The organism is Aurantimonas marina (assembly GCF_017183135.1).
GTDB classification, from domain to species: Bacteria; Pseudomonadota; Alphaproteobacteria; order Rhizobiales; family Rhizobiaceae; genus Aurantimonas; species Aurantimonas marina.
In genome coordinates this window covers 1-115343 of sequence record NZ_JADDXW010000009.1, presented here as the reverse complement: position 1 = coordinate 115343, position 115343 = coordinate 1, and the positions used below count along the sequence as shown (strand labels likewise).

Genomic DNA, 115343 nt, shown 5'->3' with positions numbered 1-115343 from the left:
GCGCGCTCATCGGCTGGGAATCGCGTTCGCGCAGAAGAGCGAGAGCGATCGAGAAGCCCAGATTGGGAATGAATGGAAACGGATGCGCCGGATCCACCGACAGCGGCGTCAGGACCGGAAAGATCGTCTCGTCGAAATGCTTCTCCAGCCAGGCTCGGTCGTCGCGCTTGAGATCTCCGGCGCCGACGATCTGGATGCCCTCCTGCCGTAATTCCTTGACGAGCTCGGCCAGCGATGCCTGTTGCTCTCCCTGCAGATGACCCACATCGTCAAGAATGCGGTCGAGCTGTTCCTGCGGCGTCAGGCCGTCGATGCTGCGGACGGTGATCTTTTCGCGCACCTGACCGGCGAGACCGGCCACCCGAACCATGAAGAATTCGTCGAGATTGTCAGCCGAGATCGACAGGAAGCGAACGCGCTCGAGCAGTGGATGCGAGATGTTCTGCGATTCCTCGAGCACGCGGCGGTTAAACTGAAGCCACGAAATCTCCCGGTTGATGAAACGGTCCGCCGGCAACTCGCTTTCGGTCGTCCGATCGACGTTCGCCGCGGTCTCCACGTCGGCCGGGGGGGTTTCGAGGATGACGGACGCCTCCGACATGATCGGCGTTGTCGTGCCCCTATCCTGTTCCGGGATCGTCGAGGTGGCAGCGGATCCGCTTCGCACCGGCGTGTCAAGCTGATCGCCGGCTGCTGTCGCCTGCCCGTCTCTCGCCGCGCCGGCCACAGGCTTGCGCGTGCGGGGTTTCCTAGATTTGGCCCGGGGCGTCGGTGATGCGGTATCCATGATCAGTCCTCCGTCGCGACCGGGTAGCGGGCCGGCACGACCGTCTGATGACGCACCGCTTCACTCTCGCGGTCAAGCACCCGTTTGAGAAGACGTGTGCTGATGCGCTCCTTCGAGGCCAGCGCCTCGCGATCGACGGCCGCAACGATCCGACGGGCCGAATCGAGCGAGCGCTCCATGCGCTCGACCAGATAACGGATCGATTTCGACGCAATATCGAGCTGGCGATCGGCGAAAAGTTTGACCAGGACACCGGTCAGCAAGTCGTCGTCGGGGGCCCCAAGCTCGGCGAGCGTTGCCGCGCAAAGGCGCGAGCGAAGATCGCGCAGCGTGAATGCCATCCCCGCCGGCGGTGTCCGGCTTGTCGCAAGGATGCTCCCGGTGCCCAGGCGCGCGGCGTTGACAAGGCCAAACAGGTCGGTCTCCGACAAACGCAAGCGCTCGAGACCATCAATGACGACGCGAAATCCCGGCTCGTCGAGATGAGCGCCCAGAGCGCCGGCCTCCGCGGTCCGCGCCCCTGCCCGCTCCGCCCATACATTTGCAAGATGCGTCTTGCCCGCTCCGGGCGGGCCGACGATCACTAGCACCGAATGCCGCCAATGCGGCCAGGCGTCGACAGCTTCGACGGCAAGACGGTTGGATGGCGAGACGATGAGATCATCCCGGGCGAGCGACGCGGCGTGGGGGAGATCGAGGGGGAGTTGCGACGGCATAGCGGCCTCGCCCTATTCGCCAGCGCCCGGACGGGGCGCGCCTGTCGGCGTCGGCGCCGGAAGATCTTCAGCGGTAATGCGTCTGACATGCTCCGCGGAGGCAGGCCGGCCAAAATACATCTCGCTCTGCAGATATCGCGAGATCGCGAAGCGGACCAGCACGGCGATCGCCGCAGCCGCGGGAACTGCGATCAAAAGTCCGACGAAACCGAACAGCGCACCGAAGGCAAACAGCGCGAACATCAGCCAGACAGGATGCAGGCCGACCGACGCCCCAACCAGCTTCGGCTGCAGGATATTGCCCTCGAAGAACTGCCCCGTAAAAAAGATCGCCGCCACCGCGACGATCCAGATCCAGTCCGGCCAGAACTGCACCAGCGCCACGCCGACGGCGAGCACCAGGCCGATAGTCGAGCCGATATAGGGAATGAACGAGATCAGCCCGGCGAAAAGGCCGATGAGCAACCCGAAATTGAGCCCGGTCAGCGTCAGTCCGACGGCGTAGAAGGTTCCCAAAATCAGGCAGACGCTGCCCTGGCCGCGAACGAATCCGGCGACAGAACGGTCGATCTCGCGCGCCAGATGCCGAACGGTCGTGATGTGCTGGCGCGGTACCCAGGAATCGACCTTAGCGATCATCCGATCCCAGTCGAGCAGGAGATAGAAGGCGACGACCGGCGTCACTACGAACAAGGCCACGAAATTGACTACGGCCAGTGACGAGAGCCAGACGGAGCCGAGGAAGGAGGTGATGAACCCCGTTCCCTCACTTACGATATTGGCAAAATCCTGCTTCAGTGTGGTTTCGTCCCCGGAGAACAGGAACGCCAGCGGCCCGGTTCGCGCGGCGGCAGCCAAGCCCTGCAGACGATCGAGATAGTCGGGCACGCGCGCTGCAAAGCTTGCGGTCTGGCTGCCGATCACCGGCACGAGGATCAGCACCGCAGCAATGAAGATGGCCGCAAAAAGGATGAGAATGACAACCGTCGCCGCCACCCGCGAAAAGCCGCGGCGTTCGAACCAGTCGGCGACCGGATCGAGGAAATAGGCGATCACCATACCGAGCACGAAGGGCAGGAGGATGTCGGAAAAGAGCCATAGCAACAGCACCAGCAAAAAGGCGGCGATGCTCCAGAACAAGACCTGCCGGCGGATCAGCGCACTTCGGTCGCTCATGTCGGGTCGCCTTCCTCGCGCTTCGGATGACCGTCGGAGGCCATGTGCCGAAGCCATTCGATGAGATAGGCGGTGGCAGAGAGCCCGGTCAAGACCGTGGTGATCACCACGAGGACGATGATGAATTTCCCCAGAGACAAGCCGAAAGCCGGCTCGGCGAGCGCCACTCCCGCCAGCATGATTTGCGCCAACGTCGTCAGTTTGGAAACCAGCAGGGGACGGACCGTTACCGGCTGCCCCATGACGTAGGACAGAAGCACGGCGGCGATGATGAGAAGGTCGCGGCTGACCACCGCGACCGCCAACCAGGCCGGCAGGTGGTCGAGCAGGCTGAGGCCGACGAAAACCGAAATCAGCAAAGCCTTGTCGGCGAGCGGATCGAGGTAAAGGCCGAGGGTGGACTGCTGATTGAAATGGCGGGCGATCACCCCGTCGACGGCGTCGGAAGCACCGGCCAGGATGAAGATCAGAAAGGCAAGTTGCCAATCGCCGTCGATCAATGCCCACACGAGGATCGGGACGCCGAGAAGCCGGGCGATCGAGATGAAATTCGGGACGGTCATGCGGCCGCGCAAGTCATTGAACAAATCCGCTCGCTCGCCCACCGACACATCGTGACAATTCCTCGCGCCATGGCATCGGGTCTTGCTCACGGGCTGCTATCATGTCAACTCGGCGGAAACGGGCGGGGACCATGACCGACACGAGCAACTCTCTGACGTACCGGGACGCGGGCGTCGATATCGACGCCGGCAACGATCTCGTGCAGCGGATCAAGCCGCATGTGCGCTCGACCCGGCGCCGCGGCGCCGACGGCGAAATCGGCGGCTTCGGCGGCCTCTTCGACCTCAAGGCGGCGGGCTACGACGACCCATTGCTGGTCGCGGCGAATGACGGCGTCGGCACGAAGCTCAGAATCGCCATCGAGACCGGCCTGCACGAGACGATCGGCGTCGATCTGGTGGCCATGTGCGTCAACGATCTCGTGGTCCAGGGCGCCGAGCCGCTGTTTTTCCTCGATTATTATGCCACAGGGCAGCTCGACCCATCCGAGGGCGAGGCCATCGTCAAGGGCATCGCGAACGGCTGCCGCCAGGCCGGTTGCGCTCTGATCGGCGGGGAAACCGCCGAGATGCCGGGCCTTTATGCCGAGAAGGACTACGATCTGGCGGGCTTTGCCGTCGGCGCGGTCGAGCGCGGCCGCCTGCTTCCGGCCGGTACGATCGAAGCCGGGGACATGATCCTCGGGCTCGCTTCCTCCGGGGTTCACTCGAATGGCTATTCGCTGGTTCGCCGCATCGTCGAGCGGTCCGGCGCGCGCTATGATGACCCGGCTCCCTTCGACGCCGAGCGAACGCTGGGCGAAGCCCTGATCGAGCCGACCCGCATCTATGTCAAAGCGCTGCTTGCGGCCTTCGCCGAGACGAACGGCATCAAGGCCCTGGCGCATATCACCGGCGGGGGCTTTGTCGAAAACATTCCGCGGGTCCTGCCGGATACGCTGAGGGCCGACATCGACCTGTTCGCGGTTCCGGTGCCGCCGGTGTTCGGCTGGCTCGCCAAGGAAGGCGGCATCGCGGAATTGGAAATGCTGCGCACCTTCAATTGCGGCGTCGGCATGATCGTCGTCGTCTCCGAAGCCGACGCGGCGACGGTCGGCGCGATCCTGCAGAAAGCCGGCGAAACCGTCGTTCCCCTCGGCCGCATCCTGCCGCGCAAGGACGCGGCGGTGACCTTCAACGGCGCGTTGCCGCTACCATGAACGCGGTCCGCCGGCAGAGGATCGCGATCCTCATCTCCGGTCGCGGCACCAATATGAGCGCCTTGGCCGCCGCTTGCATGGACCCGACCTATCCCGGCCAGATCGTCGGCGTCATCGCCAACCACGCCGACGCGCCGGGCCTGGAGACGGCGGAGCGCTCGGGCATCACGGCCATCGCCGTCGAACAGAGCGCCTTCGCCGATCGCGCCAAGCATGAGGCGGCGGTCCTCAAGGCCTTGGACGACCTCAAGCCGGACGTCGTCTGCCTTGCCGGCTACATGCGGATTTTGTCGGAAGGTTTCGTGCGGCGCTACAGCGGACGTCTGGTCAACATCCACCCGTCGCTGCTGCCGCTGTTTCCCGGCCTCGACACCCACACGCGAGCGCTGGCGACGGGCATGCGGGTGCATGGCTGCACCGTCCACTTCGTCACCGATCGCATGGACGAAGGTCCGATCATCGCCCAGGCGGCGATCGCGATCGAGCCGGACGACACCGCCGAGACGCTGGGCGCGCGGCTGTTACGGGCCGAGCACCGGCTTTATCCCCATGCGCTGAAGCTGGTGCTCGACGGCACCGTGCGCATGTCGAATGGCCGCGCGATCACCAAGGGCTCGCGAAAATCGGCGGAGGACAACACGGCCAACCCGCCGCATATTCTCGTGTCGCCGGAGGCGCGAAGTGGTTGAGGTCGCATTGGCCGGTCGATTGCAGATTTTGCGATCGCGACCTCCAGACCTCTATCTGGAGCGCAATAAGCGAACCAACAATTGGGATCGCGCGGCTCCACCATTCTGCCGAACGTGACTTCGAAAGCCCGGCACATTAACAAAATAGTAACCATAAAGTATGCTTACTATCATGGAAGCAGAGCCTTAAACCTCCCTTTGTTGAAAACGCGGGCACCGCGAAGGACAATCGAACCATGCGCCGTCTTACTACCCTCACATTCGCCAGTTTCCTATTCGGCACCGCCGCGGCCGAAGCGGCCGACGTCATGGTCGACGCTCCGACGGCGCCACCGCCGGAGGTCGTTGCGACCGCGAACGACTGGTCCGGCCTCTAGATCGGCGGGCAAGCCGGCGGCATCTTTACCGACGGCACCAACAATCTCCTGCTCGACAACAATGTCGACGGACTCTTCAACCAGCCGAGCGATGGCATCGACCGCTTCACCAACAGCTCCGACAACGGCTTCGGCGGGGGCGTCCATATCGGCCATGACGTCCAGTACGGGACGTTCGTGCTCGGCGGCGTCGCCGACATCTCTTATGCCGACTTTAGCGAGACCCGCGGCGTCACCACGACCCTGGGGAACACGACCTCCGTGACCCGCGAAATCGACCTCCTCGCGACGGCGCGGGTCCGCGCCGGCCTGGCATTCGATTCGACCCTCATCTACGGGACAGGCGGCCTTGCCTATGCGAACGTCAAGCAGAGCTATACACCAGCGGTCGTTGCCGGGCTAACGCCGGTCAGCTCGCCGGATGAGGATGAATTTGGCTACACAGTCGGTGGAGGCGCCGAATTCCTCGCTACTCCGAACATAAGTGTCGGCGCCGAGTATTTGTACACGAACCTCGGCAGCGATGACTCTCACGCGGAACTCGTGGACGCCAGCGGTGTCGTGCGGTCGACCGGCCGCCTCGACGATGACATCGACTTTCATACCGTCTGGGCAAAAATCTCGTACCGGTTTCGCTGACCGATCTCCAGGCACCCGCCAGGCAATGAGCACCAGCTTCATCGCTCCGCGCTGAGGCTGGTGCTCGACGGCCGCGTGCGCATGTCGAACGGCCGGGCGGCGATCGCCAAGGCTCGCGGAAATCGGTCGACGATGACACGGCCGACGCGCCGCATATTCTGGTGTCTTCGCACGCCCGGCAAACGGCTGAGGTCGTCTTTTTCAACCTGTCGCCGCACGCGCAAGCTTTGCAATTCGCCGCCACAGGTCCATATGAGCCGAGAAGGACGACCTTTCTCCCAGATGACTTTGCCGGGACGACCCGGTTCCGGAAACTGAGGGTCGCCATGCGCTCAACCGCCGACCGTATCCGCCATGCGATCAGCTTCGAGATCATCGGGCTGGCGCTGGCCACGCCAATCGGCGCGTGGCTGTTTAATATACCCTTCGCCGATATCGGCGTTGTCACCGTCATCGGCGCAACGACCGCGACAATCTGGAACTATCTCTACAACCTCGGTTTTGATCATCTGATGCAGCGGCTGCGCTCGAGCACACGCAAGACGCTGCTCATCCGTGTCATCCATGCGATTCTGTTCGAGGTCTGTCTGCTGGCCTTCCTTCTGCCGGTCATCGCGCTGTATCTGCAGATCAGCGTCGTCGAGGCGTTCTTGATGGATGTCAGTTTCGCCGCCTTCTACGCGTTCTACGCTCTCGCCTTCAACTGGGCCTATGACCGCGTCTTCCCGCTGCGGGAATGGCGCGAAGCGCCCGCCGGGGGCTGAGCCAGCGACGGCGGTATACGGCTGACGGATCGCGTTGCAGGACCGTCCGTTCATGCGGAAATAGCAAGACCGCGAAAGGTTGAGACCCGTGCTGCAAGTTGTGGGTCATTCCGAACGCTTTATCGAGCCTTGATTCCCTGGTCCGCCACGTATCAGCAAAAACCATTGGGCGCACAAAAACGGTCGTGTCGCGGCATGGTCATCGTCTCGGCGCCGTACCCAGCCACACCCGATTGTCGTGGAACGCCGCGCCGCCGAAGGGCGCCACCGGATCGGCGCCGGTGAGGGTGTTGATCCCCTCCCCGTCGAGGAAATCGGTATTCGCCCAAATCCCCTCATGAACGAGAACGCCCGGCTTCACCGTCTCGCTGACGCCCAACGTCAGCCGGACCTCGCCCCTCACATTGCCGATCGTCACGATATCGCCCGGGACCAACCCCTCACGCGCCGCGTCTTCGGGATGGATCATGACTTCGGGCGCCCCTTCCCGCGAGCGCGAGCCCGTGGTCTCGGCGAAGGTGGAATTCAGGAACTGCCGCGCCGGTGACGTCGCGAGCCGGTAAGGATGCGACGCGTCGGCCGCCTCGATCAGCTCGGCATGATCCGGAAACATCGGCAGACCCGCGACCGGCCCCTGCGGCCCGAGGCTGTCCGGCGGCCGGTTCGGCGCATGGCCGCCGGTCCAGTCCGGCTTGAACCGAAACTTGCCGTCCGGCCAGGCGAAACCGTTCAGGAAATGCGCCTCCGCGAAGGGCGGCTGGCAGTCGATCCAGCGATCGCGCTTCAGCCCGTCGTAACCCTCCGCGTGGCCGGCTGCCTTCACCATGTTGTCGATGAGGTCGCGCTCGGTCAGACCGAAACCCGGCCGGTCGGCGACGCCGAGGCGCCTGCCCAGTTCCTCGAAGACGAAATGGTTGGCCCGCACCGTCTCCGGCGGCTCGACGAGCTTCGGACCCAGGACGATGTGGTTCTGACCGCCGCCGCGATAGATGTCGTCATGCTCCAGGAACATCGTCGCCGGCAGCACCAGATCGGCGAGCTTCGCCGTATCGGTCATGAACTGCTCATGGACGCAGGTGAACAGGTCGTCCCGGGCAAGGCCCCGCCGCACCAGCCGCTGGTCAGGGCAGACATTGGCCGGGTTGGTGTTCTGGATCAGCATCGCGGTGACAGGCGGCCCGCCGCACAGCGCCTCGGCATCGCCGGTCAGCGCCGCCCCGATTCGGCACTGGTCGATAAAGCGGATCGACGGGTCGCGATAGGCGGTGCCCATGATCTCGCTCTTGTCGAGGCCGAAGATGTCGGAGTTGGAGTGGAAGGCGCCGCCGCCCTCATATTGCCAATGGCCGTAGACCGCCGGGATCGACATCGCCGCATGCATCGCCACGGCGCCGTTGCGCTGGCGAGTAAAGCCGTAGCCGAGGCGGAAATAGCTGCGCTGCGTGTGGCCGATCAGCGCCGCGAAGGCCTCGATCTCCTCGACGCCGAGCCCCGTGATCGCCGCCGCCCATTGCGGCGTGCGGGTCGCGAGATGGGCTTCGAGTCCGGCCGGATCGTCGGTGTAGCGGGCGAGATAATCCCGGTCCGCCGTTTCGTCGCGAAAGGCGATGTGCATCAGCGCGCAGGCGAGCGCGCCATCGGTACCGGGCCTGAGCTTCAGCGCCAAATCGGCCTGCTTCATGGTCGCGTTGTCGTAGATGTCGATGACGACGATCCTAGCGCCGCGCTCCTTGCGGGCTTTCGCCGCGTGGGTCATGACATTGACCTGCGTCGCCACGGCGTTGGTGCCCCAGATCACCACGCAGTCGGACTTGGCCATCTCGCGCGGGTCGGCGCCCCGCATCGCGCCGGCGCCGACGAACCAGCCGGTCCAGGCCATGTTGGTGCAGATCGTGTCGAACTGGCCGGAATAGCGCTTGGCGTGGCGCAGGCGGTGGATGCCGTCGCGCTGCACCAGGCCCATCGTCCCGGCATATTGATAGGGCCAGACCGCCTCCGATCCGTGCTTGGCTTCGGCCTTGAGGAATTCCTCCGCCACCAGGTCGAGTGCATCGTCCCAGCCGATCTCGCGCCAACCGCCCTCGCCTTTCGCGCCGACACGCTGCAGCGGCTTCAACAGCCGGTCCTCGTGATGGATGCGCTCGGCATAGCGGGCAACCTTGGCGCAGATCACCCCGGCCGTGTAGTCGTTCGCCGCCGCGCCGCGCACGCGGCCGATCGTGCGGCCGTCGACCAGCTCGACGTCGAGGGCGCAGGTGGACGGGCAGTCATGCGGGCAGGCTGAGTGCCCGATGGCGACGGGGAGCGGCTTGTTCATCCCCGATCCATACCGCAGCCGGCCGCGCCGCCAAAATTCATATTGGCGATCGGAGCCATTCGTGGCGCAGTGGAAGCCCACGGGGCATTGGTCGCCGCGCAAGAAAAAGGGCCGGAACTTGCGTTCCGACCCTCGCCCTGGCTCAGTCGCCGCCGCCCGATCAGGCGGCCTTGGCGTAGCGGGCCCGCTCTTCCTCGCTCATCGCGGGATAGTCGAGATAGCCTTCCTTCCCGCCGCCATAGAACGTCGCCTCGTCCCATTCGGCCAGCGGCGCATCGATTTCGAGCCGCGCCACCAGATCCGGATTGGAGATGAACGGCCGGCCGAAGCAGATGAGATCGGCCTCATCGGCCTCGACGCGCTCGATCGCGAGCTCGCGATCGTAGCGGTTGTTGCCCATATAGAGGCCGTCGAAATGATCCTTCAGGGTCCACGCCTTGAAGGCGTGCGGATCGCGCTCGGTGCGCGTCGCTCCCTCGATGACATGGAGATAGACGAGCTTGCGCTTCGACAATTCCTCGACATAGCGCGTGAACAATGGCTCGGGATCGCTGTCGCGAAGATCGTTCGCCGGGCTTACCGGCGAGATGCGGATGCCGACCCGGTCGGCACCCCAGACCTTGACCACCGCGTCGACGACTTCCAGCGGGAAACGCATACGGTTTTCGATCGAGCCGCCGTAATCGTCGGTCCGCTGGTTGGCGCCGTCGCGCAGGAACTGGTCGAGAAGATAGCCATTGGCCGAGTGGATCTCGACGCCATCGAAGCCGGCCGCCTTGGCGTTTTCCGCCGCCTTCGCATAGTCGGCGACGATGCGCGGCAATTCGTCCCGCTCAAGCGCCCGAGGGGTCTCTGCGTCCTTGAGGCCATTGGCGGTAAAGGCCTGCATCTGCGGTTTTATCGCCGATGGGGCGACGGGCAGCGCGCCGCCGGGCTGCAAATCGGGGTGGGACACCCGACCGACATGCCAGAGCTGCAGGAACATCTTGCCGCCCTCTGCATGGACGGCATCCGTCACCTTCTTCCAAGCCGCGACCTGCTCGTCGGAAAAAATGCCGGGCGTCCAGGCATAGCCGCGACCTTCGGGCGAAATGTTGGTCGCCTCGGCAATGATCAGCCCCGCGCTCGCCCGTTGACGGTAATATTCGACGTGCAGGTCGTTCGGCACGCCCGCCTCGTTGGCGCGGCTGCGGGTCAGCGGCGCCATGACGACGCGGTTGGCGAGCTTGATAGGGCCGAGATCGACGGGCTGAAACAGTTTCGACTGAACCATTGCGGTGTCCTTTCGTGAATGCCAAGACGGACGGAGGCCGCCCTCATTTCGCTGTCGAAGATGGGGTATTGCCGCAATGCGGTAAGGGGCATGAACGCAGCGTTCGCCACGAAAGCTCCTGTTCAGGCGCTGGCGTACCACCGGAACGCTAACGGGGGAGCAGCAATGCGCCCCGCGGCGGGACCAAGGAACGAGAGCAGGATGAACTACCGCCATGCCTATCACGCGGGCAATTTCGCGGATGTCGTGAAGCATGTGCTGATGAGCCGGCTGATCGAATATCTGAAGCGCAAGGACAAGCCGTTTCGCGTCTTCGACACCCATGCCGGACGCGGGCTCTATGCGCTGTCGGCGAAGGAGGCCGTGCGAACCGGGGAACATGCCGAGGGAGTCGGCCGCCTCAGCGCTGCTGCCGAATTGGCGACGAACCCTCTCTTTGCGCCTTATTTCAATGCGTTACAGCCGGACATGGAACAGGATCGTTATCCTGGCTCGCCACTGATCGCGCGACGCCTCTTGCGCCCGCAGGATCGTCTGTCCGCCTACGAGCTTCATCCCGAGGAGGCGACGGTGCTGAAAGCGGTGTTCGCCGGCGACATCCAGACCAAGGCGATCGAGCTCGACGGCTGGCTAGCCCTTGGCTCGCATGTGCCGCCAAAGGAAAAGCGTGGTCTCGTGCTGATCGACCCGCCTTTCGAAAAGCCGAGTGAAGTGGAGGATATCGTCCTGGCGCTTGGCAGGGCGCTGCGCCGCTGGCCCGGCGGGATCTACGCGATCTGGTATCCGCTGAAACGCCGGGAGACGGTGAATGCGCTGCATGAAGGGCTTCGCGCGCTCGGTATCGCCGACATGGTGGTGGCTGAATTCTTCCGCGAGCCTTATTCGGCGGACCAGCGCTTCGTCGGCACCGGAATGGCGGTGATCAACCCGCCCTTCGTGTTCGCCGAGGAAGCCGAGGCCGTCCTCAAAGCGCTGCTGCCGGTGCTGAGGCGCGACCCCGGGGCAACATATGAGGTTTTTGCGCCTCCTCCCGCCAAGGCCTGACGGCGCCGAGATCGTTTTCATGCTAATTGTCGATCGGATCAGTCCTATCGCAGCGAGTCCCCATCATGCGCCGTCTCCTTACCGCTCTTTTCTCCGCGTCCCTCGCCAGCTTGGCGATGACCGGCCCGACGATCGCCGCCGACATGCAACGCTTGCAGGCGCCCGCCGTCGCGAGCGCCAATGTGCCGGCCTGCGACGACGCTGAGGTGCTGGCGCAGGTCGAAGACCAGTTCGAATACGGTGCCCCCCGCATGCTCAAAACCAAGCTCGAAATTTTGGAATTCAGCGGCATGATCGAGACCGGCTACTTTCCGCAAAGGCTGGACGAGCCACTGCCCAGCAGTCCGATCGAGCGCCGATACTGCCAGGCGACGGCGTTGATTTCCGACGGCAAGCAGCGGACCGTCTACTACGTCATCGAGCACCCGATGGGCTTTGCCGCGGCAGGCAGCCATCTTGGCAGGTTCTCGCCGGTCAAATCGTGGCGGGCCGAGGGCTGCGTGCTGGGACTTGACGAGTGGCATATCTATGGCGCCGATTGCCAGTCGCTTCGCCGGTTCCCGGCGGCGGGACGCACCAGTCCCGGCTATGTCACGAAATAAGGTCGATCCATCACATGCGTCTGTATTACTCCTCCGCCTCGCCCTTCGCGGCCAAGGCCCGCATGGCCGCGCGTCATTGCGGGATCGAGATCGAAAGCATCGCGGTCGACACGTCGGCCGAGCCGGTGGAACTCACCTCCGCCAACCCGCTCGGCAAAATCCCCGTTCTGGTCCTCGACGACGGCACCTCGGTCTATGACAGCCGCGTCATCTGCGACCTGTTCGACCGGATGAGCGGTAACCAGCTGGTTCCGCAGGAGCTCGACGCCTGGCGATCGGTCAAGACCTTCGAGGCCGCCGCCGACGGGGTCGGCGATGCGCTGATTCTCACAGTCTACGAAGTGCGTTACCGGCCGGAGGAAAAGCGCCATCAGGCTTGGGTCGACAAGCAGAAGCGCAAGGCCGATCGTGGCCTGGCGTTCCTCGAAGACCATATCGATGAGTTCTCCAACGAACCGACGACCGCCCATTTCGCGCTGGCAGGCCTGCTCGGCTGGATGGCATTCCGCTTTGCTGGAAAGATCGAGAGCGAGCGGCCGAAGCTCGCGCAATGGCTCAAACAGTTCCCCGAAAGCTTCCCTGCTTACGAGGAACTGCAGCCTCGCGCGGCGTAAGAGTCACACGCCAAGGTCGCCCGACGGTCCGGCCGGCTTCAGAATTTCAGCGCGATGCCGGCGCGGATCGAATGTTCATCGAAGCCCGACGAGACGCTGGTATTGCCAAGGTCGTAGGTCTCGCTGCTGAAGTCGGAATAGCGATATTCCAGCCGCGACGTCACATTGTCGGAAATCTTGGCCTCGACGCCGGCTCCGAGCGTATAACCGACGCTGGTCTGGCTGTCGGACGCGCCATTCAACGACAATTCGTTGCGGGATGCGGCGACGCCGCCGGTCGCGAACACGAGAAACGGGTCGACCGCGACGCCGGCTCTGGCCCGCAGCGATCCGAAAATATTGGTTTCCGCGTCGATTGGCGCACCGACGGCACCGTTGACGCCGCGACCGTCCACATTAGAGCCGCCGATGTCGGCCTCGATACCGTAGACGATGCGGTCGGTCTGCAGATTGTAGCCGGTGTAGACACCCCCGACGAAGCCGTCACCGTCGAATTCGGCACCGCCGGATTGATCGAAATTGGAGGTGTTGTAGCCGACGAAGGCACCCGCATAGGGACCGGACCACACGTGAATCGGAACGGATGGCGCAAGCGGGGTCGTCATGGGTGACTGCGGGCTGTCAAAAACGGCATCTGCCGCATGGGCCGACGTCGCCAACAGCGCGGCGGCCAAGCTGATCACCAAATGTCGAAGCGGCGTCACCATAGGGCTTCTCCCACTTTCAACCGACCAGATTCTGCTCTCGTGGAGCCGATCAGGTCCGGAACGCTCTTGTCGAAATGACATCACATTCATCGTCAGTAGATGGGGTGCGTTGTGTCAGGCAAACAGGACCTGTCTCGAGCCATCGTGTGGCAGTCGATGAATTTTTTGTCGTCGTTGCCGATTTGCCACTTGAGCGTCACTGACCTGCTAACGGCGCATTCCGGCAGGCGGGTTGTCCACTGAAAGCCCCGTGAATTTCCGATTTCTCGCAATCATATAAGAAACCAGATGATAGAAACGGACGGGCATGAGCCGATCGCGTCCGCAACGCATTTTCCAGAGAGTCCGGCCGAGCGCTGAGCTGCGCGGGCCGGCCCAGGATGACATGACTGCCGAAACCGAAGACTTCGACGACGAGCTGGTCCCCGAGACGGGGAACGCCACGAGCGCTACGGCGACCGCGATCGGCGCCTCGCTGACCGCGGCGATCGACTGGGACGATGCCGGGAAATTCGTCGCCGGCGATCTTGTCGGGGCCGAGTTGATCGCGGCACTGGCGAAGCGCCTGCCCAACCAGTCCGGCGTCTACCGCATGTTCGGCAAGGATGGCGAGGTTCTCTACGTCGGCAAGGCACGCTCCTTGAAGAAGCGCGTGACGAGCTACACGCGGATGGGCGGTCACACCCAGCGCATCGCCCGCATGATCCGCGAAACGCGGCAGATGGAATTCGTCACGACGCGCACCGAGACCGAGGCGCTGCTGCTTGAAGCCAATCTGATCAAACGCCTGAGACCGCGCTTCAACGTCCTGATGCGGGACGACAAGTCGTTCCCCTACATCCTCGTCAGCGAGGATCACGAGGCGCCGGCCATCATGAAACATCGCGGCGGGCGCTCGCGAAAAGGCAGCTATTTCGGCCCCTTCGCCTCAGCCGGCGCGGTGGGCCGCACGATCAACTCGCTGCAACGGGCGTTCCTGCTCAGAACCTGCACCGATTCGGTCTATGAAAGCCGGACGCGCCCTTGCCTGCTCTATCAGATCAAACGCTGCTCGGCGCCCTGCACCGGCGAGATCGGGATCAACGATTATCAGGGCCTCGTGAACGAGGCGAAGGCGTTCCTCTCCGGCCGCTCGAACCAGATCAAGAGCGGCATGGCCGCCGCGATGCAGGAAGCCTCGGAAGGTCTCGATTTTGAGCGCGCCGCCGTCTACCGTGACCGTCTCGCCGCGCTCTCGCACGTCCAGAGCCATCAGGGCATCAATCCCGCCGGCATCGAGGAGGCGGACGTCTTCGCCATCCATCAGGAGGGCGGGCTTACCTCGATCCAGGTGTTCTTTTTCCGCACCGGACAGAACTGGGGCAATCGGGCCTATTTTCCGAAGGCCGATCCCTCGCTGGAGTCAGCCGAGGTGCTGGGAGCCTTCCTGGCCCAATTTTACGACGACAAACCGGCGCCCCGGTTGATCCTGATGCCGATCCATGTCGAGGACGAAGCGCTGCTGGCCGAAGCCCTCAGCGTCAGGGCCGAACGGCGCGTCGACGTCGCTGTGCCCTCGCGCGGTCTGAAGAAGGATCTGGTCGACCATGCCGCCGCCAACGCCCGTGAGGCGCTCGGGCGTCGGCTCGCGGAGACCTCGTCCCAGGCGCGGCTGCTCAAAGGGTTGCAGGAGACCTTTTCCCTGCCCCACCCGCCTCGGCGAATCGAGGTTTATGACAATTCCCACATTATGGGCACGAACGCGGTCGGCGCGATGATCGTCGCCGGGCCGGAGGGGTTCGCCAAGAATCAGTACCGCAAGTTCAACATCAAGGGCGTGGACATCACGCCGGGCGACGATCTCGGCATGATGAAGGAGGTCATGACGCGGCGGTTTTCGCGGCTGCTGAAGGAACACGCAGAAGGCCCCCAAGCGCCTGACCCCGATGACGAGGATGATGACGACGCGCTGTCTGACGCTGTGATGCCGGCATGGCCCGACCTCGTTCTAATCGACGGCGGCAAGGGTCAGATTTCCGCGGTGCGCGCGATCCTCGCCGAACTGGGCATCGCCGACAAGGTCACCACGATCGGCGTCGCCAAGGGCGTCGATCGTGACGCCGGGCGCGAACGATTCGTCACCGAAGGCCGCGAGCCGTTCTCGCTGCCGCCGCGCGATCCGGTGCTGTATTTCCTGCAACGGCTACGCGACGAGGCGCACCGTTTCGCGATCGGCTCGCACCGGGCGCGGCGCAAGAAGGATCTGGTCAAGAATCCACTCGACGAGATCGCTGGTATCGGACCGAGCCGCAAACGTGCGCTGCTTCACCATTTCGGCACTGCAAAGGCCGTTTCACGGGCGGGTTTGAACGATTTGCGGGGGGTCGAAGGTGTCTCGGCCACGATGGCGAAATCGATTTACGACCATTTCCACGAGCGGGGGTGAAGCGATCGTCACGTTTCGTTGCAATGATGACGGTTGACGCGAAGCCGGCGGGCAGGCTTGTACTGTCGCGCACAGCCGAAGCGGACGATCTCATGGCATCTCAGGCCCTCAGCCTTCCCAACATCCTCACCTATGCGCGCATTGCGTGCGTTCCACTGGTCGTCCTGTGCTTCTTTCTGGAAGGACGGCTGAGCAGCCCCGACTACGCGCGATGGTGGGCGCTGGCCATCTTCGTCGCGGCCAGCATCACCGATTTCTTTGACGGCTATCTGGCGCGCGCCTGGCAGCAGACATCGACGATCGGTCGGATGCTCGACCCGATCGCCGACAAGCTTCTGGTCGCTGCGGCTCTGCTGTTGCTGGCGGCAGACGGCACGATCGCGGGTTGGAGCCTGTGGGCAGCGATCGTGATCTTATGCCGCGAGATTCTGGTCTCCGGACTCAGGGAATATCTGGCCGAGCTCAAAGTGTCCGTCCCGGTCACCCGCCTCGCCAAATGGAAAACGACGATGCAGATGATCGCCATCGGCTTCCTGCTCGCCGGCCCCGCGGCCGACAAGATCGTCAGCTTCACCACGGAAACCGGGATCGGGCTGTTGTGGATTTCGGCGATCATCACGCTCTATACGGGCTATGATTATTTCCGTGCCGGGCTTCGGCACATCGACGTTTGATCGCCACGCCTCTGGATCGCGGCGGCGCGAAAGCCCATCTGTCCTTCTGAACGATTGACGAGGTCCACGGCCATGAAACTCGCTTATTTCGCATGGGTCCGCGAGCGGATCGGCGTCGCCGAAGAAGAGGTGGAACTGCCGGCCGGCATCACCACCGTCGAGGATTTGCTGCGTTGGCTGAAGGGCCGTGGCGAGACCTATGACATGGCGCTGCAAGCGCCCGAGATCATCCGCGTCGCGATCGACCATGAGCATGTAGATCACTCCGAGCCGATCGCCGGCGCCAGGGAGATTGCACTGTTTCCGCCGATGACGGGCGGCTGACCATGGCCGCGAACACCAATCGATCGGCCGCCACCGATCCCTCCGACATATCGCCGGTGGTGCGAATTCAGGCCGATCGTATCGACATCGCCTCCGAGATCGCGGCCATGGCCGGGGGCGAGGCGATGGGCGCGATCGGCGGCCTCGTCAGCTTTTCCGGCTATTGCCGCGACGAAGGCGGGCGTCTCCGCGCCCTCGAGCTCGAACACTATCCGGGCATGGCGGAGCGCGAGATCGAGCGGATCGCTTGCGAGACGATCTCGCGCTGGCCTCTCCTCTCCTGCCGTGCCATCCATCGCTTCGGGATGATCGTGCCCGGCGAGGAGATCGTCTTTGTCGCCTGTGCCTCGGAGCACCGCCAGGCGGCCTTCGAGGCGGCCTCCTACCTGATGGACTTCCTCAAGACGCAGGCACCTTTCTGGAAGCGGGAGCATCTGAAGGACGGGACGGCGGGCGGCTGGGTCGAGGCGAAGGACACCGACGACAGCGCCGCCGATCGCTGGCACCGGCTCTGAGACAACGATCGATTGCCGCGTTCAACCGGTCGCGCGATCGCCGCCGAATACAAAAAAGGGAGGCACATGGCCTCCCTCCAAAACCCTTATCGAGGGCCGCATTCAGACTGCCGGCCTCAGCCGACGATCTCGATCTCGGAGAACCAATAGGCGATTTCCTGCTGCGCGGTCTCCGGCGCATCCGAGCCGTGCACGGAGTTCTCGCCGATCGACTGGGCGTGCGCCTTGCGGATGGTGCCCTCGGCGGCGTCGGCCGGGTTGGTCGCGCCCATGATTTCGCGATTGCGCGCGATGGCGTTCTCGCCCTGCAGAACCTGGACGATCGTCGGGCCGGACGACATCGACTCGACGAGCTCACCAAAGAACGGCCGCTCCTTGTGGACCGCGTAGAAGCCCTCGGCTTCGCGGCGGCTCATCCAGACCCGCTTGGACGCGACGACCGTCAGACCGGCCTCCTCCAGCATCTTGGTGATGGCGCCCGTGAGGTTGCGACGGGTGGCATCGGGTTTGATCATCGAGAACGTGCGTTCGACCGCCATGGCGTGGTCCTTTTTTCGGAATGGTTCGGGAAAAATGTGGGCGACCTATACCCGCCGACCCGCGCACGGGCAAGGCATGGACTGATGCCCCGCGCACTCATAGACGCCTCGATCGACCGCCGTGGTTAAGCGGACGCCGTGACCTCCCTGCCGCATCGCGGCAGGTCCGACCTCACCTGTAGGCACGCAAGCCGAGCAGTCCTTCCATCGCCGCAAGATCGCGATCGTTGTGGATAATGGCGGCGTCGTTCTCGACGCACCAGGTGGCGATGATCACGTCGATGGTGCCGCGGACGGTGATCCCCCGCGAACGGAGCAATCGATAATTCGCCGCAGCCGCCTCAGCAATCGCAAAGCCGCAGAGGTTTTCCCGCCGATACTGGGACAACGCCCCGATCATCCGACGGCGGCCGCTTTCTTGACGAACCCCTTGGAGCAGTTCGACCAGAATGAGGTCTCCGACCACCACATCTTCGAGGCGCGCCGCACGCGCGACATCCTTTGTCCATGGCGACCGGATGCCTTGAAAGAAGTCGATCCAAGCCGAGGTGTCGACAAGGATCACTTGTCGCGCCGCATCTCGTCCAAATCGCCTTCCCAGGTCACCTTGCCACGCAGAGCCATCAGATCGTCATAAGCCTTGCGACGCTTGACGAGAAACGCCAGCCCCGCCTCGACGGTTTCGCGTTTGGTTCTCAGGCCGGTGGCGTCCATCGCGGCCTTCATCAGCTCATCGTCGATCTCGATGTTGGTGCGCATGATCAACCTCCGATGTGTAAAGCCGACATCAATCTACACATGGCATCACTGATCTACAACTGACGCCCCCCTTTCGCACTGCCGCATACCGTGGCAAAAGCCGCCCATGCTTCAGATAACCGACCTTTCCGCGCGCGTCGCCGGGCGCCTTCTCATCGATCACGCCAGCCTGACGCTGCCGGCCGGTACCAAGGCTGGGCTGGTTGGACGCAACGGCGCCGGCAAATCGACCTTGTTTCGCATCATCACCGGCGATCTCGCGGCCGAGACCGGCTCCGCCTCCTATCCGAAAAACATGCGCCTCGGCCAGGTGGCTCAGGAGGCCCCCGGCACGGAAGAGTCGCTGATCGAGATCGTCCTGAAGGCCGATACGGAACGCCTCGCCCTCCTCGACGAAGCCGAGACCGCAAGCGACCCGCACCGCATTGCCGACATCCATTTGCGCCTCGCCGACATCGACGCCCACTCGGCCGAAGCCCGCGCCTCGGCGATCCTGTCCGGCCTCGGCTTCGATATGGCCGCGCAGGCCCGTCCTGCCTCGTCCTTTTCCGGCGGCTGGCGCATGCGGGTCGCGCTCGCGGCGGTGCTGTTCTCGCGGCCGGATGTGCTGCTGCTCGATGAGCCGACCAACTATCTCGACCTCGAGGGCACCTTATGGCTGGAGAATTTCGTCGCCCGCTACCCCTATACGGTGATCGTGATCAGTCATGATCGCGACGTCCTCAACAACGCGGTCAATTCGATCATCCATCTCGACCAGAAGAAGCTGGTCTTCTATCGCGGCGACTACGACCAGTTCGAGCGCCAGCGCGCCGAGAAGCTGGAACTCCTGCAGAAGGCGATCGTCAAGCAGACCGCCGAGCGCAATCACATGCAAGCCTTCGTCGAACGCTTCCGGGCCAAGGCCTCGAAGGCGCGGCAGGCGCAGTCGCGTCTCAAGGCACTCGAGCGGATGCAGCCGCTGCAGGGGATTGTCGAGGAGCACGTCACGCCATTCATCTTCGACGCCCCCGAAAAGGCGGCAGCATCGCCGATCATCCGTATGGAAGGCGTTTCCGTGGGCTACCAGCCGGGGCGCCCGATTCTTTCGAAGCTCGACCTGCGGATCGACACCGACGATCGCATCGCCCTCTTAGGCCAGAACGGCAACGGCAAGTCGACCTTCGCCAAGCTGCTGGCTGAACGGCTGCACGAGCAATCCGGCACGGTCACCCGCGCCCCGGGGCTCAAGATCGCGTTCTTCGCCCAGCACCAGATCGACGATCTGCGCCCGGCCGAAAGCGCCGTCCAGCACGTCCGTCGCCTGATGCCGGACGCGCCGGAGGCGAAGGTGCGGGCCAAGGTTGCCCGGATGGGCCTGCCGACCCAGAAAATGGATACGGCCGCCGAGAAGCTGTCGGGCGGCGAAAAGGCGCGGCTGTTGATGGGGCTGGCGACGATCGACGCGCCCAACCTGCTGATTCTCGACGAACCAACCAACCATCTCGACATCGAGGCGCGTGAGAGTCTGATGCGCGCCCTCAACGATTATCCGGGCGCGGTCATCCTGATCAGCCATGACCGTCACATGGTCGAGGCGACGATGGATCGGCTGTGGATCGTCGCCGAAGGCACGGTATCGCGATACGACGGTGATCTGGAGGACTACAAGAAGCTGGTTCTGTCCGGAGGCACCAAGGGCAGCGGGGTGCAGGATCCGGGCGACAATCCGCAGGCGCCAGAACCCGCCCCGTTGTCCAAGATCGACCAACGCCGTATCGCCGCCGAGAAGCGCGAATCCCTCAAGCCGCTCAAGCAGAAGATCAGCCAGCTGGAAATTCAGATCTCGCGGCTACAGAAGACCATCGAGGGCCTTGACGAGTCGCTCGGCGACCCGGCGCTCTACACGCGCGATCCGGCGCGCGCGAGCGCCCTCAACAAACAGCGGTCGGATGCCGCGAAGACGCTGGCCTCCTGCGAGGAAAACTGGCTGGCGCTCACCGAAGAGCACGATTCGGCGATGGCCGCGGAGTAGGCGCGGCGCCTACCAGCAGCGGACGGGCGGGTCTTTCGCACACGGTGGACGCTAAGCCTTCTTGACCCATCTGCCGCCGTCGGTCTGCTGCCAATAGGTGACGTCGTGGCCGGCGGCTTTCTCGACGGTCCAGCGCTCCCTCGCCCGAGCAATCTGGTCCTCGTCATGGCCGTCGAACAAATAGACCGCCCGGACATAACGATCGAGCGCGGCGGGTATCGCGCCCTCGACCAGGAACCGCACATGCGGATCGTTGACCTCCTGGCCCGCATCGACCGTCAGCAGGATCGGCTGCAGTGTGCCGGAGCCGTCGGCATCGCTGCCGTGCGGCAGAAAGCTCTCATCCCGGTAGACCCACAGATGATGGTCGAGAGCGTCCCGACGCTCCTCGCTGGCGAACTGAACGACGACGCGCCAACCTTTGGCGAGGCTTCGCTCGAGAAGGCCCGGCAGGGCATCCTCGAGTCGACTTTCCGTCAGGTGGTAGAACAGGACCTCGGTCATGAAGCCCGGCCCGTCCTATTGTGACTGATAGTGATCGGCGACGAGCTGGTTGAGCAGCCGCACGCCATAACCCGACGCCCAGGATTGGTTGTATTCATTGGACGGCGAGCCCATCGCGGTGCCGGCGATGTCGAGATGTGCCCAGGGAACGTCGTTGACGAAACGCTGCAGGAATTGCGCCGCGGTGACCGATCCCGCGGCACGCCCGCCACCGATATTCTTGATGTCGGCGAACTTGCCTTCGATCAGCTTGTCATATTCGGGGGCGAGCGGCAGCCGCCAGACCTTCTCGCCGGACTTCTTCCCGGCAGCCGTCAGGCGCTCGGCGAGTTCGTCGTTGTTGGAGAAGAGTCCGGCATGATGATTGCCGAGTGCCACGATGATCGCCCCGGTCAGGGTCGCGAGGTCGATCATGAATTTGGGCTTGAACCGGTCCTGACAGTACCAAAGCGCGTCAGCGAGGACCAAGCGGCCCTCGGCGTCAGTGTTGAGGACCTCGATCGTCGTACCGGACATCGCCTTGACGATGTCGCCGGGGCGCTGGGCATTGCCATCGACCGCATTTTCGACCAGCCCGACGATGCCGATGGCGTTGACCTTGGCCTTGCGTCCCGCCAGCGCCCGCATCAATCCCGTCACAGCGGCGGCACCACCCATGTCGCCTTTCATGTCTTCCATTGAAGCGGACGGCTTGATCGAGATGCCACCTGTGTCGAAGACAACGCCTTTGCCGACGAAGGCGATCGGCGCCTCGCCGGCTGCGCCACCGTTCCAGCGCATGATCGCGAGCCGTGGCGGGCGGGGCGAGCCCTGCGCAACGCCGAGAAGCGCATCCATCTTCAGATCGCGCATTTCCTTTTCGGTCAGGATCTCGACCTCGAGCCCATGCTCGCCTAGCGCGGCGATGCGATCGGCGAACTCGACCGGACCGAGAGCATTGGCCGGCTCGTTGACGAGATCACGGGCGAGCATCGTACCCGCGGCAACTGCTTCCGCGATCTGGTAGGCGGCGCGCGCCGCATCCGGATCCTCGACAGCGACCGCGATCCGCGTCGCCACGTCCGAATCTTCCGGCTCCTCGTCCTTCTTCGGCTTCTTGGTCTTGTAGAGATCGAAATCGTAAGATCGCAATGTTGCGCCGACCGCCAGGGTCGAGGCTTCCTCCGCGCTGACGGACTCCCCTCCGGGCCGTTCGCAGCGCACGGTAACGGTTTCGACGCCTTTGGTCTTCGCGGCGATCACCCCGCCGATCTTGAGCCAATCCTCTTCCACAAGCGCCTTGTCGGAGTGGGTGCCGACGACCAACAGACGATCGACGGCCACCTCGCCCGGAGCCAGAAGATCAAGCGTGGCCAGCGATTTGCCCTTGAATTTCGCTACCTTTGCGGCCTTTTTCACGAGTGCCTTCAGACCGGCGTCGATGCCGTCGGCCAGCATTTCGCCTTGCCCGGCCAGCACAACCACGACGCCTTTGGACGTCGCATCGCGCGAGACGAATTCGATCGTTGGAAGAGTGGCCATGAAAGCTCCTGGAAGATTGTCCCGACTGGAACGGATCGGCAGTCGGGGTGGCATCGCTCGCCCCTATGATGGTTCCAGCCAAAGGCTTTGCAAGAGCGCCTCCAGCCGCTACATTGTGTTAACCACGGTTCTTCGCCCTTCTTTAGCCAAGCTACTACATTCATGTGCGGGGCACTTCCGGCTTCCCGCCAGCCCCGGACGCTAAGGCTGGGAGTGACGCCAGCGGGCGACACGTTGCAACACGCGAGTCTCATGACGCTCCTCGAACGGTATCTCTTCAAGCGGGCGATTACCTATGCCGCCGCTTCTCTGGCGTCGCTGGTGTTGATCGTGTGGATCGTGCAGGCGCTGTCCCGCATCGATATCGTCAAAACCAGCGCTTCAGCGGCGGGCAACATCTTCTGGATCGCTTTGATGCTGCTGCCGGATCTGACGGCTGGCGTGGTCCCGTTCGCGATCCTCATCGGCGCGATCCAGGCAATGAACTCGTTGAACACTGACTCCGAACGTCCTGTCATCGCCGCGTCAGGTGCATCGCAATTGGTGATCGCCAAACCCATCGTTGCGCTCGGCCTGATCGGCGGACTGATCATCTTGTTTATCGCCCACGTCATTGGCCCGGCCTCGGCAAGTGCATTTCAAAATGGCTTGCGGTCGATCAATGCCGACACGATTACCCTGTTTCTGCAACCGGGCCGGTTCGAACGGGTGCAGCCAGGCCTCGTGGTCAGTATCGGAGCGGCACGCGGCTCGACCGTCGAAAGTCTCGTCATTGCCGATACCCGCGATGAGGCGACCGATCTGACCTATTTCGCCCGCGAGGCAAAAATTCTGAAGCAGGACGAGCAATCGCTTCTCCTGCTCTATGACGGTCAGTTGCACCGCCGGAACAAATCCGACGGCGGGATTTCCGTGATCGAGTTTCAGACATACGCCTTCGACCTTGCAGAGCTGAAACCTGCCACACGCGGCGACTGGATCCGGGCGTCCGAGCGCAGCACCTTCGCCCTTATCTGGCCGGACCCGAACGATGCGCTCTATCAGACGCGGCCCGCCGTCCTGACGGAGGAATTGACCGACAGGATGACGAACTGGCTTTACGCATTGGCCTTCGCGTTATGGGCGGTGGTGGTCGCCGGCCAGCCGCGCACCAATCGGCAAGGTACCGGGCCGGCGATGGCTCTCGGTCTCGCGGGAGGCCTGGGACTGAAGGCGGTCGGCTTCGTGACGCTGTCGCTGATCGAAGAGAGCTTCATTTGGGTCCTGGTGACATACGCGCTGCCGTTGAGCGCTATCGCTCTGAACACCGTCCTGATAAGGCGCGATTTCAATCTGTCCCGCTGGTCACTCTTCGAGAAGTTCACGAACACATCATATCGGATTGGTACGGCGATCGGCCGTTGGGGACCGTTTCGTCAGTCGGCGCAAGGCGCTGCCGGACGATGACCAACTGGACCTTGAACCGCTATTTCTTCCGACTTTACCTGGTCAGTTTCCTGTCGACGCTCCTGGCCGTCTTTGCGCTGATCTATCTGATCGACATGATTGAAATCAGTCGGCGCGGCGGGTTGCCTGATTTGGGTATCGGGGCGATGGCCCTGTTTTCGGCATTGCGCGTCCCCTCGTTTATTGGCCAGGCCTTTCCTTTCATTATCCTGTTCTCATCGGTTTATACGCTGCTAACGCTTAATCGTCGGCTTGAACTCGTTGTCGCCCGCGCCTCGGGCGTGTCGATCTGGCAGATCCTGATCCCGTTCACCGTGGGATCGGTGCTCATCGGACTTGCCGCCACTTTCGTCTACAACCCGCTGTCGGCCTATACGAAATCCCTGGCCCAGGACATGCAGGCATCGTCTGACGACGCTGGACCTGCCACCAGTTCCGATCGGGTCCCGTGGCTGCGGCAGAACAGCGAGGGGGTCAACTCGATTCTCGGAGCGACGACCGTGGCGCGCAATGGCGCACTGCTGGGTGGGGTTTCGGCGTTCGTGCTGGATGATGACGGCATCGTGAGCGAGCGTATTGACGCGCCCCGCGCGACACTGACCGAAGGCGCATGGCTTTTGGAAAAACCACGCATCACGCGGATCGGCTCTGTCCCGCAGCACCCGGCAAGTTACCGGCTCCCGACAAGCCTCAAGCCTGAATATATCGAACAACGGTTGGCAGACCCAGAGGCGATCTCGATTTGGGAGCTTGGATCGAAGATAAACGTGGCGGCAAGCCTTGGCTTTAACTCCATGGCATTTTCAATGCAGTATAATACTCTGATTGCCCAGCCGGCGTTGTTCATCGCAATGACCCTGCTCGCCGCAACCGTTGCGACGAGGTTTTCGCGGACCGGCCAATCTGGTAGGACGATAGCCGGTGGTGTATTGGCCGGTTTCATGCTGTACGTCGTGACGTTTCTGGCGAAAGCCCTGGGTAGCAACTCGGTGGTTCCGCCCGTAGTCGCCGCCTGGTTTCCAGTTCTGGCGGCAGGACTGGTTGGGGTAACGATCCTGCTCCATCAAGAGGATGGCTGAGTCATGATTGCGAGGGGGACCGATCGCGGACAACAAGGGTGGGCTCGGTTGCGTCTGAACACCTATCTTCTGGCGGGCACCGCGGCGTTTGGCTTGGGCCTTGGGGGCGCGCCGGCGCATGCGCAAGCGACACTGCCGACTGACATCGCCGCTCCCGAAGGGGCGCAGATGTTTCTGGAGGCCGATACGGTCACCTACGACAGCGACAGATCGGTCGTGACGGCGTCTGGCGGCGTCCAGATCGACTACGGTTCCTACAAGCTGGTCGCCCGACAGGTCGTCTACGACCAGAAGACCCGTCGGTTGCTCGCGTCCGGCGATGTCGAATTGCAACAGCCTGACGGCAATAAGGTCTACGCGGATACGCTCGACATCACCGACGATTTCCGTGACGGTTTCGTCAAGGCGCTGCGAATCGAGGCACCTGACAACACACGTTTCGCCGCCAGGGAGGCGGTCCGTCGCGACGGTAGCGTGACGACCTTCCAGCAGGGCGTCTATACCGCGTGCGAGGCCTGCCGGGCCCACCCGGAGCGGGCGCCGCTGTGGCAGGTAAAGGCCCGCAAGATCGTCTGGGACCAGACCGAGAAGGAGATTCGCTATTACGGCGCACGCTTCGAATTCTTTGGCGCCCCGATCGCATACCTTCCCTATTTCCAGTCCCCCGACCCGACGGTCAAACGCAAATCCGGGTTCCTGACGCCGGCCTTCCGTTCGTCCGAGGAATTGGGCTACGGCCTGCGCGTGCCGTATTTCATCGCACTGTCCGACGACAAGGACGTCACGGTTGCGGGCACGTACTATACAAAGCAGGGCTTCCTGGCCGAGGCGGAATATCGGCAGGCCGTCAGCAACGGCTTCTTCACGCTGCAGACGGCGGGAATTATCCAGCAGGATCCTGACGCCTTTGCCGACAATAATACGTCCTCATATAACACACCGGATTTCGACAACACCGAACGCGGCATGATCGGCACGACCGGTCAATTCGCTTTGAGCGACCGCTGGACATTCGGATGGGATGTGCTGCTCCAGTCGGACGAAAACTTCTCGGCGACCTACGACATCGCGAATTTCGACTCCACGCTGCACACGTCGGAAATCTACCTGACCGGCCTCGGCGACCAGAGCTATTTCGACCTGCGGGGACAGAAGTTCGATTTTCAGTCGATCGATCCGAACCAGAGCGACACGCAACCGCTCGTCGCTCCGGCTTTTGACTACGAGCGGATCGAACAGGAAACCGTGCTCGGCGGCGAGGTGAAACTCGACGTCAACGTTGCTTCCCTCTACCGGAATGACGATTCTGTAACGAGCATCTGCGCGACCTCTTCGATCATCCTCGACGGCCGTTTCAATTCCTGCCGGGTTCCGACGGAGGGATATTTCTTTCAGCCTGATCTCGCACGGTATAACGGCCTCGAGGGGGATTATACGCGCGCCAGCACCAACGCGCAGTGGAGCGATCACTACACGCTCAATACCGGCTTGGTGATCACTCCGACGCTTGGTCTGCGCGGCGATCTCTACACCGCCGACATGTCGTCCGGCGGTTTCACCAATTTCTTCTTCGAACAGACTGTCGACGTCAATCGCGACGGCGTCGTCGGTACCGTTGGTGTCAATCAGGGCGCCTTCGACCTCGACAATTCCGGCGCACGCGGCATGGCGACGGCAGCAATCGAGGCGCGCTATCCCTATCTGATCGAAACGGCGAACGCCGCGCACGTGATCGAGCCGATCGGCCAGCTCGTCGTTCGGCCGGATGAAACCCAAATCGGGCTGCTTCCGAACGAGGATGCGCAAAGCCTCGTCTTCAACACCGGCAATCTGTTCCAACTCGACAAATTCTCCGGCTACGACAGGATCGAGGGCGGAACCCGGGCCAATGTCGGCCTGCGCTACGCCGGAGCGCTCGACAGCGGCTACACGATCGATGCCGTCGTCGGTCAATCCTACCAGCTGGGCGGCATCAATTCTTTCGCCCAAACCGATCTGGCGCTGGTCGGCTTTGACTCCGGCCTCGAGACCGACCGTTCCGATTATGTCACCTCTTTGGCCTTCGGGACGCCGGTCGGGCTCGATTTCGGGGCTCAGGGGCGGTTCGACGAGGTCGACTACGCCCTGCGCAGGAGCGATCTCTACGGCTCCTATTCCTCGGCTCTGGCCGGCGCGCGGGTTACCTACACGACCATTGCGGCCCAGCCGACCTATGGTTCGATGTCCGATCGCAGCCAGGTCACGACTTCCGGCAGCCTGAAATTCGCTGAAAACTGGACGGCTTCCGGTGCTTTGGGTTACGACATCGAGAACAGCGCGGTGGTCGAAAAGAAGTTTGGGATACAATACGCCGACGAATGTTTCAGCCTGCTCGTTTCCTATAGTGATACGACCGATCGTTATACACAGGAGTCGAATTCGAAAACTCTGATGTTCCAGGTCGGCCTCCGAACGATCTCCGACTTCAGTCAATCCTACGATCTGAGTAACGAGAACTAATCCTGTCTCCAGCTTCATTGGTTGCGAGCCGACCTCAGCCGTTGGGGCGCACGAGGCATTTGCCAGCACCATCCTTTTGCCAAAGCCTCGCTATAGGTGATGTACCAATGTGCCTGCACGCCATTATCAAGGGAGTTGGTCGGACCATGACCCTTCGGAATTTCATCAACCACACGGCCATCGCCTTTGCCTTCGTTGCAACGTCTGCGACGATGGTCGCCGCCACAGCCGTTCCTGCCCTAGCAGCCTCCGAGATCAGCATTGTCGTCAACAACCAGCCGGTAACGACCTTTCAGATCCGCCAGCGCGCGGCCTTCCTCAAGCTGCGCCGGGTCGGTGGCAACACCACGCAAAAGGCCACCGAGGAGCTGATCGACGAGGAGCTGAAGAAACAGGAAATCCGTCGACGCGGGATCAAAATCCCCGATGCCGCCGTCGAGGAGGCCTTCGGAAAATTCGCTGCCGACAACAAGCTGACCCAAGCGCAATTGGGCGAGGTGCTCTCGCGCGCCGGCTTTTCGGCGAGCGCCTTCAAGGATTATATCCGTGTCCAGATGGGCTGGGGTCAGGCCATCCAGTCCAAGCTGCGGACCAGCGACAAGCTCAGCGAGCAGGAAATCGTCCAGCGAATGCTTGCTCAAGGCGGCAAGAAACCGACAACAACCGAGTACACGCTGCAACAGATCATCTTCGTGATCCCCGACAGTCAGCGTAAATCACTCATCGGCAAGCGAACAAGCGAAGCCAATGCCATGCGGGCGCGCTTCCGCTCTTGCGAGTCGACCTACGACGTCGCCAAGTCGCTGCGGGATGTGACCGTTCGTGATCTGGGCCGCGTCGCCCAGCCGGAATTGCCGCCACGCTGGAAGGACGACATCATCAACACGTCGGTCGGAAGGACGACACCGGCCAGGGAAACCGAGCGCGGCGTCGAGTTCATCGCCGTCTGCAAAAGCCGCAACATCTCCGACGATATCGCCGCTGGCATGGTATTCCAATCACGCGACCTTAAGAAGCTAGGCGAAGGCGGCGAGCCGGACGCCGCCTTCCTCAAGGAGCTAAAAAGCAAGGCCCAGATCATCCGCCGATGAGCCCGTCGACCGCACAGGCCTCGACCCACCGCAAGCCTATTGCGGTCACTGTGGGGGAGCCCTCGGGGGTTGGGCCCGACATTGCGCTAGCGATCCATGTCCACCACCGGGGTGACTTGCCGGCGTTTTTTCTCCTCGCTGATCCGGTGATGCTGGCCGAACGGGCAAACCGCCTCGGCTATGACGTCGTCATCCACACCATCGCGACGCCTTCCGAGGTGGCGGCGGGCCGGCCCGGTGCGCTGGCGGTGCTGCCGTTGGTGAACCGACATCTCGAAGCGCCCGGCGTCGTCGATCCCATCAACGCGGCCGGCACGATCGAAGCGATCGACCGGGCGACGGCACTGGCCATGGATGGTCATGCATCCGCGGTGGTCACCGGTCCGATCGACAAGAAGGCACTCTACGACTTTGGGTTCCGCCATCCAGGCCACACCGAGTATCTCGCCGATCTGTGCGGAAGACGAGTCGGTGCCTCGTTCACCCCGGTGATGCTCCTGACCGGGCCGGAACTGTCCTGCGTTCCCGTGACGATCCATATTCCCATATCCGCGGTTCCCGGCAGCCTGACCTGCGAGCTCATCGAAACGACATGCAGGATCGTCGCGGCCGACTATCGCGAGCGCCTAGGAATTCCGGCGCCACGCTTGGCGGTCTCCGGCCTCAACCCCCATGCCGGCGAAAAAGGCGCCATCGGCAGTGAGGACGAGGCCGTCATACGGCCGGCGATCGCGCGTCTGCGCACCGCCGGAATCGATGCCTTCGGGCCGCTGCCGGCCGATACGATGTTCCATCCTGACGCGCGGCGCGGCTATGACGTCGCCATTTGCATGTATCACGATCAGGCGTTGATCCCGGCGAAGACGATCGCCTTTGACCAGACCGTCAATGCGACGCTCGGCCTGCCGATCATCCGAACGTCGCCCGACCACGGCACGGCCGCCGACATTGCCGGGACGGGCAAGGCGCGTCCCGACAGCTTCCTCGCAGCGCTTCGTCTCGCCGGCCGAATGGCGGCCGCGGCCGCCGTTGCCGGTACGGCCACGGGTGAATGAGCTCGCCCGATGCGCTGCCGCCTCTGCGCGCTGTCATGCTGGAGCATGGCCTCGATCCGAAGCGCGGTCTCGGCCAGAATTTTCTGCTCGATCTCAATCTCACGGCACGTATCGCACGCCAGGCGCATCCGCTTGCAGGCACGACAATCGTCGAGATAGGGCCCGGACCCGGCGGACTTACACGCGCCCTGCTGGCCGAGGGTGCCGATCGCGTCATCGCGATCGAAAAGGACGTGCGCTGTCTGCCGGCGCTCAAAGCGATTGCGGATCATTACCCGGGTCGTCTCGAGATCATCGAAGCCGACGCACTGACGATCGATCTGGCCGCGCTGACGGATGCCGGGCCGCTAAAGATCGTTGCCAACCTGCCCTACAATGTGGGTACCCAACTGCTACTGAACTGGATCGCGACGACGCACTGGCCGCCCATGTGGTCGAGCCTGACGCTGATGTTCCAGCGCGAGGTGGCCGAACGTATCGTCGCGGCGCCCGGTTCCGATCCTTACGGGCGGCTCGGGGTGCTGGCGGGCTGGCGGACGCGCGCGCGCATCCTGTTCGACGTCTCGCGTGAAGCATTCACGCCGCCGCCGAAAGTGATCTCGTCCGTCGTCCAGCTGCTGCCGATAACCGACCCCGAGCCGGCTTCGCTCGACGCCCTCGAGCGTGTCACCGCGGCCGCCTTCGGTCAGCGCCGGAAGATGCTGCGCCAGAGCCTCAAGCCACTCGGCGGCGAAGCGTTGCTAGAAGCGGCAGGGATCGACCCGCGGCGTCGTGCCGAGACGCTGACCGTCTCGGAGTTCGTCCGCCTCGCCAATCACGTCCGTAGCGCGTAGCCTTCAATCGATCTCTTCGGCGAGAAGCGCGGCGGTAAAGTCAAACAGACCCGGCCGCCGGTCGCGTCGAAGCCGTTCGGCATTGATGATCGATCGTACCGCCGAAAAGGCGCGGTCCAGATCGTCGTTGATGACCACATAATCGTAGTCCCGCCAGCGCTCGATCTCGACCCGTGCATTCTTCAGTCTTACCGCGATGGTTTCGCCGGAGTCCTCGGCGCGGCGCAAGAGCCGAGCTTTCAGTTCGGCCATCGACGGCGGCAAGATGAAGATCGAGACGATGTCCGCCTTGGCCTGTTCCTGCAATTGCAAGGCGCCCTGGTAGTCGATGTCGAAGAGCATGTCCCCGCCCTCCCGCATCGCTTTCTCGGCCGCGTCGCGCGGCGTGCCGTAGAAATTGCCGTGCACTTCCGCCCATTCGAGCAAAGCGTCGCCGGCTCGCATACGCTCGAATTCCGCCAGGTCGATGAAGCGGTAATGAACGCCGTCGATCTCACTTGCACGGCGCTTGCGCGTGGTGACGCTGACCGACAGGGAAAAACGCGGATCGGACTCCAGAAGATTGCGGGCAATCGTGGATTTCCCGGCTCCCGACGGAGAGGACAGGACGAGCATCAGTCCGCGGCGTGCGATCGCCAGCGCGGATTCGGTATCGAAGATCGACGTCATTCTACGTTCTGCACCTGTTCGCGAAATTGATCGATCACCACCTTCAATTCCAGCCCGATGGCGGTCAGCGACGTCGAATTCGACTTGGAACAGATCGTATTCGATTCGCGATTGAATTCCTGCGACAAAAAGTCGAGTCGCCGGCCTATCGGACCGCCTGTGGCCAAAAGCGCCCTCGCCGCTTCCACATGAGCCCGGAGGCGATCGATCTCCTCCCGGATATCGGCGCGCGCCGCAAGGATCGCCGCCTCCTGATGCAGACGACCTTCGTCGAGGCGCTCATCCGCGTCGAGAAGCTCGCCGATCTGGCCGCGCAAACGCTGGCGGATGGATGCGGGCGATCGACTGGGATCGTCCTCGGCGCGTTCGATCAACGCCGCGATCTCGCCGAGACGAAGCGAAAGCATCTCGGAAAGGACAAGGCCTTCAGCCTCCCTGGCCGTGACCAGTTTATCCACGGCGGCGAGGAGGCCCTGGGCGATGCCCTTCTGGCGCATTTCGCGGGCCTCGGGCGCCAGCGTCCGCTCAGCCACTTCCACGATGCCCTTGATCGCGAGAATTCCATCGGAGGATGGCGGGCCGGCGTGACCGTCGGCGACTAGACGGCTCGACAGCGATAACACCTGGTCCAGCATCGCCTCGTTGACGGTGAACATCGGCAGCTCGTCGTCACGCCGTAGCTGGAGGCTGGCCTGGATGTTCCCGCGGGTGAGCCGCGCGGCCGCCAGCCGACGAATGTCCGCCTCGATCGCCTCGAATCCCGGCGGCAGGCGCAAGCGCAGGTCGAGCCCCTTGCCATTGACCGAACGCAGCTCCCAGGCGAAGTCGACGCCGTCGGTAGCTCCTTCGTGGCGGGCAAAACCCGTCATGCTCTGGACGGGCATCGCCTCCCCCTCGATTGATATCCGCGGACGGTTGCTATTGTGGCGCTTCCGTCTCGGCCCGCTGTTGCCGCTCAAAGGCCCGGTACTTCTGCACGTTGCGATTATGCTCGTCGAGCGTCGACGAAAAGACATGCCCGCCAGTGCCATCGGCAACAAAATAAAGATCGTCGGTTTCGATCGGATTGGCCACGGCTTCCAACGCTGCTCGTCCAGGGTTTGCGATCGGCCCCGGCGGTAACCCTTTGATCTTGTAAGTATTGTAAGGTGTATCGCTGTCGATGTCGGATTGCGTGACCGGCTTGTCGCTCGGCTTTCCCGCGCCGCCGTAGACCCCATAAAGAAACGTCGGATCGGACTGCAGCCGCATGCCCTTGTTCAGACGATTGATGAAGACGGACGCGACATGCGGACGCTCGCTGGCGATCCCGGTCTCACGTTCGACGATCGACGCGAGCGTGATGAACTCACCGATATCCTTGACCGGAATATCGGGATCGCGCTGCGCCCAGATCTCCGCGACCAGATTGTCCTGGGCTTCTTTCATTCGCTGCACGAGTTCCTTGCGCGTCGCGCCGCGTTGCACGAGATAGGTGTCGGGCCGCAAGGTGCCTTCGGGCAGCATGTCCGGCATCTCGCCCGTCAGAACCTCCGCTTCGGCGACCCTTTCGTAGGCCTTCTCGACTGTCCAGCCCTCCGGGACAGAGACCGAATGGGTGATCGAAGCGCCCCCGCGAAGTTTTTCCATCACCTGACGCATGGAAGTCCCCGGGGTGAATCCGTACTCTCCGGCCTTCAGGGTGCCGCCGGCGCCCGCGAAACGGACGCCGTATTCAAAGATCTGGGCGTCGCTGATAATGCCCTCGCGTTCAAGGCCACTCGCAATCGTCTGCACGCTGGTATTGCGCGGCACGACATAGGTCGTTTCCTCGCGCAGCGGTCCCTGGCCCTCGAACTGGCTCTTGCCCCAATAGACGACCGCGCCGGCGCCAAGCATCAGAAACAGCAAGGCGGAAAGGCAGAAGTTCAGGAAAATGACGAGTTGGTTGCGAGAGTGGCGTGAACGTCGGGTCGTCCCGCGGGCGGAAGACCGCTCCCGGTCGCCTCTCCTATGCGTGCCCCGAGCCAATTCAGCCCCTTGTCGGTCGGTCACCGGATCACCCTTGAATGAAACGCCTCATGGTCGCCGAAGCACCACCGGAATGTGGCGAAAGCCGGTACGACGAAAGCCGCGGCAGTCTTCAACACCGGTTCAATCAGTCGGCAAAACGACGCAGAACCAGCGAAGCGTTGGTTCCACCGAAGCCGAAGGAGTTCGACAACGCGACATCGATCCGCTTCTCCCGCTTCACATGCGGCACGAGATCGATCTTCGTCTCGACCGACGGATTGTCGAGATTCAGCGTGGGGGGCGCGACATTGTCGCGGATCGCCAGCACCGAGAAGATTGCCTCGACGGATCCGGCCGCGCCCAGAAGGTGGCCGACCGCAGATTTTGTCGACGACATGGTGATGCCGTCGGCCGCATCGCCGACTAGACGCTCGATAGCGCGAAGTTCGATCTCGTCGCCGAGCGGAGTCGACGTGCCGTGAGCATTGACGTAGTCCAGATCCGACGCGGAGATGCCAGCCCGCTTCATGGCGGCAGCCATGCACCGATAGGCGCCGTCACCATCCTCCGCCGGCGCGGTGATATGGTAGGCGTCCCCCGAAAGACCGTAGCCGATGACTTCGGCATAGATGCGGGCACCGCGGGTTTTGGCGTGCTCCAGCTCTTCCAGAACGACGATACCGGCGCCCTCGCCCATGACGAAACCGTCGCGGTCGCGGTCGTAGGGCCGTGAGCCTTTGGTCGGTTCGTCATTGAAGTGGGTTGAGAGAGCCTTGCACGCGGCGAAACCAGCCAGCGACAGCCGCCCGACTGGCGATTCGGCGCCGCCGGCCACCATCACGTCCGCATCGCCAAAGGCGATCAAACGTGATGCGTCGCCAATCGCATGGGCCCCGGTGGAGCAAGCAGTCACCACCGAATGGTTCGGCCCCTTGAGGCCGTTGCGGATGGAGACGTGGCCGGAGGCAAGATTGATCAGACTGCCGGGAATGAAGAACGGGCTGACACGGCGCGGCCCCTTTTCGGCAAGGATCAGCGAGGTCTTCTCGATGCCGCGCAGACCGCCGATGCCGGACCCGATGAGGACGCCGGTGGTAATCTGGTCTTCATAAGCTTCCGGGTGCCAGTTCGCGTCATCCAGGGCCTCCGATGCCGCCGCGACGGCGTAGAGGATGAAATCGTCGACCTTGCGTTGCTCCTTCGGCTCCATCCAGTGATCCGGATCGAAGGTCCCGTTTTGCCCATCGCCACGCGGAATTTGTCCCGCGATCCGGCAAGGCAGATCGTCAACCTCGAAGCTTTCGATCCGCCCCAGGCCGCTTTCGCCGTTCAGCAGACGCTTCCATGTGACGCCGGCACCCGCCCCGAGGGGGGTCACCATACCGACGCCCGTGATGACTACTCGTCTCATCAATCGCTCAATCGCCCCGGCGGACGCTCCGCCAGAAACGTCAGGCCTGGTTCTTTTCGATGAACTTCACCGCGTCGCCGACTGTCAGGATCGTCTCGGCGGCGTCATCGGGAATCTCCACGCCGAACTCTTCCTCGAACGCCATGACGAGTTCGACCGTGTCGAGGCTGTCGGCACCCAGATCGTCAATGAAACTCGCGTTCTCGGTAACCTTTTCCTGTTCGACGCCCAGATGCTCGACGACGATCTTCTTCACTCGCTCAGCGATATCGCTCATGTTCAGTCCTCTATTGCGATTGGTGCTGCCGCTTTCGTTAGACGCGGGGCAGCGCTTTATCAAGCATGGTGGTGCAGGGTCTCTCGGCGCACCACAACGAAAACAGTAAAAATCTCTTCTTGGTGGCGGGCGCTTAGCATGGTCCGATGCGCGGGCCAAGCGTCGCGCGCGGGCAGGCGTCAGATCATCGCCATACCGCCATTGATGTGCAGCGTTTGCCCAGTGACATACGCCGCCTCGTTCGACGCGAGGAATACGGCGGCGGCAGCGATTTCACCCGCCTCGCCCATCCGCTTCATCGGGATTGCCCCCATGATCGCGTCTTTCTGCTTGTCGTTGAGCTTGTCGGTCATGGTGCTTGCGATGAAGCCGGGCGCGATGCAGTTGACTGTGACGGACCGGGACGCAATCTCTTGGGCAAGCGATTTGGAAAACCCGATCATTCCGGCCTTGGCCGCGCAGTAATTTGCCTGCCCCGGATTGCCGGTGACGCCGACGATCGAAGTGATGTTGATGATTCGGCCGAATCGGCGGCGCATCATCGGATGCGCCAGACCGCGGGTGAGACGGAACGCCGCGGTCAGATCGATTTCGATGACGCTGTCCCAGTCTTCATCAGACATGCGAACAAACAGTCCGTCGCGCGTCACACCGGCATTGTTCACCAGGATATCGACCCCCTGCATCTGGCTCTCGACCGTTTCCGCCAAAGCCTTTTGCTCGTCCCTGTCCGCCAGATCGGCGGGAAACACCGTCGCGCGATCTCCGAGGGAGGCGGCGATGTCGTCCAGCTTCTCCCGCCGGGTGCCGTGGAGACCGACGGTGGCACCGGCGCCGTGAAGCGCCCGTGCTATCGCCTCCCCGATCCCACCGCTCGCTCCGGTGACAAGCGCCTTGCGCCCGGTCAGATCGAACATCTGTGTTCCCCTCTCTCGTTGTCGGTTCATGCCGCCTGCGTATCAGCCACCTTCGACAAAGGCCCGCACGTCCTCGGCGGTTCCAACAGCCTTCGCCTCGAGGCTGCGGTCGATGCGGCGGGCAAGCCCGGTCAACACCTTGCCGCTGCCGACCTCCACGAGGCTGGTGACGCCCGCGCCCGCCAGCCATTCGACACTTTCACGCCAGCGGACCTGGCCGGTCACCTGGCGAACGAGGCGCTCGCGTATTTCGTCCGGATCTGACGTCGGGCTCGCCGTGATGTTGGAGACGACCGGGACGGTTGGCGCATTGATCCTCGCCCCGGCAAGCGCCTCGGCCATCCGATCTGCGGCGGGCTGCATCAGCCGGCAATGGAAAGGCGCGGAGACCGTCAGCGGGATCGCCCGCTTGGCGCCACGCTCGGGCGCCAGCGCCACTGCCCGTTCGACGGCCCGCTTGTCGCCGGAAATGACGATCTGCCCGCCGCCATTGTCGTTCGCCGTTTCGCACACGCCGCCCTCGGCAGCGTCCTGGCAAAGCCGCACAACCTCGTCCGCCCCCAGACCAAGGATCGCGGCCATTGCCCCCTGCCCCCGCGGGACAGCCTCCTGCATGGCCAGACCGCGGATGCGCAAGAGCTTCCCGGCGTCGGCAAGGGTGAGCGCGCCGGCAGCCGTCAGCGCCGAGTACTCTCCAAGCGAGTGCCCGGCGAGGTAACTCGCCCGGCTCACGTCGAAGCCTTCCGCCTCAAGCGCCCGGATGACCGCCACGGAGACGGCCATCAGGGCCGGCTGAGCGTTCTGTGTCAGGGTCAGCCTTTCCTCGGGCCCTTCGAAGATCAACGTCGACAGCTTTTCCCCAAGCGCCTCGTCGACTTCCTCGAAAACCTGGCGGCTCTCGGCATTGGCGTCGAACAGCGATCGCCCCATGCCGACGCTCTGACTGCCCTGTCCTGGGAAGACCAATGCCATGGTCATGCGAGTACTCCCGATTGCCCTCGTAACTGACTCACGCATTGGTTTGGGTAAGGCGCCCCTGTCAAGGGCGCCGGCCCGATTGCAACGAGTCTCGCGGTCTTCGCGCATTCCTCAGATCAACTTAAGATTGTCTCAACGGAATCTCGACAAACTGCTTCGCAGAGGAAAACTCAATGGCATCGCGGCGAGGAAGACGATGGCCGAAATCGGTAACGAGAGTACGCGCCAGGTGGAGGACGTGAATTCCGGCCAACGGCCCATCAGCGTCGAGCATGCCATGATGCGGGAGATGCTGGATAACATGGACCACGGCGCCGTGCTCTATGATCACGATGCCACCGAGGGCGAGGTCGTCGCCTTCTTCAACGCACAGGCGGCCAGCTATCTGGAGCTACCCGAAGGCATGTTGCGGGCCGGGTTACCCCGGCGGGCCATCACGGCATTTTGTCACCAACGCGGTGATCACCCCGATGATTTCGTCACGGCGGACCATCTCGAATGCGTGGAAAGCGGCAAGGCGGCTGAAGTGATCGCCCGTCGCCCGTCCGGACGCCGCATCCTTGGGCGCTCCATACCCAGGAAAGCGAAAGCGGGCTCCCTTACTCTTTATATCGATATCACCCGCAGTATCATCAGCGCACAGCGGTTACGCGAAAGTCGCGCGGAATACCGCGCCATGGCGGAGACCGCGCCGATCGGTTTCATAAAAATAGACGCGGCCGGAAAAGTGCTGTTCGCCAATTCAGTAGCGGGCGAGATGTTCGAGGGGAACCCATCCCAAGCCGATCTCTTTACCCGCATTCGCCCGACCGACGGCGTGTCGTTCGCAGACAAGATTCGTCTGTCCCAGAGTTTTGAGGCCGAACTGACGATGCCGTATCATTCGCGGCACATGATCGTCGCGATGTCGCCGTGGAACAATATTCCGTCCGTCCCGGAGCGGATGTTGGCGCTAACCGATGTCACGTCGTTGACTGTCGCTCGCAGGCAGATCGAGCACCTGGCAAGACACGATCCCTTGACCGGCCTCGGCAATCGAACACTCTTCAATGAGACTTGGCAAAAGCTGAAGGGCAACGTCGACGGTATCGAGAGAGCAGGCGCGCTGATCGCTCTCGACCTCGATCATTTCAAACTGGTCAACGACGATTACGGGCACGGGGTCGGCGATCTGCTGCTGCGGGGAGTAGCCAACCGCATCCAGTCCGGTCTGGAGCCAAATGTGACGGCCTTTCGCCTTGGCGGTGACGAATTTGCCGTCGTCATTCAGGAGCCTGAACATGGCGAAAGCCTCCAAGTGGCGAAAGCGCTGGTCAGCCGCTTGTCCCAACCGTTCTTTATCGGCGACCTGACGCTGACCATCGGCTGTTCGGCGGGAATCGCCGTGACCCCCGACGACGGCAGAACCCTCGATGATCTGCAACGTTCGGCGGATGTCGCTCTCTACCAGGTCAAGCGGAATGGGCGCAGCGGGGTAGCCCGTTTCGATCCTGCTCATGAGCGGGAGATGAACGAGCGACGATGCATGGAGTATGATCTGCGCCTTGCCGTATCCCGGGGGTCATTCTCTCTCGCCTACCAGCCACAACTGGACCTCCAAACGGGACGGACGACTGGCATGGAGGCGCTGATCCGTTGGAAAAACGCTCGCCTCGGACGGATGGTGCCACCGTCGGAGTTCATTCCGATCGCTGAAAACTGCGGGTTGATAACCCTGATCGACCTTTGGGTGATCCAAACTGCCGTCGCACAGATGCGTGTATTCCTGAACGCCGGCATCGAGCATCCCCATACATCGATCAACCTGTCTCCTATTTCCCTAGCGCGGAAGGAAATTGTCGAGCAGTTGACTGCGGCGCTGGCGGTGAACGGCGTTCCCCCGCAGCTCCTGGAAATCGAGATCACCGAAGGTGTGGCGATCATCGAAAAAGAACTGGTCAAAAAAACCCTGCTGGCCATCCAGAAAGCAGGTATCAAGGTTGCGATCGACGACTTCGGCGCCGGGCAGACAAGTCTGGCATACATCCAGGCTCTGCCGGTCAACCGCGTCAAGATCGACCGCTCGATCATCAATGGCATCGGACGGGACAACTCCACCCACGCCATCGTTGCCTCGATCCTCGACCTCTGCGGCCGGCTCGGACTGAAACTCACCGCAGAAGGAATCGAGACTGCGGAACAATGGGAACAACTGCGCAACCTCGGCGCAATCGAAGGGCAAGGCTTTTATCTGGGGCATCCGGAAGCACCCGAAATCCTGCTTGATCGACTGCGGGGAGAAATGACCAGCGGTTCACACCACCCTAGCGCCGCAACCGCCTGACCTCCGGGCGTCCGACTCCAATCCGCGCCTTCGCGCCGGACGGACCCTGCCGGCATGGCCGCCGCTCGCAGGGCGAGCCGCGGCGGCACCCGTGCAACGCCGCAGATAGCGTTCGCGACGTCGCGGCCGTTCACCGACTTCAATAAAGGCTTGAAAAACCCGCGCAAACCCGATAGGTCGGCGACCGTCAATGCTTGGGTCTCAGCTGGGGGCTGAACGGAAGGCTGCCGGATTGCCGGCAACAGGATGCCGCAGGGCATCGGCTTCCCGTGTCTCCGCTCTCGACGCTCTCGTACAGGCGCCTTTCCAAATTGACCCGCTCGTCGGGTTTCGCAGGGAAGTCGCAGAGGCTTAGCCGCTGTACCCATGCAAAATGCGAACGAAACATGGAAAGGCGATAGCGCATGGCTCTTTACGAGCACGTATTCCTCTCGCGCCAGGACATCTCCAACCAGCAGGTCGATCAGCTCGTCGAGCAGTATCGTGGCGTGTTGGAGGCGAATGGCGGGTCCGTCGGCAAGGTCGAGAATTGGGGTCTCAAGACCCTGACCTACCGGATCAACAAGAACCGCAAGGCCTATTACACCCTCATGAACATCGACGCCCCGTCGGCGGCGGTCCAGGAGATGGAGCGCCAGATGCGCTTCAACGAGGACATTCTCCGCTACATGACGATCCGCGTCGAGGAGCATGAGGAAGGCCAGTCGGCCATGATGCAAAAGCGCGATGACCGGCCCCGTCGTGGCGGCCGCGAAGACCGTGGTGACCGCGGTCCCCGGCGCGATCGCGACGACGATCGCCCTCGCCGCCCTCGCGACAACGATTCGGAGTAGACCCAGATGGTCGATATCGCTCAGCTTCCCACCCGCCGGCCGTTCCACCGCCGTCGCAAGTCCGATCCGTTCGCCGGGACCGATTCGCCCAAGATCGACTACAAGGACGTCCGTCTCCTGCAGCGCTACATTTCCGAGCGCGGCAAGATCGTGCCGTCCCGGATCACTGCTGTTTCCCAGAAAAACCAGCGCGCGCTTGCCCGTGCGATCAAGCGCGCCCGTTTCCTGGGCCTGCTTCCCTACCTGATCAAGTAACCTCGTCTACTCGATCTGGAGCGGCATCATCACGATGCCGCTCCGCTTCCCTCCGCCTCAGGCCGCGGACGGAATGTCATCCAGCCTAGTTGGGGCCGAGGCCTCTAACTGCCGCGAGCAGGACAGCGCAAGACGTCATGAAACCAGCCACCATCCTCATCGCCGTCGTATCCGGCCTTGCCAGCGCGCTTCTGTTCGCGGGGCTCGTACTGCAGTCGACCTCGGCGATCAGTTTTGCCCTGGCGGCTCCGATCCCGATCGCCATCGCGAGCCTCGGCTGGGGCTCGGTCGCCGGATTTATTGCTTCCGCAGTCGCCGGCATGACGATTTACGCCATTGCCCTGTCCGCCCCGAGCGCGCTGACCCTGTTCGGGACCATGGCGCTGCCGATGGCGGTCGCAGGCCACCTTGCCGGGTTGGCGCGGCCCACGGTCGAACCCGTGCTGGCAAGTGGGGCCGCTTCAGCCCGCGAAGCCGGGAGCGATCTCGACTGGTACCCCTTGGGGCGTGTGCTCCTCGCGATCGCCGCGATGGCGATTGCCGCCTGCGTGCTTCTCGGCTGGATGCTCGGCTACGACCCGGACGCTTTCGTCCCGGCGGTTGTCGAGGCGCTCGGCCAAGGCGGAGGGTCCGGGATGGAGACGCTGAGCGAAGCCCAATTGCGCGAGTTCGCGCAACTCGTGATCGCTCTCGTCCCTTACGTCCAGCCGGCACTCCTAACCATCACTCTCGTCAGCGGTCTTTATCTCGGTGCCGCCGTCGTCCGCGTGTCCGGCCGCTTGCCGCGACCGAAGGATGACATCCCCTCGACGACCCACCTGCCGAAAATTGCCCTCCCGATCTTCGGTGTAGCGCTCGCGGCGGCCTTCATCGGCGGAACAATCGGCCTCGTCGCCGCCGTTTTCGTCGGCGCGTTAGGGGCCGCCTTCACCTTGGTAGGGCTGGCGAGCCTCCATCGTCGCACCCGGGGGCGTCCGGGCCGAGGCCTGGTGCTGTTTACGACTTACACAGCGATCTTGCTGCTATCTTTCCCGATCGTCCTGTTCATGGCGCTCGGGCTCTTCGAAACCTGGCGCGGTCAAGACCGGCCGTCGTCCAGCCAATCCTGAACAATCGATCCCGATCCAGAAAGGACAAGATCATGGACGTTATTCTTCTCGAACGCATCGCCAAACTCGGCCAGATGGGCGACACCGTGAAGGTGCGCGACGGCTTCGCCCGTAATTATCTCCTGCCGACCGGTCGTGCGCTACGCGCCAATGATGCCAACCGCGCGCGTTTCGAAGCGCAGAAGAGCCAGTTGGTGGCCCGCAACGAAGAGCGCAAGGCCGAAGCTCAGGGCGTTGCTGCGACACTCGAAGGCAAGAGCTTCGTCGTCGTCCGCTCCGCTGGTGAAACAGGCCAGCTCTACGGCTCTGTATCGACGCGCGACATCGCAGATATCCTGGCTGGCGAGGGGTTCAAGATCGGCCGCAATGAGATCCAGCTCAACGAGCCGATCAAGCGGATCGGGTTGCACGCGGTGACCATCGCGCTTCATGCCGAGGTGGAGCTAGATATTTCGATCAACGTCGCCCGCTCTCCCGACGAGGCCGAGCGTCAGGCTCGCGGCGAGGAACTGACGTCGGCTGATGCCATCTACGGGATCGACGAAGAGGAAAGCTTCGACGACGACGAGTTGGAAGACGGCGAAGACACCGGTGAAGCCTCTGATTCGGACGCTCCAGCGGAGAGTGACGAAGCCCCGTAAAACTTCAGACGGCGAACGCGATGTCAGCCGCGTTCGGCATGCTGTCAGATCGTATGAGGAAAGGCTTCGCTTCGGCGGAGCCTTTTTTGTTGCCATTGGCGTCGTTGCGCTTAAATCTAAAAGGGCAGCTTATGTTTCCGCACTCCGGTGGCCATCGGTGGCCGCGGATTCTTCGGACCAAGGTCGGGAGATTTTGTCATGAACCGCATCCTGTCCACCTACCTCACCCACCTCTTTCGCTTCGGAAACCTCACCGTTACGGACCCGGACGGGACGACATCACGATGGGGCGACGGAACCGGCAAGCCCCTGCACATCCGGTTCAACTCTAAAGCGGCGGAGTGGGGTGTCGCGATCAACCCCGGTCTCAAATTCGGCGAAGCCTACATGAATGGCGGCGTCGACATGGTCGAGGGCAGCATCTTCGATCTCCTCAGCCTTGCGTTCCGCAATGGTGGCAACGATGCAACGAGCGAGCCCTGGATGCGGGCGATCGGGCGGATGCGATTGCTCTATCGCCGTTATATCCAGAACAACACGCCGCAGCGGGCGCGGGCCAACGTCCATCACCACTACGATCTTTCGAGCCAGTTATACGACCTGTTCCTGGACACGGACCGGCAATACAGTTGCGCCTATTTCGAAGAACCGAACGCCAGCCTCGACCGGGCACAGCTTGCCAAGAAGCGCCATATCGCGGCCAAGCTCTTCTTCGACCGGCCTGACCTGCGGACACTCGATGTCGGCTGCGGCTGGGGTGGGCTCGGGCTTTATCTGGCCCAGCATTTGAATGCGAAGGTGACCGGTGTCACGCTCTCCGACGAGCAGCTGGCGATCGCGCAACGTCGAGCGGTCGATGCGGGACTTGCCGAAAGAGCCGATTTCCGGCTGGAGGACTACCGCGACACCCAGGGGCCGTTCGACCGGATCGTCTCGGTAGGCATGTTCGAGCATGTCGGTCTCGACTTTTATGAAGACTATTTTGGACAGTGCGCGCGTCTCCTCGACGACGACGGCGTCATGCTGCTGCACACGATCGGGCGAATCGAAGAGCCGGCGAACACCAACGCCTTCATCGGCAAATACATTTTCCCGGGCGGCTACCTGCCTTCCCTGTCGCAGGTGACAAAGGCCACCGAGCGCAGCGGCCTGATCGTGACCGACGTCGAAATTCTCCGGCTGCATTACGCCGAGACCCTGCGGCACTGGCGGGAACGCTTCGAAGCCCGGCGGGAGGAAGCCAAGGCGATTTATGACGAGCGGTTCTGTCGCATGTGGGAATTTTACCTCGCCGCGTCCGAAACGGCCTTCCGCTGGCAAGATCTCGTCGTCTTCCAGGTCCAGCTGACGAAGAAGCTAGAATCGCTCCCGATTACGCGGGATTATATTTATGAGACCGAGACCCGGCTTCGGCAAAAGGAACAGGCCGCCAGCCGAACCGAAGGGCTCGAATCATGGCGCGACCGCAATGCGGCGGAGTAGCCGAGGCGGCTTCGCGCCGGGTCTGATGTCAACGTGCCGCGGATTTTATCCCCGAACTTATGAACAGCACTTCACAGGTTTCGGCGAACCCGCTCATATCGTCGCAAGGGTGCCAATTTGGTAGGATCGGGCGGCTCCATGGTGTAGTCCGGTCGCACCCTGAAACGGCGGTAGAGGTCACGCGGCATGGCGGATGCGGCGCGTAAAACCGAGGACGAGACTGCGCTTTATCGTGAGGCTCCGAGCAACATCGAGGCCGAGCAGGCCCTGCTCGGCGCCATGCTCGTTAACAATGACGCCTATTATGTCGTCCACGACTTTCTGAAACCCGATCACTTCTTCGAGCCCCTGCACCGGGAGATCTTCGGCAAGACGTCCGAAATGATTCGGATGGGCAAGATCGCCAACCCGGTGACGATCAAAACCTTCCTCGCGGCCAATGACAAAGTGGGCGATTTCACCGTCGCACAATATCTCGCGCGGCTTGCGGCCGAGGCGACGACCATCATCAATGCCGCCGACTACGGTCGGGCGATCTACGATTTGGCGATTCGCCGTTCGCTGATCCGGATCGGCGAAGATGTAGTCAACATCGCCTTCGACGCACCGCTCGACATGGAGCCGAAAAGTCAGATCGAGGATGCCGAGCGCCGCCTGTTCGAGCTGGCGGAAACCGGCCGTTACGATGGCGGTTTTCAGTCATTCACTGACGCGGTGACGCTGGCCGTCCAGATGGCGACCGCCGCCAAGGACCGCGATGGCGGCCTCTCCGGTGTTTCCTCCGGCATTATCGGGCTCGACGGGCGGATGGGCGGGCTGCAGCCCTCCGATCTGATCATCCTCGCGGGCCGTCCGGCCATGGGCAAGACGTCGCTCGCGACCAACATCGCCTTCAACATTGCGGCGGCCTACGAGCCGGCCGAGCAGGCGGACGGCAGCTTCAAGGCAAAGAATGGCGGCGTCGTCGGTTTCTTCAGCCTGGAAATGTCGGCCGAGCAGCTCGCCACCCGCATCATTTCCGAACAGACCGAAATCTCGTCGTCGAAGATCCGGCGCGGCAACATCAACGACCAGGAGCTGACCAAGCTGATCGGCTGTTCGGAGATGATGCAAAAGCTGCCGCTCTATATCGATCAGACCGGCGGCATCTCTATCGCGCAGCTGTCGGCCCGCGCCCGACGCCTGAAGCGGCAGCGCGGGCTCGACGTGATGATCATCGACTATGTCCAGCTGATGCAGGGCTCGAGCCGAACACAGGGCAACCGGGTCCAGGAAATCACCGAGATCACCACCGGCCTCAAGGCATTGGCCAAGGAGCTGAACGTGCCGATCATCGCCCTATCGCAGCTCTCGCGGCAGGTCGAAAGCCGCGACGACAAGCGGCCGCAGCTCTCCGACCTCCGCGAATCCGGTTCGATCGAGCAGGATGCCGACGTGGTGATGTTCGTCTATCGCGACGAATATTACCTATCGAACCGTGAGCCGAAGCCGGGCACAGACGAGCATTTGAAGTGGGAGCAGGAGCTAAACGAAGCGCGCGGCAAGGCCGAGGTGATCATCGCCAAACAGCGCCACGGACCGACCGGAACCGTCCCCCTCGCCTTCCAGGCCGAATACACTCGCTTCACCGATCTCGCGGACGAGACCTACCTTCCCGAGCGGTTCGAGTAGTCTTACAACGATGCCGCTTTCCCCTGTCCCGACCAGCGTGAGGCCGGACCGCATGCCGGTCGTCGAGATCGATCGCGCCGCACTGATCGCCAACTGGCGGATGCTGGATTTGCGCAATCCCGGCGTCCGCACGGGCGCAGCGGTGAAGGCGAACGGCTATGGCCTCGGCGCCGCCGAGGTCACGGCGGCGTTGTGGGAAGCCGGCTGCCGCGATTTCTTCGTCGCCTGGGCCGAGGAAGGCGCCGTCTTGCGCGACTCGCTCGAACGACTGCCGGCCAACGCGTCGACCGCCTCGGCGGCGCCGCGAATCTTCGTGCTCCAGGGCCTCGAGCCCGCGACGGTTCTGCTCCATCTGGCGCGAAACCTGACGCCGGTGCTCTCGACGCCGGACGACATTACCATCTGGCGCGAGGGGCTGCGGGCCGCCGCAAGCAAAACGCCCGCCGCGGTGCAGCTCGAAACCGGCATGAACCGGCTCGGCCTCACATCCAAGGATGCCCGCTTGGCCGCCGACCTCGCCGCCTCCGGCGAGCTCGAGCTGTGTCTGGTCATGAGCCATCTGGCCTCCGCCGACGAGCCGACCTCGCAGAGCGCCGAGCAACTCGAACGGTTTCGGGCGCTTGCCGGACTGTTTCCGTCGGTTCCCCGATCCCTTGCCAATTCCGCCGGTGTCTTTCTCGGCCCCGACTATGCCTTCGATCTGACACGGCCGGGCATCGCGCTATATGGCGGCGAGGCAGGCCCCGGTTCGTCGGAAGCGATCAGGGCTGTCGCGCGGCTCACCGCGTCAGTTCTCCAGGTGCGAATCGCCAAGGCCGGCGAGGCAGTCGGCTACGGCGCGGCGGCAAGGCTCGACCGCGACACGCGAATCGCCACCGTCGGCATCGGCTATGCCGACGGTTATCATCGTGCCGCGTCGGGCGCCGGCGTCGGAATGCGTCAGTTGCGGCCCGGAGCCGAGGCCATACTCGCCGGCCGGCGGGTGCCGGTCCTTGGCCGAGTCTCCATGGATCTCACCCTGCTGGATGTCACCGCCCTTCCCGACGACGCGGTCCAGCCCGGCGCGCGGGCGGAATTCTTCGGCCCGGACATGCCGATCGACGCGGTGGCGCAGGCCGCCGGCACCATTGCCTATGAATTGCTGACCGGCCTCGGACCACGGGTGAAACGATTGTGGTCGCGCGACGATACCTTCAGCTGAGGCCCTGGCTCATCCAGTTTAGAATCGGGGTGGGTCCGAAGAGCAGCACGGTGACCGCCAAGCCTGCGATCACGACAAGCTGCAGGAACGCGATCGCGTTCAGCCATGTGCGGAAAGGCTCTTTACAGGTCTTGTGGCGAATGATCCGCTGGGCGGAGATGGCGCCGATGCTGCCACCGAGGAGGGCAAGACGCAGAAGGCTTTTCTCCGGTATGCGTCTTGCGCCGGATCTCGCCTTGGCCTTGTCGAAAACGAAGGCGAAATAGGCAGCGATGTTGATCGCCAGGAAGTATAGTCCAATCCACAAAGTCATTTGATCGTCTTTCGCGAATCTCGTCGAGAATGGACGAGACAACCCTTTGCGACCGTATGTCACGCTAACCAGCACCAACCAAACGCCGCCGAAGGACGCTCGCTGCTTTACCGCGGATTGGTGCCCTGTGCACGGTTCAGAGTTGCGGTCGGGCGGCGTTTGTTTATGTTTCGTTCCAATCGACGCCTTTCAGACTCCAAGGTTGCAATGGCCAAACCCAAACTCAGCTTCATTTGCCAGAACTGCGGCGCGGTCACCGCCCGCTGGCAGGGCAAATGCGACTCCTGCGGCGAGTGGAACACCATCGTCGAGGAAAACACGTCCGGCGGGATTGGCGGCGGGCCGCAACGCGGCCGGCGCAAAGGCAGTCCCTCGGCGCTTCTGCCGCTCTCGGGCGAGATGGAAGAAGCCCCGCGCATCGTCTCCGGCATCGACGAGTTCGACCGGGCGACCGGCGGCGGCATTGTCCGTGGATCGGCCCTGCTCATCGGTGGCGATCCCGGCATCGGCAAATCGACCCTGCTGATGCAGGCGGCCGCGGCGCTGTCACGCGGCGGAAACAGTGTCGTCTATGTCTCCGGCGAAGAGGCCGTAGCGCAGGTGCGCCTTCGCGCCCAGCGCCTGAAGGCCGCCGATACGTCGGTACAACTCATGGCCGAGACCAATGTCGAAGACATCCTGGCGACGCTCGCCGAAACTCGCCGGCCGGATCTCGTCATCATCGATTCGATCCAGACGCTGTGGAGCGACATGGCCGAATCGGCGCCGGGGACCGTTACGCAGGTCCGCACGGGGGTGCAGGCACTCGTGCGCTACGCCAAAGCCAGCGGCGCGGCGGTAATTCTCGTCGGCCACGTCACCAAGGACGGCCAGATCGCAGGGCCCCGCGTCGTCGAGCACATGGTCGACGCGGTTCTGTATTTCGAGGGCGAAGGCGGCCACCACTACCGCATCCTGCGCACCGTCAAGAACCGCTTCGGCCCCACCGACGAGATCGGCGTCTTCGAAATGAGCGACATCGGACTGCGCGAAGTGCGCAACCCGTCCGAACTGTTTCTTGGGGAGCGCAACGAAAAAGCCCCCGGGGCCGCCGTCTTTGCCGGCATGGAAGGAACCCGTCCGGTCCTCGTCGAGATCCAGGCTCTGGTCGCGCCGTCGGCGCTCGGCACCCCCCGCCGCGCGGTCGTCGGCTGGGACCAGCCGCGACTCGCCATGGTTCTGGCGGTGCTTGAAGCTCATTGCGGTGTGCGACTCGGCCAACACGACGTCTACCTCAATGTCGCGGGCGGCTTCCGGATTTCCGAACCCGCGGCGGACCTCGCAGTCGCGGCGGCGCTCGTATCTTCGCTCAGCGGCGCCGCACTGCCCTCCGATTGCGTCTATTTCGGCGAGGTCAGTCTCTCCGGCGCCGTAAGGCCCGTCGCGCATGCGGCACAGCGTCTGAAGGAAGCCGAAAAGCTCGGTTTCCGGCAATCGGTGTTGCCGTCGGCCAGCGCCGATCTGCCGCGTTCGGGCGAGATCGTGCCGCATGAAGTGGAGACCCTGCCCGACCTCGTCGGCCGGGTCGCGTCGGGCTCGCTCCCCTCGATCGGTTGATTTTCGCGCTGCCCCCTAGTGTAAAATAGCCGCCAAAGAGGTAAGGCGTCATTCGCAGGCATGTCATACTGGCATCTGCCACCCGCGCCTGATCCGAACGTCCACGGGACCGACCATCCATGACCGTTACACTTCTCGACGCGATCCTTTTCGCACTCATGCTGGTTTCGGCGCTTCTTGCCATGGTGCGCGGCTTCTCCCGCGAAATCCTCTCGGTGATATCCTGGCTGGTAGCGGCGGTCGCCGCCTTCCTCTTCTACAAGCCCCTGACGCCCTATTTCGCGGAATACATCTCTTCAACCACAGTGGCCATGGTGGCTTCCGCCGCCGCGATCTTCCTCGTCACGCTGATCATCGTGTCGTACATCACGCTGCGAATCGCCGACTTCATCATCGATAGCCGCATCGGCGCGCTCGACCGCGTTCTCGGCTTCATCTTCGGTGCCGTGCGCGGCCTCCTTCTCGTCGTGGTGGCCATGCTGTTCTTCAACTGGCTGGCGCCCGAGAATCAGCCGGCATGGGTCGCGAACGCCTGGTCCAAGCCGTATCTCGACAATCTTGGCAAGCAATTGGTCGCGGCGTTGCCGGAGAACCCGGAGCAGATTATCCTCGAGAAGATCCAGGGCACGGACGGCGTGCCGGCGACGGATACACCTCCCTCGCCGGAAGAGCCTGCGTCGATCGAAGGCGCGATCCAGGATTCAGGTGGGGCGGAGCCGACGCAACCGCAGTAAGGTCCGCAGAGAATCTAAGCCCCTGACAGCCACACCCTCGCGTCGTCCCTGACACGGGCCTATATGGTGAATACCTCACGGAAAGCCGACCGACACCGGCAAACGGCGGATAATCTTATGGACGAGACGCCCTTCGGCGACGACGAACTGCACGAGGAGTGCGGTGTTTTCGGCATTTTCCAGCGGACGGACGCGGCCGCGGTCGTCACGCTCGGCCTTCATGCGCTCCAGCACCGCGGCCAGGAAGCGGCGGGGATCGTTTCCTATGACGGCTCGCAATTTCATGTTGAGCGCCATGCCGGTCTGATCGGCGATACCTTCACCAAGCAGGCAGTTCTCGAGCGTCTGCCGGGAACCTCCGCGATCGGCCACACCCGCTACGCCACCACCGGTGGCGGCGGCTTGCGTAACGTCCAGCCCTTCTTTGCCGAACTGTCCGCCGGCGGCTTCGCAGTCGCCCACAACGGCAACATCACCAACGCCTTGACCATTCAGCGCGAGCTGCAACGCCGCGGCTCCATCTTCTCGTCGACCTCCGACACCGAAACCATTCTGCATCTCGTCGCGACCAGCGCGGCACGGCATTTCGTCGAAAAGCTGATCGACGCGCTGTCGCGACTGGAGGGCGCCTTTTCGCTGGTCGGACTCTCGTCAAAGAAGATGGTCGGCGTGCGCGACCCTCTCGGGATCCGGCCGCTCGTACTCGGCGATCTCGAGGGATCGCCGATCCTGGCCTCCGAGACCTGTGCCCTCGACATCATCGGCGCCGATTTCGTCCGCGACATCGAGCCCGGCGAACTCGTGGTGATCAGCGAGGATGGAATCGAGAGCATCTTCCCTTTCCAAGCGCGCCGCCCCCGCTTCTGCATCTTCGAATATGTCTATTTCGCCCGCCCCGATTCCACGGTGGAGGGCCGCAATGTCTACGAGATTCGCAAGAAGATCGGCGGCGAACTGGCGCGTGAGAGCCATGTGGAAGCCGACATCGTCGTGCCGGTTCCCGATTCCGGCGTGCCTGCCGCGATCGGATACGCGCAGGAGGCCGGTCTTCCCTTCGAACTCGGGATCATCCGCAACCATTATGTCGGCCGTACCTTCATCCAGCCGACCGATTCCATCCGCCACATGGGCGTGAAGCTGAAACACAATGCCAACCGCCGGATGATCGAAGGCAAGCGCGTCGTCCTTGTCGACGATTCGATTGTCCGTGGCACGACCAGCCAAAAGATCGTGCAGATGGTGCGCGAGGCAGGCGCGACCGAGGTCCACATGCGGATCGCTTCGCCGCCCACCCGCGCCAGCTGCTTTTATGGTGTCGACACGCCGGAAAAGGCCAAGCTCCTCGCCTCGCGTATGACGATCGACGAGATGGCCGACTTCATCAAGGTCGATTCGCTGTCGTTTCTGTCGATCGACGGGCTGTACCGCGCCACCGACGAGCCCTCGCGCAACAAGTTGACGCCGCAGTTCTGCGATGCTTGCTTTACCGGCGACTATCCGACCTCCCTGACCGATCAGGACGGGACGGAAAATATCCGGCCCCTCTCGTTGCTGGGTGGGACGGGCTGAGATGGGACAGGTCCATGAAAGTCGTGACCTTCGTGAGACATCATTGGATCTGAGCGCGTTCGGCCAGAACGTTGCCGACGGAGCTCAAAGCTACGGATGGCACCTTCCCGGTGGGTTGAGATGACGCAAATGCTGACAGACAAGATCGCGCTGGTCACGGGGGCTTCGCGCGGCATCGGCTACCACATAGCCAAGGGCCTCGCCGCCGAGGGCGCGCATGTCATCGCGCTGGCGCGCACCGTCGGCGGCCTCGAGGAACTGGACGACGAGATCAAATCAGCCGGCGGCTCGGCGACGCTCGTCCCCCTCGATCTCACCGACATGGCGGGGATCGACCGCCTCGGCGGTGCCATCAACGAGCGCTGGGGCCGGCTCGATGTCCTAGTCGCCAATGCCGGCCTGCTCGGCGTCCTTGCACCGATCGGCCACATCGAGGCGAAAACTTTCGATAAGACCATGACGGTCAACGTAAACGCGACCTGGCGGCTGATCCGCACGGTCGATCCATTGCTACGCAAATCCCCCGCCGGGCGCGCCATCGTCATGTCGTCCGGCGCCGCCCATTCGGCCAAGGCGTTCTGGTCGCTCTACGCGGCCTCCAAGGCGGCTTGCGAGGCCATGGTGCGTTCCTGGGCGAACGAAACGATGAACCTGCCGCTTCGGGTCAATTCGGTCAATCCGGGCGCGACGCGCACCGCCATGCGGGCGCAGGCGATGCCGGGCGAGGATCCGAAGACGCTGCCGACCGCCCGCGAGGTGGCGGCGAAGATCGTGCCCCTCGCCTTCCCGAACGTCGTCGAGACCGGCAAGCTGTTCGATGTGCGCGAAGACCGCTTCCTGGACTACCGCGACCCCGCCTGATCCGCCGCCGAGCGAGTCTCGCGTTTCGCCCGCTTGCCGAACGCCCGAACCGAAAAGCCGATCGAGACGAAGTACACGATCGCCGTGACCGACAGCGTCTCCCAGAAGAAGCTGAGCAAAAGCGCGACGTAGAGAACAAAGGCGAGGATGATAGGAATGGCGTAGTCGCGCGGCACCCGAAGGCCGGCACCCTTGCCCGACCAAGTCGGCAAGCGGCTCGACATCAACAGTCCGATGAACACGAGATAGACCGACGCGATCGTCGCCGTGATCTCGGGAAAGCCGAGATCCAGACCGGAAAAGCTCAGATATACGGGAAACATGGCGAGGCCGGCACCGGCCGGTGCCGGAACGCCGACAAAGAACGCCGAATGCCATTTGGGACGCTTCGGGTCGTCGAGCATGGTGTTGAAGCGGGCGAGTCTGAGTGCGCAGGCGCTTGCATAGAGCAATGCCGCGATCCAGCCGAAGGCTCCGGCTTCGTTGAGCATATAAGCATACAACACGAGACCTGGCGCGACGCCGAAATTGACGATGTCGGCGAGGGAATCCATTTCGGCGCCGAAGCGGCTTTGACCTTTGAGAAGCCGTGCGACACGGCCGTCGATGCCGTCCAAAAACGCCGCGCCGAGCACCATTCCAACGGCGAACTCGAACTGACCCTCGAAAGCCAGCCGGATGCCGGTCATCCCGGCGCAGATCGACAAGATGGTGATGAGGTTCGGCACGATGTGGCGAAATGGAATACGACGGCGGACCGGCCCGTCTTCAATGTCGGGCTTGCCGGGATCAAATGGGGGAAAGGGAGATTCGATCGGCATCAGTCGCGCCTCGACGGCCATACGGGCAAGTTGTCGCCGAACTCGGCGATGACGGTTTCGCCGGCAGTGGCGATCTGTCCTTCGGCGACGCGCGGCCGGGCTCCGTCAGGCAGATAAATGTCGAGGCGCGAGCCGAAGCGGATCAGTCCGAAGCGCTCGCCCGCCTCGATCCGATCCTCGACCTTGGCCCAGCAGATGATTCGACGCGCTAGGAGCCCCGCGATCTGTACGACGCCGATCTCGCCTTTCGGCCCTTCGATGACCATCGAGCTGCGCTCGTTGACTTCGCTCGCCTTGTCCAGCTCGGCATTTTTGAACTCGCCCTCACGATAGGTGATGTGCCGGATACGGCCCCGCATGGGCGCGCGATTCACATGACAATCGAAGACATTCATGAACACCGAAATGCGCAGCATCGGGTCGGTACCGAGATCGAGTTCAGCCGGTGGCACGACATGACCGACGAGGGACACGCGACCGTCCGCGGGGCTGACGGCCAGATGATCGGCGATCGGCGTCACACGCTCGGGATCACGAAAGAAATAGGCACACCAGGCGGTCAGGATGAGGCCGATCCAAAACAGCGGCTCCCACAAAAAACCGAGCACGACGGCGGCTACGAAGAACGCGGCGATGAACGGATAGCCCGCCCGGTGGATCGGCACGAACGCGTTTCGGATCGAGGCGATGATATCCACGGTGTGTCTTCTTCCTTCCTGATCTCGGTTATCCCGACCCTTGCGGTAGGGATGGACAAGAGGAGAGGCAAGCAGGAGCGAAATGCCGCCGGCGATCCTCAACGGTAAAAAATGGCACCCGCGCTCGATACCCGGGCCCGCCTCGACAGATGTGGCGGGACTGCACCGCCGACAAGGCGCCACCGCGCCGCCGGCGCTACACTTCCTCGGTCCTCCGCCGTTCGATTACGCCGAACTCGTCCGCCTCGCGGGCACGCCGGAGTGCCTCTTCGGCTTCGGTCGCCTCGCGCTGCATCGCCCACATCTCCGCGTATAGCCCCGCCGCCTCGAGGAGTTCGCGGTGCGATCCCCGCTCGACGATCTCACCCGACTTCAGCACGATGATTTCGTCGGCGTCGATGATCGTGGAAAGCCGATGCGCGATGGTCAACGTCGTGCGCTCCTGCGACACCAGGTCAAGCGCCGCCTGGATTTCCTGTTCGGTGTGCGTATCCAGAGCGGAAGTCGCCTCATCGAGTACCAGGATCGGCGGGGCCTTGAGGATCGTGCGGGCGATCGCCACCCGCTGCTTCTCACCTCCGGACAATTTCAGCCCGCGCTCGCCGACCATCGAATCGAAGCCATCCGGCAATTCCTGGATGAACCCGGCGATCTGCGCCAGTTCGGCGGCCCGCCGGACCTCCGCCTCGCTCGCCCCGATGCGCCCGTAGCGGATGTTGTAGGTGATCGTATCGTTGAAGAGCACCGTGTCCTGCGGCACGATGCCGATCGCGGCGCGCACTGATTCCTGGCGCACGCCGGCAATATCCTGACCGTCGATCAATATGCGACCTGACTGTATGTCGTAGAACCGGAAAAGCAGTCGCGAGATGGTCGATTTGCCGGCTCCAGAGGGGCCGACGATCGCGACCGACTTGCCAGGCGGAACGTCGAAGGAAATCCCCTTGAGGATTTCGCGCGCCGAATCATAGCCGAAGCGCACGTCCTCGAAGCGGATCGCGCCTTCGCTGACCTCCAGCGGCGGGGCGTCCGCCGGATCCTTCACCTCCGCCTCGACCTCGAGCAGATCGAACATCGCCTCGATATCGGTCAGCCCCTGTCGGATTTCGCGATAGATGAAACCGATGAAGTTGAGCGGAATCGACAGCTGCATCAGCATGGCGTTGATGAAGACGAAGTCACCGAGCGTCTGGGTTCCGGCGCGGACTTCGAGCGCCGACATCACCATCGCCACCGCCATGCCGGCTCCGAAAATCAGCCCCTGGCCGAAATTCAGCCATCCGAGCGACGTCCAGATTCGCGTCGCCGCGATCTCGTAGCGAGACATCGCCTTGTCGAAGCGCTCCGCTTCCATGGACTCGTTGCCGAAATATTTGACCGTCTCGAAGTTCAACAGCGAGTCGATCGCCTTGGTGCTGGCGTCGGTGTCGGAATCGTTCATGTCGCGGCGAATGCCGATCCGCCAGTCGCTCGCCTTGATGGTGAACCAGCTGTAGAGCCCCACCGTGGTGGCGATGACGGCAAGGTAGCTGACGCCGTAGGCAAAGCCAAAGATGATCGCCACCAGGGCGAACTCCAAGATGGTCGGCAGCGTGTTGAGGATCGTAAATCGCACGATCGACTCGATGCCCTTGGTGCCGCGTTCGATGATGCGCGACAGGCCGCCGGTCCGTCGCTCCAGATGAAAACGCATCGACAGCCGATGCATATGGACGAACGTGCGATAGGCCAGCCGGCGCACGGCATATTGACCGACCCGCGCGAACAGCGCGTCGCGAAGCTGGTTCAGCCCGACCGAAAACACCCGCGCGACATTATAGGACACCACCAGAGTAATGGCGCCGGTCAGCGCCAGCGGCAGCCATTCGCGCGCCGAATCGGCCCCATCCAGGGCGTCTGTGGCCCATTTATAGAAATACGGAACCAGAACTGTGAGCAGCTTGGCCAGTACCAGGAAGAACGTCGCATAGGCGACTCGCATCCTGAGATCCGGCCGGTCCGACGGCCACATATAGGGCCAGAGATTGGCCAGTGTCGTCAGCGTCGACCCGCTGTCGCCCGATATTCGTTTCCCGGCTTTTTGCGCCAAGATGGTCCTTTCCAACGAAGCGGCGCGACGGGGGGGCCGGCGCGCCGTCGACGTTCTGAAGTTGGTTCGGGACGGTCAGTGCCCCAGTGAGAGCGAGGCAGTCGCCGCCGCGCCCCGCTCGATGCATGCACGTCGGCCGCAATCACGTCATCGAAGTGGACAGATAGCCGAAGCGCAAAACACTTTCATGGCCGAACATCGGTCAAAGACGTCCCGATTCAAGCGGACGAGGACAGCCTAATTGCGTTGTCCCGGCTCGGCTGCGTCCGCTTCCCGCGCGTCGTCTTGCGCCGCGGGCAATCGGAAGACCTGCCCCGGATAGATCAGGTCGGGATCGCGAATGCGATTGCCGTTGGCGAAGTAGATCACGGTGTAGCGGCTGCCCTGGCCGTAGGTGTCGCGGGAAATTCCCCACAACGTATCGCCCTTGCGAATAATCACCCGTCCGGCTGCCGTCGCGAGGGGGGCTTGGTGGTTGATTGGAACGTCGAGCGCTGGCGTGCCATTCGCCTCGCTTTCGGTCGTGCCAGCGGAGGACTTCTCCGGCGGCGTCGCGGACACCTGCCGCTCGCCAACAGTACCGGACCCCGGCTGAGGTGGTGTCGTCGGCTGGAAGTCCTTGGTCTCGGTGCGCGAAGCCGTCGACAGCGTCGACGATTGCGTGTCGGCCGGCTCGGGCAGCACCGGAGCGTCGGCGCGGGTGCCGTCCTCCCCCTTTTCAGGTGTCCCGACGCCCGTCTGCGACCGAGGCTCCACCATTTGCACCGGCCGGTTACCCGAGGTCCGGTTGGTCGAAGCGGTCGGATCAGTCGCCTCCCTTGTAAGCTCGCCCGGCTGATTGCCTACGATCGGGAGCGCGCCGTCCGCCGGTCCGGAAGCCGGCGCGGCGCTCGCCTCGGTGGATTTGGACGACTCCGCGCCACCTTCCGCCGTTCCCAAAACACCAGCTGTTTCGGATACCGTTTCCTCTGGCTTGGCCGCTGGTTCAACACCCGGCGAGAGGCCAGCGGCCGGCCCCTCGTTCGTCGTGCTCGCATCGCCCTGTTCCTGTGGAGAGCCGCCGGTCTTCGTATCCGGCCGCCAACCGCTTTCCGGTATATCAGCGGCTCCGCTTGCCGGGTCGTCAGCGCGGCCTTCCACGTAAGTGCTGTCCTCAACCAGCGCCGACGCCGCGGCGACCCGTGTTTCAGCCCCCGATCCGTCAGCCACTGACGCGGCGGGAGACGGACGAACCTTTTCCGGAGCGATGGCCGGTTCCGGCGCAATCGCCGCGACAGCCTGCCCCTCGGGCCGCGTGAAGGGCACCTCCGCCCGTGCCGTTACATTCCCATCGACCGCCACCTGATCGGCCCGCACAAGGTGGTCGCCAACCGCAACCGGGCGCTCGCCGGCCACCAGAAAGCGATTGTCGGCGGTCGCCCTTTCCTCGGCCACCAGAGTGTTGTCGAGATAGATGCGGACCGAGGCGCCTGCATCCGCGACTCCCGCGACGAAGATCCGCTCGCCCTCGACTTCGACGGCTTCAATCCGCAGCCTTGGCAGGGTCCCGGGCTCCGCTGCCTTGTCCTTCTCACCCGTCGCTCCCGGCATCGGCGGGACCCCGGCATTCGTATCAACCGGTTTTCCCGATCCGGCAGCAGGTGCAGGCGTCGGCAACTCGTCTTGCGAAATCGCTGTCGCGGATCTGTCGGCCGCCGTCGTTCCGGTATTCGGGCCATCCGACCCGGCTGCTTGCCACGATGGCGACACCGGGACTGCCATCAATCGCGACGCCTCGTCCGGTGCTTCCACCATCGCGAGCACGTCGTCTCCCCGTCCCGGCTGCGGCACGCTGACGACTGCGGTCTCACTTGATCCGGTGGTCGCGCCCTCCGGCGTTATCGCGATCATCGAGATCGCGTGCTCGCCCGGCGTCAGCGGCTCAGGCAGAACGATGACGAACTCGCCCGCTTCATTGGCGGTGTCTTCACCGACCAGCGTCTCGCCCGCGTGCAGGGTGACCCGGCTTCCCGGCGCGGCCCGTCCGGCAATGAGGGTCGAACCGTCCGGCTCGACGCGCAGGAGGTCGAATAGTGGCCGGTCGCCGTCCATCGTCTCGCTTTCTGCCGGGGGAACTGAACTGGCGGATTCCAACGGCGATGCAGGCTGCTTCTCCGCAGTCGTCGCGTCGACGGCTTCGAGCTTTGCGGAGACGTCCGGGCGCGGCGCAGCACCGGTGGGATCTGGCACGATCCGTGCCACTTCATCCGGCGTTGCAGATTGCTCGGACGATGTCGCGGGTACGTTCATCCTTTCCGTCTCGCCAGAACTGCTGGTCGATGGCTGATCCGGATCGGGTTGCAAGACCGACGCACCGTCCTGCGGCGGCGCGACTTCCTCGAAAGTCGGCAAATTTTCCGTTTGCGCGATGCGCAATTTCTCGCTGCTCAGCATGTCCCAGTATCCGAGCACGATCGCGACCAGGAGAACCAGGCACAGGAAGACGATTCCGAGGGCTTTTCGCTGCATGATCACACCATCTTCGCCGGTTCAACGTCGCCGGATCGAAGAATTCGAGAGATGTTACACGACCTTTATCGAAGCACCGCCCGGCTCACAAGGTCGCGCCTTGCGGCAGGTAGCTCCGCCGCATCGAACGGCGCAACCCCTTGCGAACACTCATAAAGGACGGCGAATCCCGTCAATCCTCGCAATCGCCGGAAATCGGCCGTTCCATCAACGAACTGGTCGCAACTTTGCCCGCATTGGGCAAGTCGGGGACGGTCGCTCCGCCGCATGCCCCTTCGAATCGACGTTGCGTTCGCAACAACTATCTGACATTCCTGTACCGTTGCCTTTCGCGAGGCGCGACATCGAACGGGAGGGCTTTAGCGGCGATGACCATCATTGACGTCAAGACGGAAATTACCGGCAATCTCTGGAAGATCATCGCCGAGATCGGCCAGGACCTCAGTGAGGATGACCCGATCATGATCCTTGAATCGATGAAAATGGAGATCCCGATCACAGCGCCCGAGGATGGCCGCCTGGTCGAAATTCTCACCGCCGAAGGCGAGACCGTCACGGAAGGCACGGTCGTGGCCCGCATCGAGGCTTGACCGTGGCCGGGATCAACAAAGTCCTGGTCGCGAACCGCGGCGAGATCGCCTGCCGTGTTTTCCGCAGCGCGCGAGCGCTCGGCCTGTCCACGGTTGCCGTCTATTCGGAGGCAGACGCGGCGAGCCTTCACGTCGACGCGGCAGATGAAGCGGTTGCCATCGGGCCATCCTCACCCCGCGAAAGCTATCTGAACGCCAGTAATATCCTCGAGGCCGCGCGCCGGGTCGGCGCGGACGCGATCCATCCCGGATACGGCTTTCTCGCGGAGAATGCCGCGTTCGCCGAGCTTGTGACGGCGGAAGGCCTGAACTGGATCGGTCCGACCGCCGACATCATTCGGCAGATGGGCGACAAACAACGCGCCCGCGAGATTGCGCAGGCTTCCGGCGTTCCTGTCGTGCCGGGCAGCCGGACGTTCGATATGGGAGACACCGACGATCTCGAAGTGGCCGGGCGAGCGGTCGGCTTTCCTCTGCTGGTCAAGGCGGTCGGCGGCGGCGGCGGCATCGGGATGCGCCGGGTGGACGAGGAATCCCAACTCGCGTCGACCGTTACCGCTACCCAGTCAATGGCGGAGAAATCCTTTGGCAACGGCGCGATCTTTCTCGAGCGGTTCGTTCCCCGTGCGCGCCACATTGAAATCCAGGTTTTCGGTTTCGGCAACGGCGAGGCAATCCATCTCTTCGAGCGGGATTGTTCCGTCCAGCGGCGGTTTCAAAAGGTCATCGAGGAAAGTCCCGCGCCCGGCCTACCCGAGGCAGTTTGCCGGCGTATGGGCGAGGCGGCCGTGTCGCTTTGCGCCCACACCCGCTATGGCGGCGCGGGAACAGTCGAATTCATCGTGGATGCGACCAGCTTCGACTTCTTCTTCCTCGAGATGAATACGCGCATTCAGGTCGAGCATCCAGTGACGGAAATGGTGACCGGCGTCGACCTCGTCGCCATGCAGATCGACTTTGCCCGCGGTCGACTGACCGGCGCCGAGCAGGAGGGCATCCGGTCTGCTGGACACGCCATCGAATGCCGGCTCTATGCCGAAAATCCGGTGAAGATGTTCATGCCGGCGCCGGGCCCCTTGACGATTTTCAAGCCCCCTGCGGAAACCGAGCATGTGCGGGTCGACAGCGGCTACCGCGAAGGCGACGTGATGACGCCGTTCTATGATCCGCTGATCGCCAAGCTGATCGTCCATGGCCGCGACCGCCTGGAAGCCTGCGAACGCGCCGAGCAGGCTTTGCGAAACTGGTCGATCGATGGTCTTCGCACCAATCGGGACTTTCTGATTGGGTGCCTTCGCAACGACGCGTTCCGCGCGGGCGATGTGCATACCGGCTTTCTCGACGAGCACGCCAAGGCAATCCTGGCGGCGTGATCAGGCCACGGCAAGGTCCGGCGCCATGGCGCTTGCCTGGGCGATGGTGCGGGCCGTCAAATCACCCGAGCGGCGCGGACGTATCGCGTGACCGCAGTCGACGCTCCAGATGCGCGATGGTGGCAAGGGCGCGGGCCATTGCGGGAATTTCGTCGAAAACCGGCACACCGATCTTGCGCGCCTTCTCCCGGTAATGGCGGCGGCTTTCATCGAGTTCGGGCGAACCGTCGGTGCGCAGCGCCAGCGCGAAATGCGCGATTCCCGGCCACTTCGCCTGTGTCTGCTCGATCACCTTGAACAAATTGCCGACCGGATCGATCGCCCCCCGCCCGACGAAGGCGGCAAGGTTCAGATGCATTGCCACGACGTCGGGCTTCGCATTGCGGTAGACGATGTCGAGAATTTCACCCGCCACCCAGCCGTCCTTTTCCTGCAGGGTTCGCACCGGCGTGTCGATCGGGTTGACGACGCTGGTGCCCGGCGGAAGCCCGAGCGCTTCGAGCGGCTCGCGGGCCGCTTCGCCGAACGGGGCGACATCGAGCCCCATGCTGGCGAAGATGTCCGTGCCCAGCACGCTGGAGCCGCCGCCATTGCCGAACAGCGCGACGTTCTTCGTCGGCTTTTCCGGCCGCAGGTCGAGATGCTGCAGGGCCAGAAGGACGTCGATGAATTCGTCCACCGTGTCGACGAGCGCGACCGGAAGCTGCGCGGCGAGCGCCTCCCACGCCCTCCCGTCGCCGGCCAAGGCGCCGGTATGCGACGCGGCGGCGAGGCGCCCCTGGGCCGAGCGTCCACCCCTCAAGATCACCACAGGCTTTGTCGGCTGGGCGCCGCGAAGCAGGTCGAAGAAGGCCCTACCCCGCTTGATGTCTTCGATATAGACGCCGATCGCCTTGGTCTGTTCGTCCGCAAGATAATAGGCGACGAGCTCATGCGGCTCGACGTCGGCGCTGTTGCCGATGGTCACCAGACCGCTGAAGCGCAGGCCGCGCCATTGGCCACGCTTGATGATGTCGGTCGACAACCCGCCCGACTGGGAGACGACACCGATGCGCCCCAGTTCGCGCGGCGCGTCGCTCGGAAAGGTGAGGCAGCCGCGCGGCGAATAGGTGCCTAGACAATTCGGTCCGAGGACACGCAGTCCGCCGGCTCTGGCGCCCGCCACGAGATCGTCCTGAAGCGCCCTGCCCTCGGCAACTTCGCCGAAGCCCGACGAAATCACCTGTGCGATACGGCAGCGCCCCTTGGCGGCCGCAAGCACATCGGGGATCCGGCCCGCGCCGACGGCGACATAGGCGTAGTCGACCGCCTCAGGCGTCTCCCCGAGCGACGGGTACGCCTTCAGCCCCTCGATCTCCTCCGCCGAAGGATGGATCGGATAGATGGCGCCGGAAAAGCCGAAATCCTTCAACCGGCGGATGAAGGTATTGGCGATCGCGACGTCCTTGGTGGAGGCACCGAGAACCGCGACGGTTCTTGGTTCGAACAACGGCTTGAATTCGATCAGCGGATCGCCGGATTCCGCCTTCTCAGGTTTCGAGACGGGCCGGTTCTCCCGCTCGGTGAGAATGACACGGGCATCGGCCGCCATCAGCCCCGAGGCCGAAACGATGACGGGATTGAGATCGAGTTCGGCGACATCGTCGCCGAGCGCCATCAAAAAGCCTCCCGGACCGCCGATCCGAACCATCGCCTGGACCAAAGCCTCCTCGTCGACCGCCGCTTCGCCCCGGATGTCACCAAGCAGGGCAAAGCCCCTCAGTTCGCGGAGCATGGCGCGGGCGTCGGCCGCATCGATCGGACACAGCCGGAACGCCACGTCCTTCAGGACCTCGACGAAGATACCGCCGAGGCCGACCATCAGCATCGGCCCGAATTGTGGGTCTTGAATGCCACCGATGACGATCTCGCGGCCCGAAGGAATCATCTCCTCGACCAGCCAGCCATCGATCACCACGGCGGCAATCTCCGGCTTGATCGCCATCGCCTCGACGGCGGCGCGGACTGCGTCGGCGCCGTCCAGCCCGAGCGCGACCCCTCCGGCATCCGATTTGTGGAGGATGTCCGGCGACACGACCTTGACGACGAAGGGCGCGCGCATCCCCCTCGCCCTGGCTTCGGCATCGGCGGCGTCCCGGGCCAGCGCCGAACGGGGCGAACACACGCCGTAACGCGCGAGCAATTCCTTGCCGGCGGCTTCGTCGAGGGATCGCCGGCCCCGCGCACGCGCCGCGGCAATGATGTCCCGGCCAAGTGGCTCCTGAATGGTCATCGCAATCGCTCCGTCAGTAGCTGGTCGGCCAGGCACGCATCAAATGCTCGCCAACGCCGCCGGAGCGGCGCCGCGCCTGGATGTCGAACATGCGGATGAGAAAGCCGCGCGTCTCCTGGGGTTTGATGACGTCATGCGCCGAGAAGATGCGCGCCATGTCCCATATTTCGAGATCCTTCTGGATCTCGGCCAGCGCGGCCTCGAACCCCTCCTGCCCGGCTTGCAGATTGTGCACGATGCTGGTGGCGAAGACCGGGTCCATGAAGCTGACCTCGGCGGTGGGCCAGGCCACCATCGCGCTGTTGTGCGCCCCGCCGCCCATGGCGACATAAGCGCGGCCGTAGGCCTTGCGACAGATCACGGTGATCTGGGGCACGGTCGTGAGGCAGGTCGCGTTCATGAAATTCATGATCTGGCCGGGCGCTCCCCGGCGTTCGGCATCGGTCCCCACGACGAAGCCGGGGGTGTCCATCAGGCGCACGATCTGAATGTTGAAACTGTCGCACAACACGGTGAAATCGATGATCTTGCGACACGCCTCGGCCGACAGAGCGCCGCCGCCGACATGCGGGTTGTTGGCGATGATGCCGGTGACCTTGCCGGCGAGGCGGGCAAGCCCGACGACGGCGGACTTGCCGAAACGCGGCTTGATCTCGAGGAACGAATCCTGGTCGAAGATCACCTCGATGATCTTCTTGATGTTGTAGACCTGCGTGCGCTTCTCGGGCAGCACGTCCAGAATCCGGTCCTGCTCCGCGCCGGAACCTTCGGAGGTCGTCGTCTCCGGCGGCAGGACGCCATTATGGCTCGGCATGTAGGACAGGAACCGGCGGATGGCGGCCATCGCCTCCTCGTCGGTATCCACAAAGTGGTCGATGAGCCCTGTCTGATCGGCGTGAAGACGCCAGCCGCCGAGTTCCTCCAGATCCACCTTCTCGCCGATCGCCATCGAGACCAGCCGGGGGCTGGACACGGACATGATCGAGCCCTTTTTCATGACTGCGAAGTCGGAACAGCAGCACAGCCAGGCCGATGATCCGAAGGAGGTGTCGAGGGCAGCCGCGACCCACGGCGTATCGCGCATCCGCCGAAACTGGCTGGTGTCATTGCCGAGCATCGCGCCCATGCCCTTGGAGCCCATGGCGTCGGGCAGGCGCGCGCCGGTCGACTCGCCGACATGGACGAAGGGCATGCCCTTCTCGGTGCAGGTTTTGCGGATATAGCCGATCTTCTTGGAATTGGTGGCGCTGGTCGAGGCGCCCTTGGTGGTGAAATCGTTGACGACGACGCCGACGTCGCGGCCATCGATGCGTCCGAATCCGGTTATCTTGCCGTCGCGGGGCGTAGCGGCGGCATCGGCCTCGAAAACCGACTGGCCGAGCAGGCCGACCTCTAGGAAGCTGTCCTTGTCGACGAGTGCGTCGAGACGCTCCCCCGCATTCAGCTGCCCCCTCTCGCGCCGCTTGGCGAGTTTCGCCTCGCCGCCCATGGAACGCGCGGCCTCGCGGCGTCGATCGAGTTCGGCCAAAATCGTTTCATGCGCCATGCGTCTTCTCGCCTTCTCGCTGAGTTCTATTCGAAGTCGCGCCGCTCGAGGGTGAACCGTTCGACCGCGTCGCGATCCAGGCGGGGGCGATAGCCGGCTGGAAGCCGAATGGCGCCGTCTTGAAAGGGCATCGGTTCGACGAACAGGCGATCCCGGGGTTTCAAGAACCCGTTGAACTCGCCGGCGTTGTGGATCGTCGTTCTGGCGACGCAAGCCTCGAGCCACCCGTGGATCTCGCTTCCCAGACCGTCACCGAGCACAGGCTCCATGCCGTTCTGTCGCACCGCGTCCAAGCCTTGCTTCAGACGGTCGAGGCCGCCGAACCGCTTGAGCTTGAGCTTGCAGTAGCCGACGCCCGGGATCGTGGCCGCGCGATCGATGTCGGCCAGCGCGCAGATCGGCTCGTCCAGCATCAGCGGCACGCGCGATACCGCGGCAACCGCCGCATTGGCGTCCCAATCATCGGCGTCGCAAGGCTGCTCGAAGAGCTCGATGCCTTCGGGGTCGAGCCGGGATGCGAAGTGTTGGCCCTCCTCTCGGCTGTAGGCGCGATTGGCGTCGAGCCGTAGCATCGCCCGTCCCCGCGTCGCTTCTTGAATGATCGCGACGCGCTGAAGATCGGCATCGACATCCTTGCCGACCTTGATCTTGAAGGTGCCGAATCCCTGCGCCAGCCAGGCTTCGATTTCCTCGACGATCGCCGCAGGCTCAAGCGCGTTGAGGGGCGTGAGCAGCGGCAGAATCATCTCGTCCGGCAAATCGAGCAGAGGATTGGCCTGAAGCACCTCGATCGCCGTCGCAAAGGCCGTCGCCGCGACCTTGCTTGTTGTAAACCGGTCGAGCACCGATGCCTTGGCCGCCGTCGTCTCGAGTCCGATCGCGGCTCGCAGGCTTTCGCACAGAAATGCCCAGCCGCCCTCCCGCGTTTCGGCGCTGGAACCCGGAGAGATGTGGCCATCGGCGAAGCCCGAGCGACCGTCTTCATCCTCGACCTCCACCAGGAATGGCTCGAAGGTTTCAAACGTCCGGTAGGAGAGCCGATAGGGCCGGATCAGCGGCAGAGCGAGCCGTCGCAGCGTCGCCCGTTGAATTTTCGCCATGGCGTACCTCCCCCGCATCCACCGGTCATAGTCACTTGGGCCTTCTCCCGTAGGACCGCAGAAGCGATGCAAGCCGTGGGTGCTTACGTAGTTGCTATGACTACTACTTCGGTGCGAGGATTGCAATGAGCTGCCTTCGCCCGGTGCCCCAAGGCAGCCGGGAATCGCGGTCGGGACGGTGGTGCGGCGATCCGATCCATGGCCGATGGATGCGGCCGGGCTTCAATATGGCACGCTGATCTCGTGCGGATGAGCCGGCACGGATTGCGAAAAGGGATCAGGGGGCAGGGTTAGCTCAGACCGGTCCGCTGCTTGAACGACGCGACCTGCTCCGGTGTGAAACAGGCGAGCCGCAGATCGCGAAGATGCTCGCCGAAGGCCGCGTCGATCTGATCGCCGAACCGCTCAAAAATTTCCGCCATGTAGAAATCGTGCCGGACGAGCGATTCCGCCATGTTGACTACCAGCTTGTTCCGCGTATGCGCGGCGATCACCTCACCGACGACGGCGGCCGTCACCATTTCCTCGTGGTCGGCCGCGATCGTGAACAGATTGTCCGTCGTCCCCATGCGCACGCCATTGGCCTCGTGCAGATAGACACGGCATTTGTCGCTGAAACGGAACTCTTCGGCGTCCGTCCCGAACAGGACGATCATCATTTCGACGCCGCGTTCCGCCGCCGTTCGGAGGGTATCCTTGTGGCGCCGCAGAATGTCGGACGCGGCCTTGATCAGAAGGGTATGCAGGCTGCCATTGATCAGCGCGTCGATCTTGTCGTGCGCGGCCTCCTCGCCCCACAACATCCAGACATATTGGTCCTTGGTCGCGGGCGCCAGATCAGACAGCTTGGCGCCCAGATCCTTGCACAAGGCGCTGGTCTGGCGGGACACCGAATTCAAGAACGTCTGCGGATCCGCCGCCACATAGCGAACCGGATTCTCGCTGACCGGCAGAACCGCCGCTCGCTGGCTCAAAGCCTCCAGCGCGCTGTAGGCGTTCGGCCGCGGCACGCCGGTACTCTTGGAAATCTCATAGGCGGTGGACGGACTCTGGCGCAGCAGTTGGACATAGATGCGCGCTTCGTACTCGGTGAACCCGAGACGTTTCAAATCCGCCAGGAACTCACTAGCCGCAGAGTCCGAGGGAGCGATCTTTCCAACCAACGAAACCTCACCATCCTGTTTTCGGGCTCTTACGCCGCCGCCCGTATTCCGTCTCGACGTGGACGCGATAGACACCACTCGGGCGGCGAAACACAACCGTCTTGCGCCACGGATCGCGCTTGGCCCCAGCCCCCGCTCAGTTCGTCAACCGCAGTGACAGACCGGGTGCCTCGAACGCCTGACCGCCGACAGCCTCACGGTTGCAGCAACGGCCGGAGCTCACGCACATCCGCCACGGTTTCGATCTCCCCAATGCGCCTCACGAATGCGTGCGCGGTCTGTTCGCCGAAAACATCCTTGGCAAGATCGAACGCCTTGGCCTCGATTTCGACGGTGTCCATCGGGTTGTCGGCTGTCCCACGGACCGCGCGGGTGCGCCGGCGAAGCCGACGCCCGTCCCGCGTCGCCACTTCGACGATCGCCTGACGGCGTGGGACCGCTGCGCCGAGTTCGGCATCGGCGACAAGGCGAATACGCTTGCGCATCGCGTGCACCGACGCATCCTCCATCAGTGCATAGTCATGGGCGCTTTTGAAATCGAGGCCACCGCGAACCAGAAGCACGGCCACGAGATGCTGGAGATTGACGTCCGGCATCGTGCGTCCATCGACGATATGTGCCTCGCTGTCCGGCAGACGCACGAGAATCGTGTCGACCTGACCGCTGGTGAGATCCTCTTGCGCCATGAGATGCTCGATCGCATCCAGCGCGGCCTGGATCGGCGAGCCGACCGACCATTTCTTGATGTTGGCGCGCATGATCTCGTAATTGCGACCAAGCTCTCGGCTCATCACCGCGATGTCGGGATCCGCCGCAAAAGTGGCGAAGACATTGCGGTCGCCAGAAAAGACGTCGGCGACGCCGGTGAACCCTGCGGTCATCATCGTCGCGGAGGCGACCGCGTTGCGGGCGGGCATGCCGGCGAAATCGAAGGCCTTCTCGACATGTTCCTCGTCGCGCACCCAGGTGGCGAGGCCGGAAGCCTGCTGGGCCGTGAAGGAAAAACCCTGCCGCACGGCGTCCGCACCGAGCCCCGCGAGCGCAAAGGCTGCGGCGGATGCGCCGAAAAGCCCGGCAAAGGCGTGGCTGCTGAAACCGCGGGCGTAGAAATTGCGCGGGCCGAGGGCCAGCGTGAACCGCGCGCCGATGTCATAGCCGAGCACGACAGCGCGCAGCAGATCGGTTCCGCTTCGCCCATGCCGCTCGGCCATCGCCAGCGCCGCCGGCACGACGGCGCAGCCCGGGTGACTGAAGGACGGCTCGTGGGAATCGTCCGTCTCATCGGCGTGTGCGAGCATGCCGTTCGCCAGCGCAGCATTAACTGCCGAGGTCATGATGTCACTGCCGATGACGCATGCCTCGGGCATTCCGCCCTGCCCCTGCACATAGGCTGTAGCCATCCTCCCCGGCTGCAACCGCGAGCCCGAGATCATCGCCGCCAGGGTATCCAGCAGATGATGCTTGCCCTTCGCCGCGACGTCGCGGGGGATTGCAGTCTGCAGTGCCGCCGCGACATGGGCACTCACCGTCCGCATCACCGCACTTATTTCGTTCGGTCCAGCACCCATAAACCCGCTCCCCTCACCTTACGGCCCGCGACACTGCCCCTGCCTGCGGCGCCCTTCCCTCGTCCTGCCTCCCGGACAGTCCCACCCCGAGCGAGTCTCGATCAGTTCATGTGCCAGCCGCCGTTGACCCCCAGCGTCTGTCCGGTGATGTAGCGGGCATTGGGGCCGCACATGAAGCGCACGGCCGCGGCGATCTCCTCCGGCTTCCCCGGACGCTTCAACGGGACCGGCCGATCGCGGAAATGCGGCGGGACATGATCCCGCTTGGTGTCGATATAGCCCGGCGAGACGCAATTGACGGTGAGGTCGCGGTCGGCCAGTTCGGTGGCAAGGGCCCGTGTCAGACCCGAGATACCCGCCTTTGCGGCGACGACATGCGCCCGGCCTCCGACGGCGGCCTGGCCCGCGACGCCGCCGATGTTGACGATCGCGCCACGTCCGTTGGCCGAAAGATACGGAGCACAAGCCTGGCTGCAGAGGAAGGCGCCGTCGAGAATGCTGCTGTGGACCTTACGCCAATCCTCCAGCGAGATGTTCTCCAATGGCGCGTCGCCGCGCGAGGCGGCATTGTTGACGAGAATATCGATCCGTCCGAACTTCGCGAGCGCCGCATCGACCAGACCGCGAACCTGCTCTGGGTCGCCGACATCCGCCGCATGCGTCATGGCCTGTCCACCGCTGCCGACGATTTCCTGCTCGACGGAGCGGGCGGCATCGAGATCGGTTCTCGTATGAATGACCACGGCGGCACCGGCATCCGCCAATTCCAGCGCGATACAGCGCCCGATGTTCCGGGCACTTCCCGTCACGATGACGACGCAACCCTCCAGTTCACGTGCACCCTGATAACCCATCGACATCCTCCTTTGACACGAGACGCAAAGCACTGGCTCGGTAGCGGGCAAGAGGACCGGTCAGCCTGAGACGGTTAAGCCAGGCTCCAGCGGACCGTCTGCCGCCTACTCCTCCAGGTTCGATCTGAATGGAAACGCGCGGCGCATCGGCCCCTGCAGTCGACGGCGCAGGCTCGCGAACAGCAGCGGTCCGCCAAGGCTCAAAAGCGTCAGCGCATAGAAAAACAGACAGATCGGGCTTTCGAAAAATCGCAGCCAGTTGCTGTCGAAAATAATCATCGACTGCGACCAGGACTTTTCCAGCAAACCGCCGAGCACCAAGCCCATCACGAACGGCGCCGGACCGAATCCCTTGCGCAAGGCGAAGAAGCCGATGACGCCGGAAATGAGCATCACCCATACGTCCACCGGCGCCTGGCGAAACGAATACGACCCGATCAGCGCGAAGACGAACACCGCCGGCCAAAGGAACGTGCGAGGGACCAGTGTGATCAGGGAAAATAGCTTCACACCACCCAGTCCCACGACCAGGAACAGGATGTTGGCGAGGAACATAGCGGTGAAGATCGCGTAGAGAAACTCGGGCGTTTCGGTCATCAGAAAGGGTCCCGGCCTCAGACCGTGCATCATCAATGCCGCGAGAATGATCGCCGTCGTCCCGCTACCGGGGATGCCGAGCGCGAGCGTCGGAACCATGGCGCCGCCGGTGCCGGCGTTGTTCGCCGCTTCCGGTCCCGCGATACCCTCGATGGCGCCCTTGCCGAACTCTTCCTTATTCTTGGACCAGCGCTTGGCCTCGTTGTAGCCCATGATCGCAGCGACGGTCGTGCCTTCGGCCGGCAGAACCCCGATCACGGTGCCGATGATGGACGAGCGCAGGATCGTCATCCGGCAACGGCGGAAATCCTCGCGGCTGGGCAATTTCAGAGCGAGCGACTTGACGCGCTTCATTACTTTGTCGCCCGCTTGCGACTGGTTCAAAAGCTCGCTGATCGCAAAGATGCCGATGAGAACCGGGACGAAGTTGATTCCCTCATAGAGAACGGGAAAGCCGAAGGTGAAGCGCTCAATCCCGCTGACCAGCGCTATGCCGACCGTGCTCGTCAGCACGCCCAGCCCCCCGGCGATCAGATTTCGCAACGACGACTTGCCGCTGATCGCGGCCAGCATCGACAATCCGAACAGCGTGAGGGCAAAATATTCCTGCGGCCGGAAGCTGAGCGCGATGCGGGCGAGCAGCGGTGTGAACAGGATGAAGATCACCAGGCTGAACAAGCCACCGAGGACGCTTGCGACCGCCGCCATGCCGAGGGCCCGCCCCGCCTCGCCGCGTTGCGCCATCGGATAGCCGTCGAAGGACGTGGCGACCGCGGGTGGCGCGCCGGGCGTGTTGATGAGGATCGCGGTAATAGAGCCGCCGAAGGTGCCGGCCACATAGAGCGCCGCCATCATGGAGATCGCCAGGATCGGATCCATGCCGATGGTGAAGGGCAGAAGCAGCGCAACCGCCATGCTGGAGCTCAAGCCCGGCAAGGCCCCGACGAGCACTCCGATCACCACCGACACGAGGATCAGTAGCAGGCTCATGGGGTTGAGGATGAGTGAAATGCCCGCCAGGATCGCGCCGATGTCCATGGTCGTCTCCTAACGAAACAGCGCGCCGGTGAGACCGAAAGCGAGGTTCACCTTGAGGCCGACCGCGAACAGAACCGCGACGGCGGTCGGCAGCCCGACCGCGAATGCCGCGATCAGGCCGTAGCGCCTTTCTCCCCACAACAGCGGAAGCAGGGCTGTCGCCGCGACCATGACCGGGACAACCCCCAAGACAGGCATGAAATAGACAGCCAGGGTCATGAGCGCTGCGGTGATGAAGACCACCGGTCTCGGTCTCTTCTCACCGCCTATATCCAACTCGTCGCCGGACCGCCGTTTGATGATCCGTTCGAAGGGAAGCGCCAGGGCCATGACAACGATCGAGCCGATCAGCAGACGCGGAAAAACTGTGGGCGGGGCGTTTTGCGCCAGCGACGCGGGAACGGCGGGCCAGCGCGTCGTATCCCAATAGAGGATGACGCAGATCACGATGAGCACCGCGGACACGACGAGGTCCGAGCGATCGAGGCCGGAGGACGAGGAATGATCCGCACGCTCCGGGAGCGTTGGTTGGTTGTCTTGGGTCAATGAAAGCCCCACTGGATCAGCGTGAGATTGAAAACGGCCGAACCGGTTTCATCGACCTGATCGCTTGACGGAGGGAGAACGGGATGGGGACGGACAACGAAGTCCCGTATCCTTCATCCCGCTCTGGGCGGTCCAGCCTCTTACTTTTTCTCCAGCCCCAGCTTCTCGATGGCTTCGGCCGCCTCGGCATAGGCTTTCTTGAGCTGCGCGTCCCAGGCCTCGCTCCCGGCAACGCTGGTGGCCGGGTCGAGACCGGAGTTCTTGAGATAGGTGGTGAACTGTTCGCCGCCCATCGCCTCCAGCAGCGCAGCCTCGAGGACCGCCACACGCTCCGGGGGCGTGTCCGCCCGAACGACGTAGCCCCGTGTCGTGTTCACCGAGACGTCATGGCCTTTGGACGCCGCCGTCGGGACATCCGGCAAGTCCGCGATCGGCTCGTCCGAAAGGGCGACGATGGCGCGAAGATCACCATCCGCGATCGGGCCGAGGGCCTCGCTGACGTTGGCGAGGGTCGCGTCGATCGCTCCCGAGCGAAGGGCCGTGATCATTTCCCCGCCACTGCCGAAGGGCACGACGCGATATTCGACCCCGGCCTGATCGGCCCAGCGGCTGATGCCGATATGCTCGGTTCCGCCGACTTGCGCCACGCCCCAATTGAGCGCCTTCTCCTTGGAGGCCGCAATCAGACCGTCATAGTCCTGGATATCGCTGTCGCCGCGAACGACGATCACCGAAGGATCCTGCATGGCACGCGCCACACCTTTTACGTCGTCGATGCCGATCGGCGACATACCGCGCGCCATGGTATAAAGATGGGTCTCGGTCGTGGCCATGAGCGTGTGACCATCCGCCGGCCGGGACGCCAGATATTCGTGCGCCACCCTGGCCGCGCCGCCCTGCTTGTAGACGACGACCAGGTCCTGTCCCAGAATCTTCGATGCAGCATCGATCCACATGCGGATGGTCTGGTCCGTGCCGCCCCCCGGGGACGCATGCGAGATGATCTCGATCTGCTCCGATGGGAAGGCGTCCTGCGCCACGACAGCCGATGGAACGGCGACTATCATGCCGGCGACCAGCGCACGCGCCATGCGGCGCGACAATATCCGACAGTTTCGGGACGTCCTTTGCAATTTCATGATGATCTCCTCCTCCCAGGATGCTGCTTGGCGATTGTTCGCCTTATTTTCTGGCCGGCGCCCTGCAGGAAACCCCCTAACAACACAGCGGCTCCCGAGTACCGTAACATGAGTTGCAGCTTTGGCAACCACTCCCTGCGACTCTCTGGATAAGTTGACTTGAAGGGTCACTAACATCGCGGTTGGAACGTCTCGTCTCTTGCCGAACGAATGGATAAGGTCGAGCCATCCGCCCGCCGACCATCCGTCTAGACCGGACGCCAACGGGCAAGGACGCGCGCAGCGATCGGAGCAGCTTCATGGATTCACGCGAGACGGCAATCGACCCGGCCGCATCCGGCTGGGAACAGGTCGAGGACACCGGCTTCTTTGGATGCGTAGGGCCAGTCTGGCAGCGACGGGACGGCGACGATCTGTCGCTCGGATTCATCGCCGAGCCGAAGCATCACAATCGGCGCGGCGTCGTGCAAGGTGGCATGCTGACCACCCTCCTCGACCGCGCGGTCGGCATGGCGGTGTTCGAAGCGAGCGGTGGCCGCCCGCAAGCCACAGTCCAACTGGACATGCATTTTCTCGACGCTGTCCAGATCGGTGAATTCGTCGAAACACGCTGCCAGATCGACAGACGCACGCGCTCGATCACCTTCGCGAGCGGGACGGCATTCGTTGGCAAGCGGCCTGTCGCCTCCGCCAAAGGCATCTGGAAGATGCTTGGTGTCGATTGACAGCACCTCCAGCCCCTTCATTTTTGCATGGCTGTCATCCGCTTCCACATCTTCTGCTGCACTGCAAACAGCGTATATCCAGCAGGATAGGTCGTCGGAGTTGAAGTCATGAGCCACGCAAGAAAATTCGCTAATACCCTCGGAACGATGTTCGATGAATTTCGAGCTGCCCGTTCTGTCGCCGCCGCCATGGAAGCCGGTCGCCGGCCTCCGGAACGTGCGCTTCGCACGCTCGGCCTCGACGACAGCATCTTCAACGGAATGTACCGCTGACGTCTGCCAGAGCCGAAGTTCCTAGCTTACGACAGAGCGACAGTCAGGCCGGGTGAGACCCCGTCGTTTCAGCGGAATGCGAGGGTCTTCAGACGCGGGGGCGATCAAAGCTTCCGCGTCTTTCGCGGTCCCAAAGCCAGATCATTATACGCCTGTACGAACAGATGCCCTCTGCAAGGCCGCTTTTGGCGATCCGCGCGGACGTCGCGATCGTCGAAATACTCGGTAGTAAAGCTCCTGCCGTGACCTGCGTCAGCAGACGCTTTCGACATCGACTCGACACCAGAGCCATCGGGCGATGCATCCTCAGATCAGCGCCAGGGTCCAGCTGACGATCTCCGCTGATATCCTGTCGAACGCCCGGTCGAGAGCGGCCACATAATCGGCATTCGCGGCGCCAGCCACCGGCACCTCCGTACCGAAAACCCGCGTGCGGACCACACTGCCGTTCCGGTCGTTCAGCGCCTTCACCGAAATCTCGATCGTCGCCCGGGCCGCGTTCGCCGCGTTGATCTCGAACTTCCGCACTTCCATGACCAGCTGATAGTCGATAGCGAGTCCCTGCCCCGGCACGCCCACGGCGCCGACGCGTCCACTGTTCTCGAACGCCTGCAGCAGCCGAAGTTGCACCATGCGCGGCAGCCGGTCGCTCCACTGGCTGTTGGCCAGATACTCGACCGAATAGGGCGTCGGCTTGACGACGATCTTCTCGCTGTCCAGCGTCTTGATCGCCGTCGGCTCCGGAATCAGGATCTGCGCCCGCGTCCTTCCCGCGACGTTTGGCACGAGCGGCGGCGCGGAGATTTCAAATGTGTCTGGGGGAGCGGACGTCACGCAGGCCGACAGCCCGAGCGTGAGAAGCGCGATCAGCACCGGTTTGAACATTGCCCGCATGATTTCCTGTTTCCCGTCCCGCTCGCCACACGCGCGGTTGCTCGCATCCACAACCGAAGCTGTCAACGAGGCCGTCGTTTCGCGCACTATTCTACCGCCGCTTCCGGCCGTCGAACTGCTTCACCTCGTCGCCGCCATAGATCAGCCGGCTCGGATTGTTCGAGAAATCGTTCACCGCTCCTTCGATCCGGTTGACCGACCGGGTCACGTCGCGCACCAGCGTCTGGAATTCCCGCAGGCCCTGACCCGAGAAACGCTGCAGATTCGCAGAGATCGGCGCTACCTGCGACCGGATCGACACCGCCGTCTCGCGGATGGCGCGCAGCGTCGTGGCGATGTCGCTGCCGAGGCTGGTGCCGTCATCGGCGCCCTTGAACGTATCGTCGACCGAACTGATCAGACTGTCGACCCGCTCAGAGGCGGTCCGCAGGCGCTGGGACGTCAGTTCGACATTGGTAATGATGCCATTGATGTCGTCCTTGCGCTCGCCGACCGAGTTTGCGACGCCTGCAATCGAGTCGGCCGCGCGCGCGACGTTGTCCGTTGCTGCTGAGACATTTTCAACGGCGCGGTTGACTTTGCCCGGATCGATGCTGGCGATCAGCGTGTCGACCTGGGTTCGGGTCTCGGTAAAGCCGGTCAGAGTCGTATCCAGCGTCCGCACCGTCTCGTCGACGCCGTCGATGATCGACTGAATCTCCTCCGTCTTGCCGCTCAGTGCCGCGGTGATAGTGCGCACGTCACCGATAGCCTGATTGACGGTGGTGGAGTCGATCGACTTGACGAGATCATTGGCCGAGGTCACCGCCTCGTTCAGTCGGGCGCTGGCCTGCCTCACGTCGTCGGAGATCGAACCGAGGCTGCCGATGAAGCGGTCGATATCGTCACTGCGCTGGGCGATCGTGGTGGTGATCCGGTTGACGTTCTGGGCCGCCTTCGCCGTACCCGAGATCGCCGAGTTGATCGCCTCCTTCTGGGTGCCGATGCTTTCGGCCACCGAAGAGACGTTCGTCGCGGCCGAGGTGATGCCGTCGAGTGTCGTTGCGATCTGCTTCGGATCGATCGCCGCGATCACGCCGCTTGCCGACTCCAGCGTCGTGTCAAGCCGTTCCGCGACGCGCGTCGCAGTGTCGGAAATCGGTCCGAGATTGGCAATGAAACGATCGACGTCGTCGCTGCGCTCGGCGATAGTCGTGGTGATTCGGTCGACGTTGCGCGCGGCGTTGGCCGCCCCAGTGATCGCCGTGTCGATCGCCTCCTTCTGAGCGCCGATCGTTTCGGCGAGCGACGAGACGTTGCTCGCCGCCGAGGTGATGCCGTCGAGCGTCGTCGCGATCTGCTTCGGATCGACGGCCGCGATGACCGTGTTCGCCGACTGGAGCGTGGTGTCCAACTGCTTCGCAACCTGCGCGGCCGTGTCCGAGATCGGACCGAGATTTGTCAGGAATCGATCGATCCCGTCGGTATTGCGGCTGATGGCTTCGCCGACCGAACCGACGCTGTCAGCAGCTGTTCGGACGGAATCGACGACGCTGCCGATGTTCTCCGATTGCGCACGCAGATTATCCGACATGGCCGCGACGTTGTCGACCACTGTGCTGACTGCCGTCGGGTCGACGGCCGCCAGGATGCCTCGCACCTGCGAGATCGCGTCCGGCAACCCTTCGGCGACCGTATTGGCGGTCTTGGAGAGATCGCTCAGGCTTTGCAGGAAATTGTCGATGTCGTCGGAATTTTCGGCCAGGCTGGCGGTGAAGACCTCGACGTTCTTGGCAGTCTTGGCAATGTCGTCAGCGGTTGACTCCACGGCGGGGCCGACGTCGCCGACAAGACCCTCGAACTGGCCGAGGATGTTATTGGTCCGCTCTGCGATGTCGCGAGCTGTCGCCAAGATGTCCGTCACGTCGGACGGGTTGGCCTTGATGATGGGTACGGTGCCCTGTTCGCGAGCCTGCTGGATGAGGCCCGGCTCCTCGGCCACACCGCCTTTGAGCTCAATGAAGGCGAAACCGGTCAGACCCTGGAAGCCGATGTTGGCTTCCGTCGATTCCTTGACCGGCAGACTTGGATCGACTTCGGTCGTCGCGATCACGACGCGCGGATTGTTGGGGTCGATGCGTAGCGCTTTGACGCTGCCCACCGGCAACCCGTTGAACAAGACCTGACTACCCTGCTGAAGCCCGGTGACCGACCCTTCGATCCGAACCAGTAGCGGCACGCGGGAATCCCCCGACGATGAAAACACCGACCAGTAGACGAAGCCGAAGGACAGCGCGAGAACGACGAGGGTGAAAATACCGACACGAACGTAGTTGGCTTTGGTTTCCATTACCTGGCTCCCTCGACGAGGCTGGCGGCATGCTCCGGCGCAGCAATAGTGCGCGCCCGTTTGCCGTGGAAGTACGAGTTCACCCACGGATGGTCGAAATCGAGCATTCTCGATAACGGCCCTTCGACAAGCACCTTCCGGTCACCGAGCACGGCGATGCGGTCGCAAGCTTGAAAAAGGCTGTCGAGATCGTGGGTGACCATATAGACGCTGAGACCAAGCGTATCGCGCAGGGTCATGATCAGCTGATCGAAATCGGCGGCGCCGATCGGGTCGAGACCCGAGGTCGGCTCGTCCAGGAAGACGATGTCCGGATCGAGCGCCAGTGCGCGAGCAAGCGCGGCGCGCTTGATCATTCCGCCCGACAGTTCGGAGGGAAATTTGTCGGCGGCATCTGGGGCAAGCCCGACGAGATCGATCTTGAGGCGCGCGAGTTCATGCATCAAGGCCGGCGAAAGGTCGAGATATTCGCGCATCGGCACTTCGATGTTCTCCAGAACCGTCAGCGAGGAAAACAGCGCGCCATGCTGGAACAGGACGCCCCAGCGCCGCTCCACCGCGAGCCGCTCCGCATCGCTGGCCGTCTCGTAGTCAATCCCGAAAATCTCGATAGTGCCGCCCTGCTTCTGGTTGAGGCCGAGAATCGTGCGCAGCAACACCGACTTTCCTGATCCCGACGGCCCCACGAAGCCGAGGATTTCTCCCCGATGGACATCCAGCGACAGGTTTTCCAGAATCGTCTTCTCGCCGAAACGAACCGTCACGTCGCGGGCACGGATGATAATCTCGTCGTCTGCCGCCACGCGGCCATTGGTCATGGACATATCAGAGGCCGATGGACGCATAGAAGATCGCAAAAATGCCATCCAGGAGAATGACGAGGAAGATGGATTTAACGACCGCGGCGGTCACATGGAGGCCGAGGCTTTCGGCGCTGCCGCCGACCTTCAGGCCTTCGGCCGAAGCGACCAGGCCGATGATGATCGCCATGAAGGGCGCTTTGATCAGCCCGGCGAAAATCGTGAAGAGGTCGATGGATTGTTGCAGACCCTGCAGGAAATTGGCGAAGCTGATCCCCGAATAAAGCCGCAGCGTCAGCATCGCGCCGAGCAAGGCAGCGAGATTGGAGAGAAACGTCAGCAGCGGCAGCGCGATCGTCAGTGCCACTAGGCGCGGGAAGATCAGCACGCTGATCGGGTTGAGGCCGATGACGTGTAGCGCATCGACCTCCTCGCGCATCTTCATCGAGCCGATCTCGGCGGTGATCGCGCTGCCCGAGCGGCCGGCAATCATGATTGCGGTGAGCAGGACGCCGATCTCGCGCAGCACTAGGATGCCCGCCAGATTCACGGCGTAGACTTCGCCGCCGAAGCGGCGAAGCTGGAAGGCGCCCTGTTGGGCGATGATCCCGCCGATGAGAAAGCTCATCAAGACGATGATCGGCACCGCCTTTACGCCCATCTGGTCTAATTGATTGAAGATCGCTGCGGGGCGGAACTGGGTCTTGCCGGTCAGGCGGCGACTGGCACCGAAGATCGATCCGCCAATGATATGGAGAGCGAAAACGATCTCGTCCTTCATGGCGATGACGCCGCCGCCGGTTCCGGCGAGTACCTTCACCAGACGATTGGCGCGTTGCATCGCTGGTTGCGGGCGCTCGCGATCCATCGCTTGGCGCACAGCGGCGAAAAGCGCTTCGTCACGCGCCTCGACCCCCTCGATCCGCACATCGCGATCGCTCGCGGCGATGTCGCGGGTCATTTTCTCCAGGACGAAGGCGCCGGCCGTGTCGATCCGCTCGACCCCCGCGCAATCGACGACGACGCTGCGGCCAAGGTCCGCGCCGGCCGTGTCGGCGACCGTCCGTTCGAGTGAACCGACCGTCCGGACCAGCCAGTCGCCGGACGCACGTAGCACGAGCGCTCCATCCCGTTTCTCGCCTTCGAGAGAAGGCTGAACAGTGCGCCGCCGGCCGGACGCACCGGTCGACTGTGCCGTGGAACCTTCAAGCATTGGTGTCCGTCGTGACCTTCCTCGGAGGCGACCCTGACCGGGCGCAAGGAATCTATCCGCCGCTCCGCCGCCGACCAATTTGGGTGCAGCGTTCGCGCGATTCCCTACAGTGTCTTAACATTAGGCGTCTATTCACAACTTGTCATGAAATGTCCGCCCGGCTGGCGGTTGCAAGGGAATTTGCCGATGCCGCGTCGTCTTTCGGTCACAGTCGAACACTTCCCGCTGGCACAGGAATTCCGCATTGCGCGTGGGACCAAGAACGAGGCGGTCGTGGTGACCTGCGAGGTCGCCGACGAATATGGCCGAGGCCGCGGCGAATGTGTGCCATATCAGCGCTACGGCGAAAGCATCGACAGCGTGCGCGAGCAGATCGAAACCGCGCGGACGGCGATCGAGGCGGGCGGTTCCCGTGATCGTCTCGCCGCGCTGCTGCCAGCCGGTGCGGCCCGCAACGCCCTCGACTGCGCGCTTTGGGATCTCGAAGCGAAATCCAACGGCCGCACCGTCGCGAGCCTCGTGTGCGGCCAAGCGCCCCGGCCGATCGAAACCGCCTATACGATTGGGCTGGGGGACGTTGGCGACATGGCTGCCGCCGCGCGGGCGGCAAACCGGCCGTTGCTGAAGATCAAGGTCGGAACCGACTCCGACGTGGGGCGAATCCGAGCTGTCCACGCGGCGGCTCGAGACGCGAGGCTGATCCTCGACGCCAACGAAGGCTGGAGCGAAGCGAATATTCACGAGCATATGCTGGCCGCCGCCGCGGCCGGAGCGGTGCTGATCGAGCAACCGCTACCTGCCGGCAAGGACGCAATCCTGGCCGACATGCCACATCCTGTGCCGATCTGCGCCGACGAGTCGGTCCATACGGCCGACGATCTGGAGTCGCTGCGTGGACGCTATGACTACATCAACGTCAAGCTCGACAAGACCGGGGGGCTGACCGAGGCGATCCGGCTGATCGAACACGCACACGATCTCGGCTTCGGCGTCATGGTTGGCTGCATGGTCGGCACATCGCTGGCGATGGCGCCAGCGGTGCTGCTGGCGCAGGCTGCGGAGTTCGTCGATCTCGATGGTCCATTGCTGCTCGCCAAGGACCGCCCGGGTGGCCTTGCCTATTCCCGGTCGACTGTCTCGCCACCGCGTCCGGAGCTGTGGGGATAGGATGACGCGGGGACGCGGTCACCCTCACCGGCCTAGACCGCCAGACGAAACGCCTGCTCCACCGAGGGCTCGATCGCACCCGCCACCGCCTTCAAGAAAATGTCCGCGCAGGCGTCCCAGCTGTAGGCCCGCGAGCGATCCAGCGCGTCCTGAGGATCAAGCGACAAAGCGGCAACGCAGGCTTCTCGCAGATCATCAGACATATGCCCGGCCCTCGATGACCCGATCACGTCGAGCGGTCCGGGCTCCGGAAAGGCGGCGAGTGGAAGCCCGCAGGCCAGTGCCTCGATGAGCACGATCCCGAAGGTGTCGGTCATCGATGGAAAAACGAAAACGTCGGCGGCGGCATAGTAACGCGCTAGGATATCGCCGGTCTGCGCCCCGGCGAAATGCACGTCAGGATAACGGCGCACCAACTCGCCCAACATCGGTCCGTCGCCGACCACCAGTTTCGACCCGGGCAAATCGAGATCCAGGAACGCCGGGAGGTTCTTCTCCGGCGCGACACGCGACACTGTCAGGAAGATCGGCTTCGGCAAATCGAGCGCGACCGGCTGAACCGGGCGGAACAGCCGCCGATCGACGCCGCGCGTCCAGGTTACGAGATTCGTAAATCTGCGCTCGGCCAGATTGCGGCGCATTGACTGCGTGGGCACGAGGCAGGCCGCGGCCGGAGCGTGAAACCGGCGAAGCCAGGCATAGGTCAGTGCCTCGGGGACGGGCGTGCGCTGGCGTAGATACTCCGGGAAACGGGTGTGAAAGCTGGTGGTGAATGTCCTCCCGAGGCGGAGCGCCGCGCGCCGAGTGGCAAGCCCGATCGGTCCCTCGGTAGCGATATGGATCGCCGTCGGGTCAAATTCGCGTATCGTCGCGGCCAACCGATCGGCGGTGGCAACCGCCAGCCGAATTTCCGGATAGGTCGGACAGGCAACAGTGCGAAAGTCGAACGGAGTGACGACACGGACCTCGATCCCGCGCTCGCGGAGCTGGTCGACGAGGTTGGCAAGCGTACGGACCACGCCGTTGACTTGGGGATGCCAGGCATCGGTCGCGATCAGAATCCGGCGCATCTCAGGCGGCCTCCGCCGGTCGGCGCGGCGACCCGCGAAGTTCGCCGAGGGCCGGGGCAGGTACTTCCTGCGGCGCGGTTTCGCTCCACCGGATCAGTTCGAGAGAACCGTCATGGTGCTCGGCGAGAGCCGTGCAGCTTTCGACCCAGTCTCCGGTGTTGACGTATTCGATGCCGTGGTGACGGGCGATCTGCGCGTGGTGGATATGACCGCAGATAACCCCGTCGCAGCCGTTCCGCTTCGCCTCTTCGGCGAGTGCGCGCTCGAAAGCGCCGATGAAGTTGACGGCGTTCTTCACCTTCAGCTTCGCCCAGGAGGAGATCGACCAATAGGGGAAACCCAACCGCCGGCGGACGAAATTGAATGCGACATTGACGGCGATCGCAGCGTCATACGCCCAGTCGCCAAGATAGGCGAGAACACGCGCATTGCGGACAACGACATCGAACGCGTCACCATGGATCACCAGAAACCGGCGCCCGTCGGCCATTGTATGGATGTCCGCCAGCTTGACCTCGACGCCGCCGAAATGCTGACCGGGAAAATCACGCAGGATCTCGTCGTGATTGCCGGGGATATAGACGATCGCCGCGCCCTTGCGCGCCTTGCGCAAGAGTTTCTGCACGACGTCGTTGTGCGACTGCGGCCAATGCCAGGAGCGCTTCAGGCGCCATCCGTCGAAGATGTCGCCGATGAGATAGATCTTTTCCGCGTCGTGGGCCCGGAGGAAGTCGACCAGCATCTCGGCCTGCGCCGCCTTCGAGCCGAGATGGACGTCCGACAGAAACAGTGTCCGGAAATGACGTGTGGTGGTCAGTTGGTGCATGGTTGCCGTCCCGTGCATGCGTAGGCTACTCCCTCTGCCTGCATCGGGAATGACCGATTCTGATTGCATCCATGTGACGGGCGCCCGAAAGCTCTGTCTGTGCGCACGGCCAGCCGCCGCCGGCTGGTTGCGGGGCGCGGGCGATCGGGTAGAACAAGCATCGGTCGGGCAAGGTCGGGATCGTGCCGGGGACCATCCGGCGGCTGTTAGGGAGAGAAGATCATGTCCGAAACCGAATCCGGCGCCGAGCGGGCGGCGACCGGCGATCTCGACGAACAGGCGCTGTTCTATCACCGCTATCCCAAGCCCGGGAAACTGGCGATCCAGGCGACCAAGCCACTCGGCAACCAGCGCGATCTGGCATTGGCCTATTCCCCGGGTGTCGCCGCACCCTGCCTGGAAATTGAGCGCGATCCCTCGCTTGCCGCCATCTACTCCGGCCGCGCCAACCTTGTCGCCGTGCTCTCCAACGGCACCGCCGTGCTCGGTCTCGGCGATATCGGCCCCCTCGCCTCCAAGCCAGTAATGGAGGGCAAGGCGGTTCTGTTCAAGAAGTTCGCCGACATCGACGTCTTCGACATCGAAATCGACGCCAGGGAAATCGAGCATATCTGCGATGTCGTCGCCGCGTTGGAGCCGACCTTCGGCGGCATCAATCTGGAAGACATCAAGTCGCCAGAGTGCTTCGAGGTCGAGGCACAGCTGCGCGAGCGCATGGCGATCCCTGTCTTTCACGACGACCAGCACGGCACGGCGATCATCGTCGCCGCCGCGATCCGCAACGGCTTGATGCTCGCAGGCAAGACACTGGAGGATGCGAAAATCGTCACGTCGGGCGCCGGTGCCGCGGCGATCGCCTGCCTCAACCTGTTGGTCGAACTCGGCGCCAGGCGCGAGAACATCACCTGCACCGATATCGAGGGGGTCGTCTATGAGGGACGCGAAATGCGCATGGACCGGTGGATGGCGGTCTACGCCAGGAAGACCGACAAGCGCACGCTGGAGGAGGTCATCGAGGGCGCCGACGTCTTCCTCGGTCTTTCGGCCGGCGGCGTGCTCAAATCGGACTACCTGAAGACGATGGCCGCCAAACCGATGATCATGGCGCTGGCCAATCCGACGCCGGAGATCATGCCAGACCTTGCCAGAGAGATCCGGCCCGACGCGATGATCTGCACCGGGCGGTCGGATTTCCCCAATCAGGTCAACAACGTTCTCTGCTTTCCTTATATCTTCCGCGGCGCGCTCGACTGTGGCGCGACCGCCATCACCGAAGGCATGAAGACCGCCGCCGTCGACGCCATCGCGGCGCTGGCGCGCGAGGAAGTTTCGGAAGTCGCGGCCAAGGCCTACGGCTCCGAGACGCCGGTGTTCGGACCCGACTATCTGATCCCGGCGCCCTTCGACCCTCGGCTGATCCTGAAGATCGCTCCGGCCGTCGCCAGGGCGGCAGAGGTCGACGGCGTCGCCACGCGGCCCATCGTCGACATGCCGGCCTATGTCGACCGGCTGAACCGCTTCGTCTTTCGCTCTGGCCTGATCATGAAGCCGATCTTCCGGATCGCCAGGGAGTCGGGCAAGCGGGTGATCTTTTCCGACGGCGAGGACGAGCGGGTGCTGCGGGCCGCGCAGGTTCTGCTCGAGGAAAAGCTCTGCGCCCCAATCCTGATCGGACGACCAGGTGTGATCGCGTCACGCCTCGAGCGCTACGGGCTACGCATCAGGCCCGACGAGGACTTCGAGGTGGTCAACCCGGAAGACGATCCGCGCTACCGCGACTATGTCGACCATTATTTCGGCACGGTCGGTCGCAAGGGCGTCAACCCGGATAGCGCCCGCACCATCGTGCGCACCAATACGACCGTGATCGGCGCGATCGCCGTCTCACGCAGTGAGGCCGATGCGCTGATCTGCGGCCTCGAGGGCCGGTTTCCACACCATGTCCGCGACATCAGCCAAGTTCTCGGCGTCACAGACGGCGTCAGGAAGTTCGCGGCGCTGAGCATCCTCATCTCCCAGATGGGCACGAAGTTCTTTGTCGACACCTATGTCCAGCGCGATCCGTCAGCGGAGGATTTGGCGGAGATGACGATGCTCGCGGCGGCCGAAATCCGGCGCTTCGGCATCGATCCAAAAGGGGCTCTCGTCTCCCATTCCAACTTCGGCTCGGACGACACGGAGTCGACGCGGAAAATGCGCGAAGCCGTTGCGATCTTGCGGCGGCTGGCACCGGACATCGAGGTCGACGGCGAAATGCACGGCGACGCGGCGCTCAGCGAGGCGACGCGTCAGCGCATCATGCCCGACTCGACCCTGAAAGGCGAAGCCAACCTCCTGATCTTCCCCAGTCTCGACGCGGCGAACATCACCCTCAACGTCGTGAAGACGATGACCGATTCGCTGCATGTCGGGCCGATCCTGCTCGGCGCCGCCTCGCCCGCCCACGTCCTGACGCCATCCGTCACCTCGCGCGGTATCGTCAACATGGCGGCGATCGCCACGGCCGAGGCCGTGCAGCGCGGCGGCTGAGAGCCGAAGACGCGACGAAAGGGCTGATCAGGAGAGCCGGGCGACGGCCTTCTCGCGGCCAATAAGTGGCAGCAGCGCGGCCAGTTCCGGCCCATGGTCCAGACCGGTGAGTGCCAGCCGCAACGGCATGAACAGCGGCTTGCCCTTGCGCCCTGTCGCCTGTTTCAGCCGCCCCGTCCATTCGCGCCAGGTCTCGGAGCCGAAGTCGCCCTCCGGCAAAAGCTCGGACGCGGCTTCGACGAAGACCCGGTCCTCGCCGGACAGGGCCGGCTTGTCCGCCAAATCGCCGAAGACGACGCGCGCCCACTCGGCAGCATCGGCCAGCTTCGCGCAATTGCCGCGCACGGCCTGCCAGAACATGTCGCCCCGATCGCCCGGCACGCCCATGGCCGCGAGCCGGTCGGCGACCACCGCGTAAGACAGCGCATGGACGATCTCGCCATTCAGCCGGTCGAGTTCGGCGGGATCGAATTTCGAGGCGGACGGCGAGACGTCCTCGAAACGCAGTCGTTTGGCCAAGGCGGCGAGATCCGGCATCGCCTCGATCGAACCGGACAGCCCGACCAGAACCGCCAGCGAGGCGACGGCCATCGGCTCGTAGCCGGACTCACGCAATGACTTGAGCGACAAGGCGCCGGTGCGTTTCGATAGCCCCTCGCCGCCGATCGCGGTCAAAAGATTGTGGTGACCGAAGACCGGCGCATCGAGGCCCAATGCACGGAAGATGGCGATCTGGACGCCGGTGTTGGTGACGTGATCGTCACCGCGAATGACATGGGTGACACCCGTTTCGCCGTCATCGACGATCGAGGGAAGCGTATAGAGATAGCTGCCGTCGGCGCGCATCAGGACGGGATCGGACAACGAGCCGAGGTCGACGGTCTGCGGGCCGCGAATGAGATCGTCCCAGTGGATGTCGGTGCGCTGCGGCGCGTGCGGGTCGGATGTGAAGTTCGGCAGCAGGAACCGCCAGTGCGGACGACGCCCCTCCGCCTCGACGACCTGCTTCTCCGCGTCGGACAGTCGCAACGCCTCGCGGCCGTAGACCGGCGGCAGATTGCGCGCGGCCAGCCGCTTGCGCTTGCGGTCGAGTTCGTCCGGGGTCTCATAGCAGGGATAGAGAAGCCCGGCCTGCTTCAGCCGCTCGGCCGCGGCGGCATAGTGATCGAGCCGTTCCGACTGCCGGATCACGGCATGCGGCGCGATCCCGATCCAGGCGAGATCGGTCTCGATCATGTCGGCGAATTCGGGGCGCGACCGCTCCCTGTCGGTGTCGTCGAAACGCAGGGCGAAACGGCCGCCCTGGTTCATCGCGAACAGCCAGTTGAACAGCGCCGTGCGCAGATTGCCGATGTGAAGATGCCCGGTGGGCGACGGGGCGAAACGAACGGTGACGGTCATGGCTCTGCCCTACTGAACCGGGACGCCGCTGGCAATCGGCGAAGCCGGCGGGAGACGCCAGTCAGAACCAGCGTGATCGCGGCACAAAAGACCGCCATGAGATTGATCATGAGCGGATAGGGAACGCCGAGATCCATCAGGATGCCGCTCAGCCCCGGCCCGAGGGCACTGCCGAAAACCATGACCGCCAGAACCAGCGAGCGGACCGCGCCGAGATGGCGCACACCATAGATTTCGGGCCACAAAGCGCCGAAGAGCGTCGCCGCGAAGCCCTGCGATACCCCGAGAAACATCATGAAGACGAAGATCGAGGCCTCGGCGGTGAAATTGGCGGCGACCAGGGTGGCGAAGGTCATCGGGATCAAAAAGAACGGCAGCAGCCGCACCGCCGAATAGCGGTCGATCAGCCAACCGCAGACGAGCGCGAACACCACCGTCGTCGCCGACATCACCGCGAAGCCTGAGGCGAACAACTCCAGCGGCCAACCGCGCAATTCGGTCAGATAGACCTGGTGGAAGAACAGCGTCGTGCCGATGAAGGACGGCGCCACGACGCCCATCGCGAGAAGATAGAAGGTCGGGCTCCGAAGAACCTCCGCGACAGTCCAGTCGGGTACATCCGATTGCGGCGCGCCTGCCGGCTCCAGCGAATGCGGGTCGCGCTCACGATTGGTCAGCAGCGTGGTAGCGGGCAGCGCCACGAGCAGCAAGACGATCGCGCTTGCCACCCATGCGCCCCGCCAACCGACCATTCCCGCGATGATCACGAAGAGAAGCGGCAACAGCGCTTCGCCGGCCTGGAAACCGGGCGTGACGAGCGAGATCGCCCGGCCGCGATTGGCCACGAACCAGCGACCGGTGGCGGTGAAGGCCGTCTGGCTCATCATGCCCTGCCCGAACAGGCGCAACAGGTAGATCGAAAGAATGAGAAACGGTACAGACGTCGACCACGACAGCACAAGGGTCGCAGCGGCGAGGCTGGCGATCGTCCCGGCGGCGACGAGCGAGGTGCGAAACCTGTCCAGCACCCGGCCGAGAAACGGCAGCGTCGCCGCGCTGGCGAGTGTCGCCACCATGTAGATCAGGCCGAATTCGCCGTTGGTCAGGTCGAACTCGCGGCGGATCTCACCATTCGACAGCGCTATGAAGAACGTCTGGCCGAAGGACGAGAAGAAGCAGAGCAGGAAACCGCCGCCGAGCCAGCGCCCATTGCGACCGATGAACGAGAGAAAGGTCATGGACGATCCGAACGGCGTGGGCGGGGCGGCCCCTGCCGCAACGATCCCTTCACCTGCCATATCACTGTTCCAGGGGCTAACTCCAAGCGGATCAGACAGCCAAGCCGACGGGAGAGCCAGTCCCCAACAGCCAGCCGAACAGCAACAGCCCGACCGCGATGAGCACGACACCGAAAACGAGCTGCCGCGCGGCGTAGCGCCGCTCGGGTTCCAGCTCCGCGCCAAACGCATGGCGCTTCATCGCCCGAAAATGATCGCCGAACTGGAAGCTCGGCCGGTGCCCGGCGACTTTCCAGATTCGCCGCATCGCCAGGAAATAGCGCAGCAGAAACAGCGCGCCGACCGCAAGCGTGGCGGTCGCGACGGTGTCGAGCGGCGGGATCTCGAACATCTCACGCACCATCGCGGAATCGGTTGGTGATCGGATAGCGCCGGTCGCGGCCGAAATTCTTGCGCGTCACCTTCACCCCCGGCGCCGATTGCCGGCGCTTGTATTCGGCGATGTAGAGCAATCGCTCGATGTGGCGAACGGTGTCCCGGTCGAAGCCGCGCTCGACCAGCTCGTCGACGCCGCCATCATGCTCGACGAGATGCTGAAGGATCGCATCGAGGACATCGTAGGGCGGCAGCGAATCCTCGTCCTTCTGATCCTCGCGTAGTTCCGCCGAGGGCGGCTTATCAATGATCCGCTCGGGAATCACGATGCCGTCCGGACCCAGACATTCTTTGGGCCGGTGCATGTTGCGCCAGCGCGCCAGGCGGAACACCTCGGTCTTGTAGAGATCCTTGATCGGATTGAAGCCGCCGTTCATGTCGCCATAGAGCGTCGCGTAGCCGACGCTCATCTCGCTCTTGTTGCCGGTGGTGACGACCATCGAGCCGAACTTATTAGAGATCGCCATCAGGATGGTCCCGCGCGTGCGGCTTTGGAGGTTTTCCTCGGTGATGTCGGCCGGCCGGCCGGCGAACATCTTTGCGAGCGCACTGGTAAAGCCTTCGACCGGCTCGGAGATCGGCACGATGTCGTAGCGAACGCCGAGCGCCTCGGCACAGGCCGCCGCATCCTCCAGGCTGGTCTCGGCCGTGTAGCGATAGGGCAGCATGACGCAATGGACGCGGCTCGCGCCCAACGCGTCGACGGCGAGCGCAGCGACGATCGCCGAATCAATGCCGCCGGACAGGCCCAGAACGACGGATTTGAAGCCGTTCTTGTCGACATAGTCGCGCAGGCCCAGCACGCATGCCCGCCATACCGCCTCGTCCGCGTCGGGCATCGCCGCCGTCACGCCGTTCTGGCAAGCCCAACCCTCGGCTCTTCTTCGCCATTCGGTGAGGTAGACGCCGGATTCCAGCCGTGGCAACTGGAAGGCCAAGCTTCGGTTGCCATTGAAGGCAAAGGAGCCACCGTCGAAGACGAGCTCGTCCTGCCCGCCAACCTGGTTGGCGTAAACCAGCGGAAGGTCGGTCTCGATCACCTGGCGCAACGCCACCTGGTGCCGAACGTCCATCTTGCCGCGATAAAACGGCGAACCATTCGGAACGAGCAGGATCTCGGCGCCCGATTCGGCCAGTGTCTCGCCGACGTCAAGGTCACCCCAGATATCCTCGCAGACCGGAATGCCAAGCCTGAGGCCACGAAAATTCACCGGTCCCGGCATCTCGCCGGCCTGGAACACGCGCTTTTCGTCGAACTCACCGTAGTTCGGCAAATCCACCTTGGAGCGCCAAGTGACGACACGGCCCTGATCGAGGACGGCCACGGCGTTGAACAGCCCTTCCCCGGTGCGCAGCGGACAACCGATCACCATGCCGGGGCCGCCATCCGCCGTGTCTCTCGCCAGAGCCTCGATCGCCTCCATGCACGCCTCGATGAAGGCCGGCTTGAGGACGAGATCCTCGGGCGGATAACCAGCGATGAAGAGCTCTGTAAAGAGGATCAAGTCGGAGCCCTTGGCCGCCGCCTCTGCCCTGGCATTGCGGGCCATCGCGAGATTGCCCGACACATCGCCAACGGTGGGGTTCAACTGGGCGATGGCCAGCTTCAAATGGTCGTCGATAGCTTTCACGGCCTTGCCCGGCTCCCCTGTGACAAATCATCATGCAAACGGACGGATGGCATTTCCGAAACCGTTAACTGGCCTCATAACAAGCCGCGCTCGACGGCGCGAGCCCGTTCGCACGAGGCAACATGAGGAGGAAATGGCCCGCGGGCGACGCCGGTCGTTGCGAATTTCCACTTTTTTGCGCCTCAAAACTCTGCGACAAGCGCGCCACGTCGAACTGCGACGGGATGGTCGATCGCGCTTGCGGCCGTCACCATCCGGACGCGCGGAGCCGCTGTGTACGAAATCCTGAGCCTCATCGGACAGTTCGGACCGATCATCGTCCTGGCCGGAACCTTCTTCGAGGGCGAGGTCTTCGCGATCATCGGCGGCTTTCTGGCCTATCGCGGATCCTATCCGTTCGAGATGATGATCGCCCTGGCCTTCGCCGGCTCCTTCGTCGGCGATCTCTCAGTCTTCCTGTTCGCACGCTTTTCATCGAATCACCGTTGGGTGGCGCGGTGGCGCAGCCGGCGGAAATTCGCCAAGGCGCTCGAACTGGTCGAGCGCTACCAGGCCTATTTCGTCATCGTGAACCGGTATATCTACGGCCTACGAATGCCAGGTCTCATCGCCCTCGGCCTGTCGCGGATCTCGATCACGCGCTTCGTCCTGCTCAACCTGTTCGGCGCGGCACTCTGGGCCGGCATCTTCACGACGGTCGGCTATGTCTTCGGCTATTCGATTGGTTCGGTCTTCGCCCATCTCCAGGTGATGGAGCGTGGCGTCGGAATCCTGCTGATCGTCATCGCGGTGGCGCTTGCCGGCTGGTTCGCATGGCGCCAGTGGGGTCCGGTTTTCATGCGGCGTGCGCGGAACCGGCGCGGTGAGCGCTTGGCGCCCGGCTCGAAGCGTCACCCCACCGATCCCGACCTGCGATAATCGGAACCGCTCATCGCGGTTTGGCTCGACGCTTTCAATCCGCTCAAATTTCGATCGCAGCCTCTCCACGGTCGAGAATCAGAGGAATGATCAGATCCTCCTCGTCGGGGGGATGCCGCGGCGGGCGATCCACAAGTGCCCGCCGGCTTCGGCGGTGCGGCGAAGCCCCTCAGGCGAAGGCGAATGCCTCCATGGAGAGGACGCCGAAATCGCGGCTGCCGTGCAGCTTCCTCGCCGTCGCATCCGCTCCCACTGCGCCCATCGCCACGTATAGCGGCATCAGATGTTCGTCGGTGGGATGGTTCTCAACGGCAAAGGGCGCCCTCGCCCGGTAATCCGTCAGCGCCTCGCGGTCTCCGGCCAGGAGATGTTCGCTCATCCAGTCGGCGAAATCGGCAACCCAGGCCGGCGTTTCAGCCGGACGCTCGCCTTGCTGCATCCGCCCGAACGCCTCGCGCAGATTGTGGGTAAATGAGCCCGAACCGATGATCAGGATGTCGTCATCGCGGAGCGGCTTCAATGCCGCGCCGAGCGCGAGGTGATGCGCGGGTCCTTGCGTCGGATCGACCGAGACCTGCACGACAGGGATATCCGCATCCGGATAGGCGAGGATCAGCGGCACCCAGGTGCCGTGGTCGAAGCCGCGTCCGATCGCGATCTCCGCCGCAAAGCCGTCATCCGTCAGTGCCTTTACGATGCGACCGGCGAGCGCCGGATCGCCCGGCGCCGGATAGCGCATCTCGTAGAGGCGCCGATCGAAACCGCCGAAATCGTGGATCGTCTCCGGCCGTTCGCCGCCTGACACGAGGATCTTGTTTTCCGCTTCGAAATGCGCGCTGGCGACGACGATTGCCTTGGGGCGCGGCAGGTCCGCGGCCAGACTGCGCAGAAACTGCGTGGCTTCGGTCTCGGCAATCGCGATATCGGGGGATCCGTGGGAAATGAAGAGGCTGGGAAAAGACGTCATCACGGCAACTCCGTTGATCACCGTGAAGCTAACGCCGAGCCGGCATCAAAGTCAGCCACCTGAAAGCCGACGCAGCGTTTACCGTTCGCGGTTCCCTCACCTACTCTTGGAGCCGACCGCCGTTCGGCCATCACGTTCGGCAAACTGCTCGAGCCCGTCACCGATGTCGTAGAAATCGGCCTTGCTGGCGGTGAAGATATGATGCGACGGGACGAGGCCGCTCGGCTGGTCGAACGCGCCGGCCAGGATCGAGGTCCGGTCGAGACCGTTGTGCTTCCAAAACAGCAGCGTACCGCAGGTGGAACAAAAGCCGCGCCGCGCGTCAGGCGACGACCGGTACCAGGCGAGCGTATCGCCGGTGACCGACAGATGGTCGTCGGCGACACTTGTCGCGGCATAATGCAGCCCGGATTGCCGGCGGCATTGATCGCAATGACAGAAGATGACCGGTCTGACCGATCCCCGGGTCTCGAACCGCACGCCGCCGCAGAGACAGCGTCCGGTACGAATGGTCTCACCCGTCTGCATTGGCCATCAACCTGAGCTCCAGTCTCCGGCTGCGCTTTAGAAATTCGCCGCCTGCTTTGGCGCGTTCGCGGCCTGATCCTTCTTGAGAAGCTCTGCGACCAGGAAAGCGAGTTCTAGCGCCTGATTGGCGTTGAGCCGCGGGTCGCAATGGGTGTGGTAGCGATCCGACAGATCCTCGGCGAGCACGGGCCGCGCACCGCCGGTGCACTCGGTCACGTCCTTGCCGGTCATTTCGATATGGATGCCGCCGGCATGGGTTCCCTCGGCCCGGTGAACGTCGAAGAATCCCTGCACCTCGGCGAGAATCCGGTCGAACGGCCGCGTCTTGTAATGGTTGAGCGTGATGGTGTTGCCATGCATCGGATCGCACGACCAGACCACCTTGCGTCCCTCTTTCTCGACCGCGCGGATCAGCTTCGGCAGATGCGCCTCGACCTTTTCGTGGCCGAAGCGCGTGATCAGCGTCAGCCGGCCCGCCTTGTTCTCCGGATTCAGCTTGTCGATCAGCCGCAGCAACCCATCGGCTTCCATCGAGGGGCCGCATTTCAGGCCGATCGGGTTCTTGATGCCGCGGCAGAATTCGACATGCGCATGATCTTCCTGGCGCGTGCGGTCGCCGATCCAGATCATGTGGCCGGAGGTGGCGTACCAGTCGCCGGAGGTAGAATCGACGCGCGTGAACGCCTCTTCATAGCCAAGCAACAGCGCTTCGTGGCTGGTGAAGAAATCGGTCTCGCGCAGCGAGGGATGGCTCTCCGCGTCGATGCCGATCGCGCGCATGAAGTTCATCGTCTCGGAAATGCGATCCGCGAGCTGGCGATAGCGTTCGGCCTCGGGGCTGTCGGCGACGAAGCCGAGCATCCACTGGTGGACATTGTCGAGATTGGCATAGCCGCCCTGCGCAAAGGCTCTGAGCAAGTTCATCGTCGCGGCCGACTGGCGGTAAGCCATCACCTGCCGCTCGGGGTTGGGGATGCGCGAGGCCTCGTCGAACTCAATGCCGTTGATGATGTCGCCGCGATAGGACGGAAGCGTCTTTCCGTCCTTGGTCTCGCTGCCGGAGGAACGCGGCTTGGCGAACTGGCCGCCGATACGTCCGATCTTCACCACCGGCTGCGATGCGGCAAAGGTCAGCACCACCGCCATCTGCAGGAAGGCACGGAAGAAATCGCGGATGTTATCGGCACCGTGTTCGGCGAAGCTCTCGGCACAGTCCCCGCCCTGCAGCAGGAAGGCCCGGCCCTCGGCAACCTCGCCGAGGGCGCGTGTCAGCTTGCGGGCTTCACCTGCAAAAACCAGCGGCGGAAAGCTCGCCAACCGCTTTTCGGTCTCGGCCAGCGCGTTCGGGTCCGGATAGTCCGGCACCTGCTCGATGGGCATTGAGCGCCAGCTCGATGGTGTCCAGTCCTTCGCCATAACCATATCTCCTGACCGGGCACTTCCCGATCGTCTCTTGTCTTGTCGTGATCCGAGATCCCGGTTGTCAGGCTCGCTCGCCCCAACACGCCGGCGGCGTTTAAACATTTCTACGCCGCTTTGTCATCCTTTGCATGGCGCCTGTCTCGCGGCGGCTTCAATCCAGATCGACGAACCGGGCGCCGCGATCGACCACCAGGCGGTCGAAAAGATCCGCCTCGTGCCGGTCCAGGCGAACAGCGCGCGGATAACGCGGCTCGGCCCGGTCACGCAAAACGGCTGTCTCGAAACCATGCGTCTCATCGACGAAACGCCGCAATCCGGCCGCACCGTAGAGCGTATGGAAGCCTTGCATCACCGCGTCGAGATAGCTCTGCAGGATAGCCGCCTGCATATCGCTGGCATCCGCCGCGCCGCGATGCGCCTCGTAGATGTAAAGCGGCACGCCGGTGACCGGCGGCGCCTCGATTTCAAGGCAGGCGAGATCGACGATGCGCCGACTGTAGCCCGCCTCGCGTTCGTCCACCGACGGCAGATGGTCGGCGAGATCATAGACCACTACGCCTTCGACCACGTGGGTGTCGGAAGGATGGACCGACAAGAGCGCCATCGCCGCGCTCGCTTCGCGCGGGAGCCAGAACCGCCGCCAGCCCTCGACCCGAGCGCGTCGAATGCCGAGAAACCTGGTGCGCAACGTGCGCCTGTTGACCAATGAGCCATAGCCGAAATAGGCGACGATACGCCCCTCGGCTGCGAGGCGCGCAAGGTCCGGATGATCTTCGTGTATGTCCATAGGAACGGCTCTATCGGTCCGCGCGGTGGATCAGGCGGCGACCTTTTCGCCCTTGCGGAACCGGTAATTCGGCTCGTACATGGTCACCAGTTCCTCGGCCGCCGTTGGATGCACAGCCATGGTCGCATCGAACTGAGCCTTCTTCACGCATGCCTTGATGGCGATGCCGATCAACTGCGCCATCTCGCCTGCTTCCGGCCCCAGAATGTGCGCCCCGACCACGGTGTCGTCGTCCGCGTCCACCACCAGCTTGATCAGCATCCGGTCGGGTCGGCCGGCCAGGATGTTCCGCATCGGCCGGAAGATCGTCTTATAGACGTCGAAATTCTCGAGGTTCTTTCGCGCCTCGTCTTCGGGCATGCCGACGGTCGCGATCTGCGGATGCGAAAAGACGGCGGTGGGAATGTTCACATAGTCCGGCTGAGTCGGATTGCCCTTGAAGACGGTTTCGATGAAGCACATCGCCTCATGGATCGCCACCGGCGTCAGCGGAACCCGGTCGATCACGTCGCCGAGCGCGTAGATATTGTCGGCGCTGGTCTTCAGGTGCTCATCGACGAGGACGCAGCCTTTTCTGTCCATTTGGACGCCGGCCTTGTCGAGGCCGATCTTCTCCGTATTCGGCAAGCGTCCCAGAGCCAGCATGATCTGGTCGCCCTCCCAGAAGGACCCATCCGACAAGGCTGCGCGAAGCCCGCCGCCGTCCTTGCGTTCCACCTTTTCGAAGACCGTCTTGGTGATGATCTTGATGCCCTTGTTCTCGAGCTCGGCGTGCAACAGGCGGCGCACATCCATGTCGAAGTGCTGCAGAATCTCCAAGCCGCGATAAAGGACTGTCACATCGACGCCGAGGGCGTTGAATATGCATGCGAACTCGATCGCGATATAACCGCCGCCGGCAATGATGATCTTCTTCGGCAGTTCGGCGAGGTCGAAGGCCGCGTCCGAGGTGACGCAGAGTTCGTGTCCTTCCAGCGCCCCATGCGGATTCGGATAGCCGCCGACCGCGATCAAGACCTTGTCGGCCGTGACCGTGCGATCCGCATTGACCAGGCGGATCGTGTGGGCATCGTCGAAAACAGCGATGTCGCGGAAAATGTCGACGCCGGCTTTCTCCAGATTGGCCCCGTAAATGCCGTTGAGACGGCGGACCTCGGCATCGCGATTGCGCTTCAGCACGTCCCAGTCGAACGTCGTCTCCCCGACCGTCCAACCATAGCCGGCGGCGTCCTCGAAATGTTCGGCGTATTCGCCGGCATAGACCATCAGCTTCTTCGGCACGCAGCCGCGATTGACGCAGGTTCCGCCGAGATCGTCATATTCGGCGACGGCTACCCGACGCCCCATCTGGGCGGCAAGGCGCGCGGCGCGGACGCCGCCCGAGCCACCGCCAATGACGAAGAGGTCGTAGTCATATGATGTCTGAGTCACGCATGGATTCCGTCTGTTGCGAGCATTGCGGGGTCGAACGTCACCAGCCGGCGCGGGAAAAGATGCGGCCGGCCACAGCCTCGTCGAGCTTTGGCGTTAGCAAAAAGGGCGGCCAAATGACCACCCTTTTCGCATCATCGGCCGGTTGCCGTTTTCGTGAAGCGCGCCGGAAAGACGTTGGCCTGTTACTGGGCCGGGGTAGCGGCATCCGCCCCCGCTGCGGCCGGTGCCGCACTCGCCGCCGGAGCTATCTGGCGGATACCTTCGATCGCACTCTCGCGCAGATCCCGCACGATGCCATTGCTCCAGACCTCGGCGGCGCCGAGCATTTCGCGCGTCGCCAAGGGCCCCTGCGCCAACAGCTTCTTGCCGGCTTCCGAGTTGTAGAACTGGCCGATCTGCTGCAGTTCCTCCTCGGTGAACAACTTGGCATAGACGCGCGCGACTTCGTTTTCGAGATCGCCGCGGCGCGGCGCGAGCGCTAGCGCCCTCTCGTCCACCATGTCGGATATCTCGGTTTGGCGGTCGGGACTGTTGCCGATCAGTTCGGACTTGATCTGCGTCGCGGCGTTGAGAAGGATATTGTCGAACTGATCCGTCGCGCCGATGGCCTCGATCGCCGTGTGAGCGGCCGCGAGGTGCGAGTCGGAGATTTCTTGCGCAAGCGCCGTTGCCGGCAGCATCAAGACCATGGCCGCGACCATCAGGCGGGTCCGACGCGTCAATTGGCTGAAGATCATGAAACCTATGTCTCCGTTCGATTTCTCTCGCACGCCGATCCGCACTATGGCATCCGGCGCTTGAGTATTGGATTTCAACTCGTTCTGGCAAGGGTCGGCTACCGGCCGCACGGCAAGACGACTCACGCGGTCACGGTCTCGATCCCGCGTTCGGATGCAAGGATCGCTTCGCTCGCCAGACCGATGAAGAGGCCGTGCTCGACGACACCCGGAACCTGGTGCAGCGCCTGCGAAAGCGCTTCTGGATCGGGAATGCGGCCAAAAGATGCGTCGAGAATCAGGTGCCCGCTATCGGTGATGAAGGGATCCTCGCCCCGTCGCCGGAGGATCATCTCTCCCTCGAGCCCAAGGCTGGCGGCGGCCTTCCGGATGGCGAGATAGGTTGCCATCATTCCGAAGCCGTTGATTTCGATCGGTAGCGGAAAGGCGCCGAGCGTTTCGACCTTCTTGGAAGCGTCGGCGATCACCAGCATCCGGTCGGAAGCGGCCGCGACGATCTTCTCGCGCAGCAGCGCACCGCCGCCGCCCTTGATGAGCCGCAGCCGGCCGTCGATTTCATCGGCGCCATCGATCGCCAGATCGAGCTGAGGCACGGTCTCCAGCGTTGCGGTCGGCACGCCGAGTTCGCGGCAAAGCGCTTCTGTGCGGTCCGATGTCGTCACGCCGATCACGTCAAGTCCGGCATGCACACGATCGGCAAGAACGCGGACGAAGGCCTCCGCCGTCGATCCCGTGCCGATACCCAGCCGCATGCCGTCCTCGACATGGCCAAGAGCCGCCTCGCCCGCCATGGTCTTCAGTTTCGCCGCGTCCGTCATCAGCCTTGGGTCCCTCCCTGGTTACGCCGCTGCTCTAGCCTCAATCGGCGCGGCTGTCGATCAACCGGGCGTGGCGCAGCCAGTTGACCGAGGGTGCGTGTCGGGCGAAGGAACTGCGGGCCCGGCGATGGCAACGTCAGAACCGGGAGGGCAAAGGGAGTCGTTCATTCTCATGGCGAAAGTCGCTGTCTTCGATCTCGATGGAACGCTGGTCGACACGGCGCCGGACCTCGCCGCGAGCCTCAACCATTGCCTTGCCGCGGCGCGGATGCCGGGTATGTCCCTCGATATGGTCCGCCCGCACGCCGGACACGGCGCCCGCATCATGCTGCACGAAGCCTATCGACGGGACGGCCGGCCCCTTCCCGAGGCTGAATTGCAAGAGCAGACGGCCCGGTTCCTGGCGCATTACGAGGCGAATATCGCCGTCGCCTCGGCGTCGTTTCCCGGTGCTGTCGCAGCGATGGACCGGCTGGTGGAGGCCGGCTTCAGGCTCGCCGTCTGCACCAACAAATACGAACGCTTTGCCCGCCTGCTTCTGTCCGAAATCGGCCTAGCCGATCGTTTCGCGGCAATTTGCGGGTCCGATACCTTTGCGCGGCGCAAGCCCGATCCCTCACATTTGACCGGGACCATCGAACGGGCCGGGGGACGGAGCGATGCGTCGATCATGATCGGCGACACGTCGACCGACATCGACGCCGCTGCTGCGGCCGGCATTCCGTCGATTCTCGTGGATTTCGGCTATGCGCCCGATGCAAAGGCCCGCGCCCGTGCCAGCTTCATTCTCGACGACTACGCGCATCTGGACGCAGCGCTCGCCGGGCGTCTGATCGGCGAGCCGACGCATCTATCCTGAATACTGGCATGGCCGCGATGCGGGATATTGACGAGCACGGCCCGGCGGCTCTATATCGCGGCACCTTCCCGGCGGCTGCGGTCGCGTCGGCGGGGCGCGTAGCTCAGCGGGAGAGCACCTCGTTCACACCGAGGGGGTCACAGGTTCAATCCCTGTCGCGCCCACCAATCCTTTCAATGACTTAGACGAGGGTGACTACCAGCCATCCTTGCTTGCCCCACCGTTTGGACCCTTTGCGCTGCCGATCGGCCCGTCAAGCTGGGCAGAGACTCAGCCCGCGCATTCAATGGGCGCCGGGCGCCACACCGGCCTTCTGGCGTCTCGCCAGCACCGCAGCGAGCGAGATCGCGCTCTCGAACGCGCCAACGTCGGCAATGCCCTGACCGACAATGTCATAGGCCGTGCCGTGCGCTGGCGTCGTGAAAATCGTGGCGAGGCCTGCCGTCACGGTCACCCCCTTGTTGAAGCCTTTCAACTTGGTCGCGATCTGCCCCTGGTCGTGATACATCGCCGTGACGCCGTCGAATTCACCGGCGAAGGCCTTTAGATAAACCGTGTCGGAGGGATACGGTCCCTTGCAGTCGATCCCCTCGGCCTGCATCGCCTTCACCGCCGGCGCGATGATCTCGATTTCCTCGCGTCCGAACAGGCCGCCCTCGCCCGCATGAGGGTTCAGCGCCGCGACCGCGATCCGGGGCTTCGCGATTCCGGCATGTCGCATCGTCGCGTCTGCCAGTCGCAACGCCCGGCAGATCGAGTCGAAACTGATCTGATCGATCGCCTCGCGAAGCGAGACGTGCGAGGTGACGCGGGTCATCCATTGCCCGTCCAGGACATTCATCTCGGAGAACGGACCGACATGCGCGAGAAGATGCGCGAACATCTTGTGCTCATCGGGAAATTTCCAGCCGCCCTTGTACATGGCCTGCTTGTTGAGCGGCGCGAAGCTGATCGCGTCGACCGCACCGGCTTTGGCGAAATCGACAGCGCGCGCCAGCGTCTGCCCCGTCAGGCGACCGGACTCGGGGTTCATTTCACCGACGGGGAGGGCGTCCGGATCGATGTTCTTCAGGTCCACGATCGGGATCGCGCCACCGTCGAACCGCGCCGCCGACGGCGAATCCACCTCGACGAGATCGAGTGTCACGCCGGCCTGACGTGCGCCGCGGTCGACCACCCGGCGATCACCAACGACGACCAGCCGCGCCACGCTCGCCATCCGCCTATCGCTCAGGATGCGCGCGATCTGCTCCGGCCCGATCCCGGTGCAATCGCCTGGCACCAGGGCAATCAGCGGGCGTTCGTCATCGCGGTTGGTCATCGCTTTCCTCTCTGCGAAAGTCACGGCGGCGCGACGCTCGGCCTATTCGTTGTCACCATCGATAGCGGCGATCACCGCGTCGGTGACCTTGCGCGTCGTCGCCTCGCCGCCAAGATCCGGCGTATGAAACGCACGGTCGGCCGTGACCCGTTCGACCGCCCGCATCAACCGAGTGGCCGCCTCAGGCTCACCGAGATGGTCGAGCATCAGCGTCGCCGTCCAGAAGGTCCCGATGGGATTGGCGACGCCTTTGCCGGTGATGTCGAAGGCCGAGCCGTGGATCGGCTCGAACATCGAGGGAAACCGCCGCTCGGGGTTGAGGTTGGCGGTCGGCGCGATACCCAGCGATCCAGCCAGGGCGGCTGCCAGATCCGACAGAATGTCGGCATGGAGGTTGGTGGCGACGATAGTGTCGAGCGTCTCCGGCCGCAGCGTCATGCGCATGGTCATGGCGTCCACGAGTTCCTTGCCCCAGTCGACGTCGGGATAGTCGGCAGCCACCTCGGCAGCGATCTCGTCCCACATCACCATGCCATGCCGCTGGGCATTGGACTTGGTGACGACGGTCAGCTTCTTGCGGGGGCGCGAGCGGGCGAGGTCGAAAGCAAAACGCATGATCCGCGTGACGCTCGCCCGGGTGAAGATCGCGACTTCCGTTGCGACTTCCTCCGGCAGGCCGCGGTGTGAGCGTCCCCCCTGCCCGGCATATTCACCCTCCGAGTTTTCCCGCACGATGACCCAATTGAGCCGATCGGGGCCGACGCCGCGCAATGGGCTTTCGATCCCCGGCAGAATGCGGGTCGGCCGCAAATTGGCATACTGGTCGAAGGACTGGCAGATTGCCAGGCGAAGCCCCCAGAGCGTCACATGGTCGGGTACGTCCGGCGCGCCAACGGCTCCGAAGTAGAGTGCATCGAAATCGGCGATCTGTTCGAGACCACCCGCCGGCATCATCACGCCGTTCCGGCGATAGTAGTCCGAGCCCCAATCGAAGCTCTCGAAGTCCAGCGCGAAGCTTCCGTCGCGCTTGGCGAGCACGTTCAGCACTTCGACCCCGGCCTTAATCACCTCCACCCCGATGCCATCCCCGGGGATCGCAGCGATCTTGTAATGCTTCATCGTTCCCCGCGCTCCTCGCTGCCGTCCGGCCTCCTCGCCGGGTACTTCGCCGATTTCGCCTTCGAGGGCGTTACCGCATCGGAATACTGTTAACAACAGGCTCGGTTATGAATCAAATCGCCGGCGGCGGCGTAGTCGCGCGTCCCCTCCAGATTCGCCTCTACACCGTCGATCCGCACCTGATAAGAGCTAATCGGGAGCGGCACCGGCTTCGAGGCAAAATTGTTGACAATAAGCAAATGTAATTGATAGCTGATGCAGACTCATCGGCCGGACATCCAGGCGGACACCACCCAGAGCATCCAAAACGAGGGCCCAGGCATGGAACAGCGCGCACCGACCCACTTCACACCGCAGAGCGACCAGTCCGTCGGCGAAGGGCTGACGGCCGAGGTTGCGGCCTTCGTTCTAGATACCAGCTTCGACGCCATTCCCACCAGTGTCGTGGAGTTGGGCAAGAAATCGATCCTCGACGGGTTCGGGCTAGCGTTGTCCGGCTCGGTCGCGATGTCGGGCAAATATGTGCAGCAGCATGTCTCGGACGTCGCCGGCGCTGGAAAAGCGACGGTCATGGGCACCGGCCTCAAGGTGCCGTCGCGCTTCGCGGCCTTCGCCAACGGCGTCGGCATCCATGCCGACGATTACGACGATACCCAGCTCGCCGTCGCGGAGGATCGCGTCTACGGCCTGCTGACCCATCCGACGGCGCCCTGCCTGCCGGCGGCCTTCGCAGAAACGGAACTGCGGTCCCTTACCGGCCGCGATCTCCTCGCCGCCTATCTCGTCGGCGTCGATGTCGAGTGCAAGATCGCCGAGGCGATCTCGCCGAGGCATTACCAGCACGGCTTCCACGCGACCGCCACCTGTGGGACATTCGCCGCGGCCTCGGCCGCCGGTAAGCTGAGAGGCTTCGACCAGGAGACCCTGCAGCGCGCGCTATCGATCGCCGGCAGCCAGAGCGCCGGGCTGCGCGAGAATTTCGGGACGATGACGAAGCCGTTCCATGCCGGCCGGTCGTCCGAATCCGGCGTCGTCGCCTGCGATCTTGCCGGCATGGGCTGGAGCGCGACCGACAAGATCCTCGAGGCGCCGCGCGGTTTCTTCCAGGCCCATGGCGGCGGCTACGACCTCAACGCCATTCGCGGCAAGCTCGGCTCGCCCTGGAGCTTCGCCGATCCGGGTATCTCCATCAAACCGCATCCATCGGGCTCCCTCACCCATCCAGGCATGACCGAGATGCTGTCGCTGATCGCCAAGCACGGTATCAAGGCCGAGGATGTGGAACGCATCGACGTCGGCACCAACCACAACATGCTGAACGCCCTGATCCATCATCGCCCGCAGAACGAACTCCAGGCGAAGTTCTCGATGGAGTTCTGCATGGCGATCCTCCTGCTGGACGGCCGCGCTAACCTTCCCGAATTCACCGACGAGACGGTGTTGCGCGATGACGTGCGGGCGATGATCGAGCGCGTCAACTTTCACAATCACCCAGATGCGGAAGCCGCCGGCTACGCCAAGATGACGACGATCCTCGACATCCAGATGAAGGACGGAAGCAGGATTTCCGGCCGCGCCGATTTCGGCAAGGGCTCGCCGGCCAATCCGATGAGCTACGAGGAGGTGGCGGACAAGTTCCGCGGTTGCACCGAATTCGCCCGCTGGCCGAAAGACAAGAGCGAAGCGATCATCGACATGGTCGCAACGCTGGAAACGGCGACTGACATGGGCAAGCTGGCGGCCGCGCTCGCGGCCTGACGAAAGGCGGATCGACATCAGCTGAAGGCCGGGCGAGCGAATGCGGGCCGGCCGGTCTTTTCGCGAACGCGATCGCAGATCCGACCCTTGGCGGCGATTTCCGACTGCCATCGCGGCCATACCGTCCGGACCTGATCGAGCCTGCGTTTCGGACATTCTTCCAGGGCAACGAGCCGGAGCCATACGTAGGATGATCCGCACGATCACCGCGCAAGCCGCGAAGACTCTGGTCCATTCCGGCGACGAAATCGCGTTTCTCGACATCCGGGAGGCCGGCCAGTTCTGCGAGGGGCACCCGCTTTTCGCCGCCCCTTGCACTTATAGCCGCCTCGAGCGGGAGGCGGCTCGGCTGGTGCCGCGGCGCGATGTGCCCGTGCTATTGATCGATGCCGGCGATGGCGTTGCCGTAGTGGCGGCGCACCATCTCTCGGCCCTTGGCTATACCGATCTGAACCTCGTCGCCGGCGGTGCGCCCGGCTGGCTCCAGGCCGGTTTCACGCTGTTCAAAGGCGTCAACGTGCCGTCCAAGACGCTCGGCGAACTTGCCGAGCATGAGTGGCGGCCGGACGTTGTTGCGCCGCAGACCTTGGTTGCATGGCATGGCGCCGGCAACGTCGCGCTGTTCGACGCAAGGCCGCCGGCCGAGTTTCGCAAGATGCACGTCCCCGGAGCCGTCTGCCTTCCGAATGGAGAATTGGCCCATCGTGTCGCCGCCCTGGAATTGCCGGAAGACAAGCCGGTCGTCATCAGCTGCGCCGGGCGGACTCGCGGCATCGTCGGCGCGATCGGACTGCGATTGACGGGTCACGTGGGACCGGTCTACGCGCTCGAAAATGGTACGCAAGGCTGGGCGCTGGCCGGCCATGACCTAGTACGTGGCGTGACGGCGACCGCCTTTCCTTCCCTCGACGAGGCATCGCGGGCCGCGGGTCGCGAGCGAGCGGAAAGCTTTCTCGAACGATGGCGTATTCCCGTCGTGTCGTCTGCTGACGTGCAAAGCCTTCTGGCCGATCCGGCGCGGACGACTTTCGCCTTCGACGTCCGATCCGAAGCGGAAGCGCTCGCCGACCCCCTCGCCTTCGCACCGCATGCGCCGAGCGGCCAACTGGTTCAGGCGACCGACCAATATGTCGGCGTCCGGCATGCCAGGCTGGTTCTCTGTGATGATCTCGGCATCCGCGCCGGCCTTGCGGCATTCTGGCTGCGTCAGCTCGGCTTCGAACCGGTAATTGCCTTGATCGACGATGCGTTGCGGGCATTAGAGCAGGATGGCGCACCGAAACCATCGACGGCCGTTTCGCCGAAATTCGTCGAAGCCCGCGCGGCGCTCGATGCAACGGGTTCAGGTCGGGCGCTGTTGATCGATCTCCGGTCGTCGCTGGCTTACCGTGAGAGCCACGCGGAAGGCGCCGTCTGGGCGACCCGGTCAAACTTGTCGGGAACAGTCGCACGGGACCGAAGACAGATACTATTAATCGTCGACGACGACGCGGTTCTCATCGGAGCGGCGCGCGACCTCGACGCCCTCGCTCGCTCGGACTTCGCGGTGGTCGCCGGCGGGCATGCCGCGCTGCTGGACGCCGGTGCGAAGAAGGCGGCGTCCCCCTCGATCCCGAGCGACGCGGAAGCGATCGACTTTGCTCGCTTCGTCCACGATCGCCACGACGGCAATCTCGACGCCTCCCGCCGATACCTGGCCTGGGAGATGGGGCTCGTAGGGCAGCTTGACGAGGCGGAGCGGAACGAATTTCAACTGTCGCCAGCCCGTCCCCCATAGCTGAAGCCCGCAGCGGCATGGATCTTTCCCAGGACGATGGCGGGAGAGCCGCAGCGGACAGTCCACTCTGCTCGCCCTGACTCTGCAATGGTTATGAGCCGATTTCGGGGATGACGCCCGGTGTTAGCAATAAGCATCCCGGCTTTCCACCCAATCTACCGCCCAAGCCGACTGATTGGGAGGTCAACTCGTTGAGCGTGCGAAGAGACGAGGAAATCCGCATGGAGTCCGTGGCTTAAGAGGTCCTGTCTTCTGTTGACAATTTTAAGATGCGCCTGTCTATAGATCGTCGACCTCCCCGCGACCGCGCCGGGACGGGTCGACTTTTGCAGATCGCAAGACAGACGGCGAGACACGTGATGAGCATCCAACGGATCGAGACGAACTTTCCCGGTGCCCCACAGCCAAGGATGCGGCCTTGCGGCTTTCGCCGGACGATTTATCGGGACCGACCTGTTTGTCGAGACCGACTTGGCTGACCCCAACGTGAACGATCGCCCCGACGATAGCGGGCGTCCCTTCATCCACAAGGCCGGGCTGCTCGGGCTGACAAACACGCTGGCCACCGAATTCGCCGAGGCCGGTATTCGCGTCAATTGCGTCGCCCCCGGCCGCACGTTGGCGCCCCTATGAACGACACGCGCCGACAAGATGACGGCAGAGCGCGGCACGGACCGCTCGACAATTCTGGCCGAGTTTTCCCACGAGATCCCGCTCGGACGCTTCGCCGATCCGGGCGAGGTTGCGATCATGATCGCCTGGCTTGCCAGCCCCCTCGCCTCCTACGTCACGGGACAAGCCGTCAATGTCGACGACGGCATCGCCCGAGGGTTGCCCTAAGCCCGCTCACCTCGCCGGACGTCCAAACCGCGGCCGGCCGCAAGTATCTTACGGAGACCTAAGCAATGACCGCACCACATGTCACCAGCACTCTCGCCGAATGGATCGTGGGCGTTCAGGACCGCGCCATTCCGGAGGACGTTCGCCGAGAAGGCGTGCGCACCTTCGTCAATTGGGTCGGCTGCGCCGTCGGTGGCGCCAGCCACGAAACCGTCGACGCGGCGCTCAGGGCGGTCGACGCGTTCTCGGGTCCGCGGACCTCGGGCGTCCTCGGCCGCAAGGAGCGTCTTGACGTCCTTCATGCCGCGCTGGTGAACGGCATTTCCTCGCACGTCCTCGATTACGACGACACCCACCTGAAAACCATCATCCATCCCGCCGGGCCGGTGGCCTCCGCCCTGCTGGCACTTGCCGAGGCACGGCCCATGAGCGGCCGCGACCTGATCACCTCGATGTTGGTCGGGATCGAGGTCGAGTGCCGGATCGGCAACTGCGTGTACCCCCAGCATTACGACCGCGGCTGGCACATCACCGGAACCACCGGCGTCTTCGGCGCCGCCGCGGCGGTTGGCCACGCAATCGGTCTCGACAAGATGCAGATGCAGTGGGCCCTGGGTCTCGCGGCGACGCAATCCGCCGGCCTTCGCGAAATGTTCGGAACGATGACCAAGAGCTTCCACCCTGGCCGGGCCGCGCAGAATGGCGCCATGTCGGCCTTCCTGGCGGAAGCCGGATTCGACAGCTCGTTGCAGGGCATCGAGGCACCACGGGGCTTCGCCAACGTCCTCTCCGACAAGCAGGACTATAGCGAGATTCTCGACGGCCTCGGCACAAGCTGGGAAGCCGCGCTCAACAGCTACAAGCCCTTCGCCTGCGGTATCGTCATCCATCCGACCATCGACGGCTGCCAGCAGATCCGAAACGAGATCGGCGACAAGGTCGGTGACATCCAGTCCGTGAAACTGACGACGCATCCGTTGGTGCTGGAACTGACTGGAAAGACCAGCCCGAAGACCGGGCTCGAGGGCAAATTCAGCGTCTATCACGCCGCGGCCAGCGCTCTCATCGAGGGCGACGGATCACCCACCGCCTTCACCGACGAGATGGTGAACCGGGCCGACATCATTGCCCTTCGCGATAAGGTGAAGGCCGCTTCGGATCCGAGCATCCACGAGGCCTCCGTCACCATCGACGTGACCTTCACCGACGGGTCGACCCTGCGCAAGCACATCGAACGCGCCATCGGCAGCCGCGAGCGGCCACTGACGGACGAGCAGCTCGACGCCAAGTTCACGCGCCAGTCGGAACTCGTCGTTGGAGAGGGACAGACCCGCGCGATCCTTGACGCCGCCTGGCGGATCGAAACTCTGGCCGATGCCGGCGATGTCGCGCGCCAAGCGGTTGTCGAGCCGGTCTGCTCGGCGGCAGAGTAGTCGGGAGGCACGACGCGGATGAGCCAGACCCTTAAGATCGGCATCCTCGAAGGCGACGACATTGGCCACGAAGTCGTACCCGCCTCCGTCGAGGTTGCCCGTGCGGCGGCGGATCGCGCCGGTCTCTCCATAGACTGGACTGAGGTCCCAATCGGCCGGCGTGCGCTCGACACGCACGGTCACACCATGCCCGACGGAACCCTGGACACCCTCGGTCGTCTCGACGGATGGATTCTCGGTCCAATCGGCCATCGCGAATATCCCAAGGTGTCCGAAGCCATCAACCCGCATCCGATCCTGCGCAAACACTTCGATCTCTTCGCCAACGTCCGCCCGACCCGCTCCTTTGCCGACATCGGGTGCCTTCGCGACGACATCGACCTCGTCATCGTGCGCGAGAACAATGAAGGGTTTCAGCCGGACCGCAACGTCGTCATGGGGTCGGGCGAGTTCCGCCCCACCGAGGATGTCACGATTTCCGTGCGGGTGATCAGCAAGGAGGGAAGCCGCAAGGTGGCGCGAGCTGCGCTGGAAATCGCCCGCTCCCGCAAGAAACGACTGACGCTGGTGCATAAGAACACGGTCTTCAAGCTGGGCTGCGGCATGTTCGTCGACAGCTGCTACGAGGTCGCCAAGGAATTTCCTGACATCGCGGTCGACGAGGTCATTGTCGACACCATGGCGATGCGCCTCGTCCGCGATCCGCAAAGCTTCGACGTCGTCGTCACGACCAACATGTTCGGCGATATTTTGACCGACGAAGCGGCCGGTCTCGTCGGCGGCCTCGGCATGGCCCCGGGCCTTTGCATCGGCCGTGGCTCGATCGCGATGGCTCAGGCGACACATGGCTCGGCTCCCGACATCGCCGGGAAGGGAATCGCCAATCCCTTCGCCATGGTCGAATCGACACGCATGCTGTTCGACTGGCTCGGCCGGCGGCGCGACATTCCCGCTGCCGTCGAGGCGGCTGCGTTGATGAAGCGGGGCATCGACCACGCACTCTCGACCCCGGCGACCCGCACACAGGATATCCGGGGAACCGGAACGCAGCGCGACATGGTCGGGGCCATTCTGGCCGCCATCCGGCAGAAATCGGCGGGAGGCAGATCCAGTCTTGGTTCCCTAGGCGCTGACATATCTTGATCGAATTGTCGGCAATCGACCGGTAAGGACCGATTTTTTGAAATCGCGAGCACTTCGCGTAGAAGATCGCGAAATTAAAGCGGTCGAGGAAGTTGAAGCAATGTCGACAATTGAAGGTCCCGGCGAGAGCAGCGAACTCGTGACCCTGAAGACGTCGTCCCTGACCAGCGTTGTCGAGAAGGAGATCGAACGCCTGATCCTCGGCGGCAAGTTGCAGCCAGGCGAACGGCTGAACGAGTTCCAGCTCGCCAACCGCTTCGGCATGAGTCGCGGACCACTGCGAGAGGCGATGCGAAGCCTCAACGCAAGGGGGCTCGTCGATGTCGTCCGCAACCGTGGTGTCTTCGTGCGGCAGATTCCGGTCGAGGAGGCCTTGGAAATTTACGACCTGCGGTCCGCGATCTTCGGGCTGGCGGGACGCCTGCTCGCCGACCGGCTGACAGACGAAATGCTGCTGAAGTTGAAGGCGTTCCTGAAGACGATGGACGGGCACGCCGCCAATGGCGACTTCGACGCCTATTACCCTGTCAACCTCGCGTTCCACGCGTTCCTCGTCACGTCAACAGGCAACAAAACGCTGGTCAGCGAGTATCAGAGCTTTGTCGATCGTCTGCATCTCTGCCGCACCCGCACTCTTGTGCAGGCGAAGGGGCTTTCGGTCTCGAATTACGAGCATCGCGAGATGGTCGATGCGCTGGCTTCGGGAAACATCAACCGGGCACATGAAGCCTTCTTCCGGCACGTTCAGCGTGCCAAGCTTCGTTTTCTGTCGACGATCGAGGAACCCGCGAACGAGAATGGCGCCCTTGCGGTCGTGGCCACCGACCAGTGACCATGACAGCCGCGTAGCGTCACGGCCGGCCTGTCACAGCCGCACCCGTCGATCGACAACCGCTGAACCACTGTCTCACTCCGACGCCCCGTCCCGCTCGCGCCAGGGCAACGATCTGCTCCTTGAATTCAGACGGGTATGGGTTCCTCGTTCTCGGCATAGCGACACTCTCCTCTCACAAATCGGATTGTGTCCATCAAACCGGGGGAACTCCAAACAGCCATTTCAGAAATGGATGGCCGGCCGACCGCGAGGGACAGATCGAGGCCTTCGTCGAGCACTAGAACCACCAGCGCTATCACGATTGCCTGGGCAACGTCACACCAGCAGAGCCACGACCATCATCAAACAGCGCGAAAGGATCAAGCGGAAGGTCATCGAACATCGGCGCTTGCAGCACCGCCGGATCGCCACTCAAGAAGCCATACCCAGACAAGGCCGTGGCTTCTCAATTCGACGCCAAAAATCTGCGCCAAATGTTCGGACGACGGACAGTCCGAACGTTCCAAACGGACCTGCGAGTTCCAGCCGTTTCACGAGTGAAGACATACCGGTCTAACGCTGATCTGCGAGATTCCGATGCCGGCGGACCGAAGTCGGCGTACGGCGTCGGCGACAGATGCGCTCAACGATTTATCGTCGCCCACCAGCGTCCCATCAATGTCCGAGACAGAAATCGAATGTCTTTCCCCGTCATTGTTCCACGCCGATCGCTGTGGTTTTCCCCGCCATGCTGATCCCTCTCAAAGTGGCCGCCAAGCGTGCCCGTCGCGCGCCAGCAGATCGTCCGCGGCCGCCGGGCCCGTCCCTCCGGCGGCATAGTTCGGGAAGTCCCCCGGCGGCGTTGCAGCCCAGGCATCGAGGATGGGCTGCACTGCCTGCCAGTCGGCTTCGATGTTGTCGGCCCGCTGGAACAACGAGGCATCGCCCGACATGCAGTCATAGATCAGCGTCTCGTAACCGGTGTTGGGGGCCATCTTGAAAAAGGTCTCATAGGCGAAATCCATCGTGACGTTTTCAAGCCGGACCCGGGGTCCGGGATGCTTTGCGGCGAATTCCAATGCCACTCCCTCGTCCGGCTGGATACGCAGGACCATCCAGTTCGGGTTCATCCGCTCGACATCCGTGCTGCGGAACAGTGCATAGGGCGCCTGGTGGAAGCGGATGGCGATCTCGGTCGTGCGGCGGGCCAGATACTTGCCGGTGCGCAGGTAGAACGGAACGCCGGACCACCGCCAGTTGTCGATGGCCAGCTTGATCGCGACGTAGGTCTCGGCCGCTGAGTCCGGTGCCACGTCCCGCTCGGTGCGATAGGCGTTCGCGGCCTCTCCCAGAACGACGCCGGCGCCGTATTGACCGCGCACCGCGTCGCGGAGCGCGGTGTCCCGATCCAGCGACCGAATGGCTTCGATCACTTCCGCCTTCTTGGATCTGACGGCGTCGGCGGCGAAAGACAGCGGCGGCTCCATCGCCGTCATTGCGAGCAGTTGGAAGACATGGTTCGGGACCATGTCGCGCAGCGCGCCGGTCCTTTCGTAGAATTTTCCCCGACCTTCGACGCCGACCGTTTCGGCCGCTGTAATCTGGACGTGATCGATGTGCTGGCGATTCCACAAGGGCTCGAAGAGGCCGTTGGCGAAGCGCAGCGCCATGATGTTCTGGACCGTTTCCTTGCCGAGAAAATGGTCCATGCGGTAGATCTGACTCTCGTCGAGTGTCTTGAGAATCCGGGTGTTAAGGGCTTTGGCCGATGCCAAGTCGTGGCCGAAAGGCTTTTCGATCACCACGCGACGCCACTGGCCGTCCGCCTCTTGCACCAGGTTCGCTGCACCGAGCCCATCCACAGCCGTGCCAAAGAAGCGGTCAGCAACCGCAAGGTAGAACAGGTGGTTGCCGGCCGTTCCAGCCGTCTTGTCGAGATCGTCCAAATGCGCGCCCAGACGCTGAAACGTGCCAGGATCGTTCAGATCGCCTTGAAGATAGGACATCCGCCCGGTGAGCCACTTCCAGGAGCCCGGATCGATCTTGTCAGGCTGGAACTCGCCTCCGCCGCCCTTGACGAAGCCGTCCATCGCGGCGGTCAGACCGCTGCGCCAGTCGTCGACGGACTTTTCGGCTAGATCGACGCCCACCAGGCGGAACCCTTCGGGAAGGCATTTTGCGACGACCAGATTGTAGAGCGCCGGCACCACCAGCCGTCTGGTCAGATCGCCAGCGGCGCCGAAGATCACCATGGCGCAGGGGGGCGCTTCGGGCGTGGCGGTCAGGCTGTCCTCGCGCTCGACGCTCCTTATCGGCGTCAGTCGCTCCCGCATCGCTGCCTCCATGATGTTCTGAATACGCTGTCCGGAGATCGGGCGACACTTTTGTCGGTGGATGCGGGCATTTTGTCGTTCCTCCGTTTATGGCCCGACGTCTACGGATTTCGCGGCTTTCTCGACGTGTCCGCCAAAGCCGTGCCGCATCGCCGAAAGCACTTTATCGGCAAAATCCGCCTCGCCGCGCGAGCTGAATCGCTCATAAAGCGCCGCGGACAGTACGTGCGCCGGTACGCCGAGGTCGACGGCGGCCTTGACCGTCCAACGCCCTTCGCCCGAATCCGAAACGCGCCCCTCGAATTCTGCGAGGATGGGATCCTCGGCAAGGGCAGCGGCGGAGAGATCGAGCAGCCACGACGCGATCACGCTGCCGCGCCGCCAGACCTCGGTCACGTTGGGAAGGTCGATATCATACCGATAGTGCTCGGGATCGCGAAGCGGCGTGGTTTCGGCATCCACCGTGCCGGCGTTCTTGCCGATATTGGCGGCCTTGAGGATCGCCAAGCCCTCGGCGTAGGCGGCCATCACGCCGTATTCGATGCCGTTGTGGACCATCTTGACGAAATGACCGGCACCGCTCGGCCCGCAATGCAGATATCCGTTCTCGGACGTTCCTTCCGACGTGCGGCCGGGGGTCTCGGGTATGTCGCACCGGCCGGGCGCGAGCGTCGCGAAGATCGGGTCCATCTGTGCCACGGACTCCTGGTCACCGCCGATCATCATGCAGTAACCCCGCTCCAGGCCCCAGACGCCACCGCTGGTACCAACGTCGAGATAGCGGATGCCGGCGTCAGCGAGTTCCTTGGCCCGCCGAATATCGTCGATGTAGTAGGAGTTGCCGCCGTCGACCAGGATGTCGTCGTGCTCCAGATGAGGCAGTAGTTCTTCGATGGTTGCGTCGACCACGCCGGCGGGAACCATCAACCAGATTGCACGGGGCCTGGTCAGCGCCTTGACGAATTCCTCGAGAGAACCACTGCCGATGGCATTTTCGACGACCATCGCCGCAACCGCCTTTTCGGACAGGTCATAGACCACGCATTCGTGGTTCGCCCGCAAAAGTCGGAGGATCATGTTGGACCCCATCCGGCCGAGTCCGATCATTCCCAACTGCATCTGCCGACCTCCTTAGAATAACTGTCAAAATCCGCGACACGCCGCCGCTTGATCGACACGCGTCGTTCTCGCGTTCTCAAAAATGTCGACGAGGCCATCGGTGAAAAGTTCCACCAAGGTAGCTGCCGTCGCGTCGGTTGAGCCGTCGGCGACGACGAGTATCTCATGGGCGCGAGCGGCGAGAGCTGCCTCGATTTCGCGCAGCAATACGGCCAGATTTGCCGCCTCGTTGCGTGCTGGAACGACAACGCTCACAAGAGCGAAGGCCCTGCCGGTTCCGACCTTCCGAGCCACGGTCGACGGAGACTGGTTGGTCGCTGTGGATGTGAAGGCGTCAGGGTTTGAAACGTCCTGGGCGGCATGCCGGGGATGCGGGAAGTCCGGGGTTGGTCGGAATCCATCCATGCTAGGCTTCCACCTGTCGCGCGAGCCGCAGCCTGGCGATCTGAACGGCCGCGACCGTCGCCACGACGCCGACCAAGGCGAAGCCGATCAGCTGGATCAGCGGATAGGAGAGCGCATCCGGTGGCGGATCGAAGATGCCGGACAGAAGCTTCACCAGCATGTCGGCGGCCACGACGCCAATCAGCGAGCCGATGACCGCGCCCGGCACCAGGATCAGCAACGCCTCGCTCCACAGGAAGCCGCCGATTTCGGCGCCAGAAGCCCCGAGCGCGGCGAGAATTTCGGCAGTGCGTTTGCGCTCGGCAAAGCCGAGGAACAGCATCAGGCCGGTCGCGGCGGCCAGCAGGACGACCGCGAAGGCGATTTCGACCGTGGTGAGCCGTCCGAGATCGACGGCGGTCAGGCTCGAGGCAATGACGTGGAAGGCGGATTCCAGATCGGTGACCGTATAGCCTGATGTCGAGCCCAGGTCTTGGCGGATCGCCGCAGCCAAGGCTTTCGGGTCGCCGAGCGAACGAACAAGCAAGAGCTCATGCGCCGGCGAGCCGGTCTCAGTCGAGAGGTAACTCGCATTGGCGACGAGGAAGGAATCCTTCGGGGCGGTCGGAAATTCCAGGGCGACACCCACGAACTTGAAGGGGACCGCCTTGTATTGGTGCGTCGTGGCATCCTGCAGCCGCAACTTGATCGGGTCGCCGAGCGCCAGCTGGAAGTCGTTGACGGTCTCCTGGGAGACAAGAACCCCGTCGGGCGTCGTTTCCAGCGCTTTCAGCGTTGCCGCCGCGTCCTGGTTGGCGAAATAGGCATTCTCGACTGCCGTCGCCTCGCCGATCCGCGTTGGATCGATGCCGTAGATATCCTGGAGATCGTTGCCGACATAGGCAAAGCGATGCTGCATCGGGATGGCGGCCGCGACATCCCGCATCGCCTGGATCTTCTGGACAATCGGCCCGACGGGCGTCGCGGTGGAGCCGGTGACGGTCACATCGGCGCCGTTGGTCAGCATCGCGTCGACGCGCGTCTGGCCATTGTAGGTCAGGTTGAAGATGGACGCGGCGACAGCGAAGGAGAAGGCTAGCGACACCAGCGCGATGCCGCCGGCAGTCCGCCGATGCTGCCGTGACAGGCCGGCTGCGACGCTCGGAGCGGTGGCCTTGGCCAGGCCAATCCGAGTCGCCATCCCCTCCATGGTCCCGGCGGAACGGCCGATCCACCAGGACGCCAGCCGGATCGTCAGCAGCACACTCCCGACCCAGAACAGCAGCGGCGACAGGAACGCGGTGTAGTCGACGGCGGTCGCGGTCACGCCCTCCGGCGCCAGCACGACCTGATAGTTGGAACTGGCCGACTGCAGGAAAATCACCGCGGCTCCGGCCAGGAAGATGAGATCGAGCCAGAGCCGCTGCCACAGCGGATCACGGCCACGGCTCATGGATGTTCGTCCGCGCAGCACGGTTTCGCCGCGCAACCGCCGAAGCGCCGGCAGGACGCCGCAGAGAAGCGCGACGGCGAAACCGCCAATGCCTGACAGGGCGATCCACACAAGCGCCGAGGACGACAGCGAGGCAGTCCCGAATTGCAGGGCCGACAGGATCAACGCCGCCAGTGAGCCAACGATAGCGGCCCCAGCCGCTCCGATGGCTTCCTCAGAGGCGATCAAACGCAGTATCGTCGAGCGATCGAAGCCGCGTATCCGCAGCAGCGCTTCGTTCCGGCTCTTGCGATCGCGGTCGGCCAGGAGCAGCGAAACGGTCAGCAGGATGGCGAGCACAGCCGCCGGCAGACCGAGAAACAGGAAGATGACCCGGGCGTAGATCGCATCGCCGCGGACCGCGTCCAGACGAGCGCCGAGATTGTCGCCGACGAGCGCCTGACCGGCAACCGACGCCTCAAAATTACGGACCTGTCGCGCTTCCTCGATAAAGGCCGTGTCGGGATAGCTCGCCAGCGTGACCCGGTTGAAGGCGGCGTGAAACTGGATCATCGACCGTGGCGGATCGGGCGCGAAAAGTGCCGACCATTGCGACGCCGGCAGGATAACGACATTGTCCGGGGGCGCCGTCGGCCCGGCGCCGGCCGGCGCTCCCATCGATTGGAACAGGGCATCGGCATTGGGAAGTTCGACGATACCGGCGACGGTGATCGCGCTCGGAGCGCCGTTCCGCCGTTGGATCTGGATGGTGTCGCCGATACCGGCATGAAGGTTCGCCGCGGTCTGCTGCGCCAGCAGCGGACCGTCCAGGCCCCCGAGGAGAAGCCGCATCTGTTCGGGGAAAGCAGCATGGTAACCGGCATCGATGCCGAGAATTTTCGCGGCACCCGTCGTCTGGACGGTCCCGCCGGTGGTCGCCTGGAGCGCCGGCACGTCCGCATAGCCGACCTGGGTGACGGCGCGAACCGTGGGCAGCGCCTCGAGCGCGGTCTTGACCGATCCCGCGTCGGCGCCGGGTTTGGGCTGGACCTGCCAGTCGACCACGACTTGAGCGACGGCGCGCTCGGTCATCGTCGACGCGCTGATCACCGAGAACACGCCGATCAGCGCGATCAGCGCGGTGGCGAGCGCGACACCGGAATAGGCCAGCGCGATCTGGACGGCGCGACGCTTGAAAATGCCTTTGATCCAAAGACCGAACATGATGGAGATCCTTTCAGGCGACCTCGGCCAGCCGACCGTGGTCCATGCGCAATTGCGTTGCCATGGTCCTCGCCAGCCGCTCGTCATGGGTGGTGAGCAGGAGAGCGGTCTCATTCTCACCGAGGGCATCGAGGACCGCCTCCATCACCGCTCGTCCGGTCGGCTGGTCGAGCTGCCCGGTCGGCTCGTCGGCCAGGATGATCTCGGGATTGGTGACGAGGGCTCTGGCGAAGGCGACACGCTGCATCTGGCCGCCGGAGATTTCGTCCGGCAACTTGTCCGACAGGTCCGCAAGCGACAGAAGCGCCAGGGCGTCGTCGGCGCTCATATGAGCCCGACCTTGGGACGAACGGGCCGCCAGTTGCAGCGGCAATGCCACGTTTTCCCGAACGGTCAGCGAGGGAATCAGGCTGGGTTCCTGGAACACGACCCCGATCCGGCCTGGGCGGAGCCCGGTGGCGGTCCCGGCACCAAACCATGCCAACAGCCCTGATGACGGCCGCACGATTCCGGCCAGCATCTTCAAAAGGGTCGACTTGCCGCTTCCCGATGGTCCGGTCACGGCGATGCGGTCGCCTTGGCGCATCACGATGTCGGCATTTTCCACGGCGTGAACTGTGAGATCGCCCAGATCGTAATTCCGTCCGAGGCCCCGCGCTTCGATCAGCGTCTCGCGATCGTTGCGAAGCATGGGACGCGTCGCGTCTTCAAACAGATGCTCGGCCTCGTCGAGCGTTTCGACAAGCGGTCTTTCGACGAGACGACCGTCCCGCAGATGAAGGGTTCGCGTGGCGATCGCCGCAACGGCGCGGCTGTGGGTCGCGATCAAAGCGCCCTTCCCCCGCCGGCTTCTATCGGCCAGAATGGCGAGGATCATCCGCTCGGTCGCCTCGTCGACTTCCGCGGTCGGCTCATCCGCAACGATCAGCGGCGCCTCGAGAGCCAGCGCGACCGCCAGGCCCGCCCGCGCAATTTCGCCGCCCGACAGCGTGGCTGGATAGGCGTTGGCGCGCTCGCTCAAGGCGACGGATTGGAGCATCTGCTCGATATCGACGGGATCGCCGCCGCTTCGGCGGCACAACGCGAAGGCGATGTTTTCGGCCACGGTCAGATGCGGGAACAGATTGTCGCGTTGTGCCAGAATGCCAAGCGTGGACACCCGGATTGCTGCCTTCTCGGTCTCCGGCCGGCGGGTCATCCGCCGACCGCCGATGTCCACCGTTCCGCCGTCGGGTTCGTCGAGGCCGCACAGACACGAAAGCAGTGTCGACTTGCCGCTTCCGGACGGACCGGTCAGGGCGATGATCTCGCCGGCGCTCACATTGAGGCTCACGCCTTTGAGCGCCCGGATCTCCGCATCGCCAACGTGATAGAAGCGGAACAGGTCTTGGGCATCAAGCAGTATCACGACGACCACCGGAAGGATTCGGCCATCATCTTCCACTGGTCGACATTGTCGGCGCCGGCCGGCGCCGACAATGTCAGGACTGCTTTCTTGCCATTCCTGAAATAGTAGATCCGGCGGTTTTCCAGGCGGATCTTGCGGTCGGTGACAGGGTTCACCGCGGAATTCGACAGATAATCGACCGCGACTGCCTCCCCGGCCGGCAACGGCATCGTGCGAATATCCTTGACGTCGACGGCGTGACCGCTAGCGACAAGGCCGACGACCTCCTTCTGCTTGATGCTCGCGGCAGTTGGCGCTTGTTCCGCCGGGGTCACGTCGATGACGATGCGACCGTATTTATCGGCGAAGCTGACGCCATTCGCCGCGTCGCTGCGCGACCAGCCCTCCGGAACTTGCATCGAGAATCCGCCCGGGGACTTGTAGGTGATGAAGACCTGATCGTCGGGGATGTCGCCGGGAGGATTGATTTCCGGCGCGACCGCGGTTTCACGCTGGGTGACGGGACTGGACTGGGCGAAGACATTCGCCGGAGCGGTGACGGCGGTCGTGGCAACGATCGCCCACAGCGTGGTTCCTACAAGCCCGGAATTGCAGGTCATCGGATGGTCTCCTACTGTTTTTGAAGGTGCAGGCGCGTTGCCAGCACGTCGATGCCGAGCGCGGCGTAAAGCGCCTCGGCGAGGCGGCGGGTGAAGCTGGCGAAGTCGGTGAAAGGCTGGAGTTGAAAAGCCGCGGCGGCCGTCCCTCCGACGATGAGT

Annotated in this window: 103 protein-coding genes, 1 tRNA gene and 2 pseudogenes (1 of these 106 running past the window's edge); 46 read left to right on the top strand and 60 right to left on the bottom strand. The window is 63.5% G+C overall.

What is annotated here, in order from left to right; all coding sequences use genetic code 11:
• The 4 genes from ING15_RS12020 to ING15_RS12005 form a co-directional block, all read right to left on the bottom strand.
• Positions 1 to 601, bottom strand: the start of a protein-coding gene (locus ING15_RS12020; RefSeq protein WP_206455110.1) for an RNA degradosome polyphosphate kinase. It extends 1616 nt beyond the left edge of the window; only the first 601 of its 2217 coding nucleotides appear in the window; it begins with the start codon at positions 599 to 601; its stop codon lies beyond the left edge, outside the window.
• A 188-nt stretch (positions 602 to 789) separates the two neighbouring features.
• Positions 790 to 1503, bottom strand: a complete 714-nt coding sequence (locus ING15_RS12015; protein WP_206455060.1) for a P-loop NTPase family protein — start codon at positions 1501 to 1503, stop codon at positions 790 to 792.
• A gap of 12 nt (positions 1504 to 1515) precedes the next feature.
• The gene (locus tag ING15_RS12010; RefSeq protein ID WP_206455059.1) at positions 1516 to 2679 is read right to left on the bottom strand and encodes an AI-2E family transporter; all 1164 of its coding nucleotides are present in this window, start codon (positions 2677 to 2679) and stop codon (positions 1516 to 1518) included.
• A complete protein-coding gene (locus ING15_RS12005) occupies positions 2676 to 3242 on the bottom strand; it encodes a CDP-alcohol phosphatidyltransferase family protein (protein WP_206455058.1) in 567 nt (188 codons plus the stop codon). Before ING15_RS12005 ends, ING15_RS12010 begins: the two co-directional genes overlap by 4 nt.
• A 131-nt stretch (positions 3243 to 3373) precedes the next feature.
• Between ING15_RS12005 and purM the strand changes: the two genes are divergently transcribed.
• Positions 3374 to 4441, top strand: a complete 1068-nt coding sequence (gene purM, locus ING15_RS12000; protein ID WP_206455057.1) for a phosphoribosylformylglycinamidine cyclo-ligase — start codon at positions 3374 to 3376, stop codon at positions 4439 to 4441.
• Positions 4438 to 5130: a phosphoribosylglycinamide formyltransferase gene (gene purN, locus ING15_RS11995; RefSeq protein WP_206455056.1), complete on the top strand. Its 693-nt coding sequence runs from the start codon at positions 4438 to 4440 to the stop codon at positions 5128 to 5130. Before purM ends, purN begins: the two co-directional genes overlap by 4 nt.
• Positions 5131 to 5402: 272 nt before the next feature.
• Here the strand turns inward: purN and ING15_RS19335 are convergent, their stop codons facing one another.
• The gene (locus ING15_RS19335) at positions 5403 to 5663 is read right to left on the bottom strand and encodes a hypothetical protein (protein WP_210348870.1); all 261 of its coding nucleotides are present in this window, start codon (positions 5661 to 5663) and stop codon (positions 5403 to 5405) included.
• On the opposite strand from ING15_RS19335, the gene ING15_RS11990 reads away from it, so the two are divergent.
• Together ING15_RS11990 and ING15_RS11985 are read left to right on the top strand one after the other, a co-directional pair.
• Positions 5556 to 6146 carry an outer membrane protein gene (locus ING15_RS11990; protein ID WP_210348877.1) on the top strand — a complete coding sequence of 197 codons (591 nt, stop codon included), beginning with the start codon at positions 5556 to 5558 and terminating at the stop codon, positions 6144 to 6146. The two genes, ING15_RS19335 and ING15_RS11990, sit on opposite strands and share 108 nt — an antisense overlap.
• Before the next feature lie 326 nt (positions 6147 to 6472).
• The gene (locus ING15_RS11985; protein ID WP_206455055.1) at positions 6473 to 6910 is read left to right on the top strand and encodes a PACE efflux transporter; all 438 of its coding nucleotides are present in this window, start codon (positions 6473 to 6475) and stop codon (positions 6908 to 6910) included.
• 199 nt (positions 6911 to 7109) lie between these two features.
• Here the strand turns inward: ING15_RS11985 and ING15_RS11980 are convergent, their stop codons facing one another.
• Both ING15_RS11980 and ING15_RS11975 read right to left on the bottom strand, forming a co-directional pair.
• The gene (locus ING15_RS11980) at positions 7110 to 9227 is read right to left on the bottom strand and encodes a molybdopterin oxidoreductase family protein (RefSeq protein WP_206455054.1); all 2118 of its coding nucleotides are present in this window, start codon (positions 9225 to 9227) and stop codon (positions 7110 to 7112) included.
• Between the two features lie 160 nt (positions 9228 to 9387).
• Complete coding sequence (locus tag ING15_RS11975; RefSeq protein ID WP_206455053.1) at positions 9388 to 10500, bottom strand: alkene reductase; 1113 nt, start codon at positions 10498 to 10500, stop codon at positions 9388 to 9390.
• A gap of 201 nt (positions 10501 to 10701) precedes the next feature.
• On the opposite strand from ING15_RS11975, the gene ING15_RS11970 reads away from it, so the two are divergent.
• The 3 genes from ING15_RS11970 to ING15_RS11960 all read left to right on the top strand — a co-directional run bounded on the left by ING15_RS11970 (position 10702) and on the right by ING15_RS11960 (position 12760).
• A complete protein-coding gene (locus ING15_RS11970) occupies positions 10702 to 11544 on the top strand; it encodes a 23S rRNA (adenine(2030)-N(6))-methyltransferase RlmJ (RefSeq protein WP_206455052.1) in 843 nt (280 codons plus the stop codon).
• A gap of 116 nt (positions 11545 to 11660) precedes the next feature.
• A complete protein-coding gene (locus tag ING15_RS11965; protein WP_232845720.1) occupies positions 11661 to 12146 on the top strand; it encodes a hypothetical protein in 486 nt (161 codons plus the stop codon).
• Positions 12147 to 12160: 14 nt separating this feature from the next.
• The gene (locus ING15_RS11960; protein ID WP_206455050.1) at positions 12161 to 12760 is read left to right on the top strand and encodes a glutathione S-transferase family protein; all 600 of its coding nucleotides are present in this window, start codon (positions 12161 to 12163) and stop codon (positions 12758 to 12760) included.
• A gap of 38 nt (positions 12761 to 12798) precedes the next feature.
• Here the strand turns inward: ING15_RS11960 and ING15_RS11955 are convergent, their stop codons facing one another.
• Entirely contained in the window at positions 12799 to 13467 is a 669-nt protein-coding gene (locus tag ING15_RS11955; protein WP_206455049.1) for an outer membrane protein, read from the bottom strand.
• A 385-nt stretch (positions 13468 to 13852) separates the two neighbouring features.
• On the opposite strand from ING15_RS11955, the gene uvrC reads away from it, so the two are divergent.
• The 4 genes from uvrC to ING15_RS11935 all read left to right on the top strand — a co-directional run bounded on the left by uvrC (position 13853) and on the right by ING15_RS11935 (position 17405).
• The gene (uvrC, locus tag ING15_RS11950) at positions 13853 to 15892 is read left to right on the top strand and encodes an excinuclease ABC subunit UvrC (RefSeq protein WP_206455048.1); all 2040 of its coding nucleotides are present in this window, start codon (positions 13853 to 13855) and stop codon (positions 15890 to 15892) included.
• A 92-nt stretch (positions 15893 to 15984) separates the two neighbouring features.
• On the top strand, positions 15985 to 16566 hold the full coding sequence (gene pgsA, locus ING15_RS11945) for a CDP-diacylglycerol--glycerol-3-phosphate 3-phosphatidyltransferase (RefSeq protein WP_206455047.1): 582 nt from the start codon (positions 15985 to 15987) through the stop codon (positions 16564 to 16566).
• A 72-nt stretch (positions 16567 to 16638) separates the two neighbouring features.
• Positions 16639 to 16890, top strand: coding sequence for a molybdopterin converting factor subunit 1 (moaD, locus tag ING15_RS11940; protein WP_206455046.1), 252 nt, complete (start codon positions 16639 to 16641; stop codon positions 16888 to 16890).
• A gap of 2 nt (positions 16891 to 16892) precedes the next feature.
• On the top strand, positions 16893 to 17405 hold the full coding sequence (locus tag ING15_RS11935) for a molybdenum cofactor biosynthesis protein MoaE (protein ID WP_206455045.1): 513 nt from the start codon (positions 16893 to 16895) through the stop codon (positions 17403 to 17405).
• 116 nt (positions 17406 to 17521) lie between these two features.
• Here ING15_RS11935 and ndk read toward each other — a convergent pair whose 3' ends face one another.
• From ndk to ING15_RS11920, 3 genes are all read right to left on the bottom strand, one after another.
• Positions 17522 to 17944 (bottom strand): nucleoside-diphosphate kinase, encoded by a 423-nt coding sequence (ndk, locus tag ING15_RS11930; RefSeq protein ID WP_206455044.1) that lies wholly within the window; start codon positions 17942 to 17944, stop codon positions 17522 to 17524.
• Positions 17945 to 18116: 172 nt separating this feature from the next.
• Entirely contained in the window at positions 18117 to 18509 is a 393-nt protein-coding gene (gene vapC / locus ING15_RS11925) for a type II toxin-antitoxin system VapC family toxin (protein WP_206455043.1), read from the bottom strand.
• A complete protein-coding gene (locus tag ING15_RS11920; protein WP_206455042.1) occupies positions 18506 to 18703 on the bottom strand; it encodes a type II toxin-antitoxin system VapB family antitoxin in 198 nt (65 codons plus the stop codon). Before ING15_RS11920 ends, vapC begins: the two co-directional genes overlap by 4 nt.
• A gap of 106 nt (positions 18704 to 18809) precedes the next feature.
• Between ING15_RS11920 and ING15_RS11915 the strand changes: the two genes are divergently transcribed.
• The gene (locus ING15_RS11915) at positions 18810 to 20717 is read left to right on the top strand and encodes an ABC-F family ATP-binding cassette domain-containing protein (protein WP_206455041.1); all 1908 of its coding nucleotides are present in this window, start codon (positions 18810 to 18812) and stop codon (positions 20715 to 20717) included.
• Between the two features lie 51 nt (positions 20718 to 20768).
• Here ING15_RS11915 and ING15_RS11910 read toward each other — a convergent pair whose 3' ends face one another.
• Together ING15_RS11910 and ING15_RS11905 are read right to left on the bottom strand one after the other, a co-directional pair.
• Entirely contained in the window at positions 20769 to 21221 is a 453-nt protein-coding gene (locus tag ING15_RS11910; protein WP_206455040.1) for a DNA polymerase III subunit chi, read from the bottom strand.
• Between the two features lie 15 nt (positions 21222 to 21236).
• Positions 21237 to 22742: a leucyl aminopeptidase gene (locus tag ING15_RS11905; protein WP_206455039.1), complete on the bottom strand. Its 1506-nt coding sequence runs from the start codon at positions 22740 to 22742 to the stop codon at positions 21237 to 21239.
• A gap of 252 nt (positions 22743 to 22994) precedes the next feature.
• Here ING15_RS11905 and ING15_RS11900 point away from each other — a divergent pair, with 252 nt between their 5' ends.
• The 6 genes from ING15_RS11900 to rsmA are packed head-to-tail and all read left to right on the top strand — an operon-like array spanning position 22995 to position 30745.
• On the top strand, positions 22995 to 24188 hold the full coding sequence (locus ING15_RS11900; protein ID WP_206455038.1) for an LptF/LptG family permease: 1194 nt from the start codon (positions 22995 to 22997) through the stop codon (positions 24186 to 24188).
• Positions 24185 to 25267, top strand: a complete 1083-nt coding sequence (gene lptG, locus ING15_RS11895) for an LPS export ABC transporter permease LptG (protein WP_206455037.1) — start codon at positions 24185 to 24187, stop codon at positions 25265 to 25267. Before ING15_RS11900 ends, lptG begins: the two co-directional genes overlap by 4 nt.
• 48 nt (positions 25268 to 25315) lie before the next feature.
• Positions 25316 to 27766, top strand: coding sequence for an LPS-assembly protein LptD (locus ING15_RS11890; protein WP_232845719.1), 2451 nt, complete (start codon positions 25316 to 25318; stop codon positions 27764 to 27766).
• A 41-nt stretch (positions 27767 to 27807) separates the two neighbouring features.
• On the top strand, positions 27808 to 28857 hold the full coding sequence (locus ING15_RS11885) for a SurA N-terminal domain-containing protein (RefSeq protein WP_232845718.1): 1050 nt from the start codon (positions 27808 to 27810) through the stop codon (positions 28855 to 28857).
• Positions 28854 to 29912: a 4-hydroxythreonine-4-phosphate dehydrogenase PdxA gene (pdxA, locus tag ING15_RS11880; RefSeq protein WP_206455035.1), complete on the top strand. Its 1059-nt coding sequence runs from the start codon at positions 28854 to 28856 to the stop codon at positions 29910 to 29912. Before ING15_RS11885 ends, pdxA begins: the two co-directional genes overlap by 4 nt.
• Positions 29909 to 30745 (top strand): 16S rRNA (adenine(1518)-N(6)/adenine(1519)-N(6))-dimethyltransferase RsmA, encoded by an 837-nt coding sequence (gene rsmA / locus ING15_RS11875; protein WP_206455034.1) that lies wholly within the window; start codon positions 29909 to 29911, stop codon positions 30743 to 30745. The genes pdxA and rsmA overlap by 4 nt, the downstream gene beginning before the upstream one ends.
• Before the next feature lie 3 nt (positions 30746 to 30748).
• Here rsmA and gmk read toward each other — a convergent pair whose 3' ends face one another.
• From gmk to fabD, 7 genes are all read right to left on the bottom strand, one after another.
• Positions 30749 to 31414: a guanylate kinase gene (gene gmk, locus ING15_RS11870; RefSeq protein ID WP_206455033.1), complete on the bottom strand. Its 666-nt coding sequence runs from the start codon at positions 31412 to 31414 to the stop codon at positions 30749 to 30751.
• Positions 31411 to 32298: a YicC/YloC family endoribonuclease gene (locus ING15_RS11865; protein WP_206455032.1), complete on the bottom strand. Its 888-nt coding sequence runs from the start codon at positions 32296 to 32298 to the stop codon at positions 31411 to 31413. Before ING15_RS11865 ends, gmk begins: the two co-directional genes overlap by 4 nt.
• 34 nt (positions 32299 to 32332) lie before the next feature.
• On the bottom strand, positions 32333 to 33424 hold the full coding sequence (gene mltG, locus ING15_RS11860; RefSeq protein ID WP_408628693.1) for an endolytic transglycosylase MltG: 1092 nt from the start codon (positions 33422 to 33424) through the stop codon (positions 32333 to 32335).
• Between the two features lie 127 nt (positions 33425 to 33551).
• The gene (gene fabF, locus ING15_RS11855; RefSeq protein ID WP_206455030.1) at positions 33552 to 34817 is read right to left on the bottom strand and encodes a beta-ketoacyl-ACP synthase II; all 1266 of its coding nucleotides are present in this window, start codon (positions 34815 to 34817) and stop codon (positions 33552 to 33554) included.
• A 40-nt stretch (positions 34818 to 34857) separates the two neighbouring features.
• Positions 34858 to 35094 carry an acyl carrier protein gene (locus tag ING15_RS11850; protein WP_185983259.1) on the bottom strand — a complete coding sequence of 79 codons (237 nt, stop codon included), beginning with the start codon at positions 35092 to 35094 and terminating at the stop codon, positions 34858 to 34860.
• 179 nt (positions 35095 to 35273) lie between these two features.
• Positions 35274 to 36011, bottom strand: coding sequence for a 3-oxoacyl-[acyl-carrier-protein] reductase (fabG, locus tag ING15_RS11845; protein WP_206455029.1), 738 nt, complete (start codon positions 36009 to 36011; stop codon positions 35274 to 35276).
• A gap of 42 nt (positions 36012 to 36053) precedes the next feature.
• Positions 36054 to 36989, bottom strand: coding sequence for an ACP S-malonyltransferase (fabD, locus tag ING15_RS11840; RefSeq protein ID WP_206455028.1), 936 nt, complete (start codon positions 36987 to 36989; stop codon positions 36054 to 36056).
• 196 nt (positions 36990 to 37185) lie between these two features.
• On the opposite strand from fabD, the gene ING15_RS11835 reads away from it, so the two are divergent.
• The 8 genes from ING15_RS11835 (at position 37186) to alr (ending at position 46504) form a co-directional block, all read left to right on the top strand.
• The gene (locus tag ING15_RS11835; protein ID WP_206455027.1) at positions 37186 to 39312 is read left to right on the top strand and encodes a putative bifunctional diguanylate cyclase/phosphodiesterase; all 2127 of its coding nucleotides are present in this window, start codon (positions 37186 to 37188) and stop codon (positions 39310 to 39312) included.
• A 404-nt stretch (positions 39313 to 39716) separates the two neighbouring features.
• Complete coding sequence (gene rpsF / locus ING15_RS11830; protein WP_206455026.1) at positions 39717 to 40145, top strand: 30S ribosomal protein S6; 429 nt, start codon at positions 39717 to 39719, stop codon at positions 40143 to 40145.
• A gap of 6 nt (positions 40146 to 40151) precedes the next feature.
• Positions 40152 to 40400, top strand: coding sequence for a 30S ribosomal protein S18 (rpsR, locus tag ING15_RS11825; RefSeq protein WP_206455025.1), 249 nt, complete (start codon positions 40152 to 40154; stop codon positions 40398 to 40400).
• A gap of 137 nt (positions 40401 to 40537) precedes the next feature.
• Positions 40538 to 41509, top strand: coding sequence for a hypothetical protein (locus ING15_RS11820; RefSeq protein ID WP_206455024.1), 972 nt, complete (start codon positions 40538 to 40540; stop codon positions 41507 to 41509).
• A gap of 32 nt (positions 41510 to 41541) precedes the next feature.
• A complete protein-coding gene (gene rplI, locus ING15_RS11815) occupies positions 41542 to 42150 on the top strand; it encodes a 50S ribosomal protein L9 (protein ID WP_206455023.1) in 609 nt (202 codons plus the stop codon).
• 198 nt (positions 42151 to 42348) lie between these two features.
• Positions 42349 to 43632: a class I SAM-dependent methyltransferase gene (locus tag ING15_RS11810; RefSeq protein ID WP_206455022.1), complete on the top strand. Its 1284-nt coding sequence runs from the start codon at positions 42349 to 42351 to the stop codon at positions 43630 to 43632.
• A gap of 186 nt (positions 43633 to 43818) precedes the next feature.
• Positions 43819 to 45303 (top strand): replicative DNA helicase, encoded by a 1485-nt coding sequence (locus ING15_RS11805; protein ID WP_206455021.1) that lies wholly within the window; start codon positions 43819 to 43821, stop codon positions 45301 to 45303.
• Positions 45304 to 45355: 52 nt separating this feature from the next.
• Complete coding sequence (alr, locus tag ING15_RS11800; RefSeq protein WP_232845717.1) at positions 45356 to 46504, top strand: alanine racemase; 1149 nt, start codon at positions 45356 to 45358, stop codon at positions 46502 to 46504.
• On the opposite strand, the gene ING15_RS11795 is transcribed toward alr, so the two are convergent.
• Positions 46497 to 46817: a DUF1294 domain-containing protein gene (locus tag ING15_RS11795; protein ID WP_206455019.1), complete on the bottom strand. Its 321-nt coding sequence runs from the start codon at positions 46815 to 46817 to the stop codon at positions 46497 to 46499. The two genes, alr and ING15_RS11795, sit on opposite strands and share 8 nt — an antisense overlap.
• Positions 46818 to 47024: 207 nt before the next feature.
• On the opposite strand from ING15_RS11795, the gene radA reads away from it, so the two are divergent.
• The 4 genes from radA to ING15_RS11775 all read left to right on the top strand — a co-directional run bounded on the left by radA (position 47025) and on the right by ING15_RS11775 (position 51577).
• Entirely contained in the window at positions 47025 to 48413 is a 1389-nt protein-coding gene (radA, locus tag ING15_RS11790; protein WP_206455018.1) for a DNA repair protein RadA, read from the top strand.
• Positions 48414 to 48532: 119 nt separating this feature from the next.
• Positions 48533 to 49147: a CvpA family protein gene (locus tag ING15_RS11785; RefSeq protein ID WP_206455017.1), complete on the top strand. Its 615-nt coding sequence runs from the start codon at positions 48533 to 48535 to the stop codon at positions 49145 to 49147.
• 117 nt (positions 49148 to 49264) lie between these two features.
• On the top strand, positions 49265 to 50716 hold the full coding sequence (purF, locus tag ING15_RS11780) for an amidophosphoribosyltransferase (protein ID WP_206455016.1): 1452 nt from the start codon (positions 49265 to 49267) through the stop codon (positions 50714 to 50716).
• A 120-nt stretch (positions 50717 to 50836) separates the two neighbouring features.
• On the top strand, positions 50837 to 51577 hold the full coding sequence (locus tag ING15_RS11775) for an SDR family NAD(P)-dependent oxidoreductase (RefSeq protein ID WP_206455015.1): 741 nt from the start codon (positions 50837 to 50839) through the stop codon (positions 51575 to 51577).
• Here the strand turns inward: ING15_RS11775 and ING15_RS11770 are convergent.
• From ING15_RS11770 to ING15_RS11755, 4 genes are all read right to left on the bottom strand, one after another.
• Positions 51559 to 52392, bottom strand: coding sequence for a CDP-alcohol phosphatidyltransferase family protein (locus tag ING15_RS11770; RefSeq protein ID WP_206455107.1), 834 nt, complete (start codon positions 52390 to 52392; stop codon positions 51559 to 51561). The genes ING15_RS11775 and ING15_RS11770 overlap by 19 nt on opposite strands.
• Before the next feature lie 5 nt (positions 52393 to 52397).
• Positions 52398 to 53096 (bottom strand): phosphatidylserine decarboxylase, encoded by a 699-nt coding sequence (locus tag ING15_RS11765; protein WP_206455014.1) that lies wholly within the window; start codon positions 53094 to 53096, stop codon positions 52398 to 52400.
• Positions 53097 to 53292: 196 nt separating this feature from the next.
• Positions 53293 to 55185 (bottom strand): ABCB family ABC transporter ATP-binding protein/permease, encoded by a 1893-nt coding sequence (locus ING15_RS11760; protein WP_332873817.1) that lies wholly within the window; start codon positions 55183 to 55185, stop codon positions 53293 to 53295.
• Positions 55186 to 55422: 237 nt separating this feature from the next.
• Positions 55423 to 57693 (bottom strand): LysM peptidoglycan-binding domain-containing protein, encoded by a 2271-nt coding sequence (locus ING15_RS11755; RefSeq protein WP_232845716.1) that lies wholly within the window; start codon positions 57691 to 57693, stop codon positions 55423 to 55425.
• 368 nt (positions 57694 to 58061) lie between these two features.
• Between ING15_RS11755 and ING15_RS11750 the strand changes: the two genes are divergently transcribed.
• Together ING15_RS11750 and ING15_RS11745 are read left to right on the top strand one after the other, a co-directional pair.
• Positions 58062 to 58283 carry an acetyl-CoA carboxylase biotin carboxyl carrier protein subunit gene (locus ING15_RS11750; protein WP_206455012.1) on the top strand — a complete coding sequence of 74 codons (222 nt, stop codon included), beginning with the start codon at positions 58062 to 58064 and terminating at the stop codon, positions 58281 to 58283.
• Between the two features lie 2 nt (positions 58284 to 58285).
• On the top strand, positions 58286 to 59656 hold the full coding sequence (locus ING15_RS11745; RefSeq protein ID WP_332873816.1) for an acetyl-CoA carboxylase biotin carboxylase subunit: 1371 nt from the start codon (positions 58286 to 58288) through the stop codon (positions 59654 to 59656).
• 61 nt (positions 59657 to 59717) lie between these two features.
• Here ING15_RS11745 and ING15_RS11740 read toward each other — a convergent pair whose 3' ends face one another.
• From ING15_RS11740 to ING15_RS11700, 9 genes are all read right to left on the bottom strand, one after another.
• A complete protein-coding gene (locus ING15_RS11740; RefSeq protein ID WP_206455011.1) occupies positions 59718 to 61928 on the bottom strand; it encodes an acetate--CoA ligase family protein in 2211 nt (736 codons plus the stop codon).
• A gap of 13 nt (positions 61929 to 61941) precedes the next feature.
• The gene (locus tag ING15_RS11735) at positions 61942 to 63474 is read right to left on the bottom strand and encodes an acyl-CoA carboxylase subunit beta (RefSeq protein ID WP_206455010.1); all 1533 of its coding nucleotides are present in this window, start codon (positions 63472 to 63474) and stop codon (positions 61942 to 61944) included.
• Positions 63475 to 63500: 26 nt separating this feature from the next.
• Positions 63501 to 64574, bottom strand: coding sequence for a mandelate racemase/muconate lactonizing enzyme family protein (locus tag ING15_RS11730; protein WP_206455009.1), 1074 nt, complete (start codon positions 64572 to 64574; stop codon positions 63501 to 63503).
• Between the two features lie 290 nt (positions 64575 to 64864).
• Positions 64865 to 65683: a TrmB family transcriptional regulator gene (locus ING15_RS11725; protein WP_206455008.1), complete on the bottom strand. Its 819-nt coding sequence runs from the start codon at positions 65681 to 65683 to the stop codon at positions 64865 to 64867.
• 248 nt (positions 65684 to 65931) lie between these two features.
• Positions 65932 to 67272, bottom strand: a complete 1341-nt coding sequence (locus ING15_RS11720; RefSeq protein ID WP_206455007.1) for an MmgE/PrpD family protein — start codon at positions 67270 to 67272, stop codon at positions 65932 to 65934.
• Between the two features lie 134 nt (positions 67273 to 67406).
• Positions 67407 to 68159, bottom strand: coding sequence for an SDR family NAD(P)-dependent oxidoreductase (locus ING15_RS11715; protein WP_206455006.1), 753 nt, complete (start codon positions 68157 to 68159; stop codon positions 67407 to 67409).
• Positions 68160 to 68264: 105 nt separating this feature from the next.
• Complete coding sequence (locus ING15_RS11710) at positions 68265 to 69794, bottom strand: tripartite tricarboxylate transporter permease (RefSeq protein ID WP_206455005.1); 1530 nt, start codon at positions 69792 to 69794, stop codon at positions 68265 to 68267.
• Between the two features lie 9 nt (positions 69795 to 69803).
• Entirely contained in the window at positions 69804 to 70259 is a 456-nt protein-coding gene (locus ING15_RS11705) for a tripartite tricarboxylate transporter TctB family protein (RefSeq protein WP_206455004.1), read from the bottom strand.
• Positions 70260 to 70480: 221 nt separating this feature from the next.
• On the bottom strand, positions 70481 to 71479 hold the full coding sequence (locus tag ING15_RS11700) for a Bug family tripartite tricarboxylate transporter substrate binding protein (protein ID WP_206455003.1): 999 nt from the start codon (positions 71477 to 71479) through the stop codon (positions 70481 to 70483).
• A gap of 299 nt (positions 71480 to 71778) precedes the next feature.
• On the opposite strand from ING15_RS11700, the gene ING15_RS11695 reads away from it, so the two are divergent.
• Both ING15_RS11695 and ING15_RS11690 read left to right on the top strand, forming a co-directional pair.
• On the top strand, positions 71779 to 72204 hold the full coding sequence (locus ING15_RS11695; RefSeq protein ID WP_206455002.1) for a PaaI family thioesterase: 426 nt from the start codon (positions 71779 to 71781) through the stop codon (positions 72202 to 72204).
• A gap of 108 nt (positions 72205 to 72312) precedes the next feature.
• Positions 72313 to 72477, top strand: a complete 165-nt coding sequence (locus ING15_RS11690; RefSeq protein WP_206455001.1) for a hypothetical protein — start codon at positions 72313 to 72315, stop codon at positions 72475 to 72477.
• A gap of 306 nt (positions 72478 to 72783) precedes the next feature.
• Here ING15_RS11690 and ING15_RS11685 read toward each other — a convergent pair whose 3' ends face one another.
• The 4 genes from ING15_RS11685 to ING15_RS11670 all read right to left on the bottom strand — a co-directional run bounded on the left by ING15_RS11685 (position 72784) and on the right by ING15_RS11670 (position 77713).
• Positions 72784 to 73371, bottom strand: coding sequence for an ABC-type transport auxiliary lipoprotein family protein (locus ING15_RS11685; protein ID WP_206455000.1), 588 nt, complete (start codon positions 73369 to 73371; stop codon positions 72784 to 72786).
• Between the two features lie 91 nt (positions 73372 to 73462).
• Positions 73463 to 75700, bottom strand: a complete 2238-nt coding sequence (locus ING15_RS11680) for an MlaD family protein (RefSeq protein ID WP_206454999.1) — start codon at positions 75698 to 75700, stop codon at positions 73463 to 73465.
• Positions 75700 to 76524 (bottom strand): ABC transporter ATP-binding protein, encoded by an 825-nt coding sequence (locus tag ING15_RS11675; RefSeq protein ID WP_232845714.1) that lies wholly within the window; start codon positions 76522 to 76524, stop codon positions 75700 to 75702. The genes ING15_RS11680 and ING15_RS11675 overlap by 1 nt, the downstream gene beginning before the upstream one ends.
• A gap of 1 nt (position 76525) precedes the next feature.
• A complete protein-coding gene (locus tag ING15_RS11670) occupies positions 76526 to 77713 on the bottom strand; it encodes an ABC transporter permease (RefSeq protein WP_206454997.1) in 1188 nt (395 codons plus the stop codon).
• 186 nt (positions 77714 to 77899) lie between these two features.
• Between ING15_RS11670 and dgcA the strand changes: the two genes are divergently transcribed.
• Positions 77900 to 78880 (top strand): N-acetyl-D-Glu racemase DgcA, encoded by a 981-nt coding sequence (gene dgcA / locus ING15_RS11665; RefSeq protein WP_206454996.1) that lies wholly within the window; start codon positions 77900 to 77902, stop codon positions 78878 to 78880.
• 32 nt (positions 78881 to 78912) lie between these two features.
• On the opposite strand, the gene ING15_RS11660 is transcribed toward dgcA, so the two are convergent.
• Together ING15_RS11660 and ING15_RS11655 are read right to left on the bottom strand one after the other, a co-directional pair.
• Positions 78913 to 79950 carry a glycosyltransferase family 4 protein gene (locus ING15_RS11660; protein ID WP_206454995.1) on the bottom strand — a complete coding sequence of 346 codons (1038 nt, stop codon included), beginning with the start codon at positions 79948 to 79950 and terminating at the stop codon, positions 78913 to 78915.
• Position 79951: 1 nt separating this feature from the next.
• Positions 79952 to 80794, bottom strand: a complete 843-nt coding sequence (locus ING15_RS11655) for a UDP-2,3-diacylglucosamine diphosphatase (RefSeq protein WP_232845713.1) — start codon at positions 80792 to 80794, stop codon at positions 79952 to 79954.
• Positions 80795 to 80998: 204 nt separating this feature from the next.
• Here ING15_RS11655 and ING15_RS11650 point away from each other — a divergent pair, with 204 nt between their 5' ends.
• The gene (locus tag ING15_RS11650) at positions 80999 to 83305 is read left to right on the top strand and encodes an NADP-dependent malic enzyme (protein WP_206454994.1); all 2307 of its coding nucleotides are present in this window, start codon (positions 80999 to 81001) and stop codon (positions 83303 to 83305) included.
• Positions 83306 to 83332: 27 nt separating this feature from the next.
• Here the strand turns inward: ING15_RS11650 and gltX are convergent, their stop codons facing one another.
• The 4 genes from gltX to ING15_RS11630 form a co-directional block, all read right to left on the bottom strand.
• Positions 83333 to 84706 (bottom strand): glutamate--tRNA ligase, encoded by a 1374-nt coding sequence (gene gltX, locus ING15_RS11645; RefSeq protein ID WP_206454993.1) that lies wholly within the window; start codon positions 84704 to 84706, stop codon positions 83333 to 83335.
• Entirely contained in the window at positions 84703 to 85944 is a 1242-nt protein-coding gene (locus tag ING15_RS11640; RefSeq protein ID WP_206454992.1) for an MFS transporter, read from the bottom strand. Before ING15_RS11640 ends, gltX begins: the two co-directional genes overlap by 4 nt.
• Before the next feature lie 91 nt (positions 85945 to 86035).
• Positions 86036 to 86335: a hypothetical protein gene (locus ING15_RS11635; protein ID WP_206454991.1), complete on the bottom strand. Its 300-nt coding sequence runs from the start codon at positions 86333 to 86335 to the stop codon at positions 86036 to 86038.
• A gap of 1 nt (position 86336) precedes the next feature.
• The gene (locus tag ING15_RS11630; protein ID WP_206454990.1) at positions 86337 to 88010 is read right to left on the bottom strand and encodes an NAD+ synthase; all 1674 of its coding nucleotides are present in this window, start codon (positions 88008 to 88010) and stop codon (positions 86337 to 86339) included.
• 273 nt (positions 88011 to 88283) lie between these two features.
• Here ING15_RS11630 and ING15_RS11625 point away from each other — a divergent pair, with 273 nt between their 5' ends.
• Complete coding sequence (locus tag ING15_RS11625) at positions 88284 to 88928, top strand: DedA family protein (protein WP_206454989.1); 645 nt, start codon at positions 88284 to 88286, stop codon at positions 88926 to 88928.
• 169 nt (positions 88929 to 89097) lie between these two features.
• Here ING15_RS11625 and ING15_RS11620 read toward each other — a convergent pair whose 3' ends face one another.
• The 7 genes from ING15_RS11620 to rpiA all read right to left on the bottom strand — a co-directional run bounded on the left by ING15_RS11620 (position 89098) and on the right by rpiA (position 95621).
• Positions 89098 to 89895, bottom strand: a complete 798-nt coding sequence (locus ING15_RS11620; RefSeq protein WP_206454988.1) for a DODA-type extradiol aromatic ring-opening family dioxygenase — start codon at positions 89893 to 89895, stop codon at positions 89098 to 89100.
• A 96-nt stretch (positions 89896 to 89991) separates the two neighbouring features.
• Positions 89992 to 90423, bottom strand: a complete 432-nt coding sequence (locus ING15_RS11615) for a GFA family protein (RefSeq protein WP_206454987.1) — start codon at positions 90421 to 90423, stop codon at positions 89992 to 89994.
• A 36-nt stretch (positions 90424 to 90459) separates the two neighbouring features.
• Positions 90460 to 91839, bottom strand: a complete 1380-nt coding sequence (locus ING15_RS11610; RefSeq protein WP_206454986.1) for a class II 3-deoxy-7-phosphoheptulonate synthase — start codon at positions 91837 to 91839, stop codon at positions 90460 to 90462.
• 157 nt (positions 91840 to 91996) lie between these two features.
• Positions 91997 to 92632: a gamma-glutamylcyclotransferase family protein gene (locus tag ING15_RS11605; protein WP_206454985.1), complete on the bottom strand. Its 636-nt coding sequence runs from the start codon at positions 92630 to 92632 to the stop codon at positions 91997 to 91999.
• Positions 92633 to 92662: 30 nt separating this feature from the next.
• Entirely contained in the window at positions 92663 to 94063 is a 1401-nt protein-coding gene (gor, locus tag ING15_RS11600; RefSeq protein ID WP_206454984.1) for a glutathione-disulfide reductase, read from the bottom strand.
• A gap of 185 nt (positions 94064 to 94248) precedes the next feature.
• Positions 94249 to 94803, bottom strand: coding sequence for a DUF2059 domain-containing protein (locus ING15_RS11595; protein WP_206454983.1), 555 nt, complete (start codon positions 94801 to 94803; stop codon positions 94249 to 94251).
• A 122-nt stretch (positions 94804 to 94925) separates the two neighbouring features.
• The gene (gene rpiA / locus ING15_RS11590) at positions 94926 to 95621 is read right to left on the bottom strand and encodes a ribose-5-phosphate isomerase RpiA (RefSeq protein WP_206454982.1); all 696 of its coding nucleotides are present in this window, start codon (positions 95619 to 95621) and stop codon (positions 94926 to 94928) included.
• A 172-nt stretch (positions 95622 to 95793) separates the two neighbouring features.
• On the opposite strand from rpiA, the gene ING15_RS11585 reads away from it, so the two are divergent.
• Both ING15_RS11585 and ING15_RS11580 read left to right on the top strand, forming a co-directional pair.
• Positions 95794 to 96480 carry an HAD-IA family hydrolase gene (locus tag ING15_RS11585; RefSeq protein ID WP_232845712.1) on the top strand — a complete coding sequence of 229 codons (687 nt, stop codon included), beginning with the start codon at positions 95794 to 95796 and terminating at the stop codon, positions 96478 to 96480.
• A gap of 92 nt (positions 96481 to 96572) precedes the next feature.
• Positions 96573 to 96647 (top strand) — tRNA-Val (locus ING15_RS11580).
• A 116-nt stretch (positions 96648 to 96763) separates the two neighbouring features.
• On the opposite strand, the gene ING15_RS11575 is transcribed toward ING15_RS11580, so the two are convergent.
• Both ING15_RS11575 and ING15_RS11570 read right to left on the bottom strand, forming a co-directional pair.
• A complete protein-coding gene (locus ING15_RS11575) occupies positions 96764 to 97801 on the bottom strand; it encodes a PdxA family dehydrogenase (RefSeq protein ID WP_206454980.1) in 1038 nt (345 codons plus the stop codon).
• A gap of 42 nt (positions 97802 to 97843) precedes the next feature.
• Positions 97844 to 98920 carry a tartrate dehydrogenase gene (locus tag ING15_RS11570; RefSeq protein WP_206454979.1) on the bottom strand — a complete coding sequence of 359 codons (1077 nt, stop codon included), beginning with the start codon at positions 98918 to 98920 and terminating at the stop codon, positions 97844 to 97846.
• Between the two features lie 321 nt (positions 98921 to 99241).
• Here ING15_RS11570 and ING15_RS11565 point away from each other — a divergent pair, with 321 nt between their 5' ends.
• From ING15_RS11565 to ING15_RS11535, 7 genes and pseudogenes are all read left to right on the top strand, one after another.
• On the top strand, positions 99242 to 100678 hold the full coding sequence (locus ING15_RS11565; RefSeq protein ID WP_206454978.1) for an MmgE/PrpD family protein: 1437 nt from the start codon (positions 99242 to 99244) through the stop codon (positions 100676 to 100678).
• A 190-nt stretch (positions 100679 to 100868) separates the two neighbouring features.
• Positions 100869 to 102455, top strand: coding sequence for a rhodanese-like domain-containing protein (locus ING15_RS11560; RefSeq protein WP_206454977.1), 1587 nt, complete (start codon positions 100869 to 100871; stop codon positions 102453 to 102455).
• Between the two features lie 393 nt (positions 102456 to 102848).
• Positions 102849 to 103295, top strand: a pseudogene (locus tag ING15_RS11555) (SDR family oxidoreductase).
• A gap of 65 nt (positions 103296 to 103360) precedes the next feature.
• Positions 103361 to 104728: an MmgE/PrpD family protein gene (locus ING15_RS11550; RefSeq protein WP_206454976.1), complete on the top strand. Its 1368-nt coding sequence runs from the start codon at positions 103361 to 103363 to the stop codon at positions 104726 to 104728.
• An 18-nt stretch (positions 104729 to 104746) separates the two neighbouring features.
• A complete protein-coding gene (locus ING15_RS11545; protein WP_206454975.1) occupies positions 104747 to 105871 on the top strand; it encodes an isocitrate/isopropylmalate dehydrogenase family protein in 1125 nt (374 codons plus the stop codon).
• Positions 105872 to 105971: 100 nt separating this feature from the next.
• Positions 105972 to 106703: an FCD domain-containing protein gene (locus ING15_RS11540; protein WP_206454974.1), complete on the top strand. Its 732-nt coding sequence runs from the start codon at positions 105972 to 105974 to the stop codon at positions 106701 to 106703.
• Positions 106704 to 106942: 239 nt separating this feature from the next.
• Positions 106943 to 107115, top strand: a pseudogene (locus ING15_RS11535) (IS3 family transposase); the annotation flags it as partial.
• Between the two features lie 121 nt (positions 107116 to 107236).
• Here the strand turns inward: ING15_RS11535 and ING15_RS11530 are convergent.
• The 7 genes from ING15_RS11530 to ING15_RS11500 all read right to left on the bottom strand — a co-directional run bounded on the left by ING15_RS11530 (position 107237) and on the right by ING15_RS11500 (position 115184).
• The gene (locus ING15_RS11530) at positions 107237 to 107350 is read right to left on the bottom strand and encodes a hypothetical protein (RefSeq protein WP_408628691.1); all 114 of its coding nucleotides are present in this window, start codon (positions 107348 to 107350) and stop codon (positions 107237 to 107239) included.
• A 96-nt stretch (positions 107351 to 107446) separates the two neighbouring features.
• Positions 107447 to 109018, bottom strand: coding sequence for a glucose-6-phosphate dehydrogenase (zwf, locus tag ING15_RS11525; RefSeq protein WP_206454973.1), 1572 nt, complete (start codon positions 109016 to 109018; stop codon positions 107447 to 107449).
• A gap of 87 nt (positions 109019 to 109105) precedes the next feature.
• Positions 109106 to 110137 (bottom strand): phosphogluconate dehydrogenase (NAD(+)-dependent, decarboxylating), encoded by a 1032-nt coding sequence (gnd, locus tag ING15_RS11520; RefSeq protein WP_206454972.1) that lies wholly within the window; start codon positions 110135 to 110137, stop codon positions 109106 to 109108.
• 24 nt (positions 110138 to 110161) lie between these two features.
• Entirely contained in the window at positions 110162 to 110542 is a 381-nt protein-coding gene (locus ING15_RS11515; protein WP_206454971.1) for a glycosyltransferase, read from the bottom strand.
• Between the two features lies 1 nt (position 110543).
• The gene (locus tag ING15_RS11510; protein WP_206454970.1) at positions 110544 to 113177 is read right to left on the bottom strand and encodes an ABC transporter permease; all 2634 of its coding nucleotides are present in this window, start codon (positions 113175 to 113177) and stop codon (positions 110544 to 110546) included.
• Between the two features lie 13 nt (positions 113178 to 113190).
• Positions 113191 to 114585 carry an ABC transporter ATP-binding protein gene (locus ING15_RS11505; RefSeq protein ID WP_206454969.1) on the bottom strand — a complete coding sequence of 465 codons (1395 nt, stop codon included), beginning with the start codon at positions 114583 to 114585 and terminating at the stop codon, positions 113191 to 113193.
• The gene (locus tag ING15_RS11500) at positions 114582 to 115184 is read right to left on the bottom strand and encodes a hypothetical protein (protein WP_206454968.1); all 603 of its coding nucleotides are present in this window, start codon (positions 115182 to 115184) and stop codon (positions 114582 to 114584) included. The genes ING15_RS11505 and ING15_RS11500 overlap by 4 nt, the downstream gene beginning before the upstream one ends.
• Positions 115185 to 115343 lie beyond the last annotated feature (159 nt).

Bases quoted from the DNA above. Each gene is read 5' to 3' on its own strand.
- ING15_RS12015 (WP_206455060.1), bottom strand. From the start codon at position 1,503: ATGCCGTCGCAACTCCCCCTCGATCTCCCCCACGCCGCGTCGCTCGCC.
- ING15_RS12010 (WP_206455059.1), bottom strand. From the start codon at position 2,679: ATGAGCGACCGAAGTGCGCTGATCCGCCGGCAGGTCTTGTTCTGGAGC.
- ING15_RS12005 (WP_206455058.1), bottom strand. From the start codon at position 3,242: ATGACCGTCCCGAATTTCATCTCGATCGCCCGGCTTCTCGGCGTCCCG.
- purM (WP_206455057.1), top strand. From the start codon at position 3,374: ATGACCGACACGAGCAACTCTCTGACGTACCGGGACGCGGGCGTCGAT.
- purN (WP_206455056.1), top strand. From the start codon at position 4,438: ATGAACGCGGTCCGCCGGCAGAGGATCGCGATCCTCATCTCCGGTCGC.
- ING15_RS19335 (WP_210348870.1), bottom strand. From the start codon at position 5,663: ATGGCCGATATGGACGCCCCCGCCGAAGCCGTTGTCGGAGCTGTTGGT.
- ING15_RS11985 (WP_206455055.1), top strand. From the start codon at position 6,473: ATGCGCTCAACCGCCGACCGTATCCGCCATGCGATCAGCTTCGAGATC.
- ING15_RS11980 (WP_206455054.1), bottom strand. From the start codon at position 9,227: ATGAACAAGCCGCTCCCCGTCGCCATCGGGCACTCAGCCTGCCCGCAT.
- ING15_RS11975 (WP_206455053.1), bottom strand. From the start codon at position 10,500: ATGGTTCAGTCGAAACTGTTTCAGCCCGTCGATCTCGGCCCTATCAAG.
- ING15_RS11970 (WP_206455052.1), top strand. From the start codon at position 10,702: ATGAACTACCGCCATGCCTATCACGCGGGCAATTTCGCGGATGTCGTG.
- ING15_RS11965 (WP_232845720.1), top strand. From the start codon at position 11,661: ATGACCGGCCCGACGATCGCCGCCGACATGCAACGCTTGCAGGCGCCC.
- ING15_RS11960 (WP_206455050.1), top strand. From the start codon at position 12,161: ATGCGTCTGTATTACTCCTCCGCCTCGCCCTTCGCGGCCAAGGCCCGC.
- ING15_RS11955 (WP_206455049.1), bottom strand. From the start codon at position 13,467: ATGGTGACGCCGCTTCGACATTTGGTGATCAGCTTGGCCGCCGCGCTG.
- uvrC (WP_206455048.1), top strand. From the start codon at position 13,853: ATGACTGCCGAAACCGAAGACTTCGACGACGAGCTGGTCCCCGAGACG.
- pgsA (WP_206455047.1), top strand. From the start codon at position 15,985: ATGGCATCTCAGGCCCTCAGCCTTCCCAACATCCTCACCTATGCGCGC.
- moaD (WP_206455046.1), top strand. From the start codon at position 16,639: ATGAAACTCGCTTATTTCGCATGGGTCCGCGAGCGGATCGGCGTCGCC.
- ING15_RS11935 (WP_206455045.1), top strand. From the start codon at position 16,893: ATGGCCGCGAACACCAATCGATCGGCCGCCACCGATCCCTCCGACATA.
- ndk (WP_206455044.1), bottom strand. From the start codon at position 17,944: ATGGCGGTCGAACGCACGTTCTCGATGATCAAACCCGATGCCACCCGT.
- ING15_RS11920 (WP_206455042.1), bottom strand. From the start codon at position 18,703: ATGCGCACCAACATCGAGATCGACGATGAGCTGATGAAGGCCGCGATG.
- ING15_RS11915 (WP_206455041.1), top strand. From the start codon at position 18,810: ATGCTTCAGATAACCGACCTTTCCGCGCGCGTCGCCGGGCGCCTTCTC.
- ING15_RS11910 (WP_206455040.1), bottom strand. From the start codon at position 21,221: ATGACCGAGGTCCTGTTCTACCACCTGACGGAAAGTCGACTCGAGGAT.
- ING15_RS11905 (WP_206455039.1), bottom strand. From the start codon at position 22,742: ATGGCCACTCTTCCAACGATCGAATTCGTCTCGCGCGATGCGACGTCC.
- ING15_RS11900 (WP_206455038.1), top strand. From the start codon at position 22,995: ATGACGCTCCTCGAACGGTATCTCTTCAAGCGGGCGATTACCTATGCC.
- lptG (WP_206455037.1), top strand. From the start codon at position 24,185: ATGACCAACTGGACCTTGAACCGCTATTTCTTCCGACTTTACCTGGTC.
- pdxA (WP_206455035.1), top strand. From the start codon at position 28,854: ATGAGCCCGTCGACCGCACAGGCCTCGACCCACCGCAAGCCTATTGCG.
- rsmA (WP_206455034.1), top strand. From the start codon at position 29,909: ATGAGCTCGCCCGATGCGCTGCCGCCTCTGCGCGCTGTCATGCTGGAG.
- gmk (WP_206455033.1), bottom strand. From the start codon at position 31,414: ATGACGTCGATCTTCGATACCGAATCCGCGCTGGCGATCGCACGCCGC.
- ING15_RS11865 (WP_206455032.1), bottom strand. From the start codon at position 32,298: ATGCCCGTCCAGAGCATGACGGGTTTTGCCCGCCACGAAGGAGCTACC.
- fabF (WP_206455030.1), bottom strand. From the start codon at position 34,817: ATGAGACGAGTAGTCATCACGGGCGTCGGTATGGTGACCCCCCTCGGG.
- ING15_RS11850 (WP_185983259.1), bottom strand. From the start codon at position 35,094: ATGAGCGATATCGCTGAGCGAGTGAAGAAGATCGTCGTCGAGCATCTG.
- fabG (WP_206455029.1), bottom strand. From the start codon at position 36,011: ATGTTCGATCTGACCGGGCGCAAGGCGCTTGTCACCGGAGCGAGCGGT.
- fabD (WP_206455028.1), bottom strand. From the start codon at position 36,989: ATGACCATGGCATTGGTCTTCCCAGGACAGGGCAGTCAGAGCGTCGGC.
- ING15_RS11835 (WP_206455027.1), top strand. From the start codon at position 37,186: ATGGCCGAAATCGGTAACGAGAGTACGCGCCAGGTGGAGGACGTGAAT.
- rpsF (WP_206455026.1), top strand. From the start codon at position 39,717: ATGGCTCTTTACGAGCACGTATTCCTCTCGCGCCAGGACATCTCCAAC.
- rpsR (WP_206455025.1), top strand. From the start codon at position 40,152: ATGGTCGATATCGCTCAGCTTCCCACCCGCCGGCCGTTCCACCGCCGT.
- ING15_RS11820 (WP_206455024.1), top strand. From the start codon at position 40,538: ATGAAACCAGCCACCATCCTCATCGCCGTCGTATCCGGCCTTGCCAGC.
- rplI (WP_206455023.1), top strand. From the start codon at position 41,542: ATGGACGTTATTCTTCTCGAACGCATCGCCAAACTCGGCCAGATGGGC.
- ING15_RS11810 (WP_206455022.1), top strand. From the start codon at position 42,349: ATGAACCGCATCCTGTCCACCTACCTCACCCACCTCTTTCGCTTCGGA.
- ING15_RS11805 (WP_206455021.1), top strand. From the start codon at position 43,819: ATGGCGGATGCGGCGCGTAAAACCGAGGACGAGACTGCGCTTTATCGT.
- alr (WP_232845717.1), top strand. From the start codon at position 45,356: ATGCCGGTCGTCGAGATCGATCGCGCCGCACTGATCGCCAACTGGCGG.
- ING15_RS11795 (WP_206455019.1), bottom strand. From the start codon at position 46,817: ATGACTTTGTGGATTGGACTATACTTCCTGGCGATCAACATCGCTGCC.
- radA (WP_206455018.1), top strand. From the start codon at position 47,025: ATGGCCAAACCCAAACTCAGCTTCATTTGCCAGAACTGCGGCGCGGTC.
- ING15_RS11785 (WP_206455017.1), top strand. From the start codon at position 48,533: ATGACCGTTACACTTCTCGACGCGATCCTTTTCGCACTCATGCTGGTT.
- purF (WP_206455016.1), top strand. From the start codon at position 49,265: ATGGACGAGACGCCCTTCGGCGACGACGAACTGCACGAGGAGTGCGGT.
- ING15_RS11775 (WP_206455015.1), top strand. From the start codon at position 50,837: ATGACGCAAATGCTGACAGACAAGATCGCGCTGGTCACGGGGGCTTCG.
- ING15_RS11755 (WP_232845716.1), bottom strand. From the start codon at position 57,693: ATGCAGCGAAAAGCCCTCGGAATCGTCTTCCTGTGCCTGGTTCTCCTG.
- ING15_RS11750 (WP_206455012.1), top strand. From the start codon at position 58,062: ATGACCATCATTGACGTCAAGACGGAAATTACCGGCAATCTCTGGAAG.
- ING15_RS11740 (WP_206455011.1), bottom strand. From the start codon at position 61,928: ATGACCATTCAGGAGCCACTTGGCCGGGACATCATTGCCGCGGCGCGT.
- ING15_RS11735 (WP_206455010.1), bottom strand. From the start codon at position 63,474: ATGGCGCATGAAACGATTTTGGCCGAACTCGATCGACGCCGCGAGGCC.
- ING15_RS11730 (WP_206455009.1), bottom strand. From the start codon at position 64,574: ATGGCGAAAATTCAACGGGCGACGCTGCGACGGCTCGCTCTGCCGCTG.
- ING15_RS11720 (WP_206455007.1), bottom strand. From the start codon at position 67,272: ATGCGGACGGTGAGTGCCCATGTCGCGGCGGCACTGCAGACTGCAATC.
- ING15_RS11715 (WP_206455006.1), bottom strand. From the start codon at position 68,159: ATGGGTTATCAGGGTGCACGTGAACTGGAGGGTTGCGTCGTCATCGTG.
- ING15_RS11710 (WP_206455005.1), bottom strand. From the start codon at position 69,794: ATGGACATCGGCGCGATCCTGGCGGGCATTTCACTCATCCTCAACCCC.
- ING15_RS11700 (WP_206455003.1), bottom strand. From the start codon at position 71,479: ATGAAATTGCAAAGGACGTCCCGAAACTGTCGGATATTGTCGCGCCGC.
- ING15_RS11695 (WP_206455002.1), top strand. From the start codon at position 71,779: ATGGATTCACGCGAGACGGCAATCGACCCGGCCGCATCCGGCTGGGAA.
- ING15_RS11690 (WP_206455001.1), top strand. From the start codon at position 72,313: ATGAGCCACGCAAGAAAATTCGCTAATACCCTCGGAACGATGTTCGAT.
- ING15_RS11685 (WP_206455000.1), bottom strand. From the start codon at position 73,371: ATGCGGGCAATGTTCAAACCGGTGCTGATCGCGCTTCTCACGCTCGGG.
- ING15_RS11680 (WP_206454999.1), bottom strand. From the start codon at position 75,700: ATGGAAACCAAAGCCAACTACGTTCGTGTCGGTATTTTCACCCTCGTC.
- ING15_RS11675 (WP_232845714.1), bottom strand. From the start codon at position 76,524: ATGTCCATGACCAATGGCCGCGTGGCGGCAGACGACGAGATTATCATC.
- ING15_RS11670 (WP_206454997.1), bottom strand. From the start codon at position 77,713: ATGCTTGAAGGTTCCACGGCACAGTCGACCGGTGCGTCCGGCCGGCGG.
- dgcA (WP_206454996.1), top strand. From the start codon at position 77,900: ATGCCGCGTCGTCTTTCGGTCACAGTCGAACACTTCCCGCTGGCACAG.
- ING15_RS11660 (WP_206454995.1), bottom strand. From the start codon at position 79,950: ATGCGCCGGATTCTGATCGCGACCGATGCCTGGCATCCCCAAGTCAAC.
- ING15_RS11655 (WP_232845713.1), bottom strand. From the start codon at position 80,794: ATGCACGGGACGGCAACCATGCACCAACTGACCACCACACGTCATTTC.
- ING15_RS11650 (WP_206454994.1), top strand. From the start codon at position 80,999: ATGTCCGAAACCGAATCCGGCGCCGAGCGGGCGGCGACCGGCGATCTC.
- gltX (WP_206454993.1), bottom strand. From the start codon at position 84,706: ATGACCGTCACCGTTCGTTTCGCCCCGTCGCCCACCGGGCATCTTCAC.
- ING15_RS11640 (WP_206454992.1), bottom strand. From the start codon at position 85,944: ATGACCTTTCTCTCGTTCATCGGTCGCAATGGGCGCTGGCTCGGCGGC.
- ING15_RS11635 (WP_206454991.1), bottom strand. From the start codon at position 86,335: ATGTTCGAGATCCCGCCGCTCGACACCGTCGCGACCGCCACGCTTGCG.
- ING15_RS11620 (WP_206454988.1), bottom strand. From the start codon at position 89,895: ATGACGTCTTTTCCCAGCCTCTTCATTTCCCACGGATCCCCCGATATC.
- ING15_RS11615 (WP_206454987.1), bottom strand. From the start codon at position 90,423: ATGCAGACGGGTGAGACCATTCGTACCGGACGCTGTCTCTGCGGCGGC.
- ING15_RS11610 (WP_206454986.1), bottom strand. From the start codon at position 91,839: ATGGCGAAGGACTGGACACCATCGAGCTGGCGCTCAATGCCCATCGAG.
- ING15_RS11605 (WP_206454985.1), bottom strand. From the start codon at position 92,632: ATGGACATACACGAAGATCATCCGGACCTTGCGCGCCTCGCAGCCGAG.
- ING15_RS11595 (WP_206454983.1), bottom strand. From the start codon at position 94,803: ATGATCTTCAGCCAATTGACGCGTCGGACCCGCCTGATGGTCGCGGCC.
- rpiA (WP_206454982.1), bottom strand. From the start codon at position 95,621: ATGACGGACGCGGCGAAACTGAAGACCATGGCGGGCGAGGCGGCTCTT.
- ING15_RS11585 (WP_232845712.1), top strand. From the start codon at position 95,794: ATGGCGAAAGTCGCTGTCTTCGATCTCGATGGAACGCTGGTCGACACG.
- ING15_RS11575 (WP_206454980.1), bottom strand. From the start codon at position 97,801: ATGACCAACCGCGATGACGAACGCCCGCTGATTGCCCTGGTGCCAGGC.
- ING15_RS11570 (WP_206454979.1), bottom strand. From the start codon at position 98,920: ATGAAGCATTACAAGATCGCTGCGATCCCCGGGGATGGCATCGGGGTG.
- ING15_RS11565 (WP_206454978.1), top strand. From the start codon at position 99,242: ATGGAACAGCGCGCACCGACCCACTTCACACCGCAGAGCGACCAGTCC.
- ING15_RS11560 (WP_206454977.1), top strand. From the start codon at position 100,869: ATGATCCGCACGATCACCGCGCAAGCCGCGAAGACTCTGGTCCATTCC.
- ING15_RS11550 (WP_206454976.1), top strand. From the start codon at position 103,361: ATGACCGCACCACATGTCACCAGCACTCTCGCCGAATGGATCGTGGGC.
- ING15_RS11545 (WP_206454975.1), top strand. From the start codon at position 104,747: ATGAGCCAGACCCTTAAGATCGGCATCCTCGAAGGCGACGACATTGGC.
- ING15_RS11540 (WP_206454974.1), top strand. From the start codon at position 105,972: ATGTCGACAATTGAAGGTCCCGGCGAGAGCAGCGAACTCGTGACCCTG.
- zwf (WP_206454973.1), bottom strand. From the start codon at position 109,018: ATGCGGGAGCGACTGACGCCGATAAGGAGCGTCGAGCGCGAGGACAGC.
- gnd (WP_206454972.1), bottom strand. From the start codon at position 110,137: ATGCAGTTGGGAATGATCGGACTCGGCCGGATGGGGTCCAACATGATC.
- ING15_RS11515 (WP_206454971.1), bottom strand. From the start codon at position 110,542: ATGGATGGATTCCGACCAACCCCGGACTTCCCGCATCCCCGGCATGCC.
- ING15_RS11510 (WP_206454970.1), bottom strand. From the start codon at position 113,177: ATGTTCGGTCTTTGGATCAAAGGCATTTTCAAGCGTCGCGCCGTCCAG.
- ING15_RS11500 (WP_206454968.1), bottom strand. From the start codon at position 115,184: ATGACCTGCAATTCCGGGCTTGTAGGAACCACGCTGTGGGCGATCGTT.